Below are 115,343 nucleotides of genomic sequence, written 5' to 3'. Positions count from 1 at the left end.
ATAGGAATCTGCAGGGATAATTCATGAAGCGCATCCGCAGACGTTCCGGGATAGCGGTAGCTGATTCCTCGCGCCTCTAAAATAGCGGTCATCACCTTTCCCCTTTCCATTCAAGCATCCACTCTAACATGATCAAGAGCAATATTCCTAGAAGACCTTCCGTCCAATATCTCAGCGATACTGACTTTCTTGGAGAAATAGGTAACTCTATATGCTCCGTAAAGCCTCTTGATAAGAGACCGAACGACAGCGCTTTATATCTGTACATGGTCTTGGCAAACAACCTAACAATAATCATAGCGGTGTCGCGCAGTCCGTTTGCCAGCCCCCTATGTCCGCCTCGAGCTCGCTGAGCCACAAACATATCATGGGCAGTGTCGGAGAGTACAAACAAGAATCGGTACATAATCATCATAATTTCAATCACTAAGGAGGGTACACGAAGCTTATTCAAGAGCTGCATCCATTCGGAAACAGGCACTGTAAAAACAAGAAACAGCATGCATGACACGCAAACCGTAGTCCGCAACCACAAATGAAGGGCGAGACTCAGCCCGGAGGCTGAAATCAAGAATGTGCCGGCTGTAAACTCAATTAATATACCAGGTAAACTGGCAAGAAAGAAAACACTGGACATCGATAAAAGTGTGAGAAAATATTTTAGCGGTATTCCTGCATAGGCTACAATCCAGACCGACATCCAGAGCAGCACTAGAATTTGTATGAAAGGATGCGCTAGATAAGACAGCAGGAAAAGAATGGCTGCGAAGCTGCTTCTCCACTCGGAAGAAACCGTCCGCAGCTTGTTGTTATAGGATAGGGCATCAATCAGCTTCATCATACGTCTTTATCTCTGGAGGCCCGCCCTTTGAAGACGCCGATGGCATATCCGATGAAGCCGGCTCCAATTGCCGCCTGTAAAGCGAACAGCAGGCTCTCCGTTTCCGAAGGAAGCTCAAACAGCGACGAGAACCACGGCACGTAGGAAGGAGCAAGTGTTTGAATCAAGCCTTCCGCGGCATCGTCCGCCCCGCCGAAGTCCCCGCTTACAAATATAAGAGGCAGAACGGCAAGTAACACGATGATCGCTATTAAAATGAAGGAATGTGTACGGATTTTCATGACTCCCGGACTCCTTTCATCGTACGCTGCAAGATGGATAACTCGTTGGAGCTGTAGGCCTGCAGCCAATTCCAAATTAATACGGTAAGCAATCCCTCGCTAATCGCCAAAGGAATCTGTGTGATGGCGAAGATACCGCCGAATTTCAAAAACGACGCCCATACGCCTCCGTGTTCCGCCGGAAACGCCAACGCCAATTGTATGGATGTAATCACATACGTGGATAGGTCCGCTAGAGCTGCTGCCGTGAAGATGGACAGCTTTTGTTTGCCGGTGGATTTCATCATCACTTTATACGCCCAATAGCCAACGATCGGACCTGCGACTGCCATGGAGAAGGCATTAGCCCCTAATGTTGTCAATCCGCCATGCGCCAGTAATACTGCTTGAAACAATAGCACGATCGAGCCCAGGACGCTCATTGGCAGCGGTCCGAACATCACGGCTCCGAGACCTGTCCCTGTCGGATGCGAGCTGCTTCCGGTAACGGAAGGAATTTTGAGCGCAGAGAGTACAAACGTAAAGGCCCCCGCCAAGCCAAGCATCATCTTCAGCTCCGGCGCTTCCTTTGTAATTCGAATCAGCGAACGCAAGCCTAAGACAAAGAAAGGCAAGAAAACCGCCCACCAGATCAGCACCCATTTCAGCGGGAGAAATCCCTCCATAATGTGCATAGCGTACGCTTGCTGCGGATCATTGAGAAGCAGATACACGGTAAATCCGAAGATGAGCATCAGCGTGCTTAACATTTTTTTGAATGTCATGTTTACAATTTCCTTTCTGTCCATTGAGATAAATGCCTGTAAACCAAAAAAGACCAATCCCTGAAGGATTGGCCGTATGTACGCCACAAAAAGAGCATACGAGTACCGAGAGTCTCGCTGCTAGATTTGCATGGTACACCGCTCCTTTCCACGAAGGTTTGTGGTGTGAACACGATCAGGTAGGTCTCCTGGCTCTCGGATCAACGCTTCCTCTTGTCTTCCCCGTCATGACAACGAGTGACTGGCGTAAGAGTGTACTCCCCGATTACAGTGGCGGGACCGCTCGGGATTTGCACCCGATTCCCTGTTACCCCTTGCTCTCACAAGGGCACCTGATAGTTTCATGATTCACTTTTAAAATACCGCTATCAACAATTCGTCAACATTCCCCATATTCCTGCTTGTTGAGAGAAATAGTTCATGGCTTATAAAGAGCCGGTTACTCTCTTTTGGCAGCCCGGATCTTGGCTTGAATTTCATTCAGCGCTCCGATCAACTGGTCAATCTCTCGCGCTTCCAGCCGCAAGGTGACGTAGCTCGGTGCAATACCGCCATCGTTCACTTCAATAATGGCCTCCTGATCGCGATCATCCCATTTGATTGAGATCAACTCCTGCTCAAGAATGTTGTGCCATGCCATACGCGCTCACCTACTCCTTTCGATGATCAAGCAGCTAATACAAAATAAAATCTTTATGGTACACGGTCTCGTTGTCCTCCGAATCCATTACCCGAATCTCAAGATCCCAGTTCCCCCGCAGGGTTAAGTACGCGCCAGAAACCTTATAGCTGTATGAGGCCAAGTCGCCATACGACTCCAGCTGATCTTCTTCTTTATAAGGAGCGACCGGTACCTGAATGGGCGAAATGTTCTTATCATCCACGTAGTGTAAGATCATTTCGACATGCTTGGGCTCTCCAAGCTTCTCGGGCAGCCACACCTTGGTCACGAAGGTATTGGTACCCTGCACCTTAGGCGTGATTTCAGCAGTCATATGGATCTTGTCCCCCATAACGTGGTACATGAGCGGCTCGTTAGCCGGAATGGGAGCCAAATAAGTGATCAATCCTACAAGCAGAATAATAACAGCCATCAGACTAAAATCAATTTTGACCCAAATGTGGACCTGCCCATCTTTCTTCTTTCTTAACAAAATGCGCAGAATGATACCTGTAACCAGTACCAACACGACGGCGCCAATCTTGGCCAGCATAAATTGACCCCAGCCCGAGTAAAGCAAATAATGCCAATTCGGAAGGAATAACCATATGGATATAAATCCGGATACGACCAAAACAAGAATAGACAAAAATGCCATCCTGGAAAATGCTCGAATGAATGTAGCTCTGTCTTCGGTTTTGCCCAGCCACTTCACCAACAGCATGAGCAGCCCGCCTACCCATAAAGCGGCCGCAGCCAGATGGACAAAGTCAAGTGTAACGGTTACCGCGTACGGTGAAAAGGAAGCGGCGTGCCCGCTAAAGCACTTGACAGCCAAAAGCGCGAGTCCCCAGACGATGTCTAGCAGGGCCCATCTTCCAACAACCGCGAAACCGATGAAGGACAGCAGCAGCAGAAGCACCCAACTGATGCCTACGCTTGTAGCACTCATCAGCTCCCACAGCTCTCTAGCGCCTCCACCGCCTAACAAGTCTTCCACATGCGTGAAAATGAGCAGCAGCAGCGCAATCAAATGCCCTCTCTGCAAATTCAATGTCCATGCGGAGAGCGTCCCCTTCTGATCTCGGTTACGGCGAAACAATCTCAGCCAAATGACCCAGCCCGCTAGAGCCAAAACCGTAAAATACCAAAGCCCTCGAAACGCATACTGCAGCATGACTTTATTACTAAAGGAACCGCTGCTAAGCCCATGTTGATGGGACACTTGTCCCGTAGGCAACTGCAGCTTTTCTTCCTGAGGAGGATTGCCGACCGTAATCGGATAGCTTCCTCCCACGGGATGACCGTCTGCCGAAATCACATGGTAGCTGATCAAGTATACGCCTTCCGGCAATTGGGGAAGCTTCAGAATCATGCCTGTGTGATCCGCATTCATAACCGCTTTATCGGTCACGGCTTCCCTACCCTTGCTGTTGTAAACCTTGATATAAAAAAGTCCGTCATCCAGACGCTCGTTAAAGGTTAGAGACACCTCCGCCGGGGACTCGGCAAACTTGCTATCCGCTTGCGGTGTTGATTCCACTAAAGATGCATGTGCCAAAGCTTGTCCTGGTTGTGATGAAAGCCCAAGAAGCAAGAGCAGCAGCACCAAAACCATGCCTGCCATACGTCGTTTGAATCTAAAGAGAGTGATTGGATTATTCATGATCATCACTAGTCCCTTGATCCGTGATTGGCTTTCGTCCCGCAAATCCATCGTGCACACCGTGATAGTAGCGTATGGCATCCTCACCCTGCTTCCAGCAGAGTAGTACCTCTTCGCCATCGATCATAGCCGGAAAATCGATTAATCCCGTATCGATATCCTTCAGTTCGACCCCTTGAAGCTGAAAGCTCTGAATCAAGCTGCGCGCCTCAATTTGTATAAATTCGAGCTCCGCTTCCTGCACGAAGAACAGATCTTCACCGTTACTTCCTTGAATGCCTGCATGCAGCTCTTTACTTCGACGAAGCTCGCTATATTTCATGTCGAATTGCTTCTTCAAAGCTTGAATAGCCTGCAGCTGCCGATCCATCTCAGGAATCAGCGCGTTAGCCTCTTGCAAGCTAAAATATTTGATTGACATGCCGTCACCTCCAGCTACCATTGTAGCAAAAACCTGATCTGACTTCGAATTCAACGGTTATTCATGGGAATGGTCGCTGTGACTATGTGAATGCGAATGAGAATGAGTATGTGAATGTGATTGAGAATGAGAATGAGAATGAGAATGTGAATGTGAATGTGATTGTGATTGAGAATGAGATTGAGAATGCTGGTTGGCACTCGTCTCATCTACGTGAGTAACTGACAGCTCGGCGTACCCGACGCCTTTTAAGACCTGGATCTGCTGCTGCAGCTTTCGAAGCTGACGCACTTTGCCTCGCACAACCAGTATTTCCAGACACTGCTGATGATTCAAATGAATATGCATCGTAGATATGATTTCATGATGATACAAATGCTGCAGCTCTGTCAGAGTAATCGGCAGGTCGCTGACATGATGATCGTATACCATCACAATGGTGCCGGCTACAGTCTCCTCTTCCTGCATCGAGCTCTGCTCCAGCAGCGACCGCCGAACAAGATCACGAATTGCTTCCGAACGATTATCGTAGCCCTGCTGCATAATCAGCTGATCAAACTGCTCGATTAAGGACTGCGGCATCGATATACCGAAGCGGACCAACGTTTCCTTATCTGTCATTAGAAATCTCCTTTCATTTTGGCACGAAAAAAGGACACCGAACATGTCCGATATCCCAATTGCTCATTCATCTAGTTGCATCAAACGACGAACCCGCATTTCCAATTCAACAAGCGAAAAAGGCTTGGTCATATAATCGTCAGCCCCCATCCGGTAGCCTCGAAGGAGATCATCAGATTTCTTTTTGCCTGACAGCATTAAGACTTTCGTCTCTCGCACTGCGATCTCCGGACTACCCTTAATTCGATCTAGTAGATGGAAGCCGTCCATATTAGGCATCATGCCGTCTAAAATACACGCGTCAAATGAGGAATCGACTAGCAGCTGCAGCGCCTCTGCGCCATCGGAAGCTTGCATAATCTCAATCGGAAGATGCTCCAGATGGGAAAGAAGAATCGACCGCAGGATATGATCGTCATCAACGATCAACAGCTTTTTCTTTGAAAAATGCTCAGCTGCAGATTGAGTTGTTGTTTGAGGCGAGGATGAATCCGGTGCTTGAGCGACAGCAATCCGATTTCTGCCCCCCTGCTTGGCTTGATACATCGCATGGTCAGCCGTGTTGAGCCACTCGTCCACAGGCTGCCCTGGCTGCCACTGTGCGAGACCTGCTGAGAATGTGATGGAGAATGCTTGTCCGTCGTTCTTAGCCACCGGCTTTTCCCGAACCACTTGCAATACATTCTCTAAAACTTGCTTGGCTTGCTCAAGCGGAGTATTCGGAAGGGCTATTACAAACTCTTCCCCGCCGAACCGTGCCAATAAATCGGTCGAACGCAGATTTTTTTGGAGTACATGCGCTAAGCCCTGAAGTACCAGGTCGCCGATCGGATGGCCGTATGTATCGTTAATAGATTTGAACTTATCGATATCAATAAATGCCAGTGAAATGGGCACATCATACCGCTGCGTCCGCTGAAGCTCGATACCGATCTGTAAATCGAAATATCTGCGATTGAATACACCGGTGAGCGCATCGCGAAAAGCAAGCTGTTCAAAGTTTTTGGTTCGTTTGAGAATACTGTATATTCGCGCTGCCAGTTCATCATATTGGAATGGCTTGGTTACATAATCATCCGCTCCAAGCTTAAAGCACTTGACCTTATCGCTTACATCATTGCGTCCGGACAGTACAATTAGGGGAAGCCATTTTAATGTGGGGTCTTCTTTCAAGAACTCGAACAACTCGAAACCGGAATGCGGAGACATCATTAAGTCCAGGATCACGATATCATAGGTGTGCTCCCGCAGCATCCGTTTGGCCGATTCGACATCAGCAGCCTCGTTCACCTGACTGTCATCAAGCTGCAAGCGCCTGGTTAAGTAGGAACGGAGCACTTCGTCGTCATCCACAAGCAGGATGCGGCTGTTCATCGTCCCCAGCAACGATCCACCGCCCGGATTATGCTGCTCTTCCTTCTTCAACTCCAGCTCGCAAACCTCTGATTCCAAGACGATCTGATCGCAAATTTCACGGCTGGCCGCCAAGCATTCTTGAATCAGAGCTGCTTCATCCTTCTTATTTATGAGGACGTCGTCCAATTCGCTCGTTTGCGTCCATTCCCACACTCGGACAATTTCCTCCGCCAGCTTGCCGATTCGAATATATTCGAAGATTGGAGCGCTTCCCTTAAGTGTATGAGCGATTCGATACAGCTGAAGCATATCCGAATCATCAGGCGAAAGTGCGATTCTCCCCATCAAGGAGGTAAACTGCTCCAACTGCTTGGCCAGCTCCCGGATGAAGAGCTTCCTGCCCTGTCTCATTACTCTTGCCTCTTTATCTGTGCGCATACTAAATTCACGATTCAAGCCATTCACCATTACTTTCCCTTTTTGTCCACTCTGCGAGTCAGCACATACCCAGCAGGCTAAACACCGTTTAATAAGCCCTCAACCGTGTCCAGCAGCTGAAGCGGACTAAACGGTTTTACAATATAAGTCGTAACTCCGGCAGCTTTCGCCTTTTCTTTATCCTTTTCCAGCGCCTTGGCCGTAAGGAGAATAACTGGTATATTCCGGTTGGGGCCGCCATTTTTTCTGAGCCAATCGCAGACCTCAACGCCGGTACGCTCCGGCATCATGTAGTCGAGGATGACCAAGTCATACGAATGCTTGCTCAGCTGCTCGATAGCTTGCTGTCCATCTTCAGCTTCCGTAATGGCATACCCTTCTTCTGATAGCGTTTCCGTTAACAAAAATCGCAGCGCAACCTCATCGTCCGCCAGCAAAATGCGAAAATCCGACATGATAATACTCCCTTACATCCATGTAATGCCCTGATTATATCATTTCATTTGATACTTTCGCCATGATCCGCTAAGAATTTCCCGAAGGCCGGAAACATCCTCCCAACTATATACCCAGCCTTCCCGATCCCCCGAAATATCCTGAATCCATACACGTTCGTACTCGTTATCTTCACCCGGACCTTTATAATCCTCCAGCTCATCCATCGCCTGCAGCCCTTCTTCCGTCACTTCCAGCCACTGACCTTCTACAATGCGATCCTGCTTCTCTATAGACAATGCCGGATAAGGACCCGTGTCAAATAACCGCCCTCGGATAGCCCCTTCTTGAATCGATCGTACATAGGGAGCTGCGATATGGTGATTGCTTTCCCCTTCCAGCAGTGTGCCGTATACGAATACATAAATCATGGCTGCAGCTCCTTCCTTTTGTGTATCTACATGATACTGTACCAGATTGGGCGGATTTTTTAGCGTAGGATGTGGAGATGATTTTGACTAATAAGTTGTGATTCCAAAAAGAGGAAAACGATATTTTTTACGGAAATTATAAATTTGAATTGAACCTCCCCTAAAGGAAGTGTTGAGATGGAAACACCAATTGTAAATAAGGACTGGAGTGACTTTACCAATGAAATTCGTTGGTTTGTTAAGCCAAACGATCAAGTGAGCTTATCGATGACCTTAGATGGCAATGATTTCTTTAAATTTCCTGACACTTTCACTAGCATGTATCCTGTCTTAAGTGACTTATTAAAGAAAGCACGTGTCACACGCGTACAGATTAACGAGCTACATTTCCAACTGCTAGGATGGTCAGACCATAACGAAAACTCGTTCGGTTGGCTAGCTAAGCCTCCTGCCATAGATATTAATAAGCCATTGTCCAAAGAACATCGTCTTCTTTTAACATACTTCGGAGGAATTACGGAGAGATGGAATGAAAGCGAAGATAGCTGGCTTCTCAATTTAAACTCAGCACTGACACTTGAAGATGCAGTCGAAGGCTTTCGAGAATGGGAAGATTATATCACCTATATGATCAATGATGAAGGACTTGTAAGTCCTATCAATGCAAAGGATTACATAGCGTTCGCCTTTGAAGCTAACGGAAACATGACCCTATATCATAGGCAGCATTCATCAATCATGATGCTTGCTCATGATCATTGTTTTGAGCACATAACACCTTTGGAGGGTTATCCCGAGTATACCCTATATACAATTAATGATTGTTCGAACCTTGTTGCTTGGATTGAGGAAGTAGCTAGGCAGGAATTAAGTAGACTGATTGGATGCCGCAAAAGAAAAAACAGCAACTCATTGGTCGCTGTTCTATGCTTGATTCGCCACTAGTTCTCGTGTTTTCACGATAATTTTGCGTATGCTGTCTTCCGAAAGATGGAACGTCTTGATCAGCTCCATCACACTAGTTCCGTTTTGGTACATCCGAAAAATCTCGCGGTTTCGCCGCTCGATGATGACCCGGGTACCGTTATTTTCACCCCATCCGGCGCGCTTTTGCTCCTTCTTGGGAATATATATGATTTCACCCTGGATATACTCTTGTAATTGTTTTAACAGGCTAGGGGGAAGAACGTCCTTGCCATTCTTGTAACTCATGAATGAAAACCTCCTCAAATATGTCGCTCTTTACAGAATTCGCCTTATTTGCCGCGGTTGTTTTCATCGCCCCTAAACCTCCTACCATTACGTGAAAAAACAATAAAAAAACACGATAACACATCGTGCCTGTCGGTTGTATATTCAATTATACAATAATCAGGTGATCGGTTATTCCACGAATGATATTCAGTTAAGAGACGAGTACCTCTGCGGCTCCCGCTGCATTCATAATCGCTACCATTGTGTTCATTGAAATTACTCTCCTTTCACCTTTGTATTTTTGTCAATCGTAACCATTCCATTATATGTGAAAAAGCATCTCGCTGTCTACTTCGCTCATAACATTTATAGCGGAGGCCTTTCGGCCTCCGTATGCCTGATTGCCTCTGCTTACGCAGAGACCACCTCATGTGTTGTAATCAATTCGATCACTCCTTTCCTAAGGAATCAGCCGGCCGGCTACTTCTTTATTTACTCATATTCCATAACTTTCCTCAAGCGAAAGAATGGTTATAATGAATCTTTATTGGGGGCCTGCGGCCTGGTCCCAGGACGGATTCCCGGAGCTTCACGAAACATAAATCCTAGGTCCGGCACTCACTCAGCTAGCGCCGAGTGCCTTGACGGCGATCCCGCCGCGCTCAAGCAGCGAGCGGATATCACGGGCGAACTCCACGGCATGCGCCCCGTCGCCGTGGATACAGATTGTTTCCGCGCGCAGGCTCACTTCCTCTCCCTCCAGGGAGAGGACGCTGCCCTCGCGGACAAGCCGCTCCACCTGCGCCGCCGCAGCCGCGGCGCTCTCCAGCAGCGCGCCGGGCTGCTCGCGCGGCGTGAGCGAGCCGTCCCGCCGGTAGGTGCGGTCCGCGAACGCTTCGCTCGCGGTCCGCAGCCCCGCGGCGGCGCCCGCCCGCAGCAGCTCGCTGCCGGGCGGGCCGTAAAGCGTCAGCTCCGCGCTGACGCTCGCCACAGCAGCCGCAATCGCGGCGGCAAGATCATGGCGCTTCGCCGCCATGTGATAGAGCGCGCCGTGCGGCTTGACATGGCTGACGCGCCCGCCCGCCGCGTGCGCGAATGCCTGCAAAGCTCCGAGCTGATACAGGGTCAGCTCGTAGGCTTCCTCCGCCGAGATCGCAAGCTCGCGGCGACCGAAGCCCTGCAGATCGGGGAGCCCGGGATGGGCCCCGATCGCGACGCCTTTGCGCACGCACAGCTCGACGGTGCGGCGCATGGTGCCCGGATCGCCTGCGTGGAAGCCGCAGGCGATATTGGCGGAGCTGACGTAGTCAAGCAGCTCCTCATCTCGTCCGAGGCGATAGGCGCCGAAGCCCTCGCCCATATCGCAGTTCAAATCAATGTGGAGCATAATGGTTCCTCCTTATGTAAACGTTGATGATTCTATGCACATGTTTGAAGCAAAAGTTAGCAGGAGCTTCCGCTAAAGGCATTCTTCCCCGCATTAATACTGAGCTTATGCCCAACACGCCGCGTATTCCAGTACTATCATTGGAGCGCTAGCGCAAGGCCGCAATTAACACCTATGGGATAACAGAAATGGCGGCATCACTTTCCAAACGTATGTCATTCTCATCTGAGTCAGCCTCTCCTTCACACTAGCCGCGCTTGTACTCCTGCCTGCAGCATACGCAAGTCTGCTTCCTGAAGCAGCAGAAGCTCTTGCGCCGTGCGCAAACTCACCTCTTCAAAGCGAAGTGCTTCGCCGGGCTTCACTTGCGCTGCCAAAGGCAGATCAACCGCAATAACCTGACCGATTCGGGGATACCCGCCTGTTGTCTGGCAGTCTGCCATAAGAAGGATCGGCTGACCGTCGGGCGGCACTTGAAGGACCCCAGGAGTGACGGTTTCCGATATCATTTCCTTAGAACATTCATTCTGCAGCAGCGGCTTATCCCCTATCAACCGATAACCCATCCGATCGGATTGGGAAGATATTCGGAAGTTACTCGTGCGGAGCTGTGTCCAGCTCTCCTCGGTAAATAAGCTCGTCTCCCTAGAGCGGATAAAGCGAAGCTGCGGAGCAGCTGTATAGCGGGGGCGCAGCGAGACGGCAGCTGAGAACTTGGCTGCAGCGTAGGTGCCGAATATTGCCGGCAGAGTTTCCTCCTGATGAAACAGCTTCTTTACTCTCATCATTCCTGCATGCAAATCCACAAGCTCAATCGTATCGCCGCTGCGAAGTGTCCTGCCTCGATGGCCTCCCAAGCCTGCTCGCAGATACGTGCTCCTGCTTCCCATTATTTGATCAGCGGACAAGCCTCCTGCTACAGCCAAATAAGCTCTGCAGCCGCTGACTGCATAGTTGAATTGTAACTCCGCCCCTTCCGGGATAACGAAAGGAGTCCACATCGGCAGCCTCTCCCCGTTCAGGCACGCCTGCATATCGGCTCCGCAGATTGCGGCGAGCAGCGGGCGCTGTGCTTGAAGCTCCGCTCCATGCAGTGTCATCTCCAGCACGGCGGCTGAAGGATCATTACCAACCAGCAGATTGGCTGTTCGGCTTGCAAAGGAGTCCATTGAACCTGAGACAATAACGCCATCCTTACGAAAGCCGTAGCGTCCCATGTCCTGAATCGACGTAAGCAGACCGGGCTTATGGATTACCAGACTCATCGGTTCTCTGTCCCCCCTTTAACTCCTCATACTCCTTAGACGAAATCGGCACGAAACGCACCTCATCTCCTGCTTGCAGCAGTGAGGGCGGTGAGCTTTCAGGGCGGAATAAGCGGATCGGCGTTTGTCCGATCCAGTTCCATCCTCCTGGCGTCTGCAACGGATAAACCCCCGTTTGGCTTCCTCCGATTCCTACAGCCCCCATCGGTAATTGTGTACGAGGTATCGACCTCCGCGGGGTTGCAATCCGTTCATCCAGGCCGCCCAAGTAAGCAAAGCCCGGAGCAAACCCGATCATATAGACCGTATAAATTTTTGCAGTATGTATCTCAATGATTTCTTCAACAGCTAGCTTGTGGTAATGAGCCACCTCTTCAAGATCAGGTCCCCGTTCATCTCCGTAGCATACAGGAATTTCAACAACCTTCGGAGCTTGCTTCGCGCTCTTCGTTTGACCTGAATCCCTGATGTAAAGATCGATTGCCCTGCGAAGATAGTGACTCATTGTATCGAATGGAAGCTCTGACTCATTCTGCAGTTCTAATTGCCCTCCCTCCTCCTGACTGACTGGAAGCTGTGGGAACGTTCTCTTATATACAGTCCACATATCATAATAGATCGTGATCGTTGTATAGGCCATAACCAGCTCGATAAATCCGGGGATGTTTAAGCCTTCCAAGTAAGCCGCCAGCCCTCGAACGCGCTCGTGAATATCCTGCCGGATTTCATTACCTAAACGGATAACAACGGCTGATTCGCCCAGATCGTATATCTCATAAGGAAAGCTCGAATTGCTAAGGTTGGTTTCCGCACTTTTCATCTGAAGCCTTGCTTGGTAAGCCATACAGCGCATAAATCCGTCCAAGCTTTCGCCTCAGGATGGGATTCGGCAAGCCCAAGCCCATGAACGCCACTTGGAAACACATGCAGTTCAAAAGGAACCTGTTGACGGCTTAACGCCGCAGCATACTGCAGGCTGTTTTCCACTGGAACAGCAGCATCATCAGCCGTGTGCCACAGAAATGCAGGAGGACTGTCTGGAGTAACCCGTGTTTCATTGGATAACTGACGAACCCATTCTTCATCCGGGGACTCCCCCAGCAAGCTGAGCTTCGAGCCTGCATGCGTATGTTCGCCGAATGTAATAACGGGATAGCACAGCACCTGAAGATCGGGTCGGCTGCTATAGGTTTCCACCGGGTCATCCGCTTGCGGATTACCGTCATCAAAGTGCGTGGCTGCTGTGGAGGTCAAATGACCTCCCGCTGAGAAGCCGAGAATTCCGAGACGATTTGGATCAATGCTCCATTCCTTGGCATAATGTCTGACCGTGCGGATTGCCCTCTGGGCATCCTGAAGCGGCAGCGGATGACGATTCGGCGCTACGCGGTAGTGAAGGACGAACGCCGAAATGCCCAGGCTATTCAACCATAAAGCTACCGGTTCTCCTTCGTGCGGAGCCCTCCTTACGTAGCCCCCTCCTGGGCATACGATGATCGCGGAGCGAATCCCCTCTCCTTCCGCGGGATAGTACGTCAGTGCAGGACATCCCTCATTGTCAGCATTCAAGGCTGATATAGCTGCCCCAGGCCATAGTTCTATCGTTTGTCGGTTATTACTCATTCTCATTCCCTCCCAGTAGTTGGTGTGCTTACTTTCCATCATAGCGAATCCAAATGGCTGTGAAAAGCCTAGAAGCCACTCCGCGATAAGCCCTAGATGCGCTGGTTAGCCTTGACTTTTCCTGATCAGAGCGTTTGGCGGCTCGCCGTAAAGTGGACAAAAAAGCCGCCTGCAAGAAGGGGGATTTCCTCTTCCTATAGGCGGCTTTGCTCGAAGCTTATCCGACGATAACTTCCCAGTTCTGATTTAGCGAAGCTTCAATCGTACCTTTTTCCATAATATAGTTGGCTAAAAGTTCGGCTACATCGGTCGGGATATCTTTCACTACCGGCTTGTTCTGGAACATGGCATAGTTACCCCCGCCCCCTGCACGGTAATTGTTCATGACGACATCATAGGATGCACGAAGATCTAACGGCTGTCCTTGATACTCAAGCTTGACGACCCGCTGCCCCGGAGGACGGGTAATGTTCAGCTTGTACTCGATTCCTTCCCACATATCGTAGTTGTAATGCTGCGGCTTGGGATCACAGTATTTGGCGCTAACCTTTACTTCACCGCCGGCACCCAGCTCGAAATATTCGGCAGATTGCTCGAGCGCATCTTTAATGTCCTGACCGGTAATGCGGATCACCTTAAGTGTATTGGGGTAGATGTAATTGGATACAATGTCCCTCATTGTAATATCAGAAGGAAATCCCGGCGAAATGTTATCGAACAATGCAGTATTAGAGATTCGAGCTCCGGAAAGCTCCATCTGAACATGATTGATAAATTCGATCAATGGACTGTCTTTCAGCCTGATTTGCATCGGGTCCTTAACAAGCATATCTCCCTTCAGCTTCCCGATCGGCTGATCCAGCCATTCCTGCGTCTTCCTTTCATACTCTTGAACCAGATTGACGATTTCACCGTCCGGCTCAACCCCTTGCACGGAGAGGAGTTCCGAAACTTTGGATACAACGGTCCAGCCGCCTCTCTGCTGCTCAAGCTCCAAAGTCACTTTACCAAGTGCAGCCCCCAAGCTTCCTGGCTGAACGATCAGCACTCCGTTGATCTCCTTACCTGAAAGGCTCCGATGCTGGTGACCTGTCAGCAGAACATCGATCCCTGGAACCTCTTGACAAATTTGATAGCCTTGATTTTCCCCTGTTAATGGCTCTGTAGGCTCACCGCTATGCAAATCGCGCTCAAACCCGCCATGATAAGCAATCACGACCACATCCACGCACTCTTGTTCCCGCAGAAGCTGTACCCACTTGCGAGCCGCCGTAACAGCATCTTCAAAGACAAGTCCTTGTATATGCTCCGGCTGTTCCCAATTTGGGATATAGGGCGTTGTCAGGCCCAGAATACCGATGCGCACACCTTCAGCAGTTTCTTTCACGATATAGGGCTTACCCAGAAAGGGCTGTCCGCTTTGCTCATCCAGAATCGTAGCGCACAACCATGGAAAATTGGACTCTTGCACAGCCTTGTCCAAAATGTTCAGACCATAGTTGAACTCATGATTGCCAAGAACACCGGCATCGTACTTCAAATGGTTCAGACTGTGCACCATCGGGTTCACCGGCGTATTGTCCAGTCTAGCGTGATGATAGGCTAGCGGTGTTCCTTGAATCAAGTCTCCGTTGTCAATTACAATGACATTTTCTTGTTTGCTTCTTTCCTGAGTTATTAATGTTCCGATTTTGGCCAGCCCTACTTCATTAGGCTTATTGTTGGCGTAATGGATCGGCAATACACTGCCATGCAGATCACTAGTTTCCAAAATCGTGACGGTACTCCTCATATTTCGACTTTTTTGCACCATAAACAGTCTCCTGAGTCCAATTTTTTGTTTCAGTTTACATAAAGTTTGTCACTTTAACAAATACTTCACACTATCTTCCATATGGATTGTGTTAATGTTATATTACTACATAAGTAGTGGGAATTTAATTAAACGGAGGTCAAAAAATGTTTAAAAAGTTCGCAGCAATCAGTTTATCCTTAGTCGTAGCAGCAAGTCTTGCTGCTTGCGCTAAGAAAGAGAACAACACCAACACCGCAAGTCCAGCAGCATCGGCTGCCGCTTCCGCAGCACCGGCTGGAGGAACTTTTGTTCCTAAAGAATTAAACGTTCAATTCGTTCCTTCCCAAAACTCAGAAACGCTGGAAGCGAAAGCAAAGCCGCTTGAGAAATTACTGGGGGATAAGCTAGGTATTCCTGTTAAAGTTTCCGTATCCACTGACTACAACGTCGTTATCGAAGCATTAGCTTCCAAACAAGTTGATCTAGGCTTCCTGCCTCCGAGCAACTATGTTGTTGCCCACGATACTCGTAAAGCTGCTGATCTTCTGCTGCAAGCAACTCGTTTTGGCGTTGATGATGCAACAGGCCAACCTACCAAAGATCTTGTAGATTTCTATAAAGCCATGATCGTGGTAAAAGCAGATTCACCAATTAAAGAACTGAAAGATCTGAAAGGCAAGAAAATGGGCTGGCAGGGTGTAACTTCCGCAGCAGGCTACATCTATCCTGGCTACATGCTGAAAAAAGCGGGCGTTGATCCGGTAAAAGACGTAACCGGCATTCAATTCCAAGGTCATGATAAAGCGATGATCGCTCTATTGAACGGCCAAGTTGACGCTGTCGGTGTATTCCAAGATATCCGTGCCAACATGGTGAAGGATTATCCGAACATTTTCAAAGAAACTCGTGTTCTGGGCTTCTCTGATCATATTCCTAACGATACCATCGCGGTTCGTTCCGACATGGCTCCAGACTGGAGAAAGAAAATTCAAGATGCTTTCATCGCGATCGGTAACGATCCGGAAGGCCAAAAAGTTATTTATGACGTATATTCCCACAAAGGTTATGTCGCATCTGACGATTCCAAGTTTGATATCGTTCGTAGTGTTAATAAAGAAATGGGCTTGAAATAAATTGCATGACCCGATTCCATCAAAATGCCTCCACCCGGTCGTTCACGGCCGTGGGGAGGCATTTTCTTCTGCCCTCGTGCTGCTGTTATCTAGAGGGATATGAAAGTGATCGGGGTGAGGGGCTGCATGTCTCGGTCTTGCCGGTTTCTTGCTTGCTCTCGCCTAGAAGCTCAATCTGACGAATGCATGCAATTGGGATAAATACATTGTCCATTTTGATGAGTTGAAAAGTCGGGTAATAATTCGAAATGGTGCCTGTCAGCGTACTGGTTCCACATGTGACACGTACTCTTTCTTTAGCTGCTATAAGCCATTCGAACATTCTATTTTCACCTCTCTATAACTGTATGACAAGCTGAGCATGGTATTCGTTACATGAAACATGATCTTATGAGATGATTACTTGTTTTCCTGGAGTATAACGACAGATCCCCTAGATAGTTTCATGTCGTTGTACTCCAGGATCAGGGTCATTTGGCACGAAAATGTTTTGACACCTTTTCTTATTTACTTTTATAATGATTTTAGAATCATTATAAATTACTTTTCTCTTTTGGAATTGAAAGGAACATACACGATGGACGCACAGACCATGCATTCAACTTTAGATAAAATAAAGAAACAGCTTACCGTTAAAGGCTTCAAGCTTACGCCTCAACGGGAAGCAACCGTTCGAGTGCTGCTGGAGCACGAAGACGATCACTTAAGCGCTGAAGATGTGTACATTCTCGTTAAAGCCAAATTCCCTGAAATCGGTCTAGCTACCGTATATCGTACGTTGGAGCTGCTAAGCGAGCTGCATGTCGTGGAGAAGATTAACTTTGGTGACGGTGTGGCCCGGTATGATTTACGCAATGAAAGCCAGGAGCATCATCATCATCATTTGATTTGCTTGACATGTGGAAGTGTAGAGGAAATTAAGGAGGATTGGCTGCTGCCGCTGGAGCTTCGCCTCGAACAGGAGTTTCAATTCAAGGTTCTTGATCATCGGCTTGATTTTCAAGGCACTTGTCGGGAGTGTCTGAGTAAAGCCGAGTAGATACGTTCCACTTTCCCATATTAAAAAAAGAGCTGCCCCACCATCAATGCGGTGAGCAGCTTTTTTTGATATTTCTATTTATTTATACGATTCGTTTGCGAAGCGCGCCGGAGATGTAGTCTATAATCGAGACCGTAACAATGATGCCGATCAAGATGATGCCTACCCGCGGCCATCCGCGTGCGTTAATGGCGAATACTAGCGGTGTTCCGATACCGCCTGCGCCAATAATACCGAGCAGTGTAGCCGAACGGACGTTAATCTCGAAGCGGTACAACGAGTAAGAGATGAATTCCGGTATAACCTGCGGTACGACCGCGTAGGCCAGTGTCTGCCAACGATTGGCACCGACTGCCGTCATTGCCTCTGTAGGCCCCATATCCATGTTCTCGATGCCTTCGGCGTACAGCTTACCGAGCATCCCCACGGAGTGAAGCCCAAGTGCCATAACCCCTGCGAAAGCATTAGGTCCGACCGCTTTAATGAAGATCAAGGCCATGACGACCTCAGGAATCGTTCTGACGATACTAAGGAAGAGCTTGCCGGAACCGGATACCAAGCGATTGCGGGACATGTTGGAAGCTGCCCAGAAGGCGAATGGAAGACATACGACTGCAGATACGAAGTTCCCCAAGTAGGAAATCGCAAGCGTCTCGAGCATCATTCGAATCAAATCTTCCCCGTCTGGATTATAGACGTATGACCAATCCGGGTGAAGCAGTCCGCTTACCATCGATTTGGTGAGCGTCCAAGTCGTCGGCTGGAAGCCCGTCAATTCGAGACCTGTCAGAGACCAGATGAACAGTCCTGCAACGATGATCCATCCCAGGATCGTGTAGGCTCTGGATCTCTGTGGGGAGACAGGGCCTTTGCCGCCTTTTAGCAAATAGGAGCGAATTCGTGTACTTACCGTATCAATGAGAACTACAACAATCAGCGTATAGATAATAATCGAGCAGGCTTGGTCGTAACGGAATAAATCCAATACGTTTTTGAGAAGCAGCCCGATTCCTCCTGCGCCGACTAAACCCAGAATCGCTGAAGCACGGATGCTGACTTCAAACGTATAAAGCAAATGGGCCAAATAGGTAGGCGCAACCTGGGGAATCACACCGAAGCGAATCCATTTGATTTTGTTCGCGCCGACAGCCGTCATCGCTTCCAGCGGTCCCGGGTCAATAGCCTCGGTAGATTCGTAAGCCAGCTTGGATAATATACCGAATGTAAAAAAGATCAGAGCAAGCGTACCTGCTGTAGGACTGAAGCCGACGAGTACGGCAAAGATAGCAGCGTACAACAAGTCCGGTATGGTACGAATCAAGTTCATAATGAGGCGAGCCGGATAGAACAGCCATGGAGCCGTCGTTACATTACGCGCAGCAAGCAGCGCCATTGGGTAAGCGAACAAAGCTCCGATTAAGGTTCCAAGAATGGACATTTGAAGCGTTTCCCTCATCGGCTTCCAAATATCCGCGAAGAATTGCCAATCCGGCGGGAACATCTCCGCAATAAAGGATGTGATCTGCGGAGTTCCGATAATCAGCTTCGTGAAGGTCGCATCCGTATCATAGGCGCTCGCAATGAGCAGTACAACCATGATAACGAAGGAGAGATAAAATTTACTTCGGGATGGTTTCATGGCCGTTTTGGAGCTCATCCCTCCTGCACCCCCAGAAGCTCGTTTTTATCGATCGGACGTCCGTAGATCTCTGAGAACTTCGCGTCGGTTGCCTCAGCAACTGGTCCGTCAAATACGACCTGTCCTGCACGAAGTCCAATGATCCGCGTTGCATACTCTCTAGCCAGATCGATAAAGTGGAGATTAACGACCGTTGTAATGCCCAGTTCTTGATTAATCCGCTTCAGGTCATCCATAACCTGTCTTGTAGTTAGAGGATCCAAAGACGCTACAGGCTCATCGGCCAGAATGATCTTGGCTTCCTGAGCAAGCGCTCTGGCGATGGACACACGCTGTTGTTGACCGCCGGACAATTCATCGGCGCGAGAGTGTGCTTTTTCCCTGATGTTCACTCTTTCCAGAGCCTTCAACGCCAGCTCGATGTCTTCTTTAGGGAATAAGCCCAGAACTGTTCTTAACGTAGAGTGATAACCTACCCTGCCTGATAACACGTTGCGCAGCACCGTGGAGCGCTTGACCAAATTAAAGGTCTGGAAGATCATCCCGATATCCCGGCGCATACGTCTAAGTCCCGAGCCGGAGGCTTTCGTAATCGACTTGCCGTCAATCAGGATTTGGCCGTCTGTAATCTCATGAAGGCGGTTCATCGAACGCAGCAGCGTTGACTTCCCTGCACCGGACAAGCCGACGATCACAACAAACTCACCGGGATGAATCGTAAGATTAATATCCTTTAGACCTACAGTGCCGTTCGGATAAACTTTAGAGACGTGCTGAAACTCAATCATATAAGTCCTACTTTCTATGAGAAGTATCCTAATTCCAAAACTAACATTCAACGAATTTCGCTAAAATCCTTTTTTCTATAATCTCCTTTATAAAATATTCATATTCCATTGTTCACCAACACAAAAAAAAGATAGCGCGCAGCTACAGCCGCACCGCTACCTCCCTTATTATACCTTAGCGCTCCACCGCTCTTCAATTCGCATTCGTTTCCAAATAGTAACAGAAACTCCCCAAGCAAGCAGAAACAATCCAACCAGTATATAGCCCAGTGTGCCAAAATCAAGCTCCTGCAGCCATGTCCAGAACCCGCCCTGAAGTCCGGCTTGCTCGGAAAACACCTGCCCCAGCTCCACAACGCCGATAATCAATGCTGCAATAACGGCAAGAAGTGTTACGGTCAAGTTATAGTAGAGCTTGCGAACCGGCGAAGTAAATGCCCATTGATATGCTCTGGTCATCAACATGCCATCAGCTGTGTCAAACAGACTCATACCTGCTGCAAACAGCAGCGGCAGTGATAGGATACCGAAGAACGGAATCGCTTCCTTCGCCGCGTTCGCGGAGATAGCCAGAAGCGCGATTTCACTCGCCGTATCAAAGCCCAGACCGAATAGAAACCCGAGCGGATATACATGCCAGCTCTTGCTTATAAATGAAAAGAACGGTTTGATCATACGAGTAATGAAGCCGCGAGACTCCAATACTTTCTCAAATTCATCTTCGTTGTGTGCTCCGCTGCGGAACTTGCGGAACAACTGAAACAAATTTCCCAGTATGATCAGATTTAAGATACCGATTACGACAAGAAAGCAGCCTGACACGGAAGCGCCGATGATACCGCCCAGGTCTGCCATCCACGGCAGTTCCCGCTGTGCCCACTGGACGGAAATGGCTGTTGCTATGGCCATTAAGAAGACGACTGACGAATGGCCCAAGGAAAAATAAAATCCGACCCCAAGCGGATTCTTCTTCTGCTGCACAAGCTTGCGAACCGTATTATCAATCGCAGCGATGTGGTCCACATCAAAGGCATGGCGCATCCCAAGCGTGTATGCCAAGAGGCCGATCCCCCAAAAGGCCGGATGGCTTTTCGCCACACTGAATAAACCGATGATGCCAAGAATATGAAGAAGGATGACAAATCCTGCATAGCCTGCCCAGTTGCGTTTACGTTGAAATAATCGTTCCATACGAGCTGCACCCCTAATCTTTTCCATCGTGTTACGAATCAATAATAATGTAGCACAAGGAGGTGGGTTTGAGAAGCGCTCCCGCTTGTTTTTTGTGAAGAAATCTAACGTTTATATTATTATAGTAGGAGAATGAACTAAGATAGCCCAATATAAAGCATCATACATTCCAATCAACAATAAAAGGCGGTGCTAAACGTTGTCTCTCCGAACTTTAAAGCTGCTAACCATTCTGCTTCCCGTAATCATTATAGGCGGATTCGAATACCTGCGGCATGAATTTTTGTTAAACTATTTATCCATGAAAGCAGGCAATTGGGTCATTACGGGCATTACCCTAGTTCTATCTTACTTCTTTGCATCTTGGATGTTTGAGAGTATTGGGCGCATTAATGTCAAATTAGCTGCCGGGGAGGCACGCCGAGCCGTATACGAGGAACGTGAACGCTTGGCACGGGAACTGCATGACGACCTGGCTCAGACTCTCTTCTTTTTAAATGTAAAGTTGAAGCAAGGCAGTCTGGAAGAGGCTAAGGCAGCAGTGTCCGAAATCGACAATTCGCTGCGGCAGGCCATCTTTAATCTGCGAACACCTCCGGAGGAAGCTTCCTCTTTCCCCTCACGGCTTCATAAGTGGCTGCTGGATTGGCAGGCCGTCACAGGCGTTCAACTGCAGGAGCAGATCGAAATCGCTGAACAAAGCTTCCATTCAGGAGAAGAGATGCAGCTCTTCGGCATCATTCAGGAGGCTTTCACCAATATCCGCAAACACTCCATGGCCACTGAAGCGTCCCTTGTGTTTACAGCCTCCCCGATAGGTTGGAGGCTCCATATTCGTGACAACGGATGCGGGCTGAGTGAGCAAAAAGCTGGGCGAAAAAAATACGGCATCGAGCTTATGAGGAAGCGTGCAGGGGAGTTGGGAGCCGTGCTGGAAGTACGTTCTGCTGAAAATGGGCCAGGTACAGAGCTATTGGCTTATGCTGAAGAAAGGAGGAATGAGCTGTGAGTGAACACCCTTTATACCGCATCCTGATTGTGGACGACCATCCACTTGCTCGCAAAGCCGTACGAAGCATGCTGGAAGAGGACTCCCGCTTCTATATCGTGGGCGAAGCTGACAGCGGCGAAGAAGCCATTCTTCTTTGCGAAGAGGTCAGGCCCGATGTCGTGTTGATGGACATTCATATGGCACCTGTCAACGGGCTGGAGGCTACCCGGCGCATCAAGCAGTTACATCGCCACATTCGGGTGGTGATGCTGACCGTATCCGACGATGTCGCCGACCTCTTCACCGCTTTGCAATTCGGCGCCCAAGGCTATCTGCTGAAGAACATGGACCCCGATGAGTGGCTGACCTACCTCTGCGCGCTGCTCGATGAGAATTCCGATGTGGCCCGGCAAATGGCGGACAAGCTGTTTCATCGCTTCCGTTCCCCTCTCCTTCTGCGGCAGACGGTCCTCATCCGGGCATGTTAACCTCCAGAGAGCAGGAAATTGCGGCCTATGTGGCGGCTGGGGACAACAACCGGCAGATTGCCGAGAAGCTGCTAATTTCCGAGCATACGGTGAAAAATCATATGAAAAACATTTTGGATAAGCTTCAGCTAGAAAACCGAGTTCAACTGACTGCCTTTGCCGTAAAATTCGGACTGACACGAAACAGACAAAAGTAGCAGTGAAAATAGCCCACTCGAGTCATACTGCTTTGCTTGATTTTCAGGTAACATGGACATCATGAAAAGTAGATGAATTTTGAAAGGGGTTATACCGAAGTGTTAAGAAAAATTATGCTCCAACTCTCCGTTCTACTCGTTTGCTCCGTTCTGCTGGCCGGAATCGCCAGCGCGCATGTGGTCGTATACCCGACTACTTCCACACAGGGCACTTATGAAAAATTCACTGTACGCGTTCCGACTGAGAAGGATGTACCGACTACCAAGATTGAGGTTAAATTTCCAGTAGATTCCGTGTCCATCTCACGTTTTGAGCCTAAAGCCGGCTGGAAATACGAAATCGCTAAGGATGAATCCGGTAAAATCACAGGTGTAACCTGGACAGCTACCGGCGAAGGGTTATCCAAGACTGAATTCGGCGAGTTTAACATGCAGGGTAAAGTGGCTGATAACGCTACACAAATTATTTGGAAAGCTTACCAGACCTATCAAGATGGAAGCGTTGTTGAATGGGTCGGTGCGGCAGGCTCAGATAAGCCCGCATCCGTAACTACGGTGAATGCTAAGCCAGCCGGCGCAGCCGCTGATGCCCATAGCCACTCCGCTGATGCAGGAGCAGAACAGGCAGCAGCAGGTTCCTCCTCCAATACTTCCTTCTACCTATCCATTGCAGCAGTCGTGCTTGGCGCGCTATCGTTGATCGTATCTCTGATTAGAAAACGCGCGTAACGATTGGAAATTGAACGTGATTGCTTACATGTATGTAAAAGAAGAAGCCCTGAAAGCTCCATTTTCGGAGTCATCAGGGCTTCTTTTCTATGACGGTTACTGTTACTAGCTAATCACAATATCCCATTCATGCACTTGGCAATCACGGGCTCCTAACTTAACAAAAGGATCTTCAGCGGCCAGCTGCTTCGCTTCTTCTAAACTCTCCGCCTTGTAGATCACAAGGCCTCCCCAGCCGTCCACGAATCGTCCGTTGGCGAATATTTTCCCTTCGCTTCTGCGCTGTTCCAAGTACTCGAGATGGGCCGGTCGATGCTCCTTGCTCAGCTCCTCATCCTTCATAGGCAGCAGGACTGCGAAATACTTCATCGTTTACGCCTTCTTTCTCTCATAGATTCGGAAATAGTACTCGTAGGGATTTTTCTCGTTGCGCTCTCCTTGCTCCTCGGACACAAGGCTCCACTCCGACAAATCGAACTCCGTGAAATAGGAATCCGCTTCAAACTCATGATTGATGTAGGTGATGTACATCCGATCTGCGTCTGCAAGCAGCAAGCGAAAAATTTCTGCGCCCCCGATGACGTACAGGTCCTCATCCTTCCACTGTTCCTTCACTTCTTGAACGGTGTGCACGATGGCGCAGCCTTCAGCTTGAAACTCTCGGTTTTGCGTGAGAATCACGTTCTTGCGGCCAGGCAGCGGCTTGCCAATGGACTCGTAGGTTTTGCGACCCATCAAGATGGTATGGCCCATCGTAACACGTTTGAAAAATTGCAGATCTGCAGGTAAATGCCAAGGAAGCTTATTGTCTTTTCCGATGGCGCCGTTGCGGTCCATGGCGAAGATAAATGAAAGACTCATTACAATTCCCCCTGTTGTCCGAAATTCAATATTTACACAGCAACCGGCGCTTTGATCGACGGATGCGGATCATAGCCAATCAGCTCCATATCGCTAACCTCAAAATCAAACATAGAGGCGACTTGCTCATTTAGCTTGAGCGTTGGCAGCTCCCGCGGCTCGCGTCCAAGCTGTGTCTGTATTTGCTCCAAATGATTGGTGTAAATGTGCGCGTCTCCTATGGTATGCACAAAATCCCCTACAGCCAGTCCACATTCATGCGCAATCAAATGAGTCAGGAGCGCGTAGCTGGCAATATTGAAAGGAATACCCAGGAAGGTATCTCCGCTGCGCTGATACAATTGGCAGGAGAGCTTGCCTTCTGCTACATAAAATTGAAACAGCGTATGGCACGGCGGCAGCGCCATAGTCGGAACGTCCTCCGGATTCCAGGCCGATACGATAATCCGCCGCGAATCCGGGTTCGTCTTGATCGTGTGGATAGCATCCTTCAGCTGATCGATCGTACCGCCTTGAGCCGTCGTCCAGTCTCTCCACTGCTTGCCGTACACGTTCCCAAGCTCGCCGTATTGCTTTGCAAACTCCTCATCATCCAGCACCCGCTGCTTGAAGCTATCCATCTGCTGCTCATACTGCCGCGCGAACTCTTCATCCTGCTGCGAGCGAAGACCGAAGTTACTCATATCCGGTCCTTGATAATCAGTGCTTTCTACCCAGCGCTTGAACGCCCATTCATTCCAAATGTTATTATTATGCTGCAGCAGATACCGAATATTGGTATCTCCCTTAATAAACCATAGCAGCTCACTGGCAATAAGCCGGAACGGTACCCGTTTGGTCGTCACAAGCGGAAACCCTTTCGACAAGTCAAATCTCATCTGCCTGCCAAAAACCGAGAGCGTCCCTGTTCCTGTCCGGTCTTCCTTGCGTGTGCCGTTATCTAGAATGTCTTGCAGTAATTCCATATATGCTTTCAAGAAACATAACCTCCGCCCCTCATAATCACAACTATCATTATAATCAGGAAAGCAGACCGGGGAAAGCCGAAGTTTTTGCTGCCGTGATCGCTGTGTTTGACATGCTGTCGTAATTACATCTCTTACCTAGCCACCAATTGTTTTTGTGCCTGAATGGCGTAGCTGTTCAGAATCAGCAGTACCGAGCCGTCACCCAGTATCGAAGCACAGGAGAGGAAATTCAAATGGCGGAAGCAAGCATCCAGCGGTTTAATGACCACTTCCTGCTGGCCGATCAATGCGTCTACCTTCAAGCTGATGCCGCTCTTCAGGATGACCATATAGGCTTGGTCGATTCCTTCAGCTGATTCATTACTAGATGCAGTCTCTTTCAGACAATCGCTAAGCTCTACGATCGGATACATCTGCTCCTTCAGCAGCATGGGAGCTCGATATCAAAATTCTGCCCTGCAAATGATCAATCGCGTTGCGCACAAGGTAAATGAGCGGGTCGGACAGGGCTTCTACAAGCGTTTTATCGATAGTGCTATCGTCACCTGAAATGTCGATGCGTACCATTTTGCCGGATTGTCTTGCAAGATCCCTAACAAATCGGTTGAATTTGGAAATTACAGCCGACACCGGAAGCATCCGAATTTCTACGATCGAATCCTGAAGCTCTTTGGCAATTCTGTCGGGTACGGCGTATTTCTCTTTAATTATACTATCTACGAACCTAGACAGCATACGCAGTTTTTAAGGAATGTGGTAGAATAGGAGAAGTTCATGAGAAACGGAGATATGCTTTATGAAAGTAACGATTAATGATATTGCCAAAGCGGCCGGCGTTGCCAAATCAACCGTATCTAAGGTGCTCAACGACGCGCCGAGCATATCGCTTGCAACAAAGCGTCGTGTCCGGCAGGTAATGAGCGATATGAACTATACCCCCAGCAGCATTGCCACACAGCTTGCCCGCAAGAGCAGCTTTAATATCGGACTTCTCGTCGATATGTCCAGAAGGGACGACTTTCTCAATCAGTTCTTTTACAATATCATTGGCGGTGTTGAAAGCGTCATCGGACCTCAAGGGTACGAGCTGACACTGTGTAATATGAACAATCATGATCATGAGCTTCTTATGAACAGGTTTGTTCTCAATAAGAGGGTGGACGGCTTCATTCTGGATACGTCCCTGCTTACCCCACAGCTGGCGGAGTCCTTTAATCAAGTGCAATTCCCTTTCTTGGCGATAGGTGAGCTTCCTGGCTACAGCGAAATGAGCTGGGTGGATATCGACAACCATAAAGGCGCCGAGCTTCTTACCGAGCATCTGATCTTTCAAGGCTACCGGCGGATCGCCTTTCTCGGTGGAGAGTCCGGTGAACCAATATGGAGCAATCGGATCTCGGGGTATAAAAAGGCTCTCTTGAATCACAGCATGTCGGTCGTGGACAGCTATATGCAGCCCGGATACTCCAATGTGGAAACCGGCTGCAAGCTGATGCAGGACTTGCTGGAGCTTCCTCCCCGCCCGATGCCGTTGTATGCATGAACAACTACACCGCCTTCGGCGCACTCAAAGCGATTCATGCCAGAGGCGTTCAAGTGCCGCAGCAGGTCGGACTTGCGACTTTCGATCAATACCCGCTTGCCCCGTACACATCGCCTCCGCTTACATCTTTGAACATCGATACGTTCGAGCTAGGCGTTGCGGCCGCAACTATGTTGATGCAGCGCATTCACGGCATGGAGCATAAGTGTGAGAACCGGCTTATGCTTCCTCAGCTGACCATTCGTGAATCTACACGAAGAAAAAGATAAGGTTATAAACATACAGCCACTCTGCATTCAGCTGCTTCAAGCTGATGAGAGTGGCTGATTTTATTATTTATTATTGATCCTTCCAGCGCTGAACGGTAATGGTAACCGTCTGTGCGCCACCGCTTGTAGTAAGCGAGCGGTTGGCAATATCACTGCCGTTTGCATTGGTCTCTACGGAAGTCCATGCACCCTTGGTAAATTTATATTGCATAGCAGTTCCTGCAGAAATCGGAAGTGTAATGCTGAAGGTCCCATCCGTATTCTTGGTCAGCTTGTAAGATGGGTCTGCGGCGTTCCAGCTATTAAGTGACCCTGCCAAATAAATGGAAGCACCGGATGGAGTATTGGCTGGAACTGTCACCTTAAACGTCACACTATCCGGCTGCGGAACTCCCGATTGAACAGTTCCATTAATGAGTGTGGATGTACCGGTGTTAAAATGATAATTTTGACCGTTGTTGTTATCCCAGGTATTGCTGCCGTTATTGAACGCAGCCGTCAGGCCTGCAGCCGTGCCTACATCTATCGTCAGCTTGCTGTAGCCCGGATATTCGGAGGATTGCATGGCAACCCCTGGTGATGTCGTCCATGTAGATGCTCCATCAATTTTGTAGTGCATGTAAGGCGTTGTGAATCCTGTTTTGTAATAAACCGTCACGGTTTGGCCAGCAGGCGCTTCCGGTGTCGTCACCTGTACGGCTTGGCTTTGCGCCGACTTGTTGCCGGCAGCATCGTATGCGCTAACCGTGTAAGTGTATGTCGTGTTCGGCTGAAGCGCTGTATCGGTGTAACTCACTCCAGTGGAGGAAGCAACCTTGACTCCGTCTCGGTATACATCATAGCCGGTAACGCCCACATTGTCCGTAGCTGCTGTCCAGGATAGCGCAGCTGATGTAGAGGACCCAGCTGCTGCAGTCAAACCGGCAGGCACAGTAGGAGCCTGTGTATCCTGTCCGGCAGGAGCGCCAGGTGTTATGGTTCCCGCTTGGAAGGTCGATACACCGGAAGGGAACATGTAGTTATTGCTGTTATTGTTATCCCATGTGCCGCTGCCGTTATTGAATACGGCTTCCAATTGAGTGGCGGCGCCCAGGGAGATCGTGATTTTGTTATAGCCGCTGATTTCAGCTGCGGGCATCAGTACACCTGGTGCTGTCGTCCATGTACCGCCTACAGGACGGTAGTGTATATAAGGTGTCGTAAATCCTTGCTTATAATAGATAGTGGCGCTATTCCCCTGAGGAGTTGTAACCAAGGCAGCGGCGCTAAGAGCGGAAGCGTTGCCTGCGGCATCCAATGCCTTCACTGTGTAGGAATAAGTAGTGTTTGGCTGAACTCCTGTACTGTCCGTATAAGAGGTTGCAGCAGTAGTAGCCACCTTGGTGCCGTCACGGTACACTTCGTAACCTGTCACACCAACGTTATCTGTGGATGCCGTCCAGCTTACTTGCACGGAACCGGCAGAAGGTGCTTGCGCCGCAACACCTGTAGGTGTGCTCGGTGGTTGCGTATCATTGCTTACGATTGGAGGCGCATAGATCTTGGAAGAGTTCCCATCGATCGTCACGGTAATTTGTTTGCCTGTTACTCCGCCGCTCTGTACAGTAACTGTGTCGTTCAAATTCAATTGATTCTTAAGGACAGTGCCTACCGTTAGCGAGCTTTCCACGCGCAAAGGTATCGTCTGGGTTTGCGTACTGCCGGCATTACTAAACACGCCAATTACTTCTTGCCCCTGGTTAGAGCCGGAATCAATGCGGCGGGACATTGCGTATAAGTTAGCGGAAGCCCACATTTCACGCTGCTTGCCGGTGCGAAGCGCTGCGTAACTTTGGCGGATTTGATTTAATTTTGCTACAAATTGGTACGTATTCGTATTTTCATTAAAATAGTTTTCCAGCACATTCCCGCTGCTGTCGCGTTTGATCATACTCCAACGGTTCCAAGTATCTGCAATGCCGCCAGTCATAATTTGTCCGTTGCCGTTTCCTTTGTTCTGTTCGGTCCCTTGGAAGACGACCGGTACTCCGCGAGCGGTAAAGATGAAGGCCAAAGCATTTTGCAGCTTTTGCACATTGCCTCCCGCTTCTGTAAGGAATCTGTTGCGGTCGTGGTTATCGATGAAGGTAACCATGTGATTCTCGCTGCCGTTATAACGGTAGTCTTGAGCAAATGTATTTTTCAAGTTCGCTTCAAAGGATTGTCCATAGGCGAAGCTGTTCAATACGGAGAAGAATAATGGGAAGTCCAGCATCCCCCATTCTCCATTACTGCCTACCCATCGGGAGACAAATTCAGCGTTACCATCGAAGTTCTCCCCAAAGCTATTAATACCTACATACTGCTCCAGCTCATGAATGACAGACGGACGAATCAACTTAGCCGCATCAACGCGGGCCGCATCGGCTCCCGTATAATCGAACCAATATTTGATCGAATCGAAAATCGCTTGTTTCGCAGCCGGGTTGTCGTGATCAATATCGTCCAAACCGCCAAGATCATGATTTTCCAAATAATCCTGCGCAGCTTGCGTGTAGTTGCCGTCAATGGAGCTAAAGTTAATATCTCCATTATGGTGATACCAGGCTGGGTTGTTGAATGGTGCAGCAGGCTGCAGGTCAGCACGATCATAATAATTGTTAGAACCAAGCAAGAAGTCGCCTACATGATTTGGAACAACGTCGATAATGACTTTAATTCCTTGCTCATGTGCTTTGTCCACCAGCTCTTTGAGCTTTTCTTTCGTACCGAAGTACGGATTGGCTTTATTAGGATCCTTGACGTTGTAGCCATGATAAGCAGTATTCTTACCAGTGCCGTTGTTATCGCGGTTGGTCATCTGGGGCTCGGCAACAGGAGAAATCCAAATTGCAGTATAGCCCATGTTTTTAATATAGGATAATTTATCAATAACTCCTTGCCAGTCTCCGCCCTTCATGTAACGGAAATCTTCGTCTGAGGTTTCGCCGTAACGAATGGCGCTTCCTGTTGCATTATTAGAGGGGTCTCCATCATTAAACCGGTCGACCATAATTTGATAAATCGTATCATTTTCATCAAAGCCCAGCTTGGCGGCCTGACTCTTACCCGAGAATGATACCATCCCCCCTAAAACGATCGTAAAGCAAAGCAGCAAAGTGAACCATTTTGGAAATCGAACTAAAGACTTGTTCATACGAACCTCCTTCATATATACTTGCTAGATTGCTAGATTACTAGATTTCATCGCAAATGCTAGGAATTCACCATCCTTTCCACACTAAAGTGCAAACGTTTCCACAAATAGGACTGTTTCTCTACCGGTTGTCAAGACTGATCGTGCAGAATGCAGCTATCGGAGGAAACAACGTCATACCTGAATGCGGAAACCGGTTTCCATTCCTTATTTTACCACTAATATTCTCTAAACGTCAATTGCTATTCTGACTCGCTGCTTATATAATCACTTGAGATTTATACTCTTTTTTACCGTGGAGGCTTAGCTGATGGAACCTGTGCAAGCTGCTTTGTCCAACAAAAAGAACTACTTGTATTTGCTCCTTGTTGTCTTTGTCGGTTTCCTTGTTTTCGGTTTTTCTGAGAATATCAAGGGTCCCGCTATTCCAAAGATTCAACAGGATTTCAAGCTTGATGAGTTTCAGATCGGCACATTGCTCTCATTTAATTCATTAGGCTACTTGCTTGCCTGCAGTTTTACCGGAATTCTCAGCCGTAAATTAGGGTTAAAGCTAACGTGCTTGCTTGCATTCGGCTCTATGGTGTTATCAGGAGTTTTGATCGCCTACTCCTCTCATTTTCTCAGCTTCAGTGCATCCTATTTCTTCATGTATATCGGCAATGGCATGCTGGAAATCGCACTAGCGATACTAGGCGCCAAAATTTTTATAAAAAACACAGGGATGATGATGAATCTATCTCATTTTTTCTACGGACTAAGCTCAATCGCAGCGCCTATTCTCGCTTCCGTACTTATGGGGGCTCCTTGGCAGGGGGATGTGCTCGGGTGGCGCGGAATGTACGTATTCATGCTTGCCCTATCGCTTCTGCCCATGATTCCTTCCCTATTAGCACGATTTCCGGTCGAGGAAACGGACAGTCATGAACAGGCTTCCTTACGTACCTTTGTACGTGATCCGATAGCTTGGTTGATCGTCGTCATCTTATCCTTCGGTGTCATATCCGAGCTCTCCATCGGCAGTTGGCTGGTCAATTTTCTGGAAAAAGCGTATCAATGGGACTTACCAAAAGCATCCGGGATGCTGTCTTTATTCTTCCTCTGCTTCACTTTTGCCAGGCTGGTACTTGGATCACTGACGGATAAAATCGGCTTTATTCTTTCGCTTGTATGGTTTTCAGCCTTCTCTGGCCTATGCTCTTTAGTGGCTATCGCAGCCGGGCCGTCAGGCGCCTTCCTATTCGCGCTTGCCGGAGTCGGTATCGCACCGATCTACCCGACAGTCATGGCTGTTCTCGCAAAGCGATACCGCAAGAACAGCGATATGGCGATCACCTTTACCGTTACCATGATGGGAATCGCTAGCGTGGTCGGCAATTTCCTTGTTGGAGCTATTACGGATGGCTTCAGAACCTATTTTACCAGCGTATACAGTGGAGAAACGGGCCTAGTCATCGGACTACAAGCCGGCTATGTGTTCATCGGTTCATGCGCACTCTTTTGCTCAATCGTCAGCTTCTATCTCTATAGGCGGTTGAAGCGGCAAGATGACCTCCTATAAATTCCAATCTTAAATGGATTAATGCAATTCCACTCCAGCTGTGATATAGTTCGATAGTAAACGATTAAAGAGGTTCGTAAACTCCCTCTATAAAAAACTATTGAAAAGGTGAAATGACATGACGGCAGGAAGAAGCAGCGAAGAATTAAAAGACATTACACTTCTCGGTAACCAAGGCACCAAGTATTTGTTTGATTACACGCCCGGTGTACTCGAAACCTTTGATAACAAGCATCCGAATCGGGCTTATTTCGTAAAGTTTAATTGTCCTGAATTCACAACCTTGTGTCCCATGACCGGACAGCCGGACTTTGCCACCTTGTACATCTCCTATATTCCGAATGTAAAAATGGTGGAGAGCAAGTCGCTCAAGCTGTATCTGTTTAGCTTCCGGAACCACGGCGATTTTCACGAAGATTGTGTGAATATTATTATGAATGATTTGATTGATCTCATGGACCCTTGGTACATTGAAGTATGGGGCAAATTCACACCTCGCGGTGGAATTTCCATCGATCCTTACTGTAACTACGGGAAGCCTGGCACGAAATATGAAGCTATGGCTGAGCATCGATTGATGAGTCATGATATGTATCCGGAGAAAGTAGATAATCGATAAAATAGGTAAAAGCGAAGCGGAGCCATTGCGGCTCCGCTTCTTTTATGTTCACTTCTTCTCCACGCTAACACGGCCCGAGAAGAAAGTCGCCCCACCGCCCATATCGGCAATCCGGTCCGGCGTCAGCGCATTGACCAAAGGATTTCCATCTGCAGAATCGGAATCGGCCCAAAGCCCTTGGCTAACTACCACTCCTGGCAGCACATCCTCGCCGACCATTGCTACTAGCACGCACTCCCCGCGTTCATTCCATACTCTCACAGGGGCTCCAGTCTCAATGCCCAGAGGACTCGCGTCGTCCTTATGCATATACAGCTTGGGGGCCTTTTCCATCCGAACATGCTTACCGTTATTGGAGAATGTCGAGTTCAGGAAGTTATGATTCGGCGCAGGAACGAACAAGAACGGCAGCTCGCCATCCTTCGGCAGCGGCACATAAGTTGGCAGTGGAGCGTAGCCTCTACTTGCCATCAAAGACGAGTACAGCTCGATCTTGCCGCTGGGTGTCCGCAGTTTGCCCGGAAATAACGGCTTCACGGCCGCTTTCAGGAACTGTTTTTCGGCAAGCTGCTCATATGTTATTCCTTGGATGAACGGATTCGCCGAATGGTCAAGTGTCTGCCGGATCATCTCCTCCTCGCTATCCTGCAGCGCTTGTTCCTCATACCCCATTGCTTCCGCAAGTAAGCGGAACACTTCCACATTCGATTTGCTCTCGCCGTAAGGGGCAATAACCGGCTGCTGGATTTGCATATAATGATGCCAATAGGATCGGTACAGGTCCGTGTTTTCGAAGGATGAAGTAGCGGGCAGCACGATATCCGCATACTGTGCCGTCTCTGTTAGAAACAGGTCATGTACAACCGTAAACAGATCTTCGCGCGCCAGTCCCTCTCTAACTTTATTCGCATGCGGAGCTACTAAAGCAGGATTGGAATTATACACATATAAAGATCGTATCGGCGGATCGAGCTCGAGTAATGCACCGCCAAGCAAATTCATATTAATGCGGCGAGTATCCTGCGTGAGCAGGTCCGGCCTTTGAAGCGCAGCCGTGTTCGTATCCAGGTAGGAGCCGTTTCCTTTAATGGCCCCTCCTCCCTTCTGGAGCCAAGCTCCCGTCAGAGCAGGCAAGCAAGCAATGGTACGTACGCACATACCGCCATTATCGTGATGCTGCGGTCCATTTCCAATTCGAATAAACGACGGCGAGGCTTGACCATACAGCCTTGCCAGACGATACATATCTTCTGCAGGGACACCTGTGATTGCTGATACGCTTTCAGGGTCATATTGACGCACATGTTCCTCGAGTTCCTCCGCTCCTACGGTATACTGCTCAAGGAATGCCCGATCTACCATATTCTCGGCAAATAAAATATGCATGATGCCCAGCGCCAGCGCCGCGTCCGTGCCGGGCAGCACCGGAATAAACCAATCCGCCCAGCGACCGGTCTGATTCTTGTGAACATCTATCACGATAATCGTGGCACCGTTCTTCCGCGCCTTCTCAGCCAGCACGACTTGATGCATGTTCGTGCTGACGGCATTAATTCCCCACATGATGATCAGCTTGGAGTGAACTGTCTCCTCCGGGTCGATTCCGTAGCTGCCGCCCATCGTATAGCTATAGCCTTCCGTCCCCGCTGATTGACAGATAGTGTACAGCAAACGGCTTGCTCCCATTCGATGGAAAAATCTGCGGTCCATACCTTCTGTGCCAATACGGCCCATATTACCGTAAAAGCTGTAAGGGAGAATAGCTTCTGCTCCAAATTCCTTGATTAAGTTTTTCCAATTGAAAGTGATGGTGTTAATTGCCTCATCCCAGCTAATCTTTTCGAATCGGTTCTCACCTTTTTTGCCTATTCTCTTTAACGGATGAGTGAGGCGCTTCGGGTCATAGATTCGTTCGGTCATATTTCTAACTTTATTGCAGATAGCTCCCTGTGTAACCGGATGATTCGGGTCGCCTTCGATTTTAACAATTTTACCTTCTGATTTATGGACAAGCAGCCCGCATTGATCCGGGCAATCTAGTGAACATACGGATGGAAATATTCCGTCTTGCCGTTGCATGGACATCGCCTGTTCCTTCTCCTTTCGCCAAACAAATAAAGAGAGTGCAGAATCGATTCGATTTTGCACTCTCTATTGTAACGAATTGCCGTTGCATCTAGCAATGAAACCTTTTAGGAGGAATGAATTGACAAGGGTTGAATCAATTGGAGTAATTCCTCGACATCATCACGCAGAAACTGTCCGTCGTCGGTAATATCTACGGATTGCCCGTTAATGATTGCTGCTGTGTCATCTATACTCCATCTATGCATATCCGGATTCAGCCACTTATACAGCTGAAGCCGATAAGCATCCGGGTTATCTCGATCTGAGTCTTCAAGCATTATTTCCGTCATTCCAATCTCATGATCCGTGCTATCCACGGCATATACAGCAATTTTTACGGCACCGGCGGGTACCGATGTGTTTGCATCGATTTGAAGCATATGATTGGTTTTATCAACTTCACTTATGGCTGAGCCTATCTTCGATCCTAAGAAATCCTTCCAATAAACGGCATATTTTAAAATATCCGACTCATCCTCGAGAGGGGTCCACGTGATAGTTCCTCTTACCTGGTTGGCATCAAGATCCATATCGAAGAAGGATAGCTCTTGTACAGCAGGCTCCGCAGGATCTGACGCTCCATCTCCACTGCCCTCGTCAGTGGCCGCATCAATCAGCGGTATCACCAATCCTGTATCGCAGTAAGAGGAACGGCAGATCAGAGAGTAACTGCTATCAGACTGTACAAACAATCGGATAGACTCTGCTCCGGATGGAACAACTTTATCACTAATATTGATAAAAGGAGCAATCTCACTTGTGCCAATTTCCCCCAATGAATTACCGTTATGATCTATAAATACCGCCTGGTATATAGCGCTGTCCAGTGGATAAATGGGCATATTCCATGAAAGTGTACCTGCAATGTAACCCATCTCTTCATTAGAATCCGTGAACTGCAGATTGCTAGGAATCCAGTTAGCTGTAACAGTTAACTCTATATCGGATGTAGGCGCAGATACGACCATAACCTCATCTTCATTCGTCATTGAATAGTATGTGTTATAAGAATTATCGATTTGAAGTGTGTGATCACCTGGCAGAACATGCGGAAAATGAAATTGTCCATACTCGTCCGTATAAGCATATAACCCACCATAGACTGAGCTGCTTAACGTCATTTTCACATTCCCCATTGGCAAATTGGTTCCTTGTATCATCGCTGTTCCCGAAATCTCTGAAGACTGATCGACAAGTTCAAAAGCAGCTAAAGGTTTGATCGCTTGATAGGGATAGTCGTCATCCACACCGTCTTCGTCTTCATCCACATAATTATTCAAGGTGTAGTCGTCCTTCTCATCAAGATCTGCATCGTGAATGGTCTGTTTGGGAAGACCAAGCTGCCATTTTCTGTTATTGCCGAAAGAAAGCAGCACTCCGTCGGATCTGATAGCGAATGAACTTGAATTCCCTGCTCCAATTGCAGTAATATCCGTTAAGGACGAATCCAGCTCAACAGGAGTAAAGACCTGATAAACATTGGCATCATAAGCAGAAGAATAATGAAGCAGCTCTCCATAGCTGTCCGTTCCCATTCCCCACACATGATGATCGTCTGTCAGCACTAGTGTATGCTGATCTCCGGAGACAATGTTGAGAACATGTTTATCCCGGAAGGTTTCAATTTCGATCGGAGTGGAGACCGGTGCCTCGCCATGCACATAATCTACATAATCGCCATTACCTAATTGACCATCTGTATTGCCTCCCCAACCGTATACGGCACCCGAAACCGTATAAAAGGCGCTGTCCGAAGCGGAATTCGTATAAATATGTTGAACAACATGATCATTGATACCGGGACCTGCAATTTGAACGGCATAGTTGACAGATTTATTATAATCATTGTCCCCCTGACCCAGCTTGCCGAAATAATTGTGGCCCCAAGTATACACTTTCCCATCATCCGTTAAAGCGATGGAGAAAGACTGACCGGCTGCAACCTCAACTACATCTTCTAAAGGTGTACTGTCCTGAAGCTTCACTTGCACGGCCTTGGCTTGGTTCGAAGACATGGCATTTCCTAATTGCCCGCTAGTCCCCGCTCCCCATGACCACACAGTCCCGTCACTTCGTAGTGCCAGCGTGTGATAATCGCCGACCGCAATCTTCGTAATACTGGCAAGTGGTGTATTCGTTTCCGAGCTGATCACCTGCACAGGAGCGTATCTCTCATAGGTTGTGCCATCGCCCAGCATAGAGCTGAAGTTCTCGCCCCATGTTCAGACATATCCAGTTTGGCTTAGTGCCGCTGAATGCTCCTCCCCAGTGCCAATATCCACGATAGGCTCCAAAACCTCATTGCCATCGCCATCATAAAAATGGACGAGTGTTGGCGAAGGCGCGCCGTATTCTCCACCCAGACCTAATCGCTGTGAATCTCCCCATGACCATACACGATGCTGGTCGCTGAGGATGAGCGTCGTACCATCGCCCGAGCTTGAAGAAGCCACCACTTTCACTGGGTGCTCGATTCCATTCGCTTTGACACCGTTACTTTGGCTTACGCTGAAACCGATCAGAACCCATACAAATATAAATAATTGTAAACTTCTTTTCATACCATGCCCCCATGGAAAAATTAACTTCTTGCAAACTAGTATTCTTCCAAAAAATTATAGCATGTTACTTTGCAAATTTCTGTTGAAAAATACACATCAACCGACCAAACAAGCCTATAATCAGACTTTTTATGATAAAATACGACATAACTACTAAAAAGGGTTTGATTGCATTGCCTATCTTGCCAAGAACGTATATGGAAACAGATCATCATGCGCTTTTTACCCATTCGCATCATCAACAGCTGCTATTCCGTCTAAAAATCGTTGCAGTGCTCGTGCTGCTTTTCTTTCCTTATCTTCTCTACGCTGATCTAGTACAATTTAATTCTGTTGAAATAAGCAGCTTTAAAACCGGGCTTTACATCGGTCACGCTTTCAGCTTTCTTATGTCGGTCCTGTACTTAGTGATAGCATATAAATTTAAAAAAAGACTTAAAACTCCCGGTTCGCGCTTACCAGTCGGGATTATCCATACTTATGCTGCCTTATATATCGGTGTAGGCGTTCTCGGGTCTGTGAACAGTCAGAGCCTAACGGGTAATATTGATACCTACGTGATTATTTTAATCGGTGTTGCCATCGTCCTTCCCATCCAACCAAGTCGATTCCTGCCTATCGTGGTCTGCAATCATGTCATTTTTCTTATATTACTCACAATGGTCAGCCCAGACCGTTATTCGCTCGTGTCCAAACAAATCAATACGACAGCAACTGCGTTTATCGCATTTTTCATTGCTTTCTTTTTTTACCGCTTCAGTAAGAAAGACTTCATTTCAAATAGAAAGCTCCAAGCCAGTGAGGAGCATTTTCGCAAGCTGTTTGCGGTGAACCCTTTTCCGCTGGTTCTGACGCGTCTGAAAGATGACCGGATTTTACAGATCAATGATAAAGCGTACGATTTCTATGAACTTGGAAAAGGTTCCCCCGTGATTCGCAGCGAAGCTGTATCCTACTGTCATGAGAATAAAGAGCAGATTATTGCTGAACTACAAACAAATGGATCCATCCATAATCGAAACATCGAGCTCCGCCTCTCAGCTGTAAAAGCCAAATGGGCGATGGTCAATTTTGAGTTATTAGAATATGATAATGATTTGCTGTTATTAACCGCGGTGACGGACATTACAGAATTGAAAAAATTAGAGAGCAAGCTGCAGGTGCATGCTTCGGTAGATCCTTTGACCGGTGTAATCAACCGCAGACGAGGCATGGAGCTACTCCAATCACAGCTGGTTAAAGCAAGGGATAAGTACATCCGATTTACATTATGCTTCATTGATATCAACAACCTGAAAAAGGTAAATGATCAATTCGGGCATGCAGAGGGCGATGATATGATCAAACGAACCTGCCATGTCATTAGCTCCCGATTGAACGGCGGCGATTATATCTTCCGCTATGGCGGAGACGAATTTATCGTCATTCTGCATCAAACAGAGACAGACAGCCACATTTTCATGGATCATGTGAGGCAAGAGCTAGGAAGGATCAATAACACCCGCATAAAGCCATATAAATTAGCCGTTAGTTATGGGTTATACTCGTTTCACTCAGGCATAAACATTACTTCTGAAGAGCTAATCGAACTGGCTGACAAGGAAATGTACAAAGATAAACAGCGTCATCGTATACTTAGCCGTTAACAAACAAAGGCTGTCGCAGTGTACTAGAGTTGATCTAGAACTGCGGCAGCCTTTGCCTCCATCATCGTAATGCTTCAATTGCCCAATTGCCCTTGCGAAAAATAGGTTCTACTTCACCATTGTAGAGCTCTCCATCGATATCTAGCTCAGCGCTTCCGATCATAAAATCGACATGGGTCAAGCTCGTGTTGCCGCCTTTCTCCAGCAGCTCATCCCGGCTCAGCTTCGTTCCGTTTTTCAGATTGACCGGATAAGAACTGCCTATCGCCATGTGGCAGGAGGCATTCTCATCAATCCCGATATTGTAGAAAATCCTTCGGGCATTGGAAATCGGGGAATCATGCGGTACAAGTGCGATTTCACCCAAATACCGGCTTCCCTCATCGCTTTCCAGCAGTGCTGCCAGATGATCCGCACCTACCTCCGCAGAATAATCGACAATCCTACCCTCCCTGAAAGTAAACGAAAACCGATCAACCAGCAATCCATTAATATTAAGGGGCATGGTACTGGTTACCTTACCATTGACTCCCGTTCTATGAGGCATGGTGAAGACCTCTTCCGTCGGCATATTGGCTACAAATCTGTTCCCTCTCGCATTTGATTCATCTCCGCCCAACCAAACATGCTCCTCCGGCAGCTCCACCGTTACATCCGTTCCTGGGGCTTTATAATGAAGCCTCTTATATTTCTTTTCATTCAAAATCTGCTGTACCTGCTTCAAGCGCCCAATATGCTGCTTCCACGCAGTGACAGGATCCTCTTCATGGATACGGTTAAATTGAAAAATCGAGTCCCACATCGCAGCTACACGCTTTTCTTCGGGAAGGTCGGCAAATACGGTATTTGCCCAAGCCTGTGTCGGCGCTTTTATCAAACACCAGCTAAAGCTGTGGGTTCTCGCGTATTGCTGGTACTTCTTCCTCGCTATAGCCATTGCTTTGTTCGCTCTGGATACTTTCTCCGCAGGTATACCGCGGTACAATTCCGGATCAGGTACTTTAATGTGGATCAGCGCTCCGCCGTTCTCAACAAACCTCTCCAACATTAGCGCGTACCACTCCGGATAGTAATCAAATGACTCGTCCTGAGCGCACTCAAATCTGCTGCGGGTGATCCATTCGTCGATCCACTGCACTTGCACGAATTTAGCACCTGCTTCATACGCCTTTTTTACAATGAGACGAGCAAACGATATATTCTCAAGAGGAGCTTCCACGATCAAATCCTGGCCTGGCTGCAAATTAACGCCTACTTTAACCACTAACTTGGCGTACTTTTCTAACTGTTCATCAAAGGAATTCATCATCATCACACCTTAAGCTTGAATCCCTCCATTATAGCATTTCCCCCTACTTGATCAAAATCGAAAGCCTATTCCCACGGGTACTTGGTTAGCAAAAAATCTGCAAACTTTTTACTTGCTTCTCTCCTGGTTCGTCTCATCTCCGAGCGATGGCTTGCCGTTTCATACAGCTTCTTCTCTTCTTCCGTTTCCGGAATAACCCGGGGTACAGGAACAGGCATATTCGTTTCATCGAGACCTACAAAAGTCAAAAATGAAGTTGCGGCGATATCTCTTTTACCCGTACGCAAATTCTCTGTAATAACTTTGACGAAGACCTCCATCGATGTTTTTCCCGTCCAAGTGACAAAAGACTCAAGCGAGACACTGTCCGTTGGACGGATAGGACGCAAAAAATCCACCGAATCCGTAGAAGCGGTTACAGCAGTCACCCTACAAAGCTTGGAGGCAGATATAGATGCTATGTCATCGATTTGGGACATTAACTTTCCCCCGAACATCGTATTATGGTTATTGACATCAGGAGGAAAAACCCTTGATATTTTGATACATCTGGTTTCCTTGACGAATTTTTGTTCCATACTGAGCCCACTCTACTTTCTGTAAGAATAAGAACATTTTCCCCCAATTCTGTAGCATTATCCTTATTCATAACAAACAAAAAAACCGAGAAATGCTCCCGGTCTTCACTTCAAACCCGACAAACCAAATCGGTTGTTAGGTTTCATATTAAGGTTGGAAATATCGCTTTGACGAGCATTTGCAGATTTCTGAATGGACACTAGCTTCTCGGTCAATTCCATAAACCATGCTTCATCCCCGCTGAACAGAGCTACGTCAATTAATTGCTTAATAGGTTGTTCCGTATCAAAAGTATTCACCGGCATTTCACGAAGCATGTGTCTAGGTAATGCGATCCGTTTACCTACCACTTCTTCATGATCTGAGCCCATAACATAAACTTCAGCAATCCCTTGATATAGATCAACGGACTCCACATAACCGTAGATAAGCTCTCCCGCCTCTGTTCTACCTCTGACCCAATCACCAATTCCTACATTCATCGTGTAACACCACCTTATCATAATTGAGTTAAAACCCATTAACTGATATCACTATCATTACAGTTTAGTTAAAAATTAATAAACCATCCAACCGGTTTACTGTAATTATAGATATTACAGATGTATTTGTCAATCAGTTTCACTACACACCGTATGTTTTCTTCTTTTTTTAGCGCTTTACTATACACTTCCTCGTACCCCCCTCACAACTTATATGCCCATAACGATGCTGTGGATTAATATTTTTGTATGAAATTACATATGTATGAAATGTACGTATTCATCAATATCAGTCAGGAGAGTGATACAGCATGAAAGCTCTGAAAACAAAGCTAGCCTTATTACTTACTTGCTCAAGCTTGTTAGTTCCCAGTGTCGTTAGCGCCGCAACAACAGATGATACTGAAGCTCCGATGTACATTTACAAAGAAGGCTTTATTCAAACCAATGTACATGGTATCTATGTACCTGGACATTATATCAATATTGACGATGATACAAGGGTTGCTTTCCTGCCTGGCGGTATTGGTATTATCGCAGTCGATAAAGACACCGTTCTGCCTGAAGGCTCTAAATACTTGAATTAAACTAAAATGATGCGCTGCCGCTTCTTGAAGCGCGGTGCATCTCTTTTTTTAATCATACACACTCTCAGCTTCGACCCGCATCCTCCATGCCACATTTCCGATAATCAAGAGGCGACATCCCGCAGCTTTTTTTAAATGCTTTGCTAAAATGGTACACATCCGCATAACCACAAACCTTTGCAATATTCGAAACCGAGTCGTCCGTGTAACTGAGATAACGCATAGCGTGCTGCGTACGAATTCTTGTTAAGTATGCTTTGGGGCTGCAGCCGAAAGCCTCTGAGAAGCTTTTTCGAAGGTATGCCTCCGAAATCATAAACCGCTTCCCTAAATCCCCGACCTGTAAATTCGTATGGTAATATTGTTCGATATAATCCTTTACTTTTATCAAAGCTTCCCTTACATTTCCCTCCTCTCCACTTACCCGGCTTTCTTTAAGCGCGTCGCCATGGAAATCAGCTAGGAGCTCCAGCAAAAGTGCCTTAGCTTTTGTTTCTTTCGCTGCATTTCCTGGAACCCAACACATCTCAGCCTCTAAAAAAATCTTACCCAGCTCCTTCGTTTTATGACTACTAAAACGCTGAACAAAAGGAAGCTCAAGCTGATCTACTTGTAATACTTCCCAATTGCCATCAGCACTGATTTGATATTGAGCGCATTCAAATAGAAGCATAGTCATTCGTAAAGGGACATGCTCATCCGATTCCATGAACAGCTCCATACCGGGGTGCAAATACAATAAAGTACCGCTCTCTACACGAAAATCAGATGAATCTGTGCTAAAAATACCAACTCCGTCATGAATCCAATACAAAGTATGCCCAAACGTATTTTGCCGAATATCCTTCCATCCCGGAATCGGAGGCTTGGAAAGTGCCCAATGAATATGCGGTATCAATTGATCGCATGTATAGCTCACAGTTATTCCACCTAACTATCACCATCGTTTTTGATAAATAAATACATTGTTTCTTTCATTGTTAAACCTACTTTCGAATGATACACTCTTCCCATTATAAGCGATTTTTCCAAAAAAACTATACAAAAGGGATGGCTCCAAATGATACGTACTTTTGATGAACATGTATTGCGTTCTACACAACTGTTGAATAAGCTATGGGATTTCAAATTGGATCCTCTAGATCATGGAGTTCAGGAGCGTTGGTTCGAATCGTTCCCCTCCGAGTATGACCAGATGCCTGTACCCGCATGTTGGAATAACGAACTCGGCAAGTTTGAGTATGAAGGCGCTGCCTGGTATCGAACATATGTACGCTGCGAGAATAAAGAACACCTTCGACTGATCTTCCATGCTGTGCTTGGGTTTGCCGATGTGTACTGGGACGGCATCCTTTTAGGGAGGCATTTTGGCGGATATACACCGTTCGAATTCAAGCTTCTCGATCAAAATGCCGGACTTCATGAGTTAATCCTTCGTACCGACAGCACACTGGATCAAACGACTATACCCATCGATCCTGTTGATTGGTTTCACTACGGCGGTATAATCCGCCCAGTAGAGGTGCAGCGTTTAGAAGAGGTCCACATTGAGCGGCTGAATATGAAGTATGAAATGACGGGAGATCACAGTGCAGACATTCAATTTACGATTAAGCTGCGGTCATTTGCTGCAGATCCTGTTACAGTCCCTGTAAAGATTGAAGTTGACGGAGAGGCGATTCATGCCGAACAAGTTACACTTGACTCTCATGCAGTCAAAGAAATCGTCCTGACACAATCATGGACAGATGTTCGCCGCTGGCATATCGGTAAGCCGGAGCTGTATACGATTCGTGTCACAACAGGCAAAGATGACCTTATAGATCGAATCGGTTTCCGTACGATTGAAACCAAGCATAAACAAATTTGGCTTAATGGAGAAGCGCTATATCTGCAAGGCGTCAATCGTCACGAAGAGCACCCTGAATGGGGCTTTGCATTTCCAAACAAACTGATGACCAAGGATCTGGACATTATTCAAAATCTAGGATGCAACACTGTCCGCGGCTCCCATTACCCTCAGAGCAAATATTGGATCGATCTATTGGATGAGCGCGGCATCGTATTCTGGAGCGAGATTCCGATTTGGGGCGCACATATGCCTAAGGAAGTTACGGCTCAACCCATCTTTATCGAACGTGCGCTTACCATGATGGGGGAGATGGTCGACCGCGACATGCATCATCCATCCATTATATTCTGGTCCGTTCATAATGAGATCGACACGAAATCCCAAGAGGCTTACGATCTTTCCGTTCAAATGATTGATCTTGTGCGCAGCAAAGACCTCTCACGGCCTATTGCTTACGCTACCATGCACCCGCTTGAGGATATATGCCTTGGCCTTTTCGATGTCATTGGGATTAATAAATACTGCGGTTGGTATGAGGGAAGCGTAGATCAATTTAAGCCTCTCCTCATGAAGTTCCATGAACGCTGTAAGGAATACGGCGCTGAGCATACGCCTGTTCTGATGACTGAATTCGGAGGTGCCGGCATCTACGGCGACGAAGGTTGGGAGCCTCGACTATTCAGTGAGGATTATCAAGCTTTTGTTCTGGAGCAAGCGCTGCTCATTTTCAGAGACGATCCTGCCATTTCAGGTACTTATGTATGGCAATTTGCGGATGTTAGGGCTGACCTATCTAGCGCCAAAACCAACTTCCGCGACCGCGCACGGAGCTTTAACAACAAAGGGCTCGTGAATGAATACCGCAAACCCAAGCTCGCTTTCCGGGTCGTTCGCAGTATTTATCAAGGTGATACGGACCTTCTCGGTAACAAATTTAAACAATAAGAGTCTACTACCGAATAAAATACTATTAACACGGAGCGTCGCCTTGCTTACGGGCTTGACGCTTCTTTTATATTATCAGTGGTAATAAGATAACTGCAGATAAAGCAAAAAAAGTCCAATGAGGATTTCTCTTCAAAGGACTCTTTTGGTTGCTTGGCAACGTTCTACTCTCCCAGAACCCTTCGGTTCAAGTACCATTGACGCTGGAGGGCTTAACGGTCGTGTTCGAGATGGGAACGCGTGGATCCCCTCCGCCATCATCACCAAACGATTGTTTTGCGTTAGCATTAGCAAAACTATAGTGAGCATACTGACGATGCTTCTGCCAGGAAACATCCTATGCTCTTTTACTCAAGGTGGCTTGCACCCTGAAAACTAGATACGAAACTTACGTAAAGTGTGAGTTGTTTGCCCATTCGGTTTAAGATCATTCGATCTTGCCTTTCGGGGCCCCCCGCAAAGTAATCGGAATTCGCTTCGTCAGCTTCGCGTCACTTTGTGGGGACTTTGTTATGCTTCCGAAGCTAGCTTTCCTCCGGAAAGCTCTTAGGTTAAGCCCTCGACCGATTAGTATTCGTCAGCTCCATACATTGCTGCACTTCCACCTCGAACCTATCAACCTCGTCGTCTACAAGGGGTCTTACGAATTGGGAAATCTCATCTTGAGGTGGGCTTCACGCTTAGATGCTTTCAGCGCTTATCCCTTCCGTACATAGCTACCCAGCTATGCCTCTGGCGAGACAACTGGTACACCAGCGGTACGTCCATCCCGGTCCTCTCGTACTAAGGACAGCTCCTCTCAAATTTCCTACGCCCGCGACAGATAGGGACCGAACTGTCTCACGACGTTCTGAACCCAGCTCGCGTACCGCTTTAATGGGCGAACAGCCCAACCCTTGGGACCTACTTCAGCCCCAGGATGCGATGAGCCGACATCGAGGTGCCAAACCTCCCCGTCGATGTGGACTCTTGGGGGAGATAAGCCTGTTATCCCCAGGGTAGCTTTTATCCGTTGAGCGATGGCCCTTCCATTCGGTACCACCGGATCACTAAGCCCGACTTTCGTCCCTGCTCGACCTGTTTGTCTCGCAGTCAAGCTCCCTTATGCCTTTGCACTCTTCGAATGATTTCCAACCATTCTGAGGGAACCTTTAGACGCCTCCGTTACTTTTTAGGAGGCGACCGCCCCAGTCAAACTGCCCACCTGACACTGTCCCCATACCGGATTACGGTACCAGGTTAGAACTCCGATACGATCAGGGTGGTATCCCAACGGCGCCTCCACCCAAGCTGGCGCTCAGGCTTCAACGGCTCCCACCTATCCTGTACAGATCGTACCAAAGTCCAATATCAAGCTGCAGTAAAGCTCCATGGGGTCTTTCCGTCTTGTCGCGGGTAACCTGCATCTTCACAGGTATTAAAATTTCACCGGATCTCTCGTTGAGACAGCGCCCAAGTCGTTACGCCATTCGTGCGGGTCAGAATTTACCTGACAAGGAATTTCGCTACCTTAGGACCGTTATAGTTACGGCCGCCGTTTACTGGGGCTTCGGTTCACAGCTTCGGGATTACTCCCTAACCGCTCCCCTTAACCTTCCAGCACCGGGCAGGCGTCAGCCCGTATACTTCGCCTTGCGGCTTCGCACAGACCTGTGTTTTTGCTAAACAGTCGCTTGGGCCTTTTCACTGCGGCCCCCTCGGGCTATTCACCCTACCGAGGCACCCCTTCTCCCGAAGTTACGGGGTCATTTTGCCGAGTTCCTTAACGAGAGTTCTTCCGCGCGCCTTAGAATTCTCTTCTCGCCCACCTGTGTCGGTTTGCGGTACGGGCACCTTCGCCTGGCTAGAAGCTTTTCTTGGCAGTGTGAAATCATGACCTTCGGTACTATAAGTTTCCCTCCCCATCACAGCCCAGCTTATGCGGTGTGCGGATTTGCCTACACACCAGCCTCACTGCTTGGACGAGCATCCATCAGCTCGCGTCACTATCCTTCTGCGTCACTCCATCACTCATAACGGCTACGGTGGTACAGGAATATCAACCTGTTGTCCATCGACTACGCCTTTCGGCCTCGCCTTAGGTCCCGACTGACCCTGAGCGGACGAACCTTCCTCAGGAACCCTTAGGCTTTCGGCGGATCAGATTCTCACTGATCTTTTCGTTACTTATACCGGCATTCTCACTTGTATGCGCTCCACCTGTCCTTACGGTCAGACTTCAACGTACATACAACGCTCCCCTACCCATGCATTGCTGCAAGCCATAGCTTCGGTGGCGTGTTTAGCCCCGTTACATTTTCGGCGCAGAGTCACTCGACCAGTGAGCTATTACGCACTCTTTCAATGGTGGCTGCTTCTAAGCCAACATCCTGGTTGTCTGTGCAACTCCACATCCTTTCCCACTTAACACACCTTGGGGACCTTAGCTGATGGTCTGGGCTGTTTCCCTTTTGACAATGGATCTTAGCACTCACTGTCTGACTCCCGGATATGAGTTTGTGGCATTCAGAGTTTGACTGGACTTGGTAACCCTTGGCGGGCCCCGCACCCAATCAGTGCTTTACCTCCACAACTCTTGATTCCGAGGCTAGCCCTAAAGCTATTTCGGGGAGAACCAGCTATCTCCGAGTTCGATTGGAATTTCTCCGCTACCCCCACCTCATCCCCGAATTTTTCAACATTCGTGGGTTCGGGCCTCCAGTGAGTGTTACCTCACCTTCACCCTGGACAGGGGTAGATCACACGGTTTCGGGTCTACGTCCACGTACTAAATCGCCCTATTCAGACTCGCTTTCGCTGCGGCTCCGTCTCTTCGACTTAACCTCGCACGGGAACGTAACTCGCCGGTTCATTCTACAAAAGGCACGCCATCACCCATAAAGAGGGCTCTGACTTCTTGTAAGCACACGGTTTCAGGTTCTTTTTCACTCCGCTTCCGCGGTGCTTTTCACCTTTCCCTCACGGTACTGCTTCACTATCGGTCGCTAGGTAGTATTTAGCCTTGGCAGATGGTCCTGCCGGATTCCGACGGGGTTTCACGTGTCCCGCCGTACTCAGGATCCCTCTAGGCATACGTTTGTTTTTGGCTACGGGGCTTTTACCCTCTGTGCCGGACCTTTCCAGATCACTTCACCTAACAAACTTTTGCCACGTTGAGGTCCTACAACCCCAAGGAGCAAGCTCCTTGGTTTGGGCTAATCCGCGTTCGCTCGCCGCTACTGACGGAATCACATTTTGTTTTCTTTTCCTCCAGGTACTTAGATGTTTCAGTTCCCTGGGTATGCCTCTCATGCAGCTATGTATTCACTGCATAGTAACTGCGCATTACCACAGCTGGGTTCCCCCATTCGGACATCCCCGGATCAAAGCCTGCTTACGGCTCCCCGAGGCATTTCGTCGTTCGCCACGTCCTTCTTCGGCTCCTAGCGCCTAGGCATCCTCCGTGTGCTCTTTCTAGCTTAACCACTAGAAGATTACTTTCATTAACTGTTGTGACACAGTCAACGAAAAGGATTTCTAAGTTTCACACTTTACGTTTCGTTTTCGTTATCTAGTTTTCAAGGAACAAGCGATGTAACCATTACAAATGCGAAGCATTGTTGGTTATCATCCTAGTTGCAACTGTTACATGCGCAAAGCGATGTCAGTTGTCAACTTAGAAGAAAGGGTTTTGGGGCTCCCCGGAAAGTATTCGGAATCGGCTGCGAAGCTTATCTTCACTTTTTGGGGACCAAGATTGACCTTTCAAAACTGAACACGAGTGAAGAAGCTGTTTTGTGCTCTATGAGCACTTGACTGGTTCGTTGCAGAACCGAGTCTCCATAGAAAGGAGGTGATCCAGCCGCACCTTCCGATACGGCTACCTTGTTACGACTTCACCCCAATCATCTACCCCACCTTCGGCGGCTGGCCCCTTGCGGTTACCTCACCGACTTCGGGTGTTGTAAACTCTCGTGGTGTGACGGGCGGTGTGTACAAGACCCGGGAACGTATTCACCGCGGCATGCTGATCCGCGATTACTAGCAATTCCGACTTCATGCAGGCGAGTTGCAGCCTGCAATCCGAACTGAGATCGCCTTTTTAGGATTGGCTCCAGATCGCTCCTTCGCTTCCCGTTGTAACGACCATTGTAGTACGTGTGTAGCCCAGGTCATAAGGGGCATGATGATTTGACGTCATCCCCACCTTCCTCCGGTTTGTCACCGGCAGTCATCTTAGAGTGCCCACCCGAAGTGCTGGCAACTAAGATCAAGGGTTGCGCTCGTTGCGGGACTTAACCCAACATCTCACGACACGAGCTGACGACAACCATGCACCACCTGTCTCCTCTGCCCCGAAAGGAAGCCCTATCTCTAGAGCGGTCAGAGGGATGTCAAGACCTGGTAAGGTTCTTCGCGTTGCTTCGAATTAAACCACATACTCCACTGCTTGTGCGGGTCCCCGTCAATTCCTTTGAGTTTCACTCTTGCGAGCGTACTCCCCAGGCGGAGTGCTTATTGTGTTTACTTCGGCACCAAGGGCATCGAAACCCCTAACACCTAGCACTCATCGTTTACGGCGTGGACTACCAGGGTATCTAATCCTGTTTGCTCCCCACGCTTTCGCGCCTCAGCGTCAGTTATAGGCCAGAAAGTCGCCTTCGCCACTGGTGTTCCTCCACATCTCTACGCATTTCACCGCTACACGTGGAATTCCACTTTCCTCTCCTACACTCAAGCCATCCAGTTTTCGATGCGAACCGGGGTTGAGCCCCGGGCTTAAACACCAAACTTAAATAGCCGCCTGCGCGCGCTTTACGCCCAATAATTCCGGACAACGCTTGCCCCCTACGTATTACCGCGGCTGCTGGCACGTAGTTAGCCGGGGCTTTCTTCTCCTATACCGTCACACACCAGGCAGTTACTCCTGATGCTGTTCGTCTAGGGCAACAGAGCTTTACGATCCGAAAACCTTCATCACTCACGCGGCGTTGCTCCGTCAGACTTTCGTCCATTGCGGAAGATTCCCTACTGCTGCCTCCCGTAGGAGTCTGGGCCGTGTCTCAGTCCCAGTGTGGCCGTTCACCCTCTCAGGTCGGCTACGCATCGTCGCCTTGGTGAGCCGTTACCTCACCAACTAGCTAATGCGCCGCAGGCCCATCTGTAAGCCACAGCTTGCGCCGTGTTTCATGATTTCTCCATGCAGAGAAACCAGCTATCCGGTCTTAGCTATCGTTTCCGATAGTTATCCCGGTCTTACAGGCAGGTTGCCTACGTGTTACTCACCCGTCCGCCGCTAGCTTGTCCCCGAAGGGACAAGCCCGCTCGACTTGCATGTATTAGGCACGCCGCCAGCGTTCGTCCTGAGCCAGGATCAAACTCTCCAATAAGGTAAACCTATTGTTAAGCTGAATAGCTCAATGTTAAAGCTGACGAGATTTTGCAATCTCTTTGTTTAGAGTCGTTTACACGACTTGCTTTCTTCACTCGTTGTTCAGTTTTCAAAGAACAATTTCTTTCGTTCACTGCCGCGTTACCGAAGCAGCGAGAAGTAATATACCATGTGTGAATTTCAATTGCAAGTACTTTTTAAAATTTCTTTTTTCGATCCATGCATGAAGATACTCAACGTGCTTAGAACGTTTCATCATTGTTTTGCGCTTGCTTGTCCCAGGTTGTCTGGAACAGGATTCATAATATACCACGTTCATTACTAAAACACAACCATTAAATTTTCTTATAATACTACACTCTTTCTACGACTGCTCCTCAATGCTAACTAAATATGCTTCACGATATGCGGATGAATCGATATCCTCATAATTCTTAAAAGATATTCTCGCCGCTGCTGTCGGACACTTGTATAACTCAACGCCTTCAAATATGTTGTCTTTTCGGCATTTATGGTAACTTGAGTACGGATTCCCCTTCTGTTCAATGAAGGTCACCAAGCTCTTATTCTGGTAGCAAGCACTTCTTCACCGGTAAAGGCAATTTTTTCCCATTATGATGCGTGTGTTTTAAGGAGATCTGATTCACTTGTAAACTATTTCAAAAAATAAAGGTAAGTTGATATCATCAGTACAGAAGTGGAGTGTTGCTTTATTTACGGACTTTGCGAACTTCTTTAGCTTTCGACTCCATTCAAATAGTTGCAACAAAAAAACCCTTGAAGATTTCTCTTCAAAGGACTCAATTTTGCTTGGCAACGTTCTACTCTCCCAAAACCCTTCGGTTCAAGTACCATTGACGCTGGAGGGCTTAACGGTCGTGTTCGAGATGGGAACGCGTGGATCCCCTCCGCCATCATCACCAAACATTCAAGGTTTATTCCTTGAAAACTAGATACGAAACTTACGTAAAGTGTGAGTATTTCTTAATGCTTCGAAGCTAGCTTTCCTCCGGAAAGCTCTTAGGTTAAGCCCTCGACCGATTAGTATTCGTCAGCTCCATACATTGCTGCACTTCCACCTCGAACCTATCAACCTCGTCGTCTACAAGGGGTCTTACGAATTGGGAAATCTCATCTTGAGGTGGGCTTCACGCTTAGATGCTTTCAGCGCTTATCCCTTCCGTACATAGCTACCCAGCTATGCCTCTGGCGAGACAACTGGTACACCAGCGGTACGTCCATCCCGGTCCTCTCGTACTAAGGACAGCTCCTCTCAAATTTCCTACGCCCACGACAGATAGGGACCGAACTGTCTCACGACGTTCTGAACCCAGCTCGCGTACCGCTTTAATGGGCGAACAGCCCAACCCTTGGGACCTACTTCAGCCCCAGGATGCGATGAGCCGACATCGAGGTGCCAAACCTCCCCGTCGATGTGGACTCTTGGGGGAGATAAGCCTGTTATCCCCAGGGTAGCTTTTATCCGTTGAGCGATGGCCCTTCCATTCGGTACCACCGGATCACTAAGCCCGACTTTCGTCCCTGCTCGACCTGTTTGTCTCGCAGTCAAGCTCCCTTATGCCTTTGCACTCTTCGAATGATTTCCAACCATTCTGAGGGAACCTTTAGACGCCTCCGTTACTTTTTAGGAGGCGACCGCCCCAGTCAAACTGCCCACCTGACACTGTCCCCATACCGGTTCACGGTACCAGGTTAGAACTCCGATACGATCAGGGTGGTATCCCAACGGCGCCTCCACCCAAGCTGGCGCTCAGGTTTCAACGGCTCCCACCTATCCTGTACAGATCGTACCAAAGTCCAATATCAAGCTGCAGTAAAGCTCCATGGGGTCTTTCCGTCTTGTCGCGGGTAACCTGCATCTTCACAGGTATTAAAATTTCACCGGATCTCTCGTTGAGACAGCGCCCAAGTCGTTACGCCATTCGTGCGGGTCAGAATTTACCTGACAAGGAATTTCGCTACCTTAGGACCGTTATAGTTACGGCCGCCGTTTACTGGGGCTTCGGTTCACAGCTTCGGGATTACTCCCTCAACCGCTCCCCTTAACCTTCCAGCACCGGGCAGGCGTCAGCCCGTATACTTCGCCTTGCGGCTTCGCACAGACCTGTGTTTTTGCTAAACAGTCGCTTGGGCCTTTTCACTGCGGCCCCCTCGGGCTATTCACCCTACCGAGGCACCCCTTCTCCCGAAGTTACGGGGTCATTTTGCCGAGTTCCTTAACGAGAGTTCTTCCGCGCGCCTTAGAATTCTCTTCTCGCCCACCTGTGTCGGTTTGCGGTACGGGCACCTTCGCCTGGCTAGAAGCTTTTCTTGGCAGTGTGAAATCATGACCTTCGGTACTATAAGTTTCCCTCCCCATCACAGCCCAGCCTTATGGTGTGCGGATTTGCCTACACACCAGCCTCACTGCTTGGACGAGCATCCATCAGCTCGCGTCACTATCCTTCTGCGTCACTCCATCGCTCATAACGGCTACGGTGGTACAGGAATATCAACCTGTTGTCCATCGACTACGCCTTTCGGCCTCGCCTTAGGTCCCGACTGACCCTGAGCGGACGAACCTTCCTCAGGAACCCTTAGGCTTTCGGCGGATCAGATTCTCACTGATCTTTTCGTTACTTATACCGGCATTCTCACTTGAATGCAGTCCACCAGTCCTTCCGGTCTGACTTCTACCCGCATTCAACGCTCCCCTACCCATGCATTACTGCAAGCCATAGCTTCGGTGGCGTGTTTAGCCCCGTTACATTTTCGGCGCAGAGTCACTCGACCAGTGAGCTATTACGCACTCTTTCAATGGTGGCTGCTTCTAAGCCAACATCCTGGTTGTCTGTGCAACTCCACATCCTTTCCCACTTAACACACACTTGGGGACCTTAGCTGATGGTCTGGGCTGTTTCCCTTTTGACAATGGATCTTAGCACTCACTGTCTGACTCCCGGATATGAGTTTATGGCATTCAGAGTTTGACTGGACTTGGTAACCCTTGGCGGGCCCCGCACCCAATCAGTGCTTTACCTCCACAACTCTTTACTCCGAGGCTAGCCCTAAAGCTATTTCGGGGAGAACCAGCTATCTCCGAGTTCGATTGGAATTTCTCCGCTACCCCCACCTCATCCCCGAATTTTTCAACATTCGTGGGTTCGGGCCTCCAGTGAGTGTTACCTCACCTTCACCCTGGACAGGGGTAGATCACACGGTTTCGGGTCTACGTCCACGTACTAAATCGCCCTATTCAGACTCGCTTTCGCTGCGGCTCCGTCTCTTCGACTTAACCTCGCACGGGAACGTAACTCGCCGGTTCATTCTACAAAAGGCACGCCATCACCCATAAAGAGGGCTCTGACTTCTTGTAAGCACACGGTTTCAGGTTCTTTTTCACTCCGCTTCCGCGGTGCTTTTCACCTTTCCCTCACGGTACTGCTTCACTATCGGTCGCTAGGTAGTATTTAGCCTTGGCAGATGGTCCTGCCGGATTCCGACGGGGTTTCACGTGTCCCGCCGTACTCAGGATCCCTCTAGGCATACGTTTGTTTTTGGCTACGGGGCTTTTACCCTCTTTGCCGGACCTTTCCAGATCACTTCGCCTAACAAACCTTTGCCACGTTGAGGTCCTACAACCCCAAGGAGCAAGCTCCTTGGTTTGGGCTAATCCGCGTTCGCTCGCCGCTACTGACGGAATCACATTTTGTTTTCTTTTCCTCCAGGTACTTAGATGTTTCAGTTCCCTGGGTATGCCTCTCATGCAGCTATGTATTCACTGCATAGTAACTGCGCATTACCACAGTTGGGTTCCCCCATTCGGACATCCCCGGATCAAAGCCTGCTTACGGCTCCCCGAGGCATTTCGTCGTTCGCCACGTCCTTCTTCGGCTCCTAGCGCCTAGGCATCCTCCGTGTGCTCTTTCTAGCTTAACCTTAGATTATTGCGCAGCAATAATTGCTACGTAAGAATCAGCTTTGCTAAAAATAACTTTCTTCATCTGTTTGACCAGATGTCGAAAAGGATTTCTAAGTTTCACGCTTTACGTTTCGTTTTCGTTATCTAGTTTTCAAGGAACAAGCGATGTAACCATTACAAATGCGAAGCATTGTTGGTTATCATCAACGTTGCAACTGTTAGATTCGCAAAGCGATGTCAGTTGTCAACTTAGAAGAAAGGGTTTTGGGGCTCCCCGGAAAGTATTCGGAATCGGCTGCGAAGCTTATCTTCACTTTTTGGGGACCAAGATTGACCTTTCAAAACTGAACACGAGTGAAGAAGCTGTTTGTGCTCTTAGAGCACTTGACTGGTTCGTTTCAGAACCGAGTCTCCATAGAAAGGAGGTGATCCAGCCGCACCTTCCGATACGGCTACCTTGTTACGACTTCACCCCAATCATCTACCCCACCTTCGGCGGCTGGCCCCTTGCGGTTACCTCACCGACTTCGGGTGTTGTAAACTCTCGTGGTGTGACGGGCGGTGTGTACAAGACCCGGGAACGTATTCACCGCGGCATGCTGATCCGCGATTACTAGCAATTCCGACTTCATGCAGGCGAGTTGCAGCCTGCAATCCGAACTGAGATCGCCTTTTTAGGATTGGCTCCAGATCGCTCCTTCGCTTCCCGTTGTAACGACCATTGTAGTACGTGTGTAGCCCAGGTCATAAGGGGCATGATGATTTGACGTCATCCCCACCTTCCTCCGGTTTGTCACCGGCAGTCATCTTAGAGTGCCCACCCGAAGTGCTGGCAACTAAGATCAAGGGTTGCGCTCGTTGCGGGACTTAACCCAACATCTCACGACACGAGCTGACGACAACCATGCACCACCTGTCTCCTCTGCCCCGAAAGGAAGCCCTATCTCTAGAGCGGTCAGAGGGATGTCAAGACCTGGTAAGGTTCTTCGCGTTGCTTCGAATTAAACCACATACTCCACTGCTTGTGCGGGTCCCCGTCAATTCCTTTGAGTTTCACTCTTGCGAGCGTACTCCCCAGGCGGAGTGCTTATTGTGTTTACTTCGGCACCAAGGGCATCGAAACCCCTAACACCTAGCACTCATCGTTTACGGCGTGGACTACCAGGGTATCTAATCCTGTTTGCTCCCCACGCTTTCGCGCCTCAGCGTCAGTTATAGGCCAGAAAGTCGCCTTCGCCACTGGTGTTCCTCCACATCTCTACGCATTTCACCGCTACACGTGGAATTCCACTTTCCTCTCCTACACTCAAGCCATCCAGTTTTCGATGCGAACCGGGGTTGAGCCCCGGGCTTAAACACCAAACTTAAATAGCCGCCTGCGCGCGCTTTACGCCCAATAATTCCGGACAACGCTTGCCCCCTACGTATTACCGCGGCTGCTGGCACGTAGTTAGCCGGGGCTTTCTTCTCCTATACCGTCACACACCAGGCAGTTACTCCTGATGCTGTTCGTCTAGGGCAACAGAGCTTTACGATCCGAAAACCTTCATCACTCACGCGGCGTTGCTCCGTCAGACTTTCGTCCATTGCGGAAGATTCCCTACTGCTGCCTCCCGTAGGAGTCTGGGCCGTGTCTCAGTCCCAGTGTGGCCGTTCACCCTCTCAGGTCGGCTACGCATCGTCGCCTTGGTGAGCCGTTACCTCACCAACTAGCTAATGCGCCGCAGGCCCATCTGTAAGCCACAGCTTGCACCGTGTTTCATGATCTCTCCATGCAGAGAAACCAGCTATCCGGTCTTAGCTATCGTTTCCGATAGTTATCCCGGTCTTACAGGCAGGTTGCCTACGTGTTACTCACCCGTCCGCCGCTAGCTTGTCCCCGAAGGGACAAACCCGCTCGACTTGCATGTATTAGGCACGCCGCCAGCGTTCGTCCTGAGCCAGGATCAAACTCTCCAATAAGGTTAAGATGTCCACATCGAAATGTATCACATCTTGAATCGACTTCTCGATTGGCATAAATAACTTCCGCTAAATCGCGGTCGCTCATCCATGAATCTTCATCGATAGAGTTATTTCTAATAGCTCAATGTTAAAGCTGACGAGATTTTGCAATCTCTTTGTTTAGAGTTGTTTACACGACTTGCTTTCTTCACTCGTTGTTCAGTTTTCAAAGAACAATTTCTTTCGTTCACTGCCGCGTTACCGAAGCAGCGAGAAGTAATATACCATGTGTGAATTTCAATTGCAAGTACTTTTTAAAATTTCTTTTTTCGATCCATGCATGAAGATACTCAACGTGCTTAGAACGTTTCATCAATTTGTTTTGCGCTTGCTTGTCCCAGGTTGTCTGGAACAGGATTCATAATATACCACGTTCATTATCAAAACACAACTGCTAAGTTAAAATCGTCTACACACCTAATCTTCAGCTATATCTGCTCTTAAATCACTGGCAACTTCAACCATCTTGGGTAGGACTGCTTCATTATTCCCGGATACATAAAGATCCCCTGATAATGACGAAACGGAATCTTTATATCGCCATAACTCCACATAAAAAAATCCCCTTCAATGGACATCGTGGTCTCTCCTGTTACCGTAAAAACGGGAGTATAAGTAAAATCCTCTTTTGAAGCAAAATATTGCTTGCATTCCTCCAAAGTTATTGTTGGCTGGGATGATATATTTTGTTGGAACTCTCTAGTAATGCGGTAACGCTTGCTCATTGTAAATCCTCCATATTGTATATGAAATCGGGTTGATTAGAGTTAATTGCTAATGCTCCAAGCTTGTGTTGCTAACATCCATTATTACATTATGTAACGGATCGAAAGTCAAGTCCTTATTGGAACTAGGGAATTCGGTATAGAAAAAAGACCTCTGTTACGTCAAGGACGCGGACAGAAGTCTCGTACATTACAAATTAATCAAAATCGTATCTTTGCTCGAGCCAAGGATCTCCATACATATGGTACCCATTGCGCTCCCAGAAACCAGGCTTATCTTTGGACATAAATTCGATACCGCGCAGCCACTTGGCGCTTTTCCAGAAATAAAGATGAGGAACAACCATGCGAACCGGGTAACCGTGGTCCGGACTCAATGGCTCACCGCCGTGCTTAATGCCAAAGAAAGACGTATCCATAAGAAAGTCTTGGAGCGGAAGGTTCGTCGTCCAGCCTTGCTCAGCATGCAGCATTACATGTGTTGCCTCAGGACGCAGCCGCACATTGCTCATGATTTCGGAAACCGCAACACCTTCCCATACATTATCTAATTTGGACCAAGTCGTTACGCAGTGAATGTCGTTTCTAAATTCCTTTCGAGGTAAAGCCATAAATTCGTCGAAGGACAATGCAATATCTTGTTCCACTTCGCCGAATATTTTCAAATCCCATTGGCTCATGTCTTTGTAATGAGGAACGGAGCCGTAATGAAGAACCGGCCAGCCCTGGGTAAGCGTCTGCCCTGGCGGCACGCGATCGTTATGAACTTGCGATTTTTCGCCGAACAACATGTATGTTCCCCCGCTTCGCAACTAGTTGATTTTCTAGCCTATGTACGCCTCGTACTCAGCCGCAGTAAGGAGACCATCGAGCGCTCCTGCACCTGAAATTTCTACTTCAACCATCCATCCCTGATCAAATGGATTACTGTTGACCAACTCCGGAGACTGCTCTAGGGTACTATTTACGTTCGTTACCTTGCCCGTTACCGGAGAAAATATATCCGATACTGTTTTCACAGACTCTACGCTGCCGATGCTGTCTTCGGCTGTGATTGTTGTTCCCACCTTCGGGAGCTCGACAAACACGATATCTCCAAGCTGGTCTTGCGCGAAATCTGTAATACCTACACGAACCAAGGTATCCGAAAGCTTTTCCACCCATTCATGTTCCTTGGTATATAACAAATTAGCTTGAACTTGACTCATCGAATCCCGCCTCGCTTACCTGAAATTTGCTTTTAGCTTAATCTAAGGGAAACTACAAAGTCAAGCGATCACCTTATCCATGGGAGGCAGTTGATTAGCACTTTTGTTTTGAAATATTTGGATAAACTAGATCGGCAGTATTGTCCAAGCTAGGCTCATAATATGTATATAGAACAATTCAATATGAAGCCAATGATGGTACAGGGAGAGACTGCTAAGCAAGACGTGCAGTAAGCCTAACGGCGCCGAAGGAGCAAGCCGAACCGGTGAATCTCTCAGGCAAAAGGACCTGTACTGGACGCATCTCTGAAGAGATCCGCCTGGCACTATGCTGCTAATGTGCGGACACCCAAGGGGAAACTCGTTCAAGGCTTTTGGAAGCGAGGCAACTCTCAGGTACAAAGGACAGGGCAAGAGTATGTGTGTTTGTGATGCGTACTTTTGCTCTTTTTTCGTTTTTGGGCAAAATAACCGCAGCACTAAAAATGTGGATCGAAAGCGAGGAAGCGCAATGTTAAAACGAACACCGCTATTCCCCGTGTACGCGGAGCATGGAGCGAGAGTGATTGATTTTGGGGGCTGGGAGCTCCCCGTACAGTTCTCAGGCATTCAAAAAGAACATGATGCCGTCAGACAGCAGGCCGGATTATTTGACGTATCCCATATGGGGGAAGTGCTCGTCAGTGGAGCCGATTCCCTTTCCTTCTTACAGAAGCTTACCACAAATGATGTCTCCCGGTTGGAAACAGGACAGTGCCAGTATAGTTTGATGTGCTACCCGAAAGGCGGGGTGGTCGATGATCTGCTTGTCTACAAGCTTGGTGATGACAGCTATATGCTGGTCATTAACGCATCCAACATCCAAAAAGATGTCGACTGGATGCTGCAGCATGCCTTGGGGAATGTGGATTTGAACAATATATCGGACAATACTGTTCTACTAGCCCTGCAGGGTCCCCGCTCTGAACAAATTTTAAACAAATTGACGGATGCGCCGCTTGCTACACTCAAGCCTTTTCGTTTTTTTCAGAATGTTGAAGTCAACGGAATGAAAGCACTGATCTCCAGAACCGGATATACAGGGGAAGATGGTTTTGAGCTATATATCGGAGATATCGACGCTGTAGACATGTGGAAGACACTATTAGAAGCAGGTCAAGAATTCGGTTTAGTTCCCGCTGGTCTTGGGGCAAGAGATACGCTTCGTTTTGAAGCCCGTCTTCCCTTATACGGCCAGGAGCTGTCCAAAGACATCACGCCGCTCGAAGCTGGTCTCTCCCCTTTCGTTAAGCTGGATAAGGGGGATTTCATCGGACGTGATGCCCTTGCCAATCAAAAAGAGTACGGAGTGACCCGCAAGCTTGTCGGTATCGAAATGATCGAGAGGGGAATCCCGCGTCCGCACTATGCCGTTTATGCAGGTGAGCAAAAAATCGGTGAGATCACTACCGGCACACAATCTCCAACCTATAAAAGAAATGTGGGCCTCGCACTGGTCGATTCGGCATTCAGCCAAATAGACACGGAGTTAACCGTCGAGATTAGAGGTTCATTGGTGAAGGCCAAGGTCGTGGCTACTCCTTTCCACAAAAGAAAGTAAGGACTGGCGAAGGGTTACGTGCACGAATCCAGCTGATCTCTCTAGTTGAGAGTTAGCGAAAAAAGAAAGGAGCCTGACAGGCTATGAAGCATCGATACTTACCCGTCACGGAGCAAGATCAACAAGCCATGCTCGAGACCATCGGCATCTCGTCCATCGACGAGATGTTTGCGGACATTCCGCAGGAGGTGCGGTTTCAAGGGGAGCTGGACGTCTCGCCGACCCTTGACGAGCAAAGCCTTCTGCGATACATGCGAAGGCTGGCGGGGCGCAACGCCGACTTCGACCGTTATGCCAGCTTCCTCGGCGCTGGCATCTACGATCACCATCTGCCTGTGGTGATCAATCATGTCATTTCACGCTCGGAGTTCTACACAGCGTATACGCCCTATCAGCCGGAGATCAGTCAGGGCGAGCTCCAGGCGATCTTTGAATTTCAGTCGTACATCTGTGAGCTGACCGGCATGGCCGTGGCGAACGCCTCGATGTACGACGGGGCGACAGCCCTCGCAGAAGCTGGAGCCCTGGCCAGCGGCGCGACCAAACGGCGCCGGCTGCTGGTGTCGCGCGCGGTGCACCCGGAAGCGCGCGCCGTCCTGCTCACGACCGCCCGCGGGCTGGGCTTGAAGTGGTCGAGATCGGATACACGCCTGAAGGCGTGACCGATCAAGACGACCTTGCTTCCAAGCTCAGCGCCGACACCGCCGCGGTCATCCTCCAATCGCCGAACTTCTTCGGCTGCTTGGAGGATATCGCGGCGGTGAAGCCGCATGCGCACGGCGCGGGCGCGCTGCTCATCGTGAGCGCGAATCCGCTCACGCTCGGCCTCTTGGAGGCGCCGGGCAAGCTCGGCGCCGATATCGTCGTCGGCGACTGCCAGCCGCTGGGCATCGCTGCCGCTCTGGGCGGGCCGACGTGCGGCTACTTCTCCGTCGCCGAGCCCTTGATGCGCCGCATGCCTGGGCGCATCGTGGGGCAAACCGTAGACCGCGCAGGCAAGCGCGGGTTTGTGCTTACGCTGCAAGCGCGGGAGCAGCACATCCGACGTGAGAAGGCCACGTCGAACATTTGCTCCAACCAGGCGCTTCTCGCGCTTTGCGCATCCGTGTATCTGTCCACGATGGGCAAACAGGGCATTCAGGACGTCGGCAAGCTCAACGTTCAAAAAGCTCACTACGCGGCAAAACGTCTTGCCGCGTCCGGCAAAATCCTGCTGCCTCTCAGCGGCAGCCGGTTCAATGAATTCGCCGTCAAGCTGCCGGACGGCACGAATATTCAGGAGCTGAACCTGAGGCTCCTGGAGCGAGGGTTCATCGGCGGCTACGACCTCGGCCGCGACTACCCTGAGCTTGCCGGACACATGCTCATTGCCGTCACCGAGCAAAGAACGCGTGAAGATATAGAGGCCTTCGCCGCTGCATTGGAGGAAATTATATGAACGATGCCAAATCGCTAATATTCGAAATGAGTCATCCCGGGCGGGTTGCGTACGCAATCCCTGAATGCGATGTTCCTGAAGCTGATCTAAGCGAGCTCATTCCAAGCCAGTATCAGCGAAAAACACCTGCTGAGCTCCCCGAAGTGTATGAAGTTGACGTTATAAGACACTATACATCCTTGTCCCGCCGCAATTTTGGCATTGATAACGGGTTCTACCCGCTCGGCTCCTGCACCATGAAATACAATCCAAAGATTAACGAGGATGTCGCCCGCTTCCCGGGCTTCGCCAAAATCCATCCCTATCAGCCGGAGGAATCGCTTCAGGGTGCTATGGAGCTGCTTTACAATCTTCAGCACGACCTGCAAGCCATCACCGGTATGGACTGCGTAACCCTGCAGCCCGCGGCCGGCGCCCATGGCGAATGGACCGGTCTGATGATGATCCGCTCTTATCATGAAAGCCGCGGCGAGCGCCGCACTAAGGTCATCTGCCCTGACTCCGCACACGGCACGAATCCAGCCAGCGCCACGGTAGCAGGCTTCGAGACTATTACGATCAAATCTAATGACCGTGGACTTGTCAATCTGGATGAGCTTCGCAAGGCTGTGGGTCCCGATACGGCGGCACTCATGCTGACGAACCCCAATACGCTCGGCTTATTCGAGGAACAGATCGTGGAAATTGCCGAGATCGTGCATGAAGCCGGAGGCCTGCTCTATTATGACGGAGCCAACGCCAATGCCATTATGGGCATCACTCGCCCTGGCGATATGGGCTTTGATGTCGTTCATTTAAATTTGCATAAAACCATGAGTACTCCGCATGGCGGAGGCGGCCCAGGAGCAGGACCGGTCGGTGTTAAGGAGAAGCTGATCCCCTTCCTTCCCGCTCCTCTCGTCGGACAACGGGAAGACGGAACCTATTACTGGGACTCCAACTTTCCGCAATCCATCGGTCGAGTGAAAGCTTTTTACGGAAATTTCGGCATCCTAGTGCGTGCCTATACGTATATTCGGACACTGGGACCAATCGGCTTGCGCAAAGTATCTGAGTACGCGGTACTCAACGCGAACTATATGCTGGCCAGATTGTCGCCTTATTTTGATGTGCCGCATCCAAGATTCTGCAAGCATGAATTCGTCCTGTCTGGCAACCGGCAAAAGAAACTCGGCGTCCGCACGCTCGACATCGCCAAGCGGCTGCTTGATTTCGGCTATCACCCGCCAACGATCTATTTTCCGCTTAATATTGAAGAGTGCATCATGATTGAACCCACGGAGACAGAGAGTAAAGAAACGTTGGATCAATTCGTCGATACGATGATCGCCATCGCCAAGGAAGCCGAGGACAATCCAGAACTGGTGAAAAATGCGCCTTATACGACCGTAGTGAGCCGTCTAGATGAAGCGCTCGCCGCACGCAAGCCGGTATTGAATTGTTCGTGTGGTTAAGTAAGTTGAAGTTACACCGTGAAGCAGATATGAAGGGATTAAATAATGAATCTGAGGAATAAATGACCGAGAATGCCGTTCACATACTGCAGGATTCGTCGTGGACACGAAGTGATAATCGTAGAGGTATGTATAGCATCCGAATAACGAGCACAGAGGCAAACAGCGAACTGATATAGAGCCTAGACGAGTTATTGAGAAGCGTATAAGTAATTGAAATGATTCGTAGGGGAATGCACGGTGGAATTGGTGGATTTGATCTAATATCTTTGAAAATAAAAACATAAGCGCCTTCGCCCTTTGCTTCATGCATAGGATGAAGGCGCTTCTTCAAATCAGCCGTAAGTCGAAGTCTCCATATTAAGCGCCCGCGCTTCTTTGGGAAGGGTGGCTGATGCCCTGCAAAGGAACCTTCCAAGCGATCATGATTTTATGTTTGCGGAAGAAAGTAACCCCCCTCTCGGGTTGCTAGGTTGAGCCAAGTGGGTTACTTCCTTCAATCTCAGTTACAGCGACAAACGCTCCACCAGCTCATGGGTTGGCAGAACCAGGTCCGCTCGAATGCTGCAGGACTGAGGCGCATCCAGACTTTGTAGAAAATGGTCCACACAGCCAGCAAATCCCCTGCGGTAGAGAATCGTATCCCAACTGCCAAAGGCACGAATCCGAGGCTCGGCTCCCTTTTCATACATGATTGCTGTTTCCATATTCGTGACTTCCACCGATCTGCCGCTGCCGTGAAGCTCCAGCTTCTCCAAGTCAACTCCTGCAAGGCGAACCATGCTATATGTGCCCGTTGAGGTACCGAAGGACAAGCTTCCTGACGCATGAAGCAGCTTACCCTCTCCATCTACTTGCTGATTATAGGTCTGGAGCTCGTAATCCCCATCGCCCATCCATAATAATAGATCCAGCATATGAATCAGATCATCATATAAGGTTTCTTTGGCGCTGCTCGCCTGCTGCTTTATTCGATGCTTCACCGCGGAACACCAATCAAATCCCCTGCTTCCGCAAGCCAATGCTTGGCTTCTGCATATAAGGGCGCAAACCGCCGATTGAAGCCTGCTGCAAGCAGTACACCCTTGCTTTCCGCATAGGCGGCCATTTTCACCGACTCCTCCCAAGAGCCGGACAACGGCTTATCCACGTAGACTGCAACTCCTGCCTCGATACAACGCATGACGATATCAAAGTGTGTGGAAGTTGGGCTGTGCACAAATACAGCATCTACTCCTTGCTTAATAACTCTTCCAAATGCGTAGTCCCGAAAGGAATTCGGTACTTGGCTTTCATCCGGTCAACGGTAGCTTGGGTCGAACTCATCAGCCCCGCAATTTCAACCTGCTCATGTACGGTTAATAAGGGCAGATACACCTTTTGCGCGATATCTCCAAGTCCGATGATGCCAATTCTTTTACGTTTCATAATTTACCGTCCCCTCCTTTCTCATTTCCTAGTACCAATCTTCCTACGAATAAAGCAAACAAAAGCAGGATGATGCCTGCTGACACAGATACACCGTAGGTTTGCATCCATAGAGGTGTATTCACCAGCCATGCATACACTTTACCTCCGAAGATAGGTCCTAAGAACGCGGCAAAGCCCGTTAATGCTGAATAAGTAGCTACATACATCGGTCGTTCACTCTTAGGTGTGTCACCTATGGTAAAAGCAAACACCATTTGATTGAAGCCGCCAAGTCCAATTCCCAAAGCAATATGTACAGCGTAAAGCACAACAAGGATTGGAAGAACTACTAACCCTCCCCAAAGCAGACAGGCAGCTGCAATAATCGGCAGCGACCACAGTAACAGCCGCTGCGCGCTATATCTAGCATTAAGAATCCCCCAGACATAATAGCTGCCCATCATCACAAGCGTATGTACAACCGTAATAAGAGAAACAGCCTCGTAGCTGATGTGCAAAAGCTTTAGCATCACATAGGAAAAGAACGGCACCGTTATCCCTTGGACAAACAGCCATATCGATAAAAACACAACAGCCCGCAAAAATCCACGGTCTTTCAGCGGTTTATTAATCATCCCGAGCGGATTGACCTCCGACGATGGTTCGAAGGAAGGATTCGGATAAAGGGAATACGCAATCACATTCAGAATGGCGCAAATCCCCGCGATGATGAATAAATAGTAGAAGCCCTGACCTCCCGGATTCCGGTCCAGTATCTGCCCTCCAATGAACAAGGCAAGGCTGCTCACGCCGCCTAATACCGTATTGCGCAAGCCAAAATATCTTCCACGCACAGCAGGCGGCACTACATCACTAATAAGTGAGGTCCAGACGACACTGCCTGCCGCGTTGCACATATGAGCCGTTGTGTAAAGTACAATGTACATCAACACCCAAAGCTCCTTAGGAAAAAGAAATGGAATGAGTCCGACAGCAGGCCAAAGCAGCCTATGAAGCGAGCCAAAGACCAGCAGCATCAGCTTACGATTGCGAAATCTTTGCATCAAAACAGCCATAGCTATTTGCACCACATTGACAACCGTGGTCACAGCTAGTACGAATCCGATTTCCTGCGATGTAGCACCTAGAAACAGCAAATATCCCGTTAGGAACGGGCCCCCTAGGAGTTGGAAAATAATGACTGCCGGGAAACCCTCAAAGGTGGCTACCCAAAGATGTCTGCGGTTCGGTGAGATCTTTCTTCTTGGCACGAGAAATCGGTAGTTAGCTTTCATGGCCTTCGGTCTCCTCTACGTTATGCGTGTGATGTCAGGGACGGAACTTCCAACATTCTAAGGGCTGCAATCCGCAAGACTCTTGTGGTAAAATGGATCAAGTAACAGTTAGACGAATTTATCACGTCAGGCGGGATTAACGGATACCTATGAAACCGAACACCTTTGGGCTACTTATCAGCACACTGCTCTTTTTGATCTTTATTGTACTCTCCCTTGTGTTTCAGTCAACCAAATATTTATACATCGCAAGCGTCTGTCCTCTATTGATTGTGCCCTTCCTGCCAGAGCCTCGAAAGAGTCAATATGTGAAGCCAAATCAAGCAGGCAGCACATTTCGAATTATGAGACTGTCCGAGTATGAATCGCAAGACGAAAGCGGTCTCCTTGCCATTGTATTTGAGCCGGGCGATGTTAGCTGGCAGCGCAAAATGCTCTATTTTCATATAGAAGATATTGTGACTACAGCATCCATACAACCGCACGAGCTTTCAGCGAGTATCGCTGCGCTTCCATTCGATCTCAAGCCTCACCCTAGTAAGAAAGGCTGGGTCGGCATCTCTTTGCGGCAGCTTGCGGCAAGAATCGAGCAACTATCCGTAACCACAGCCGAGATTAACCGGATTATTATCCGTATGGACGATTTGCAGCAGATCATGCCAAGCAGCCGCAAGCTCAATTCTTCTGTGCAAGGACAAGGACAGAGGATTCAGGCTTGAAGCCTCCCTATCGGGAGGTTTTTTTCTTCATATCCTCAATTCAGAAAAGCTATTGAATATATAATCACATTATTATATATTTATTTGCGAATATGAAATCATACAGAAAGGATACCCGTATGGAAGAACTTCGGATTATGGCTGAGCAGTTCAAAATGCTTGGGGATTCGTCCCGGCTAACTATTTTGGCACTGCTTCGGGAGAAAGAATTGTGCGTATGCGAAATTGTCGACATCATGGGCATGTCGCAGCCCAACATCAGTCAGCATTTGCGTAAGCTTCGGTCAGCTGGCTTAGTCACGGAAACCCGAAAGGGACAATGGATGTATTACTCTCTAAGCTTGAATGATAAACCGCATATCGAGCAAGCGTTGAGTCATCTGCCTTCATTAAGCAACACGATTTCAGCTATGAAACCGGGCTGCTGCGAGTAATGGTGGTGGTTGCATGATGATAACAGCGGCTGTGCTCATTTTTCTACTCACTTTAGTTTTTGTCATTTGGCAGCCCAAAGGGCTGAACATCGGCTGGTCAGCAAGTGCAGGAGCCATACTGGCACTAATATGCGGCGTAGTCAGCTTCCAAGACGTACTCGAAGTAACCGGCATGGTGTGGAATGCTACGCTTGCCTTTGTAGCGATTATCTTGATTTCCTTGCTTTTGGACGAAATCGGTATTTTTGAATGGTCAGCCCTACATGTGGCTCGAATTGCAAAGGGCAGCGGCAAGCTCATGTTTCTCTATGTGATCTTGCTTGGGGCAGCAGTGGCTGCATTCTTTGCCAATGACGGAGCGGCATTGATTTTGACCCCCATCGTACTTGCCATGGTTCGCGCATTATCCTTTGAGAACAAGTACATATTGCCGTTTATCATCGCTAGCGGCTTTATTGCTGATACCACCTCACTGCCCCTCGTCGTCAGTAATTTAGTAAATATCGTATCTGCGGATTTCTTTGGAATCGGGTTCGTCGAATATGCCGTCAACATGCTTGTTGTCAGCTTATTTTCTTTAGGAGCCAGCATTCTTGTTTTATATTTGTATTTCCGCAAAAGCATCCCTAAACGCTATGATCTAAGCCATCTAAAAAAACCTGGAGATGCGATTAAAGACAGGAAGCTTTTCCAAATATCCTGGGTGATATTGATCTTCCTACTAGCCGTTTATCTGCTCAGCGAATATGTAGACATCCCCGTATCCATTTTCACCGGAATAGTTGCAATTATTTTTATTGGATTGGCCAAGAGCAGTAAAGCAATTGATCCTGCAAAAGTGATAAAAAGCGCTCCGTGGGCGGTCGTTATTTTCTCCATTGGCATGTATGTAGTGGTGTATGGACTTAAAAATGCTGGTTTAACCCAGTTACTTGGGGAAATTATTCACAGCTTCGCTAGTAAAGGTTTATTCACGGCAACGGTCGCTATGGGATTTTTGGCAGCGGTGCTGTCTTCCATCATGAACAATCTGCCAACGGTGATGATCGATGCTTTAGCCATTCAGAGCTCGCAAACGGAAGGAATTGTTCGAGAAGGATTGATTTATGCCAACGTGATCGGCTCTGACTTGGGACCGAAAATTACTCCGATTGGATCCTTGGCCACGCTGCTGTGGCTTCATGTTCTCTCGCTGAAGGGGATTAAAATTTCATGGGGAAATTATGTGAAAACAGGTATCATTCTGACAATCCCTACATTATTCATCACGCTTGCCGGCCTCTATGTGTGGCTCGGCATCATTCATTCGGGTAACTAAGGAGAGACATACGTCATGACGAAAAAACTAGTTTACTTTTTATGCACCGGAAACTCTTGCCGCTCTCAAATGGCTGACGGCTTCCTACGATCTATTGGCGGCGAAACTTACGAAGTACACAGTGCGGGGCTTGAAGCTCACGGCTTAAATCCTAGAGCTGTACAAATTATGGAGGAAGCCGGCATCGATATCTCCAGCCACACGTCAGATGTGATCAGTCAAGAGCTTCTAAGCCGTGCTGACTATATCATAACACTCTGCGGACATGCCAATGATAACTGTCCTGTAGTTCGTAACGATAAAGCGGCCAGATGGCATTGGGGCTTCGATGACCCTGCCAAAGCTGTTGGTACGGAAGAAGAGATTATGACTAAATTTCGTGAGGTTCGCGATGCAATTAAAGCTCGGATCGAGCTGTTTGTAGCTGAAGGTACATAAATCAAGTGAAAACACAAAAAGGCTTTCCTCGGGAAGCCTTTTTGTGTTTGTTGATAATGGAGGGATATTCCAAACGTCCGTAGATTTTCTCCGGGCGCTGTTGACATTCTGTTATGTGATTGGAACAAAAGCCTTCTTAGACGAGCAGCAGGAAATGTCGCAACGCAGATCTGCTTTGGTTTTCACTTTATTCACATAAATAAGCTGCTAGTGTGCGAACCATTACCCCGGTTCCTCCCTTAGGCTCAGTACCTTTGGCTGACCAGAGCCACGCCGTTCCCCCAGTATCCAAATGAATCCATGGGGTGTTCTCGGCAAAGTAGCCTACAAAAAGACCGCCTGTAATAGCGCCAGCCCAGCGATCTGCCGTTGTAGCATTTTTGATATCAGCGACATCGCTTTTCAGCATGTCTCTATACTCCGGATAATTCAGGCAGCTGCCACAGCTTCTCGCCAGCTCCCGCAGCTGCGTCCAGCAGCGGACGCAGGAAGCTGTCGTCATTCGTAACGGCCCCCGTCGCAACATCTGCGAGGCAGACGAGAATCGCGCCCGTTAACGTTGCCACATCGATTAGACGAGTCGCGCCTAGTTGCTTGGCATACGTGACACCTTCCGCTAGGATGATGCGGCCTTCCGCATCGGTATTGAGCACTTCTACGGAATGTCCGCTGAGAAGGGTGACAATGTCGCCCGGGCGGTAAGCTGAACCGGATGTAGCGTTCTCCGCGGAGGGAATGACGACCACCAGATTGATTTTGGGCTTCAAGGTACCCACCACATGGAGCGCTCCGAGTAATGTGGCTGCGCCTCCCATATCGCTGATCATCTCTTCCATGCCTTCGGGCTTCTTCATCGATACGCCTCCGGTGTCGAAGGTGACGCCCTTGCCGACGAGGCCCAGCACGTCGGCGCTGCCCGGATCACCCTCGTAACGGAGGGTGATCATCCGCGGCGGGTGCACGCTGCCCCCGCCGACAGCGATAAGGCCGCCCATCCCGCGGGCGGCGATCTCGCGCTCGTCCAGCACCTGGATGGCGAAGCCATGGCGCTGGGCGAGCTTCACGGCTTCCTCGGCGAGGGAAGCCGGAACGAGCATGTTGCCCGGGAGGTTCGTCAGATCCCGGGCATAGTTCGTGCCCTCCGCCACCGCAATCGCGCGGCGGAGGGGCGCTTCCAGAAGCGCTGCGTCGGCAGCCGCTTCGGTGAGCAGCGCCGCCGAACGGAGCTCCGCCCGTTCAGGCGCGCTGCGGCGGTAGGCTCGGATGCGGTACGCACCGAGCATCAGCCCTTCGGCCAGCGCGCCGGCGGCTGGCCCGGCTTCGATGCCGCTTGGCAGCTTCAGCGCCAAGCGCTCTAGGTGCAGCGCGTGCGCCCTGCGCGCTGCGAAGACCGCGGCTGCGCGCAGCGTGTCGCGGGTGGCTGCGAGGGCCGAGCCCGGCAGCCAGCACGTACGCGTACGGCAGCAGCCCGTGCGTCGGGAGCGCCTCGAGCTCGCCGGAGGCGCCGGTGAACACGCCCTTCTCGCGGAGGCGGCGAAGGGCGCTATCCAGCTGCGGCTGGCCGAGGAGCTCACCATCATCACGCAGCTGCTCCTCCGTAAAGCCTACTACGATGGCATCCGCTTCCGCGTCCAGCTTGGAGTAGGAGGTAAAGGCAAGTGTTTGGAATTCAATTGTATTTTCCAGCATAAGCATTCAAGCTCCTTGTCGAGATTTATTATGTACATCATGCTATCACTTTAGAGCTTGGAAAAGCAAAAAATCACGATCCACCCCGAGGCTCCTGAGAGCTGCGGGGGAATCGTGACTGGTAAGCGGGTATAAGTCAAAAACCATTTACGCGTAATAGCCTGCGGCTTTTTTGATGACGCTTTGCATAGGAAGATGATAAGGGCATTTTTGCTCGCATAAAGGTTTTTCTTTACAAGGCTCGTGGTCCGCACAGGAAATAATTTTATCCCGGTGCTTATCAAAGAAGCCATTTCCCTTCGGCAGCAATCCGAACTTGTCACGAACCTTGCTGGAGATCATGACATCAGGAATCGGAATTTCTATTGGGCATGAGCAGTAATTGCAGCGTCTGCAATCATGACCGCCCAGCTCCAAAGCAAGCTCCTCCAATTCACGGCGCTCATCCGCCCCGACATCTTGCTCCTGAGCAGCAAGGTTCTCCTGCACTTCCTTGACGCTAACCATTCCTGAAATGGTCACGTGTACATCTTGGCTGAACGGATACCGGATTGCGCGTTCAACGGGTTGAATGAATCCACCGGACAACGGCTTCATCGCGATTTTCATCATATCGAGCTCTGTAGCTTGGGGTATCAGTTCGTTGAGGGCGAACGGCTGCGCCAGATTCAGGTGAAACAGAACCTGATCGAATTGCCCCTTCGAAATCCATTTGGCCAGCAATTCCGGACGGTGTCCTGTGATACCGATAAACCGAACCTTGCCTTCTCTTTGTGCTTCTAGTGCAGCTTGATAGGCGCCGCCATCATCCATGAGTTGCTTGTATTCATTGACATAATTGACATAGTGAATCTGCAAAAGGTCGACATGGTCCGTCTTCATACGGGTAAGACTGCGCTCAATCTCTTCCTTCGCCGACGCATAGTCTCTCTTGTTTGTCTTTGTTGCCAAGAAGTATTCTTTTCTGCGATGAGAAATGCTATCACCGATAATTTCTTCACTGTTACGGTATCCAGCTGCCGTATCGATATAATTGATACCGTGATCAAGAGCAAAGTTCAAAGCCTCTTTGGCCTGCTCAAAGGAGACGCCCGGCAGGTTCATAGCGCCAAAGCCAAGTGAAGATACTTGATATTCTGATTTTCCTAACCGACTGTATCTCAAAGCGGAATTGCTCCCTTCCGAGTATTCTGATCCATGTAATCGTAAATCGTAGATTGCCTATTGCTTATTGTAATACAACTTGGACGGATATTCTACGTCTACATATCGTCCTATTTTCTCTAAAGCTCTATCACTCTCCAGAATCTCGAGCAAAAAAAAGATAACCCCACCGATCGTGAGGTTATCTGCCTATTTTATCTACCAATACTACCTTTGAGAATCATCAGACTTAACAACTTCTTAGTCGGATTTATCCATTTCGCTTTGTTTCTTGTTATCGTTCCTGTCGTTGTCGTCTTTGTCATTCTTATCATTCTTATCATTCTTGTCATTCTTCGTTTCTTTATCGTCTTTTCCGGGCTGTTTGCTATTTTTGTTGTCGTTCTTGCCATTATCTTTTCCGTTCTTGTCGGGGCTATCCTTATCGTCGGTTTCGGTTGTTCGCCCCTGCTTCGGAGTCGGCTTCGCCGAAGGCCCGACCGGCTTGCCAGTTAGCTTCCCGTTAGGACTAGTCTTTGATGAGTCTTCGCTTTTATCATTATTCTCTTTATCACGGCCTACAGACTTTTTTCCGGAATTTTTGGTATCTTTGTCGTCATCTTTATTAGTCTTACTGTTGCCTGCTTTTGGCGGCGCTGTCTTAATTGGCTTCACCGTGGAGGGTTTGCTATTCGGTTTGCTTTTATCATTAGCACCGCTGTTTTTATTCGTATCCTTAGTGTCCTTATCGTCCGATTTGCCATTCTTACTGTTATCTGATTTCTTCTTCTGCTCTTCCCGTTCTTTGGCCAGCTTCTGGGCCCGTTCGCTTAGCTTACCGGATTTCTCATCCTCCACAAGCTTCTTCAAGCTGGTCTTGCTGATGGGCTTGTCGGGCTTAACGAGCTTATCAATGCCGCCTTTATCCTTGGCTAATTGATGAATGGATATGGATTTAATATCATCAAGCGATACATCCGCCCCATTATCAAGTGCATTCAGATATATGGCATATTTACCGGCTGATACACCGTTTGAGGTTGCTTCCTGTCTAACCTCCTGCGGCGCGGCAAAAGCCGTAACTTCGTAGTTGGCGGTTTGTTCGGGATGAGCCTCCTCGATATGCTTGTCGACCTGCTCCTTTACTTTGGTAGCAATGGCCTCATCATTCACAGACGCCTTCTCTTCGACAAGGGTACTGCTGATGATAATATCTCCTTCTCCTTTGCCGAGAGCCCCTTGTTCCGCTTCATTCAAAATTTCAGAAGTAACATCACTTAAAGATTTCCCCTTATAGTCTACGGCTTGTATAAGAGCTTCACCGTCCGTATTGAGCCCCTCAGATCCCGGACAACTTCCTCGTTATCAATGCCCATCTCTACGCTTGGATTAATATCAATCGATACATAGGCTACTACCTGTCCGCTGGGCAGTGTCCCTGTAAGCGTTGAAACTAACACGAAGCAAAGCACGATCGCTGCTGCAAGGCTGGAAGCAATAGCCAGCTTCGGCACCTTCATTCGTGGTTTGGCAGGGGCCAAAAGAATCTCTTCCCCCACTTCGCAATTACGGGTTCCTCTTGGAAGCTTCTCGAACCGGCCGTTTGGACTCATGACAATGATCGTGTTTTCGCTCATTTCCATTACGATTCCCTTGTTCATGCGCTAGTCCTTCCTCTCTGTAACATCAATCAATCATCCACCCTGATTTGTAAATAATCCCGCAAATACGGGTACGGTCCGTTAAAAATAAGTGCTATGGCTATTAGATATTTCCGGTTCCTTTCCAATGTTTTCCTTGAAACCTGAACCTTCTGAAGCAGCTCCTTGATCGGAAGCTGCCGCTTTGTCAGCAGAGTGCGCATAAGCTCTGCATCCTGAGAAAGCGTATGACCAATGCCAAAGAGCATCTGTCTGGAATCGTCATGCTTAGGTGAAATGTCCGCAAGCTCCGAGAAATCAATATCAAACTCTTTTAGGCACCGGCTGAAATCCAATATTTCGCTACGACGCTCCTCGAGTCCCTTTTGCTTCTCGTACGCTTCGATGGCTTGATGAACCTCAATCGGATTGACAATATTGTCCTCTTCATCCTCCTGCTCAAAAGAGCTATATGGCACCTGCCCTTGAAATCGCTGCTCTTTACGCAAGTAATCAATCAGCCTGCGTCTGATGACCGTCTCAGCAAAGCCAAGGAATGACCTTCCCATCGCTGCAGAATACTGGCTGATCGCTTCATTAAACGCTCCCAGCGCGATGGAAAACTCATCATCTCTGGCAGGATCGATATATCTCTTGCAGAATCTGCTTGTCACCTTAGCAACAAATGGCTGATAGTCGACAATGAGTTGATTTCGCAGCCTGATATCACCGTTTTGTATACGTCCAACCATTTCTTCCAATGGAGAGGACGGAGTTTCATTCGGTCCGTCGGAACGTCTTTTTCCGAGAAACTTCTTGAATAGTACAAGTAGCACCGTTCCACCTCACAATATAGGTATTTCGTCACGCTTTTCAATTATTCGGGGGTACATCTCCTATGTATTTCACAGGCAAAACAAAATCTATTATACCACACAAGTATGAATCTACGACTAATGGGAAATAAAACCTCACATGCTGTATCATTTCCACTAGATTTCCTTTAAAATATGGCATATTGGAGGCGATGATTTTGGATATAACGAATAGTTTCGGGAAGTTTCTTGAACAGCTGCGTGGTAAAATGTCCCTCCGCAAAGCTGCAAGCAAAAGCGGTTTGTCCCACGCCTATATTCGCGATCTGGAGCTAGGGAAGAAACCGCAGCACAAACGACATCATTAAGCCATCCCCCGATACACTTAGGAAGCTGGCGATTGCTTATGATTATTCATATACAGAGCTTCTCATGAAAGCAGGTTATCTGGAAGAAGAACCGACAAAGTCGGTTCATGTCGAATTATCCCTAAAGGACGTCCAATATGTTGAATTCGGCATTCATGACATTCGCTATCATCTGCCGGAGCGAGTGGTCCATCAACAGGTTGAATCACTTGTCGAATTTACTGACCTGCTGGAGGAAATGCAGGAAAATGATTTTATCAAGCTGGATTCTCACTTGCTGGTTAACCTGCGCAAAATAAAAAAGTATGCCCCCAGTGAAGGCAAACTTTATTTTGATGAAAGCTATGAAGGGCCTAGTGTTACGATCGCATCACTTCCACAGCGCAAGTTTCATTTGCTGCTGCTAGAAGCCGAAGCGGCCAACACAGGCACTAAATTGGTAAATAAATCTAACCAATCCGGTTCATTCGTACCCAAGCTCTTCCCGTAATACCATGTAAACAAACATAACTGCGGTCATTGTGATCATTTGAATCGACATGCCCGTCTCCAGAATGCTGAAATGAAACCTATCTTTTAATAGCACAGTGAGAACGATAAGAATAAATCCATAGAATCCTAGATTTTTTCTAGTAAACGGAATTTTCGTATAATGTACGAGGAAGGTAAACCCTAATCGAAATCTGATCATCGCAGATATGACAACGCCCTTGGCTATAATGAACAATATCACTAGCAGCAGTACATCTAACAAATTTTCATGAACCGCATCCGCCATACTCTTGGTCGATAATATACCTAGCGTATCATTAAGCAGGAGTACCAACGTGCTGATGATCCCTGACAACGTGTAACCCGACAATACGGCTAGCATAGCCGCAACGGGTCTAAACTTTAATTTGAAATAATAGAGGGCGAACATGCCTATGACGCAGGCAAAGGGCCCTATATACCAAGCTGCAAAAGCTCCAAGCCATGAGACTAGTACAATTTCTCTTACATAAGGTTGTATACGTTGACGGAATAAGACAAGGGTTAATAAAATAATAGGTATGTACTGAACGAAAGAAAGCAGAACAAGTATCCATCTCGTCAATGTATAGTCACCTCTGTCCTTTACCTGCCACTTCTGCTAACAATGATTCGCTTGAGTATCATACCATCAATAACTGTACCCATGTAAGTACTTTGGACCCAAATGGCTGTTTCTGCGGACAAGTTGTCAGTTGATCTTACTTGAGGAGAAATGAACATGAGTCAAACTTATACCATTGCGATCGTCGAGGACAATCAATGGGTAAGGAAGCTGCTAGAGGAATACAGCGAGCAAAGCGGACTCCGGATTGTATTCTCAGGTGCAGAAGCCGAAATGTTACTGAAATCTGTTCATGACATACAACCGGATATTCTACTTGTCGATATCGGACTACAAGGAGAGCTTGACGGTATCTCCATGGTTCAATCTCTACGGAAGATGGGTCACCGTCACAAAGTGATTATGGTCAGCGGGACGAGCAATATCGATCATATCCTGACAAGCTTTCATGACCTAGGCACACTTTACTTCCTGTCCAAACCGGTGTTATTTTCCAAATTTCAATCAGCCATTAACCGAGCAGTTGCCGAAATTCACAATGATCATCAAGCTTCGTCAACTATAAGTATCGAGCCTGCTCCCCACTGGATCACGGTCAAGCATCAGAAATCGGAAATCCCGGTGTCCGAAGAATCCATTCTTTATGTGGAGAAAGAAGATAAACGGCAGACCATGATCCACTTGATGAATGGCGAAACGATCGCGGCAAGCACCAACCTTACTGATATACTGGCGCAATCCACACCTTTTCTGTTCAGCCCTTTCAAGGGCTTTCTGATCAACATGCGCTATGTCATATCCTATGTAAAAGAATTCAGTTTTCCAACATCGAGAAGGTTCCTTATCCATATGAATCATACTTCAACCAAAATACCGCTTAGCCGCAATCTGCAAAAAGAGTTTGCCCGATTGCTCCAAGAACTGCACCCTAAATCCTAGTAAACCACCAAATTATCAATCTAGAAAAAAACAAGCCTCTTTATTCTCTTGAGAATAAGGGGGCTTGTTTTCATTATGGACGCTTCGAAGTCTTCTTGTTCTTCAGCTTGTCTCTTCGAGCACTAAGCATCTTTAGTCTTTTCTTAAGCTGCTCTTCCCACTCCGTATCACCAATCGTCTTGGCGACGCTAAGCAGATCCAATCCCATATCAATCTGACTGCGGACAATATCCAGAGGCTCTTCCCCTTCGTGATTAACGCAGTTATCATGCAAAATTTGATCTTTACCGTCCACGTACTCGGCAAAATCTACCTCCGCCGCACCGTCGCCATGGGCGTATTCCGCCAATATCTCGTATTCATTTTCTACAAGATAGTGAATCTCGATTCGATGACATACCGGGCAAAAGAGTATAGGCACATTATGAATTTGAGTACGAATGTGCTTCAAAGTACCTTTTGTTCCGATCATACTGGCTCCACAACAAAAACTCATGGAAATCCCTCCTTCTCATTACCCGGAATACCCCAATATATTCGCTTTGGATGACCGAAATTCCTTTTTTGAAGCGTCTGTAGTTATTAGCAGTTTACGCATAATTTACAAGCAAACGGCACATGCTGAAACAGTCGTGCCGTTAACATGTTCCGGTATTTGATTCATTATATGCTTGACAAGCAAGGAGGGAATATTAATGAAGTCATTGCCTAGCGCCTCTTTCGAGGTGCCTGACCGTTACAATAAGGACTTGCTTCACTTGATGGTACGCGATGCGCACACACTTTATGTATATTGGGAAATCAGCGACCGACGTCGCTGGCTGGTGGCCCAGCATTTTGAATGCGACTACGGCATGATGCCGAAGGTTTTACGCCTGTACGATATTACAGATACTTACTTTAACGGTAGTAACGCTCATTGGCACCGAGATACACTCACCACGCCGGAAGCAAATAACTGGTATTTGCAAGGGCTACAGGCTGACCGGACCTACGTGGTCGATATCGGCACCTACACCTGGGACCATCAATTCATACCGCTGCTTCGATCGGGATGCGCCGCTACGCCGAAAGATACGGAGGCTGTTTGGGGCGAACCGATTCGAGGTGTTGTGCCGCAAGCGCAAGCTGCCCATGTACATAGCCGAATTGTCCCGCAATTGTTCGAAAATCTGCAGCCCTATACCCCTTACGCGAGGTGATGCCAAACATGATGAACCGTATTAAGCAAAAGCCTGAACTTAAAGGCTATTTAACACTTGTCCTTCATGCGCATCTTCCTTATATTCGCCATCACGATCGCGATGATTACATGGAAGAGCGCTGGTTTTATGAAGCGTTGACCGAAACCTATCTTCCGCTTGTCGACATGATGGAGCGCCTGATTCAAGATCAGGTCGACTTCCGTTTAACCTTTTCGATGACGCCGACCTTGCTGTCTTTACTCAGCGATCCGTTAATGCAGGACCGGTACCGCTTGTATCTGAGTAAACTGATCGGACTTGCAGACCAAGAAATCATTAGACTAGAAAAAGATCCTAAGCTTCAACCGCTGGCCCACATGTATTCGGAACGATTTCGGAAACTGCAGAGACTTTTTGAAAGCTGCGATGGCAAGCTGATTCAAAGATTCAAGCAGCTTCAGGATGATGGCTATGTCGAAATCGTGACCTCCGCGGCAACGCATGGATTTTTGCCGCTTATGAAGACGGAGGAAGCCATCAAGGCTCAAATCGCTACGGCAGTTCGGGATTACGAGAAGCATTTTGGACGCAAGCCGCGAGGAATATGGCTGCCCGAATGCGGATTTACAACAGGAATCGACCGGATTCTAAAGCAATACGGAATTGATTATTTTTTTGCCGATTCTACAGCAGTAGCCTTTGCCTCCCCTACTCCGAATCGGGAGCTCTACGCTCCTTTAATGACGCCGTATGGAGTCAGCGCTTTTCCTCGAGATCCGGAATCGGCGAGTCAAGTGTGGAGCTCGGAGAACGGGTACCCTGGTGATTTTAATTATAGAGAATATTATCGTGACATCGGTTGGGATCTGGGTTGGAACAACATGGAAGAATGGGAGTACATACGGCCTCACGTCCTGCCAACGAATGAACGCGTAAATACGGGCATTAAATATTACCGGATAACCGGAAAAGGCAACCATCGTGAGCCGTATAACCCCCAGTGGGCGCTTGAGAAGGCCGCTGAGCATGCGGATAATTTTTTATACAACCGGAAGCTGCAGGCCGAGCATTGGTATCACTGGCTGGACCGCAAGCCGCTGATCGTCTCTCCTTATGATGCGGAGCTCTTTGGGCATTGGTGGTATGAAGGTCCGCAATGGATCGAAATGCTATGCCGCAAAGCCTTTCATGATCAACATTCGATTAAGCTGATAACGCCTAGTGAGTATTTGCAGGAATATCCTGTCGCTGACGTCGGGAAGCTGAATGAATCCAGCTGGGGACGCAATCATTCCGCTGAGGTCTGGCTGCAAGGCAACAACGATTGGATTTACAGACATCTACACCAAGCAGAAGAGCGCATGATCCGTTTGGCAACGAAGCATCAGCATGTGGAAAATCATGGGCGAATGAAAGCCGCTTTGCTGAAAAGAGCGTTAAACCAGGCGGCCAGAGAGCTCATGCTTGCGCAGAGCAGCGACTGGGCTTTTATTATGGATTCCAGAACGGTGGTAGATTATGCCGTGCGTCGAACCAAAAATCATCTGGGCTGTTTTCATCACATCTGTGATCAAGTTGATCGTGAAGATATCGATGAGACGTTACTGGCCTCTTTGGAATACCAAGATAACTGCTTTCCGGACATTGATTACCGAGACTACGTATCTATTCAGAAGCACTCTCCGCTTTCGATTCTACCGAGTATGCGCGACTTTGAGCAGCTGCTTGAAGAGACGAAGCATCGTCCTAATATTTTCATGCTGTCGTGGGAATATCCACCCAAGCATGTCGGCGGCCTGTCCAGAGCCGTTCATGAATGTTCAGAAGCTTTAGCAGCGCGCGGGGAAATCGTCCATGTCATTACAACCTCTCATTACGGAGCGCCTCATTTTGAGAAGATGAATGGCGTATATGTCCATAGGCTTCCTGTTGATTGTTCGGGAGATACCCATTTCTACCATTGGACTTTTGAGATGAATTTGGCTATGGTCGACCACCTCGTCCGGTACAAAGAAGCTGGAGGCAGAATCGATCTGCTGCACGCCCATGACTGGATGGTCCAAATTGCCGCACGAGAAATCAAGCATAGCTATGGCATTCCACTGGTCGCCACGATTCATGCCACCGAGTGGGGACGAAACCAAGGCAAGCTGTACACAGAGCTTCAGCAAAAGATTCATCATCTGGAATGGAAGCTGACCTATGAAGCACAGCTTGTATTTGTTTGCAGCAGGTATATGAAAGAGCAAGTGCAGAGCATTTTCAATTTGCCCGAAGACAAAGTGCTAGTCTTCCCGAACGGTATTCGATTGCCCGAAGAAACCCAACATCAGTCCGTTCGACCTGCGTTTCTAGCTGAAGACGAGCAGATGATCTTCTATATCGGAAGGCTTGTGTTCGAAAAAGGGGTGCAAGCTCTGATTGAAGCAATGCCCGCTATTTTGTCCCAGTTTCCACGAGCTAGGCTCGTTATTGCCGGATCCGGTCCTATGGAACAAGAGCTTCGCGATCAAGCGGCCCAGTTGGGGGACCGTGTATGGTTTACAGGTTTTGTCGACGACACATACCGTTCCCAGCTGTATCAGGCAGCAGATGTGTGTGTGATTCCCAGCTTTTACGAGCCGTTCGGCATCGTAGCCTTAGAAGCCATGGCGCATAAAAGACCGCTAGTACTATCCGATACCGGAGGTCTGGCAGAGATCATTACCCATGGTGCGGAAGGCTATAAGGCGCTACCCGGTCATATCGATTCACTCGCATGGCACATTACCGAAATGCTGTTGAATCCCGAGGTCGCTTCCAAGATGGCGGACTCTGCCTACACCCTCTTGCAGCAGCAATACCAATGGAAGAATATTGCTGCAAACATGCAGGAAGAATACCGCAAGCTCGATTTCTATCAAACTCCTATCGAGGCGGAACGAATGGAGGTTACGACATGAAAGCTGTGATTATGGCAGGCGGCAAAGGGACGAGACTTCGTCCCTTAACTTGTCACCTTCCTAAGCCAATGGTGCCCCTGACAGGAAAGCCTTGTATGCAGTATACCGTAGAGCTTCTTAAGCAATACGGCATCCATGACATTGCCGTTACGATGCAGTATTTGCCTGAGGTCATCCGCAGCTATTTTGGAGACGGCAGTGAATTCGGTGTAAACATGCGTTATTTTGACGAAGATTCTCCTCTAGGAACGGCAGGCAGCGTGAAAAATGCGCAGAAATTTCTGGATGAGACCTTCATTGTCATCAGCGGCGATGCCTTGACCGATTTCAACCTGGAGCGTGCACTATCGTTCCATCAAAAGCAAAACTCACTCGCCACATTAGTGCTAACACGCGTCACACACCCATTGGAATACGGAATTGTGATGACGGATGAACAGGGAAAGGTTAACCGATTTCTAGAAAAACCGAGTTGGAGTGAAGTATTCAGCGACACGGTGAATACCGGCATTTATATCCTGGAGCCGGAGGTACTGGACCGTATCCCTGATGCTCAAGAATATGATTTTAGCGGACAGCTCTTCCCTGCCCTCCTTGAAGCTCAAGAGCCTATGTATGGGTATATCAGCGAGGGTTACTGGTCCGATATCGGCAATTTACAGCAGTACCGCCAGACTCAGTTCGATATGCTGGAAGGCAAAGTAAACGTTCAATTAAACGCTAAACAAATCATGCCTGGTGTGTATGTGGAAGAGCACGCGAGAATCAGCCCAAACGTACAGATTAAGGGTCCCGCATATATTGGATCGAATAGCTTTCTGGAAGATGAAGTCGAGCTGGGAGCTTATTGTGTTATAGGAAGAAACAATCGTATATCCAAAGGGACATCCCTCTCACATAGTATTCTGTGGGATCATAATCACGTAGCCGAGCGCAGTGAGCTGTCAGGCTCCACCTTGACAAGTGGGATCGTATGCAAAGAGGATTCATCCCTTGGTGATGGTTCCGTCATCGGAAGCCATGTCACCATTGGCGCCGGAAGCACCATCAAACCGCACGTGAAGATTTGGCCGGGCAAGAAGCTCCGGGAACGCACGCAGTTGAACACTTCGTTCATTTGGGGAGATCATGCCTCCAAATCCTTGTACAAAACCTACGGAGTGAGCGGTTCGCCTAATATTGAGCTTACGCCCGAGGTAACGGCTAGATTTGCCACCGCCTACGGAGCCACTGTTGCTGCTGGTAAAACGCTAACTGTGAGCTGCTCTCCACACGAATTTAGCCGTTTACTCAAGCGGATCGTCACAGCTAGCTTACAATCCGTGGGGACACACGTCATCGATCTAGGGGACTGCTTCCCTCCTGCTGCTAGCTTTGCCATTCGTCAGCTTGGAACAGCCGGCGGCATCCATATTACATACACGGAAGAAGGCAAAGCGGCCTGTTGTCTGGAATGTATGGACGGAATGGGCCTCCCCATCTCCAAAGCATGGGAACGCAAAGTGGAAAACAGCTTCTGGCAGGAAGATTACGGAAGAGCTGCTTCCGGCCAAATAGGTAGTTACCAGGCAGAGAGCGGTTGGATTGAAACATATACCCGCTCGCTTGCCCAAGAGATCTCCTACGAACGTACGAATCGTCAACCCCTTCGTGTGGTCGTGGAGAGCAGCCCTTGGATGCAGCAATTCGCCATTCCCTACTTTGAACAGCTCGGAGTGGAAGCCATCCATGTCACCAAGACAAATATTCAAGAGCCCTTCGCTAAATTCGTCCAGCTGTCTGAAGCCAGCCTTGGCATTCGGCTTCATGACGACGGCCGAGGCATGCAGCTGGTTACGGAGCAGGGAGATGCGGTCAGCAGAGACGTGCAAATCGTCTTTTTGTATTTGAGCTACCTCCACAGCCGCCCGGGCTCCACGATTGGGGCCCCTGTCAGCGCTCCCCATCTCCTGGAAAGTCTCGCTGAGGGACTCGGAGCCCGCATTGTCCGGACGAAAGAATTAGCTAGAGCCGTGCTGGAAGCGACAAAAGAATCGAATATGCATCCACTGTTTGATTCATTCTTTGCTCTGGGACTTGTGCTGCTGCACTTGGAGAGAACCGGAACTTCGTTCAGTGAACTGCTCTCCCTCCTGCCAAGCTTTTATTTACACCGGGAGCGAATCGATTGCCCCTGGGATCATAAGGGACAAGTGATGAGAACGATGATGGAGCGTACCAAAAAAGAACGCGCCGACTTGGTGGACGGCATCAAATTTTACCATGGGGACCAGTGGGTGCTTTTGCTCCCTCTTGCCGATGATCCTGCCTTCCAAGTCATTGCCCAATCGACGGACCCTATGACCGCTCAGACACTTGTTCAAGCCTACAAAACGGAAATACTAAATATCATTCAATAAGCATAGGTATGTAGAGATGAATCCGCTCTAACCTCTGCCGGGTGAACGGATTTTTCGAATTCCATGGTAAAGGAGAGAGCGGTGTGAAAATGATCCCTATTGTATCTAAACAGATCGCTTATGTGCAGTACGATGATCAGGCTTCCCAAATGATTGTCCAATACCATACCGGCTTACAGGCGTCTTTCGCTGATGTCAAGCAGGACGATTATCAAACAATCGCATCTTCCACGAACAGCTACGACTCCTTAATGAGGCTTACGCGTTCCCGGTACGCACAGGCACAGCCGAGCGCAGTAGAGTAACACTCATACTTACCATCTCTGCTTTTTCATAAGTAGAGATGTGGCGCGTTGAGACAGCGTAGCACTTTACATTCCCAGAAAATTCCCATCAGTGACTGCTACGCTTCTGTAAACCTACTTAGCCCTTTACTGCCTTTTTTATTTGACAGTCGCGATCTCCACTTCCTTACAAGTGGAGATTTTTCGTTTGTGTAGAGCATATGCTACAATGTTGCACAAATAACCCTTTACTGAGAAAAGGTGAGACGGATACAAATTTCTGATTGGACTCTTCATCCCTGCTTTTCAAACGTAGATACACTCCAACTGCTCATCCAAACTCCGTACACCCTGTTTGCCTATTGGTCGGTCACAGACAGGAAAACCAGAATGATTGAGGAGCATTTTGGTATGGATTGGCATTCGCTTCAGCCAAGTCTGAGGATCTATGACATAACAGGCATGGCTTTTGACGGCAGCCAGGCTCACGCCCTTTGGCAGCTCCCTTTGCCTGAAAGCCACTCTTGCTTTATGGATGGATTCGAACCTGGTCGAAGCTACATCGCTGATCTAGGTATTGTGAATCTTGACGAGCAATTCCTCCCGCTTCTACGCTCTAACTGTGTGAACATGCCCGAAACACTGGAAGCACCAAAGACGACGGTTGCAGCAGAAGATCGAAAACAGAGACGACTCGCCCTTGTATCCCATCAAGTGTCACTCATTCTGCCGCAAGACTATGAACGATTTTCAGCATATTCCGTCTACCCGGTCAGGGAAGCGGATACAGATTCGAATTCCGGAGGCGACAACGAATGAACGAAGCCGTTCATGGGTATATCGGATTTCTTCTGCACGCCCACCTGCCATATGTCCGTCAAGAGATAGACAGCGCGTCATTGGAAGAACGGTGGTTCTATGAAGCGGTCACCGAGAGCTATCTGCCTCTAATGGAGATGATGGACCGGCTCCTAAAAGAACAAATTCCGTATCACTTGACGCTGTCCGTTTCTCCCCCCTGCTCGCCATGATGGCTGATCCTCGCATGAAGCGCAGCATGAGAAGACATCTAGTTCGGCTTAGCGAGCTTGCGGACCGGGAAGTCCTGCGAGTCTGGGGAGATCCTAATTTCACTCCCCCTGCTGCCATGTACCAAGTACGGTATAAAAGACTGCTGCAGTTCTATTCCCGCATAGAAGGGGATCTCATTGCCAAGCTGCGCAGTCTGCGGGACGCCGGGTGCATCGAGTTAATTACCTGTACGGCAACGCATGCATTCCTCCCTTTGATCAAAAACACTGCCGCCCTTCGCGCACAGCTCGAAACCGCGGTCACGGAATTCCGGCGGTACTTCGGCTCGTCCCCGGCAGGCATCTGGCTGCCAGAATGCGGCTACACGCCTGCTCTGGAGCCCCACCTGCAGGAGCTAGGGCTTCGCTATTTTGTCGTCGACGCCCATGCGCATGCATGTGCTCGTTTAAGTGCAGGGGCGGGCATGAGGGCGAGCTCTGGCTCGGATGAAGAGCCGGGGACTGACGCGAATGCAAATGCATGTGCCGCTCTGCGAGCAGGTACGGGCTCTAGCTCGGATGACGAGCCGGGGACTGACGCGAATGCAGATGCATGTGCCGCTCTGCGAGCAGGTACGGGCATGAGGGCGAGCTCTAGCTCGGATGACGAGCCGGGGACTGACGCGAATGCAGATGCATGTGCCGCTCTGCGAGCAGGTACGGGCATGAGGGCGAGCTCTAGCTCGGATGACGGAGCCGGGGCTACGGGAAGTGTCGGCCCTCTACTCACCGGCAAGCCTCTGCGTACGCCAGGAGGCGCCTGCGCGTTCGCCCGGGACTCGGAAGCAAGCGCCCAGGTATGGAGCGCCGAAATCGGATACCCGAGCGATGGCGACTATCGCGATTACTACCGCGATATCGGCTATGACCTCGGCTCGGAAGGAGGCGCTGAGTGGGATTACATCAAGCCCTATGTGCTGCCGGACGGCAAGCGGATCCATACGGGCTTCAAATATTATCGCGTCACCGGTCCCGGGGTCCCGGGTGACGCCAAAGCGCCCTACCGCCCGGACGCTGCCGCCCTCAAAGCTCAGCAGCATGCTGAGCATTTCATCGCGGCCCGGGCGGAGCAGCTGCGCCGCCTCGCCGCGCAAAGCGGCGGCGCCGAGGCGCCCGTCATCGTGTGCCCCTACGATGCCGAGCTGTTCGGCCACTGGTGGCATGAAGGCCCCCAGTGGCTCGAAGCCGTGCTGCGCGGCCTCGCGGCGACGCGCAGCCGCACTACTGGCGTAGTTGTAGAAACAACTACGCTTGGCAGCTACGCTGCCGCGTACCCTGCCGACCACCGAAGCGGAGCTTCCGGTGTCGAGCTGGGGCCGCGGCGGCTGCGCGGAAGTCTGGCTCCAGCCGCGGAGCCAGTGGGTGCACCCTCGGCTGCATGAGGCCGAGGATGTCTTGATCCGGGTCGCGAGCCTGCACCGCGACCCCTCGCTTCTGCACGACTGGCAGAAGCGTGCTTTAAACCAAGCTGCGCGTGAGTTGATGCTCGCGCAGAGCAGCGACTGGACGTTTATGATAGACGCCCAGACCGTCACTGAATATGCAGCGAATCGTATTACGCGCCATCTGGAGCATGTTCATGATTTGATCCGCCGTTTCGAGCAAGCTTCGTCTGCGCTCCTGCCGGAACCGGCTAAGCAAGCGTCCATCCATTCGCTCGCTGATCTTGTGACTCGCCTCGAGAAAGCCGCTCCCATATTCCCGGAGGCGGACTATACCAACTACTCTTCATCGCCTAATTCAAAATGGCGGCCTGAGCTTTGGAGTACACACAACCCTTTATCGGATGAACCAGCAGGCTTGCGAATCCTCATGCTCGCTTGGGAATTTCCACCAAGGGTAATCGGAGGCCTGGCAAGAGCCGTCTGCGATTTATCCAGACAGCTGGCTGCCTCCGGACATCGCGTTCATGTCATCACTTGCCAAGCCGAGGATGCTCCTGCCTATGCGGTTGACGAGCTCGTACATGTGCACCGTGTTCCCATCCTACAATCCATTCAAGCTGTCCCCTTCCTGGACTGGGTATTTCAGATGAACCTGGCCTTTGCCGAGTGCGTTCAGAATTTAGTTCAGGGGGGCTTTGATTTCGATATCATTCATGCTCATGACTGGCTCGTTTATTACGCCGCAAGAGAGAGTAAAGAAGTGTTGTCTAAACCGCTTGTTGCTACCATCCATGCAACTGAATACGGGCGCAGTCAAGGACAATTAGAATCAAATACTCAGCTTCGGATTCATGAGCTCGAACGAAAGCTGACACAAACCGCCGATCTCGTGATTGTTTGCAGTCAATATATGAAAGAAGAAGTTCAGTATGTTTTTGAACTGCCGGAAAGCAAGGTAGTCCCTATCTCCAACGGCGTACGTGCGAACCCGCTATTCAAGCAGCAGCATAAGCCCACAAAGGCTCAGCTGCAAGAAGCGCTTTCTCACACATCCGAGCCTGACCGGATCCTCTGTTTTCTGGGAAGGCTTGTATACGAAAAAGGCGTCCACGTACTCATCGATGCGATGAAGCTCCTCCTCAAAAGATATCCGCAAGTGAAGCTGATTATCGCAGGAGACGGGCCTGTGCTTGATACGCTTCGAAGCCAATCGGTCCGCTGGGGAGACCGCATTTGCTTCACAGGATTTCTGGACGAACAGGATAAAGCATGCTTACTGTCAAAAGCAGAGCTTTGTATTTTTCCAAGCCTCTATGAGCCTTTCGGTTTGGTTGCCCTAGAGGCTATGTCAAGCGGCACACCGCTTGTCGTATCATCTGTTGGCGGGCTGGCAGAAATTGTTGAGCACGGTTTCGACGGTTTTACGGTCCCCCCGGAGATGTCCATGCCTTAGCCGTACAAATCGCCGAGCTGCTGGATACACCAGAGTTAGGAATTCGTTCAGCCCTGGCAGCACGCAACAAAGTCAAGCAAAAATACGACTGGGCTGCAATCAGTGAAGCCACCGCACAAACTTATGTAACGGCGATTCATAAAACGCGGCTTACGTAAGTACACTGTACGTATATTTCCTCTTGAAGAGGGGATCATAAGATACTATGGGGAATTTTACCACATTGAAAGCGTGGCCATTTTCAATTTTCAGAATATTTTCAAAGAATCATTGATTCCTTGGCAAGAATTAGGTAACCTAATGGCAAAGCCCTATAAACCACGAAGGCTTATAGGAGATTAGACTGCGCGTAGCCCTCATTCGATGCTCACGAAGAACGGTTCTGTCGCGAATAAACAAAAGAGTGGGGAAGTGATTGTATTGCCTAGACATCTGGTCATCGGAAACGGAAAATTTCTTATTAACCTCGATCAACATTCTTACATGCGGGATTTGTATTATCCTTTCGTCGGCCAGCTCAACCACATTGGCGGCTACCAATGCCGAGTGGGCATATGGGTCGATGGCGAGTTTGCCTGGCTGAACGCCCCGGAATGGCAATTCCAATTAGGCTATGTGGAAGACTCTCTGGTCACAAAGGTCACGGCCACTCACCCCGGTCTTGGAATCACCCTGCTCATGAATGATGGTGTTCACCAGCGTGAGGACATCTATCTGAAGCGGATTCAGGTCAGCAACCATCGTAATACCGTACGTGAGGTTCGCATGTTCTTCAATCAGGACTTGCTCATCAACGAGACTGAAGTCGGAGATACTGCCGCCTACTATCCGGCATCCAACACGGTCTTTCATTATAAAAAAGATAGATATTTCATGTTCAACGGCAGCACGGGCACCGAGGGCATTTTTCAATACTCCACAGGCGTCAAGCGTTTCTATAATGCGGAAGGAACTTGGCGAGATGCGGAAGACGGTCACTTGATGGGCAACGCGATCGCACAGGGCTCCGTGGACAGCACGATCAGCTTCCGTTTGTTTGTTCCGCCTGAGTCCCATCAAACGTTGTACTACTGGATGTCAGCTGCAAAAGACCTGGAAGAGGTCAAGAAGCTCGACGCTTATGTAAAAGACAGTCATCCAGGCAAGCTCCTTGACCGGGTTACGATTTATTGGCAGCGCTGGGCGAACAAAGCAGAGCGTGATTATGGCGATTTGCCTCAAGAAGTTATTCGTTTGTTTAAGCAAAGCTTACTGATTGTCCGTACGCAAACGGATGTGAACGGCGCCATTATTGCAGCTAACGATTCGGACATCATGCAGAGCAATCGCGACCATTACAGCTATATGTGGCCAAGGGATGGTGCATTAATCGCTTATGCCATGTCGATGGCCGGATATCAAGGTATGGTCATACCGTTCTTTAATTTTTGCGCCAATGTACTCTCGCCTGAAGGTTATCTGCATCACAAGTACAATCCTGACGGAACGGTTGGCTCCAGTTGGCACCCCTACATCCATTCCGGACGTATGCAGCTGCCGATACAGGAAGATGAGACCGCACTGGTACTGTTCGCACTGTGGCAGGATTTCCAAAAGCATGGAAGTCTAGAATTTGCCCAATCGCTTTACCGTACGCTAATTCGCAGATCTGCGCGTTTCATGTCCACTTACATCGATCAAGAGCTGAATCTTCCGAAACCAAGCTATGATTTGTGGGAGGAGCGTTACGGCATTTATACCTTCACAGCTTCGGCTGTGTATGGAGGACTCATCGCTGCATCCAACTTCAGCAATCTGTTCGGTGACGAAGAGCGAAGCAACCGATATAAACATACGGCTGAAAAAATCAAATCAGGCATTTTAAAACACTTATGGGACGAAGAAGAAGGACGGTTCGTACGAGGTTTGTATTTAGAAGACGGACAATGGGTTAAGGATATGACACTGGAGAGCTCGGTATATGGAATCTTCGAGTTCGGCGTACTCCCTGCCGATGACGAACGTGTCGCTTCCACCATGAGAGCGAATAAGGAAGGCTTGACGATCAAAACAGAGGTTGGCGGTTCCGCCCGTTATCATCATGATTATTACTTCCAACGATCTACCGATATTGACAATGTGCCGGGCAACCCTTGGATCATCTGTACCCTTTGGATTGCTGAGTGGGAAATTGAATCAGCCAAAACACTCGAAGATTTAGAAGCGCCTCGTCGTACGCTAGAATGGGTGGTAAAGCACTCCATGGAAAGCGGTGTGCTTCCTGAGCAATTAGATCCGTTCTCTGGGGATCCTGTCTCGGTGGCTCCGCTCACTTGGTCTCACGCAACCTACGTGCTTGCTGTCGTCAAATATTTGAATAAATACAAGCAGCTTGCGAAGCAATAAGCTTACCTGCACAAAGGGCCTTCTCCAACACAGAGCAACTGTGATCAGAGAAGGCCCTTTTTTATCTATACGTTTTCTTTGCGCTGTGGGCATAGCCACGGACCCTACTTGCTTTCAAAGCGGTACACAGAGAAAGTAACACTTACTCACTGCGGATACGCTGCTTCATACTCCTCAGCTGTGAGCAATCCTTCGAATTCGTCTTTCCTGCTGCATGCTATCGAAAAAAGATAACCCTTATCATACGGTGATTCGTATATGGGCATCGTTGTTTTCTCAAGCCATAGGTTGGTTTGAATAACCTTACCTGTGAGTGGAGACCATAGATCAAGCTCATCCTCCGCTGTCTCCGCTGTTCCCCAGTATTCTCCCTGCTGCAATTCGGTACCTGGTACCGGCAGCTCAACAAACAAAATCATCCCAAAATTCGCTATGCCCTGTTCCGTAAATCCAATGACCGCTGTTTCCCCGTTCAGCCGAATCCAGTAGTGGTCCCTTGTAAATTTCAATTCAAGCGGTACAGCCATCCTTCAAGTTCCTCCGATCAAGGATAAACGACTCTGTCAACCCGCAAGGGCGAACTCGTTTGTCAGAGTTGATCCATTGAGAAAAGCTCCCCTCACCAGCATCATGCATGCGGTAAGAGGAGCTCTGCAACATTGTATGAGAATAATTAAACCTGCAGGTTTTTGTCGCCTGGCTTCCAGTTCATTGGGCACAATCCGCCGGATTGAAGCGCTTGAAGCACGCGAAGTGTTTCTTCTACGCTGCGGCCTACGTCGTTGTGGTTCACAACTTCGTATTTCAGTTCGCCTTCTGGATCGATGATGAACAGACCGCGAAGCGCGATACCTTCTTCTTCGATTAGAACGCCGTAATCACGAGCTACGGACTTCGTGATGTCTGCAGCAAGAGGGAATGCCAATTTGCCAAGACCATTGGAGTCTTTTGGCGTGTTAATCCATGCTTTGTGTGTGTGGATGCTATCGATGGAAACACCCAAGACTTCTGTATCCAGTTCTTTGAACTGGCCAGCAGCTTCACTCAAAGCTGTAATTTCTGTTGGGCATACAAATGTGAAGTCCAATGGATAGAAGAACAATACTAACCATTTTCCTTTATAATCGGACAAGGAAGCTTTGCTAAAACCAGTACCATCACCTAAAGCTGTCTCCATTGTAAAATCAGGAGCTTGTTTACCAACCAAACGCTCTGCCATGTATAATTCCTCCTCAAATCTATCTTATTCGAATAAAATGGTAACATCCGTCTACCTGAAAGTCAATAATTAGAGTAAATATTTATTTATAATTATTATAAACTTGAACATGGGCAATTATTAGTATAACAACCATCCATGAAACTGAAAAAAAGAGCCTGCCTGCTGTACAAACGGGTTGCATCAGCTGGCAAGCTCTTGTTGTTTAATTGGTCTTATTTGCGCATAGCGTCAACAATCAGTTGACCCATAGCTACTGTTCCGATCGCTGTGCTCTTATCTACTGCGATATCGCCTGTGCGGTTACCTGCATCCAGCACTTCTTTGACAGCGCGCTCGATGGATTCCGCCGCGTCATGATAGCCGAATGTTAAACGGAACATCAAAGCAACTGAAAGAATCGTTGCGATTGGGTTTGCAATGCCTTGACCCGCAATATCAGGAGCAGAGCCGTGAACAGGCTCGTACAAGCCGAAGCTGCCTTCACCCAGGGATGCGGAAGAAAGCATACCGATAGAGCCTGTCAGCATAGCTGCTTCATCGCTCAGAATATCGCCGAACATATTTTCAGTGACGATGACGTCAAAGCTCGATGGACGACGCAGCAATTGCATCGCGCAGTTATCGACAAGCACGTGCTCCAGTTCAACATCCGGATAGTCAGCGGATACACGGACTACCGTTTCACGCCATAGGCGGGAAGTTTCCAAAACGTTTGCTTTATCTACGGAAGCTAGCTTCTTGCTGCGAGTGCGAGCAATTTCAAACGCTTGACGTGCAATACGTTCTACTTCGTTCACGTTATATACGCAAGTATCCACCGCTTCTTGACCGTTCGCACCTTCGCGACGGAACTTCTCTCCGAAGTAAATACCACCAGTCAATTCACGAACAACAATCAGGTCAGTACCTTCCAGAACTTCCGGTTTCAATGTGGAAGCTTCTTTCAAGCAGTCAAAGATTACAGCAGGACGAATGTTAGAGAATAAGCCTAGTGCTTTACGAATGCCTAGAAGACCCGTCTCAGGACGAAGCTCCTTCGGATTGTTATCCCATTTAGGTCCGCCTACCGCTCCAAGCAATACCGCATCTGCGGATTGACATACTTGAAGTGTTTCTTCCGGCAGCGGAGTTCCTTTTTCATCAATTGCAATACCACCGAACAAAGCATGCTCGGTTTCAAATTGATAACCAAACAATTCTTCTGTACGCTTCAATACTTTTTCCGCTTCTGCAACGACTTCCGGTCCGATTCCATCGCCGGCGATTACAGCAATTTTTTTCACTTCTGCCATGACTTTCGTTCACTCCCTGGTTTCATGTTCCTGCCGCTAATGACGGCCCGGCATCCTTGTAAGACGTCGATAAAGGTTTCTTATATTGTACCATAATCAGGACATGATACTAAGATATAAAATCTATCACTTTAATAGGTTGTTCCTATAAGATGTGTTTCTCTTGCTTCATTGGAGCAAGTAACGGTTCATACATCATGATGGCATGATTTTCAGTGACATACTCATCTCGTACAAGCTCACGCTCATGGTTCCATACTTTTCTGAATATGGTATTATGCCTCACATAGCCTCCCCAGTATTCCTGAGTAATCCAGTGATTCTTCTCATAAATTTCATAGGTATGCACAGCAGGCAAGTCTGATCTCCATTCTCCTACCAAGTGGGTGTCAGTTAGATACACGATTAGCTGATACAACCGGTCGGATTCATTGCATATTTGTAAATCCATATAATTGTAAAAGCATGTCGCACCGCTTCCGAAAGGCTGATTGCGATTCGTATCGGGAAAAACATCATAACTGTGCCGATGTCGTTCCGTTACGGTCAATGGCGTGTGAAGCGTCATCCAATAAATAAGGTTAGACAACTGACACAAGCCTCCTCCAACACCTGAAACTACTTGACCATGTGATAGAACCATTCCCTTCTTGTAACCCTTGAGGCGGGAAGTCGTACCTATCAATTTCCAGTAAGAGAATGTCTCCGATGGACGGATAACCATACCGTTTATCTTTGGGGCTGCAATTGATACATTCACAACTTTATTATGCTGCATCCACATATCCACATTGCGAAGTTCTCTTAGCAAAGGAGTTTGATGGCGGAAAATGAGATGCGGAAAATGCCCATCATGCTTCGTACTGGCGAAAACAGTCCTACTCAGATACCAGTTCATATATCGCCGCAGCCTGAACCACTTTACTCCCATATAAGTACGAATTGCACTACGGTGCCTCGGCGCCAAACTGTGTCTAGGGTTCAGCTCCCTCATAACAACCTCCTCGCGTTTTCGCTAACCAAAGTAGGTTATGTCTTTTCACAAACATGAAAGCTGCTGAGTACAGTCACTCATGTATAAAACTCTTTCGGAATCAGTTGAAGATACTCGATCGCGTTAACAAAAAGCACCTAAGACCTCTCATCTAAGCAGGGTCATAGGTGCTGTGGTATGTGGTGATGAATGTATATTTTAGAAACTTATGCGTTTTGCAAATAAACTTCCATCGCTTTGGCAAGCTTCTGCATGCCGAGAACGGTATTCTCACGGTCTGTATGCGTGTAATTTAAGCGCATGGTGTTGTACTGCGGATTCTCGGCAAAGAAGGTCGAGCCCGGTACAAATGCAACTCCTTCTTGCACCGCCTGCTTCATCAGATCCTCTGCACGGATGTTCTCCGGCAGCTCTACCCAAATGAACATACCGCCTTTAGGCTGCTCCCATTTCAGGCCTGGCCACTTCAACCCTTCCAGAAGCCCTACCATCAGCTTCATCCGCTCTTCATAATGTTCACGGATCAGCGCGATGTGCGCATCCAGATCAAAGTGCTCTAACAAGTGATACAACGTCTGCTGGTCAATGGAGCTGGAATGCAAGTCAGCGGATTGCTTGAAGCGAGCCATCTGGCGAATTACGTCAGAATCCCCGATCACCCAACCGGTCCGGAACGCAGGCGCAACGGTTTTCGAAAATGTACTTGTGTACAGAACATTGCTTCCCTCAGCTTTGCCGGCCAAGGAGAAAACAGTAGGATACGAGGCATTGCCGTCAAATTGGATTTCTCCATAGGGATCGTCTTCGAGGATGAGAACCTCTGCTTTCTTACAAATCTCCAACAGCCCTTTGCGTCGTTCCAAGCTCCATACACGTCCAGCTGGATTAGAGAACGTTGGAATTACATACACCAGCTTAGGGTTATACTTGGCTATTTTGGCAGCGAGATCTTCCATGATCATCCCGTCATTATCACTATCAACGGAATAAATCTTGGCACCTTTCGCTTGGAACACTTGAAGCGCGGCCAGATACGTCGGTCTTTCGACAAGGATAACGTCCCCTTCATCGATGTAAACACGAGTAAGCAGATCAATAACCTGCTGCGAGCCTGTCGTTAGCAGCATTTCGTCAGGAGTTACGTGCATATTCTTGTTGGCCATACGGCGGCACAAGGATTCGCGCAGCGGCTTGTAGCCTTCCGTTAATCCGTACTGAAGGGCTCCCTTGCCCTGCTGGATCACACGTTGAAACGCTTCGCCCACAGCTTCTATCGGAAAAAATTCCTCAGCCGGTAAGCCACCAGCAAAAGAAATGATCGACTTGCCCTGGGTCAATTTCAAAATTTCACGAACCGCCGAAGAGGAGAATCCATCCAGCGATTTGGAGAATCGGTAATTCATATCGGACGCATCCTTTCGCATTTGTAGAAAGCACCCCACTTCCTAATGAAAGTGAGGTGCCACTTATAATGAGATGATCGTATTGCATGACCATGATTGGCCTTTATAGTATTCACAGGGAGTAATCGGTGCAAACCTGCCCCAATCACTCCCTGCTATGTTCATGCTTATATTACTTCTTGATCCAGTGCATCATTTCACGCAATTGGGATCCAACCACTTCGATTGGATGTTCAGCCTCATTGCGGCGAGTTGCGTTCATGAACGCATTGTTGGATTGGTTTTCCAAGATGAAGTCGCGAGCGAATTTACCTTGTTGGATATCGGAAAGCACTTCTTTCATTGCTTTCTTCGTCTCAGCTGTGATTACGCGAGGTCCTGTAACGTAGTCGCCGTATTCTGCTGTATTGGAGATGGAGCTGCGCATGGAAGCCAGACCGCCTTCATACATCATGTCAACGATCAGCTTCAGCTCGTGCAAGCACTCGAAGTAAGCCATCTCTGGAGCGTATCCAGCTTCAACCAATGTTTCGAAGCCTGCTTTAACCAGTGCAGTTGCACCGCCGCAAAGCACGGCTTGCTCACCGAACAGGTCTGTTTCTGTTTCTTCACGGAAGGAAGTTTCGATAACCCCTGCGCGAGTACAGCCGATACCTTTTGCATATGCAAGACCGATTGCTTTCGCATTACCAGTAGCATCTTTCTCGATTGCAATCAGACCAGGAACACCGAAGCCTTCAACATATGTACGGCGAACCATGTGACCTGGGGATTTAGGAGCTACCAGGAATACGTCAGTTCCTTCAGGAGCAACGATTTGTCCGAAGTGGATGTTGAAACCATGGGAGAACATCAAAGCTGCGCCTTGTTTCATGTTAGGAGCAATGGACTCACGGTAAACGCGAGCTTGCGTTTCGTCCGGCATCAAGATTTGGATCACATCAGCGCGGCGAGCTGCCTCGTCAACAGATACAACTTCAAAACCGTCGTTTTTAGCTTGGTTCCAGGAACGGCCTTCACGAAGACCGATAATGACGTTAAGTCCGCTGTCACGCAGGTTTTGCGCTTGTGCGTGGCCTTGGGAGCCGTAGCCGATGATTGCGATTGTTTTACCTTTCAATACCGATAAGTCTGCGTCTTTTTCGTAGTAAGTAGTTACTGCCATTGGAATAAATCCTCCTTTAATAGTATAACTCCGTAATATCTACCCCTTGAGTGGGTGTTTCAAGGGTCTACTCTCTTACTGATAGGAACTAACCTTTTAAAGCGTTAAAGAGTACACCTCTGAAAGCCCCACTCAAGGGGGCTTGTACTTCGTAATTAACGAACTGAGCCTCGGGTCATTGCCGTTGCACCCGTACGGGACAACTCGCGAATGCCGTAAGGACGCAGCAATTCAACCATTGCATCTATTTTATCCGAATCTCCGACAACTTGCACGATCAAAGAGTTTGGACCGATATCCACTACCGCTGCGCGGAACGTTTCAACGATCCCCAGAATTTCAGGACGCGCAGCCGGCTCGGCATTTACCTTGATGAGCGCCAATTCTCTGGCAACCATCGGATTCGCACTCAAGTCGACAACCTTAATAACATCAATTAATTTGTACAATTGCTTGGAGATTTGTTCGAGTGTATTCTCGTCTCCTGTCGTTACAATAACCATCCGGGAAAGTCCGAGCTCTTCGGACTCCCCAACAGTAATGCTCTCAATATTATAGCCTCTGCGTCCAAACAAGCCGGATACACGCTGCAGAACGCCAGGCTGATTGTTTACCAGAACGGATATCGTATGTCTCATCATTCCGCATCCCCCATTAACATGTCACTTATGGTATCGCCGGCTTTGACCATCGGGAATACGTTCTCTCCCTTCGGCACGACGAAATCGATAACGACAGGTCCCGGTGTTTCCATAGCTTCCTTCCAAGCCTTTCTTGCTTCTTCCTTCGTCGTGGCACGCAGGCCTTTCACACCGTAGGCTTCAGCAAGCTTTACAAAGTCAGGACTGCCGGCAAGGTCAATATGGCTGTAGCGGTTCTCATAGATGATCTCCTGCCATTGGCGCACCATACCGAGAACTTGGTTATTGATGATAACAACCTTAACCGGAATGTTATTGATGGCGCAGATCGCAAGCTCCTGCGCACACATTTGGACGCCGCCGTCCCCGTTGATCGATACGACCAGCTTATCAGGGTTGCCCAGCTGTGCTCCAATGGCGGACGGGAATCCAAAGCCCATCGTTCCGAGACCGCCGGAAGTAACCAAGGAGCGAGGATTTTTAAATCGATAGAACTGCGCCGCCCACATTTGATGTTGGCCTACGTCAGTCGTTACAATCGCTTCGCCGCCCGTTGTTTCGCTGATCATTTCGATAACGAATTGAGGCTTAAGCTCATCGTTATTATCGTTATATCTAAGCGGGAACTCCGCTGCGTTCTTTTGCACTTGCGCGATCCATGCCTCGCTCTTCGCAGGCTTTGCTTTTGTATTCGCGAATTCCAGAACAGCTTTAACATCTCCGACAACTGGAATATCGGTCTTCACATTTTTGCCGATCTCCGCAGGATCCACGTCGATATGAGCAATCTTCTTCACGTTCGGTGCAAAGCCGTCCAATCTCATCGTTACACGGTCATCGAACCTGGAACCGATCGAAATAATCAAATCCGCATTTTGAATTGCCGTGTTTGCCGCGTAGGTTCCGTGCATACCCGGCATCCCCAACCACAGCTCATGAGCGCTTGGGAATCCGCTAAGACCCAGTAGCGTTGTCGTGATCGGAATCCGAGTCTTATTGACGAACTCGATCAACTCTTCGGAGGCGTCAGCGTATACGACTCCGCCGCCTGCGATGATAACCGGACGCTCCGCTTCCTCAATCGCTTTGAGCAGCTTATCCACCTGCAGCTTGTTAGGCTGAACCGTCGGATTGTAACCTCGGATGCTAACTCCAGTTACAGGCTCGAATATCGTCTTTTGAGCGGAGACATCCTTCGGAATATCGATCAGCACCGGACCTTTACGTCCAGAGTTGGCAATATGGAAAGCCTCATGTATAATCCGCGGAAGATCATTAACGTCCCGAACCAAATAGCTGTGCTTGGTAATCGGCATTGTGATGCCCGTAATATCAGCTTCCTGGAACGCATCCGTGCCGATAAAGTTCGTGGCAACGTTGCCCGTGATGACAACCAGCGGCACAGAGTCCATATAAGCGGTAGCGATACCTGTGACCAGGTTCGTCGCTCCCGGTCCGGAAGTAGCGATACATACGCCTACCTTGCCGGTGGATCGAGCATAACCGTCAGCTGCATGAATCGCTCCTTGCTCATGTCGGGTCAGTAAATGGTTAAAGTCGGAGAAGCCGTGCATCGCATCGTAAATGTACAATACCGCGCCGCCCGGATAACCAAAGACGCAATCCACACCCTCCAGCAGCAGGCTGCGCAGCAAAATTTCAGATCCTGTAATGTGATCCGGCTGTCTCAGCTTTTCCATCAATTCTTCTTTAGACCTTTTCGGTTGTTGTGTCTCGACATTCATTTGTGATCCTCCTCTCAAAAAGTCAGTTCGCTTTTAGCGGCAATATAAATTGCCATCAAAAAAACCCCTGTCATCCCGAACACGCATACTACGTGTAGAACGGGACGAAAGGGGTTATAGCTTCCGTGGTACCACCCAAATTCGCTATGCACTTCGCAGTACATAGCCTTAGCAGGTACGGGTCATACAGACCGATACCCTCGCACGGTAACGTGTGCTAATCCGATTTCCCCTACTACTCTTGGCTAGCCACAAGTTTCAGGAAAACAGCTCGGAGGTGACTTCGTAAGCAAGGGATTAAGGCGATGGTTTCAGCAGCTCCAACGCTCTCTGAGCATAATTGCCCTTACAACTTCTTCCTCTTCACAGCCGATTATCATGTGAAAGAATCACATATAGCATATGATTTATAGACAATTATATGCATTAGATCGGCTGTAGTCAATAGTCTGACGGAATAAAACAAAATGGCCGGTGAGAAGATAATACCAATTCAGGAAATGAGGTGAAATTGATGATTTCGTCTCAGCATCAGGCCGCTCCATTAGCCGCTCAACTTGACACGAATATAAGCAGGCTTCAAGATCAGCTCGGCTATAGCTGCGACCTGGTGTACCGATATTTAGATATTATGCTCGCCCAGGAAACAGCTAGGATAGCACTGGTATATATTGAAGGGTTAGTCGACTCCGAAATCGTTCACGAGAATTTGATCAGCCCGCTGTTATCCGAACAAGAAACCCGCCCGGCCAGTGAATTGTACCTATCGCTCGCAGATCTTATTGATCAATCGGTATCCATTGGTCCCATGTCCAGAGTCAATATGGACCAGGAGCTCATTACGGGAATCCTGAATGGCAAAACAGCGATTCTTCTCGATGGATCGGATGAAGCGCTGCTCGCCGGCACTTCCGGCTGGGACAAGCGCTCCATAGAGGAGCCGCAGACGCAAACCGTAGTTCGCGGTCCCAAAGAAGGATTCACGGAAGACATTCGGACGAATTTGTCTCTTCTTCGCAGAAAGATTAAATCTCCCGACCTTCGTTTCGAAAGCTTCATCTTAGGCCGCTACACGCAAACGGAAGTCATTGTTTCTTATGTCATAGGCTTAGCCAATCAGAACGTTCTCACGGAAGTGAAACAACGGTTGAACAACATCGACACCGACAGTATCTTGGAAAGCGGATATATCGAGGAACTCATTGAAAATACAGCGTATACACCTTTTCCGACACTGATGAATACGGAGAGACCGGATGCAGCAGCTGCAGGATTATTAGAAGGTCAAATCATTATCATCATCGACGGGACTCCATTCGTGTTACTGGCACCTGTAACATTCTTTAAATTTCTTCAATCCAGTGAAGATTACTACCAGCGATATGATATTGCTTCATTTGTCAGACTGATCCGATACGCTTCATTCCTTATTTCCATGCTGCTGCCCTCTCTCTACATTGCTATTACAACCTTTCATCAAGAAATGCTTCCGACGACCTTATTGGTAAGCTTGGCCGCCCAGAGGGAAGGCGTTCCCTTTCCGGCTTTGGTCGAAGCCTTCTTGATGGAGATTACCTTCGAAGTTCTTCGAGAGGCTGGCATTCGAATGCCACGAGTTGTGGGGCCAGCCATCTCGATTGTAGGAGCTTTAGTGCTCGGTCAAGCAGCCGTGCAAGCGGGGCTTGTTTCAGCAGCCATGGTCATCGTCGTGTCGTTCACAGCGATATCCAACTTTGTAACACCGGCTATTAACCTGGCTGTCGCCGCACGACTTATTCGCTTTGGACTCATGGTGCTTGCTGGCACATTGGGACTGTTCGGGATTCTCGTCGGGTGTATGGCGATTCTGATTCATATGGCCTCATTACGCTCATTCGGAATCCCTTACCTGGCCCCGCTTGCCCCTTACATCAAGCAGAGCATGAAGGACATTTTTGTGCGACTGCCCCGGTGGATGCTGCAGACCAGACCGGTATTGTTAACAAAAAACGTCAGAAGACAACGCAGTAGCACGAAACCCGATTCTTCAAAAGACTGAGGATCGCCTTGGAAAGGATGTGCACATCATTCATATCCATGCTCGCAAGCTCATGTTCACATGCATGCTGTCTATAGGGCTGTGCCTCCTCTTGCCCGGCTGTTGGGACCGCACCGAGCTCAATGAAATCGGTATTGCTTCGGCTACTGCTGTTGATTGGCAGGATGATCATTGGATTGTCTCATATCAGCTAGTGATCCCTCAATCGATCTCGAACCAAAATGCCGGGGGCGGCAGTGTCCAACAAGCACCCGTCATGGTATTTTCCACGAACGGAACCTCTATCCAAGAGGCTGATCAGAAATCCAGCTTGGAAATGCCCCGTTCTCTATTCTTCGCTCACAATCGAATTATCGTCATCGGTGAAGAGGCAGCGCGGCATGGAATCTCCGAGGTGGTTGAAAGCTATCTCCGAAACGCAGATTCACGTGAAACCGTTAGTGTATTCGTCACCAAGCAAAGAGGCCGCAGTATTCTCGAACAAATCGTGCCCTTAGAGAAAATTCCAGGAGCAGCCTTAAAAAATATGCAAAAAAATCAAGATAAACAGGGCTCTGATTTAAAACAGGTCATGATGTATCAGTTAGCCATGGGTATCACCAGCGACTCGGGCTATACCACGATACCGGAGGTCATCTTATCGGGAAGCGGTGAAGCCCCTACATCGGTAGAAATACTTAAAAACACTTACGTGGAAAGCAAATTAAAAATGAACAGACTCGGCGTTTTTAAAAAGGATAAGCTGATCGGATGGTTGTCCTCACACGAGAGCTATGGCATCAATTGGATTACGAATCGAATCAAACACACGATCATGTACTTCGGATGTACGAGAGGGAGTAATAACTTTAAAGCTGCCGCCCGCATTTACAAAGCCAAAACTCACTTAAATCTCGTCCAACAAAACGGCTTATGGGTTGCTAAAGTGGATGTGCAAGCCGATGCGCAGCTTATAGAAAATAATTGCGGTATTGATGCCTCTAAACCGGAGGGGTTAGCTCAGATGGAAGCATTAATGTCCTTTGAGCTCTCCGACCTCATGCAAAATTCACTGGATGCAGCAAAAGGCTTGAACGCTGACGTACTCGGGTTCGGAGAGTACATACACAAGAAAGATCCCAAAACATGGGGGCAGCTTAAAGACAACTGGCAGGAGGCTTTCATGCAAATTAAACTTGAGCCTTCCGTCCACATCCATTTAAAACGTTTAGGAATGAGTAACAAACCTTTTGCTGATTTAATCAGCCCATCTCATGACTAGGGCAATAGGGAGGAACGCAGCATGGGTATGATCAGCAAGCATCAACTGGCCATGGCCATTGTACTCTTTCAGATAGGCAGCACGCCTTTGTTTGCTCTGGGCAGCGAAGCTAAGCAAGATTCATGGATTGCGATGATCGTTGCCTCTCTGGCTGGACTTTTGCTGCTTTATCTGTTCCTGTATATCCAGAACCGCGCCTCTGTGCTTCCCTTCATGGATTTGCTGCGCTATGCTTTTGGACGGATAGCAGGTACGGTCTGCGGAGCTTTATTCGTTCTATATTTTGCCTATGAATCCATGAGAAATGTTCGTGATTTTGGCGAGATTACAGCGGTGACGCTGCTTAATGACACTCCACAGCTGGTGATTATGCTGATTATTGTTTTGTTAGCCTCCTACGCACTGGCTATGGGGATCGAAACCATCTGCAGAGTCATTGAGATTCTGACACCTATCGCTGTGTGCAGTTATACGGCGCTGCTTATCTTAATCCTTAGCTCCAAGCTGATCAACGTCAGCCGTGTTCAGCCCATTCTTGAACATGGTATGACTCCGGTGCTAAAGACCGCGTTTCCTGATCTCGTGTCCTTCCCGTTCGGACAAATGATGATTTTTTTGCTGCTTTGGCCTCTAATTTCGGATAAAACAGGACTGGCACGCATCAGTGTCATCTCTTACCTTTCTGTTGCTGCGTTTCTCATTGTCATGAATATGGTCAATCTCACGGTACTAGGACCCACCTTAGTAGGCGCCAGCACCTTACCGTTCTTGCAAACCGTACAATTGATTCAAGTCGGTGACATCCTCGAACGTCTGGACGTATTTGTTACGCTGCTGTTATTTCTAGGCCTCTTTATTAAAATGACACTCTTCTATTGGGCGGCCGTCTACGGTCTTATGCAGTTAATCGGATCAAAGCGGCGGATTCATATTTTCTATGTGGGATCCATCATCTTTCTTGCATCCTTTCTGGAGCCCAATTACACCTACCATGTATGGCTCGGCTTGAATGTCAGCGTTAAAATATTTCCGCTCTTCCAGGTTGTTCTCCCCTGTCTTCTGCTGATCGCACTCTTGCTGCGCCGGCCTCTACCACCTGCTGCTTCCGCGGCTTCTCCAGAACCCGACTAATCTTAGGTACACGCCAAGCGGGCGTGGCTATGATGTCGAATCAGAAGGTGTCCGTACCATACAAAAAAGAGGCTTGCCCCATTGGGGCAAGCCTCTTCATCAGCATTTGCGGTTAAGCTTATGCGTTAACTTTTGCTTTAGCTGCTGTTGCCAAATCGTTGAACGCTTTGGAGTCGTTCACAGCCAGGTCAGCCAAGATTTTACGGTTGATGTCGATACCAGCCAATTTCAAGCCGTGCATCAATTTGCTGTAGCTCAAGCCGTTTTGACGTGCGCCGGCATTGATACGAGTAATCCACAGTCTGCGGAAGTTACGCTTTGTTGTGCGGCGGTCACGGTATGCATACAGCAAAGATTTCATTACTTGCTCTTTTGCTGTTTTAAATAATCTATGTTTGGAACCGAAATAACCTTTTGCCAGTTTCAAAATTTTCTTACGACGATGAGCGCGAATAAATCCGCCCTTGACTCTTGCCATTGTCAACTACCTCCTGAAATGTATAAGTAATGTTCGTTAGTAATAATTAGATGTTTGCAAGCTGCTGCTTTAGACGACGAACGTCTCCAGGAGCCATAACCGGATTTGTAGAAAGTACACGCTTTGTACGAGCAGACTTATGGGACAGCAAATGGTTTTTGCCGGATTTGTATCTTTTCACTTTACCTGTGCCGGTAATTTTGAAACGATCCTTCAAGCTGCTGTGAGTTTTCATTTTTGGCATGGTGGTATTCCTCCTAATTTAGTAAATCGCCTAGGTCGTTGCTTTCGGCGTTAAAATCATGATCATGCTTCTTCCTTCAAGCTTAGGAGCACGCTCCTGTGAAGAAATTTCCGCCGTTTCCGCTGCCAGGCGCTCAAGCACCTTGCGGCCGATTTCGGCATGGGCGATTTCACGGCCGCGAAAGCGTACGCTTGCTTTCACCTTGTCTCCGTCGCCCAAGAACTTCACCGCGTTGCGAAGCTTGGTTTGAAAATCATGCTCATCAATCGTTGCGCTCAAGCGGATTTCCTTGATATCCACGATTTTTTGATTTTTACGGGCTTCTTTTTCCTTCTTCTGAAGCTCGTAACGATACTTACCGTAGTCCATGATGCGGCATACAGGCGGCTTAGCCGTTGGTGCCACATTCACCAGATCCAAGTTGGCGTCGATTGCAATTTGAAGAGCTTCACGAGTCAGCTTGATGCCAAGCTGTTCTCCGTCCGCACCGATTAGGCGAACTTCCTTCACGCGAATCTCATCATTAATCATATGGTCTTTGCTAATAGTGTTTCACCTCCACAAGTATGTAACGCCGGCTCCTGTGCTGTTCAGCATTCTATAGAGCCCTTCCTAATCTACAACAAAAAAGATGCGGACGCAAAGGCCCACATCTTTCATCAATAACAGGTTAAACGTTCAAACCCATTCTTCGTTAACGATGACTATTGCATACCAGCCAACAGCTGTCGGTCAGGTGAGAAGCGGGCGCCTCTGCTTTTACTTGAACAACTATATCACTTGGAGAAAGGGAAGTCAACAGCAACTTAAGCGGTTAGCCCATGCAAGCTGCTTGCCTAGCTGGCCTGCTTGCTGTTCATCTCTTCCAAGCGGATAACCCTTGTATGCTCAGTATGGCTCCAAGTCTTGTTGTTTTGCGTGAAGAACGCATGCAAGGTGATCGGCCACCAGGAGAGCATAAAAATCGGATAGAGCAGCAAATATTTAAACGTCTTCCAAGGCGCCTTCTCAATGTACATGGAAATTGGCAGCAGCACATAAATCGCTATGCTGACACTATTAAAGAAAACCGGATTGATGTCGACAAGCGCCGGTGTTTCTGACCAGCCTGGTGTGATGGACTTTATCCATAACAGCATGCTGATGATTGCGCCGAAGAAAAAGTTATACACGTTCGCGGAGTAGACCGCGGCATCAATTTTCGTCCAACTGCCCTCTTTAATCCCCTGCCACAACAGCGGAAAAAAGTAGCGCTTCGCCACATCGAAGTGTCCCTGCATCCAGCGCAGACGCTGTCTGGCGGAAGCTTTGAACGTTAGCGGCTTTTCATCATAGACGATCGCTTCGTAGTTGTAAGTCGGTCTGATACCCATCTTGATGCAGCGCATGGAGAATTCCAAGTCTTCAACCAGGCTGGTTGCTCCCCAACCAATTTGCTTCAGCAGGCTTGATTCGAAACACATTCCGGTACCGCCCAGGTAGTTGGCTAGACCCAGATTGGTACGAGGCATCTGCCAGAAACGGTTGGCAAAGTAATAAGAAATGGCGTAAGAAGCTGTCACCCAGGAATCCACAGGGTTCTTGGTATCCAGGTAAGCTTGAATGACACGGGACCCGGAGCACAAATCGTTGTTCATATGCTGCAGGTAATCCTTACTGGACAGATTGTCGGCATCAAACATGACAACCGCATCATACTGTCTTTCGCGCTTCCAGAGTTCCTTCAGCATCCATTCAATCGCGTAGCCTTTGCCCCGCAGGTTCGGGTTGTGGCGCTCCATGGCGTACACGCCGTGGCTTCGTGCGATATCAGCTGTGCTGTCCGTGCAATTGTCGCAAATGACAAAAATATCGTAGAGCTCTTTCGGGTAATCTAAAGCCTTCAGGTTCTCAATCAAGGCTCCGACAACTTGTTCCTCGTTATGTGCCGCTACGAGAACAGCAAATGATTTTTGAGGTGCATACTTCTTCTTGTTTCGAGGCCGGTACCACCCAAAAAAGGTTAGAAACAACTGGTAAGCCCCTACACAAGCCAACCCGATTTGAAACAAAAGCAAAATTTTGTCCAGCATGAAACAAGTCCCCCTTTTTTTGCATGCATCGCAGCGTTCTTTTTTTATAGTCTGCGTGCAAATTATGTAACAGGTGAATAACCGCTCTTGATTTTCCTCTCTTTCCCTGCATTTGTCAAAGTCTACGAAAACCGAATTTCAGTCAGTTCTCTCTGGATTAGCGGGAAAGTAGAAAGCCGAGACCGTTTGCGCTTGAAATCAGTTCGTTACAGTCTTGTTTTCATCGTTTTTCATTTTATTGTGCACCAAAAGTTCACCATTTAGACGATATCAGGGAATCATTCGAATTCGGTCGTCGTGGTGAAGAGTAGGTGTGCTTGCATCCACCACCTCTACGTAACTTTTATACAGTTCTTTCAAGATGTATTCCCATGACTGGCGTTTGGCATACTCTAAAGCTTCCTGCGACAATAATTGCCTTTTTTCGGACGAGACAAATAATTCCTCCATCGCATCGACAAACGACGTCAGATTCCCCGGCTCACAGAGAAGCCCTGTCGACCCATGGATGATATTGTCTGCCACACCTCCTGCATCTGCCCCGATTACAGGCGTCCCCGATGCCATTGCTTCCAGCACCACATTACCGAATGTCTCCGTGGAAGATGGAAACACAAATGCATCGGCAGCCGCATACAAGTCAGACAGCTTCTTGCCTTGAACAAAACCTGTGAACACCACGTTTCGAATCCCCCCATATTGTTCGAAAAGACTGTCTGAGGAAGGTCCGTCGCCGGCGATAATGATGCTGCAGCTGGAGCGGATCTCTTCCCGAAGACCCTCGAAGGCCTCTAGCGCAACCTCTACGCTCTTCTCGGGAGCAAGCCTTCCTACAAACAAATAAACGAACTGGGCTGGATCAACTCCATAAGAGGCTAGCACCTCTGCCCGATTAACCGACGGTGAAAAGATAGCTGTATCAACGCCTCGTCCCCATACTTCCAGATGCTTGAGACCTTTGATGGAGAGATGCTCCAGGGTGGATTGGGAAGGCACATAGATACGTCGGCAGGTTTGATGAAACCAGAGCATATATTTCCATAAGGCCGGCTCCAGCCAAGGAATTTTATAGCAGCTGACATATTGATCAAAATGAGTATGGTAAGAGGCAACGAAAGGAATTCCGTTCTTGTGGGCGTAACGCATTCCGAGAAGTCCAAGATTAAACGGAGTAGCGGCATGGATAATGGTCGGCTTGAATTCTTGCAGCGACTTGCGGAGATGAAGAGGGTTAGGGATGGCCAGCCTGCATTCTGGATACAATAAAAAGGGAATACTGAGAAATCTTTCTACACTGTACGGCTCCGGATCCGCCGTCTCCAAGCTGGTAGGCGCATAAATACGGCATTCTGCTCCATTTGATTCCAAATAATTCACCCATCGTCCCAGTGTTCTTGCGACTCCGTTGATTTCCGGCAAGTATGTATCCGTAAACAAGGCAACTCTCATGATCCGTCAGCCCCCTTTTACTATTCGATACCCTACAAGCGTCATCCTAGCATCCGTTTGTTAATGGCAGATCAGATGAACGTAAATTTGGTTTTATGATAAATTTATTAAACTGTTAACGCTCCATTAACACTACCTTGTTACGCTAATGATGTGCTGCCGAGTGCCACAGGGCAGCTTAATTCTAGAACCCATTAGAGGAGGTATGTGCTCATGAGCAGAGTCGTCCATTGGCTTCAGCATCATGAAACGCGCATGTTTTGCTTCGTTAACCAGCGAATCCAGCATTCCGTCCTGGACCGCTTGTTTGCCATGATTACACATCTGGGAGGCGCAACAGCGACCATATGCCTTTCTTTGTGCTTCGGGCTGCTCGCGGAAGATACACTCCGCACAGCAGGGCTTCAAGCCTTAATCGCGCTCGCCGCCAGTCATATCCCCGTTGCGATTATTAAAAAGAAATATCCGCGGCTACGGCCCTATTTGGTCGTACCGCAAACCAATATCAGCAAGAATCCGCTTCGTGACCATTCTTTTCCATCGGGACATACAACGGCGATCTTCGCGCTCGCCATTCCCTTTACAGTGGCGTTCCCGCTGCTAGGCTTCCTGTTCATTCCGATTGCGCTTCTCGTAGGTATGTCCCGCATCTACCTGGGACTGCACTATCCTTCGGATTGTCTGGCAGGCTGCTGCATCGGCATGACAGCTTCCCTATTATGCGTAACACTATGGGGGTAACGGCCATGAGCTTGCAGGATTCCAATGAACCAACCAGAATTCTGATCTTGTCTGAGGCCTTCGGAGCAGGGCACACACAAGCTGCACACGCCATTTCTTCAGGACTCCAGCAGCTTTGCTCCCGTGTTCAGACGCAAGTGCTGGAGCTTGGGCTTCACCTTCATCCGACACTTGCTCCGTTCATTATTGAGGCTTACAAGAAGACCATAACGGCGCAGCCTCATTTATACGGAAAGCTCTACCGTTTCCACTATAAGAAATCGCTGAATCCCTTCTCCCAACTCGCCCTCCATCGAATTTGCTACGCGCAGACGGCGGCTACCATTAGCCAGCTTAGACCGCACGCTATCGTCTGCACGCATCCTTTTCCAAGTATCGTAGTTTCAAGACTGAAAAAGCATGGACTCGACATTCCGCTATTTACGGTCATTACCGATTATGACGCACACGGGGCATGGATCGGCAGTCAAGTCAATCAATACCTTGTCTCGACAAAAGATGTCAAATTTAGACTGCTTCAACGAGGAGTCTCTCCTCAAAAAATAAAAATTACCGGGATTCCCTTGCATCCCAGCTTTCGTCAAACTCATGATAAATTCGAAATTCGACAGCAATTTCAGCTAAGAGATCTGCCTACCATTCTCATTATGGGCGGAGGCTGGGGGCTTCATGGCAGTGAACGGTTTCGGGACTATGTTGCTGCATGGAGTGACAGAATTCAATTTCTGTTTTGTATGGGAAATAATAAGAAGGGCTATGCCGAAATGGCTGATGATGCTGTCTATCGGCATCCGAATGTACGGCTGCTGGGGTTCTGCCAAGAAATCGGCAAGCTGATGGAGGTTTCCGACCTATTAATTACGAAGCCAGGAGGAATGACCTGCTCCGAAGGCGCCGCCAAGGCTATACCCATGCTGTTCGACTCCCCCATACCCGGTCAAGAGGAGGAGAACCTTCAGTATTTTACGGCTCATGGCTTTGGGGAACCGATTCTTTCACCGGCTACCATAGAGAATTGGCTGTATATGCTTGCCTTTCGGTATGAGGAGGTCCGTATTAGGCGTGAAAGCATCAGCAAAAAATCGATGCCCTTCACAACAGCGGATTGTGTTACCACAATATGGAGTCTATGCGAAAAAAGCCGCACATAAAATGTGGGGCTCATCTTATTTTCAGTTGGACAATAGCTAGAAATGTCTAGGAATTTGACTTGACCAACTGCTGGATGTGTTGTTCAAGCGCCTTCGGGCCAATGACCACTTCGCAGCGGTGGATGTTCATTCCTTGTCCTGCAAACTTCGTCTCGTATTCCGTCATGACATGATCCGGATGAATACCTTCTGCGTGTAAGTTTAAAGAAATGTTACGGAGTCTAAGCCCCATATCGGAAAATGAATTCAACGAAAACTCAAAAAGCAGCTGCGAGTCTGTTTTCAAATGAATTTCACCGTTCTCGTTGAGAATATCTTTATATTTGTTTACGAAGCCGGGATGTGTCAATCTTCTGCGCGCATGCTTTTTCTTCGGCCAAGGATCACTGAAGTTCAAGAAAATGCGCTCAAGTTCCCCATCAGCAAATGCTTCTTCGATTTGTTCAATGTTGAAAAGTACGAGACGAAGATTGGGAATTATCGTCTCTTCTTCGTCAGCGAGTTCATGAGCTGCTCTGGCTTTTTCGCTTGCTTTGCGAATCAGCTCGTCGTACATATCAACGCCCAAGAAATTAATGTCCGGGTATTTGCGGCTCATTTCACTAATGAATTTCCCCTTCCCCATGCCAAGCTCCGCATAGATGGGGTTGTTATTGCCAAACAGCTCAGCCCATTTTCCCTTGTGGTCCCTTGCATTCAAAACAACAAGCTCCGATTGGCGCTCAATGTCTTCTCTTATGCCTTTTCTTCCTCGTAATCGCATCTATATTTGCCTCCTACACGTACAAAGCTATCGAATACAAATCATAGACGATTACAAGAAAAAATCAAAGAATTTTACACTTCAATGAAATGATAGTCAATGGCTTTGCCTGTTTCCGGAAGCAGCTTGCGTTCCAGAGATTGCAGCACTTTCTTTTTGGCTGATGCGGAGAGAGCGGGATTTTGAGCAAATTTCACTCCACTGCCCAGTGCCAGTGCTTCTTTGACGGTGAGTTCAACGGATACAGTTTCGGTTTCTTGATAATTTTGCATCTCAGGTCACCTCATTTTTTAATATGTGCTTAGTGTGACTTTTTTCTTATAAGATTATGATTGGCATTTGCTAGAATAAAAGAAGACTCCCCCACAAAATGTGAGGAAGAGCCATACGGAGTAACAATGATTAGGAATGCGTTCTGTCGCGGTCGCGGTTGCCGCCTCTTAGTCCCGCCAGACCTAATAGACCTACAAGACCTAACCAACCCCAATCCATGTGGTTATCGGTCGTAGAAGTGCCATATGCCCGGTAGGAAGAAGTATCGTAGTTTCCAATATGATTGCCTGCGTTTTTAATGCCTGTTCCTGTTGTGCTCATGCGGTCCATCATATTGTTGCTGTAGCTCTTGATTTGGTTGCCGAGCGTAGTGCCGGTGCCTGTAGTGGAATAATTGTTGTAGGTACCCGGAGTGGCTGTTGAACCAGTGCTCGTTGTGTTATAGCCGGTCCCACTCGTAGTACCAGTACCGGTAGACATGGAGCTGTACCCAGTTCCAGTTGTGGCGTCATAATTACTGCCGGTATAGTAAGTCGATGCTGTAGTTCCTGTCCCAGAGGCAGCGCTTGTTCCATACTTGCCATTCGTGCTCAGGCTGTTATACATACCTGTATTATTGGCGTTCATGTTGTTCATACCGCTGCTGCTTGTACTTGTGCCAGTGCCTGCTGTGCTCATGTTTGTCGAAGTGCCAGTAGTTCCGGTGTACCCGCTAGTTATCGAGCCTGTGGAAGTTGTCGTGTTCGCATATGCACTTCCAGCACCAAAGCTTAGAGCAGCAGTCAAAGCAACAGCTAACGTAACGGTATGAAGCTTCTTCATGTAGATTCATTCCCCTCTCTTGAGCTGAAGTAGTCGTGCAAAGTTATCATGCTCTCAAGCAACTGATTTTAACGGGGGACTTATTGGTAAGTAAGGGGTCGCTTTCATAGCTTCTTTTCGCTACAATAAATGAGGAAAGGAGTATGACACTTCTATGCATACATCAATCGAATCTACACCTCTCTTATGGGGGATAAACGTTTCCATACATGGAATTATGAAATGCGGGAAACCTTCGGTGAGAAGGTCTTCAAGGTTATGCTTGATGCAGGCTTTACTTGTCCGAACCGCGACGGCAAGATCGCTACGGGAGGCTGTACGTTCTGCAGCGCCAGAGGCTCCGGTGATTTTGCGGGGAGCCGCCGCGACGATTTAGTCACCCAGTTTGCTAAGATCAGAGATCTCCAGCATCAAAAATGGCCGGAAGCCAAATATATCGGTTATTTCCAAGCCTATACCAACACCTATGCTCCCGTAGAAGAGCTACGAGAATATTATGAGGTGATTTTGCAGCAGCCGGGGGTTGTCGGTTTATCGATTGCAACCAGACCGGACTGTCTGCCTGACAATGTTATTGAGTATTTGGCCGAGCTGAATCAGCGTACGTATCTTTGGGTAGAGATGGGACTTCAAACGGTTCATGAAGAGACATCCACACTGATCAATCGCGCTCACGATACACAATGTTATCTGGATGCCGTGGCCAAGCTACGCAAGCACAATATTCGGACATGTGCGCACATTATTTACGGGCTTCCGGGTGAAACGCACGAGATGATGCTTGAAACCGGACGGGCTGTTTCCCAAATGGATGTTCAAGGGATTAAAATTCATTTGTTGCATCTTATGCGGAAAACGCCGATGGTCAAGCAGTACGAAGCAGGTCTTCTGCGTTTCCTGGAAAAAGACGAATACGTCAAACTCATCGTCGATACACTTGAAATCCTGCCGCCTGAAATGATCGTGCATCGTCTCACCGGTGATGCGCCGCGGGATCTCTTAATCGGGCCGATGTGGAGCCTGAAAAAATGGGAGGTTCTGAACGCCTTCGATGCAGAGCTCAAAGCAAGAGATACGTGGCAGGGGAAGAAGTGGAAGGCTTCGGAAGGAGTTTAGGATCGTCAAGGAGTTTAGGATCGTCAGCTGTTTGTAAAAGGAGTTAGTAAGAATGGGTTTTGTATCTGTGTTAAGCTTTGCCCACCAGCTGATCAGCCAGCGGGCGCAAGCCGGCGACATCGTCATTGATGCTACCATGGGCAATGGGGTTGACACGCTGTATCTGGCTAAGCTCGTAGGCAAGCGAGGGCATGTGTACGGCTTCGATATTCAGCCTGAGGCGCTTAGCAATACGGAAATGCGCCTGAGGAGCGATTCACAGGACGAAGCGGCTGTGGAACATGTACAACTCCATCTAATGAGTCACGCACAGATGGAGCATGTGATCGCTGAGCGGCACTTCGAGAAAGTGGCCGCGGTGACGTTCAACCTCGGCTACTTGCCGGGAGCCGATCCCGGCACTATCACCAGGCAGGAATCTACCATTCCTGCACTGGAATCCGCGCTTCGCCTGCTGCGCAAAGGCGGCATTGTCACGATCGTACTGTACAGCGGGCACGATGGAGGCCAGCAGGAGACGGACGCCGTCGAAAGCTGGGCCTCGCAGCTGCCGCTGGCATCCTATCAGGTGCTGCGCTACCAAATCGCCAACCAAAGCAAGCAGGCGCCGTATTTGCTAGCTGTAGAGAAAAGATAAGAAATAAGCCCGCGGAGTATGGATCCGCGGGCTTATTGGGCTTTCCTCTTAGGATTCTTCGGAAAGGCTGCTTTCTTTTAATATCACGTCATGCGCTCCGCCTTCTACAAGACTTGTCGCGGAGACCAGCGTAATGCGGGCATTCTGTTTCAGCTCGTCGATGCTAAGGGAACCGCAGTTGCACATCGTTGACTTGATTTTGCCGAGAGTCTTATCCAAGTTCTCCTGCAGACCTCCTGCATAAGGCACGTAAGAATCTACGCCTTCTTCGAACATCAGCTTGTTCTTGCCGCCTGTATCATAACGCTGCCAGTTGCGGGCACGGTTGGAGCCTTCACCCCAGTACTCTTTCACAAAGTTGTTGCCTACACGCAGCTTACGGGTCGGGCTCTCATCAAAGCGTGCAAAGTATCTGCCCAACATGACGAAATCGGCACCCATTGCCAAGGCCAGCGTGACGTGATAGTCATGTACGATACCGCCATCGGAACAAATTGGAATATACGTCCCCGTCTCTCTGAAGTATTGATCTCTCGCTTCAACAACCTCCATCAAAGATGTAGCTTGTCCACGGCCGATCCCCTTCTGCTCCCGGGTAATACAAATCGAACCGCCGCCAATTCCGACCTTCACAAAATCCGCGCCTGATTCAACCAGATACATAAAGCCTTCACGGTCTACGACGTTACCGGCTCCGATTTTGACATTGAAGTTTTCTTTCACGTATTGCACAGTTTCTCGCTGCCATTCACTGTATCCGTCCGAAGAGTCAATGACTAGAATATCTACCCCTGCTTCGACCAATGCCGGCACGCGCTCTTTGTAATCCTTGGTATTGATTCCAGCTCCTACGATGTAGCTCTTATTAGCATCCAGCAGCTCAAGCGGATTTTCCTTATGCTCGTCGTAATCTTTACGAAACACGAGGTATTCCAGATTTTGCTCATCGTTTACGATTGGAAGGCAGTTAAGCTTATGCTCCCAAATCAGATTATTAGCTTCGGACAATGTGATGCCGGACTTGCCATAGATCAGCTTATCAAAAGGCGTCATGAACGAACTGATTAACCGGTCCTTCGAGTCCCTGCTGATCCTGTAATCGCGTCCGGTTACCATGCCGAGCAGCTTGCCGTTGGCTGTACCGTCATCTGTAATGGCTACCGTGGAATGTCCTGTCTGTTCTTTCAAATCCAGCACATCACTTAACGTGTTCTCCGGCGTTAAATTGGAGCGGCTTACGACAAAGCCTGCCTTGTAGCTTTTTACGGCTCGAACCATCTGAGCTTCCGATTCAATGCTCTGCGAGCCAAAGATGAAGGAAATCCCTCCGCAGCGAGCCAAAGCGATCGCCATGCCGTCATCCGGAAACCGCCTGCATCACCGCTGAGGAGAACGGAATATTAAGCGAAAGCGCAGGCTCCTCCCCTTTGTTATACTTCACCAGCGGTGTCTTCAAGCTTACATTAGCCGGAGTACAGTCCTTCGTTGTTAGATTGGGAATTAACAAAAACTCGCTGAACGTGCGGGATGGTTCCAGGTAATACGTAGCCACTTCAATGATTCCTCCTTAGAATTGTTGATCCTGATCTAGGTAAATTTTTTCAATCTTATCACTGAAGGGATGCCGTGGTCAATCTTTTTCTTTAGCGGGGAATCCGAAAATTTATAATTCAAAAGCTCCGTTCCCGGCAAGGGGAAACGGAGCTTGTTGAATTACATGACCGCAGCCTGCTGCAGCGGCATGGTATAGAAGCTCGCCGGCTGCTGCGCGTCCGGCGGGAAGTAGACGATGAGCAGCTGCGGGCTGCTCATCTGCATGATGCCGTTTTGCAGGTACCCCTGCAAATCGAAGGGCAGCACCTCAAGCATGACATGCTTGTGGAGATCTTTTTCGCTGATGCGGAGCTGGCTGAAGCCGCCGTCCGCCAGCTCTGGACGCTCGGCCAGCAGACGCAGGTAGGCCGATTGCTCCTGCTTGTCCAGCGTAAAATCCCACCAGATTTTGCGCGGTCGATATTTATGGCCCAGGAAGTAGTCCAGCTTCATGAGGCCTTCGATGATCGGCATCTGCTTCGTCTGACGATGGACCAGGAAGTCTCTAAGACGGGTGAACAGGTCCTCCAGCTGGTGACCGATCTTTTGCCAGCCGCGTTCTTCCCAGTAATCGCCGAATTCTTGAAAGAAATCGAAGGCAGAGTCAAATTCATTCGCAATCAAGTAGCTGACGGTATGATCCATCCGGTGCGCATTCCAATATTTTTCGAGTACGTCCTCTACCCGCTTAATACGAATCAAATCCGTGAACGGCAGGATGTCATTGCCCAGAATTTCATAAGGCGCGTGGTCCATATACACATAGCCGTACTTATGCGCGTCATTGCGCATCCCTGTGCCGCGCAGCATTTTCAAAAATCCCAATTGAAGCTCTTCCGGTCCAAGCTCGAATACGTCGTTAAACGTCTTGCGGAACGATTGGTAATCTTCCTCCGGCAGTCCGGCGATGAGATCCAAATGCTGATCAATCTTGCCGCTTTGCTTCACCTTGGTGACGGTTCTCGTTAATTTAGAGAAGTTTTGCCTGCGCTGCACCAGCTCGTTCGTTGCGTCATTGGTCGATTGCACGCCAATTTCGAATCGGAATATACCGGGAGGCGCATTCTCCGCTAAGTAGTCTAGGACCTCAGGACGCATGATGTCCGCTGTAATTTCAAATTGAAACACCGTGCCTCTATGGTTGGCGATCAGGAACTCAAACATTTCCATCGCATAGTCGCGTTTAATATTAAAGGTGCGGTCCACGAACTTGATCAGCTTCGCTCCCGAATCAATCAAATACAGAATGTCCCGCTTCGTCCGCTCCATGTCAAAATAACGTACGCCAACCTCAATACTCGATAGGCAGAATTGGCAGGAGAACGGACAGCCCCTGCTCGTCTCAAAGTAAACAACCCGATTCGGCAGATTTGGAATATCCTCAATAAACCGATGCGGTGACGGAATATCGTCGAGCTTAAGCTTCGGTCTTCCCGGCATGATCACAACTTCTTCGCCTTTACGGTAAGCCAGTCCATACACAAAATGATACTTCTGCGTCGTGGAGATTTCCTGAAGAAGCTGATGGAGCGTCTCCTCCCCTTCTCCCATGACAATAAAATCGACCTCGGGAATCCGGTTCATCCAGTACTCCGTATCGTAGGAGACCTCGGGCCCTCCAAGTACAATTAAGAGGTTCGGCATGATCTTCTTTATCATGCGGATGATGTGAATCGTCTCTTCAATGTTCCAAATATAACAGGAAAAGCCCAGCACATCCGGGGCCTTTTGATACAGGTCCGAAACAATGTTCATGGCTGGGTCTTTAATCGTATATTCAACAATATCCACATCGAAATCTTTCTCACAGAACGCTTTCAAATATCGAAGCGCCAAAGAGGTGTGGATGAACTTTGCGTTTAATGTAGATACAATGACTTTCATAATGGGAAACCTCGTTCTATTCTCGGTATTGGTTCTACTTATTCTACACGGAATAACGAGGAATTACAAAACCATATCGTCATCCAAATGAGGGGCTTCATAGGGAATCTGCAAGTATATGGCGTCTTGTACAGCATTCTTCCATCGCTCTGCTTGTGAATACAGTTGATCTTCCACTTCTTGTATTCTCACCTGGAGCTGATCCATATCCCCGGCTCCGTTCTGCAAAGCCTTTTGCAGCATCGTACGCTCTTCGAAGCTTTGTGCTAATTGGTAAAGCAGCATCACATTCCCACCTCGGCGCTTGGTCTATTAGCAGCAAGTATGCCCAGAATCGGGAATATGTATGCCAAGAACGAAAGAGCGAATATGAAATATATGATTCTACCAAAAAGATGACGTTAATGTTCATGTTCGGCATGTTCATTCTCGCGTTGCTCACCTATCTCAAAAAGAAATAGACCGCCCTCTGACAAAGGTTAGCGGTCTATTCATATAGCCATAATCCAAGCCACCGCCCTTAAAAGCGGCTGTTGTACAAGGAGTCGGCTGCAACCGGCTCCTTTTCTTATTTTTATTATAAATCTTCCCAGCTATTCACGCAATCCTCGCTACTCCCAGAAGATCAGCTTCGCGCCCTTG

At 48.6% G+C, this 115,343-nt stretch carries 102 protein-coding genes, 6 rRNA genes, 7 pseudogenes and 4 riboswitches (2 of these 119 cut by a window edge); of the genes and pseudogenes, 42 read left to right on the top strand and 73 right to left on the bottom strand.

Annotated elements, in window-relative coordinates; all coding sequences use genetic code 11:
* The 11 genes from L0M14_RS04470 to L0M14_RS04420 all read right to left on the bottom strand — a co-directional run.
* Positions 1-92, bottom strand: partial view of an energy-coupling factor ABC transporter ATP-binding protein gene (locus L0M14_RS04470; protein WP_235121027.1) — the beginning only. 739 nt of this gene lie to the left of the window's left edge; the window shows 92 of its 831 coding nt (coding positions 1-92); its start codon is at positions 90-92; the stop codon falls past the left edge of the window.
* Complete coding sequence (cbiQ, locus tag L0M14_RS04465) at positions 92-841, bottom strand: cobalt ECF transporter T component CbiQ (protein WP_235121026.1); 750 nt, start codon at positions 839-841, stop codon at positions 92-94. The genes L0M14_RS04470 and cbiQ overlap by 1 nt, the downstream gene beginning before the upstream one ends.
* Positions 838-1,122: an energy-coupling factor ABC transporter substrate-binding protein gene (locus tag L0M14_RS04460; RefSeq protein WP_235121025.1), complete on the bottom strand. Its 285-nt coding sequence runs from the start codon at positions 1,120-1,122 to the stop codon at positions 838-840. Before L0M14_RS04460 ends, cbiQ begins: the two co-directional genes overlap by 4 nt.
* Positions 1,119-1,886, bottom strand: a complete 768-nt coding sequence (locus L0M14_RS04455; RefSeq protein ID WP_235121024.1) for an energy-coupling factor ABC transporter permease — start codon at positions 1,884-1,886, stop codon at positions 1,119-1,121. The genes L0M14_RS04460 and L0M14_RS04455 overlap by 4 nt, the downstream gene beginning before the upstream one ends.
* A gap of 161 nt (positions 1,887-2,047) precedes the next feature.
* A riboswitch (cobalamin riboswitch) is annotated at positions 2,048-2,237 on the bottom strand.
* 88 nt (positions 2,238-2,325) lie between these two features.
* The gene (locus L0M14_RS04450) at positions 2,326-2,526 is read right to left on the bottom strand and encodes a hypothetical protein (protein ID WP_235121023.1); all 201 of its coding nucleotides are present in this window, start codon (positions 2,524-2,526) and stop codon (positions 2,326-2,328) included.
* A 34-nt stretch (positions 2,527-2,560) separates the two neighbouring features.
* Positions 2,561-4,294, bottom strand: a complete 1,734-nt coding sequence (locus L0M14_RS04445; protein ID WP_235121022.1) for a copper resistance CopC/CopD family protein — start codon at positions 4,292-4,294, stop codon at positions 2,561-2,563.
* Entirely contained in the window at positions 4,206-4,634 is a 429-nt protein-coding gene (locus L0M14_RS04440; RefSeq protein WP_235121021.1) for a DUF2203 domain-containing protein, read from the bottom strand. The genes L0M14_RS04445 and L0M14_RS04440 overlap by 89 nt, the downstream gene beginning before the upstream one ends.
* 57 nt (positions 4,635-4,691) lie before the next feature.
* Positions 4,692-5,255 carry a nickel-responsive transcriptional regulator NikR gene (nikR, locus tag L0M14_RS04435; RefSeq protein ID WP_235121020.1) on the bottom strand — a complete coding sequence of 188 codons (564 nt, stop codon included), beginning with the start codon at positions 5,253-5,255 and terminating at the stop codon, positions 4,692-4,694.
* 63 nt (positions 5,256-5,318) lie between these two features.
* A complete protein-coding gene (locus L0M14_RS04430) occupies positions 5,319-7,022 on the bottom strand; it encodes a GGDEF domain-containing response regulator (RefSeq protein ID WP_235121019.1) in 1,704 nt (567 codons plus the stop codon).
* 104 nt (positions 7,023-7,126) lie between these two features.
* Positions 7,127-7,504 (bottom strand): response regulator, encoded by a 378-nt coding sequence (locus L0M14_RS04425; protein ID WP_235121018.1) that lies wholly within the window; start codon positions 7,502-7,504, stop codon positions 7,127-7,129.
* A 39-nt stretch (positions 7,505-7,543) separates the two neighbouring features.
* Positions 7,544-7,915, bottom strand: coding sequence for a gamma-glutamylcyclotransferase family protein (locus L0M14_RS04420; protein ID WP_235121017.1), 372 nt, complete (start codon positions 7,913-7,915; stop codon positions 7,544-7,546).
* A gap of 177 nt (positions 7,916-8,092) precedes the next feature.
* On the opposite strand from L0M14_RS04420, the gene L0M14_RS04415 reads away from it, so the two are divergent.
* On the top strand, positions 8,093-8,860 hold the full coding sequence (locus L0M14_RS04415) for a hypothetical protein (RefSeq protein WP_235121016.1): 768 nt from the start codon (positions 8,093-8,095) through the stop codon (positions 8,858-8,860).
* Here the strand turns inward: L0M14_RS04415 and L0M14_RS04410 are convergent.
* The 6 genes from L0M14_RS04410 to L0M14_RS04385 form a co-directional block, all read right to left on the bottom strand.
* Complete coding sequence (locus L0M14_RS04410) at positions 8,840-9,127, bottom strand: CD3324 family protein (protein WP_235121015.1); 288 nt, start codon at positions 9,125-9,127, stop codon at positions 8,840-8,842. The two genes, L0M14_RS04415 and L0M14_RS04410, sit on opposite strands and share 21 nt — an antisense overlap.
* A gap of 604 nt (positions 9,128-9,731) precedes the next feature.
* The gene (locus L0M14_RS04405) at positions 9,732-10,496 is read right to left on the bottom strand and encodes a LamB/YcsF family protein (RefSeq protein WP_235121014.1); all 765 of its coding nucleotides are present in this window, start codon (positions 10,494-10,496) and stop codon (positions 9,732-9,734) included.
* Between the two features lie 242 nt (positions 10,497-10,738).
* The gene (locus L0M14_RS04400; protein ID WP_235121013.1) at positions 10,739-11,761 is read right to left on the bottom strand and encodes a 5-oxoprolinase subunit C family protein; all 1,023 of its coding nucleotides are present in this window, start codon (positions 11,759-11,761) and stop codon (positions 10,739-10,741) included.
* A complete protein-coding gene (pxpB, locus tag L0M14_RS04395) occupies positions 11,742-12,581 on the bottom strand; it encodes a 5-oxoprolinase subunit PxpB (protein ID WP_235121012.1) in 840 nt (279 codons plus the stop codon). The genes L0M14_RS04400 and pxpB overlap by 20 nt, the downstream gene beginning before the upstream one ends.
* Positions 12,578-13,384 (bottom strand): alpha/beta hydrolase, encoded by an 807-nt coding sequence (locus L0M14_RS04390; protein WP_235121011.1) that lies wholly within the window; start codon positions 13,382-13,384, stop codon positions 12,578-12,580. Before L0M14_RS04390 ends, pxpB begins: the two co-directional genes overlap by 4 nt.
* A 217-nt stretch (positions 13,385-13,601) precedes the next feature.
* Positions 13,602-15,197: a bifunctional metallophosphatase/5'-nucleotidase gene (locus L0M14_RS04385; protein ID WP_235121010.1), complete on the bottom strand. Its 1,596-nt coding sequence runs from the start codon at positions 15,195-15,197 to the stop codon at positions 13,602-13,604.
* 146 nt (positions 15,198-15,343) lie between these two features.
* Between L0M14_RS04385 and L0M14_RS04380 the strand changes: the two genes are divergently transcribed.
* Together L0M14_RS04380 and fur are read left to right on the top strand one after the other, a co-directional pair.
* Positions 15,344-16,312: a phosphate/phosphite/phosphonate ABC transporter substrate-binding protein gene (locus tag L0M14_RS04380; protein WP_235121009.1), complete on the top strand. Its 969-nt coding sequence runs from the start codon at positions 15,344-15,346 to the stop codon at positions 16,310-16,312.
* A gap of 592 nt (positions 16,313-16,904) precedes the next feature.
* Positions 16,905-17,351, top strand: a complete 447-nt coding sequence (fur, locus tag L0M14_RS04375) for a ferric iron uptake transcriptional regulator (protein ID WP_235121008.1) — start codon at positions 16,905-16,907, stop codon at positions 17,349-17,351.
* 82 nt (positions 17,352-17,433) lie between these two features.
* Here the strand turns inward: fur and phnE (L0M14_RS04370) are convergent, their stop codons facing one another.
* From phnE (L0M14_RS04370) to L0M14_RS04355, 4 genes and pseudogenes are all read right to left on the bottom strand, one after another.
* Positions 17,434-18,237 carry a phosphonate ABC transporter, permease protein PhnE gene (gene phnE / locus L0M14_RS04370; protein WP_405031042.1) on the bottom strand — a complete coding sequence of 268 codons (804 nt, stop codon included), beginning with the start codon at positions 18,235-18,237 and terminating at the stop codon, positions 17,434-17,436.
* A 57-nt stretch (positions 18,238-18,294) separates the two neighbouring features.
* Positions 18,295-18,948 (bottom strand): annotated as a pseudogene (gene phnE, locus L0M14_RS04365) (phosphonate ABC transporter, permease protein PhnE); the annotation flags it as partial.
* Positions 18,949-19,004: 56 nt separating this feature from the next.
* Positions 19,005-19,778, bottom strand: coding sequence for a phosphonate ABC transporter ATP-binding protein (gene phnC, locus L0M14_RS04360; protein WP_235121007.1), 774 nt, complete (start codon positions 19,776-19,778; stop codon positions 19,005-19,007).
* 168 nt (positions 19,779-19,946) lie between these two features.
* Positions 19,947-20,969 (bottom strand): HoxN/HupN/NixA family nickel/cobalt transporter, encoded by a 1,023-nt coding sequence (locus tag L0M14_RS04355; RefSeq protein WP_235121006.1) that lies wholly within the window; start codon positions 20,967-20,969, stop codon positions 19,947-19,949.
* A 199-nt stretch (positions 20,970-21,168) separates the two neighbouring features.
* Between L0M14_RS04355 and L0M14_RS04350 the strand changes: the two genes are divergently transcribed.
* From L0M14_RS04350 to L0M14_RS04340, 3 genes and pseudogenes are all read left to right on the top strand, one after another.
* Positions 21,169-21,978 carry a sensor histidine kinase gene (locus L0M14_RS04350; RefSeq protein WP_235121005.1) on the top strand — a complete coding sequence of 270 codons (810 nt, stop codon included), beginning with the start codon at positions 21,169-21,171 and terminating at the stop codon, positions 21,976-21,978.
* Positions 21,979-22,046: 68 nt separating this feature from the next.
* Positions 22,047-22,645: pseudogene (locus tag L0M14_RS04345) on the top strand (response regulator).
* Between the two features lie 114 nt (positions 22,646-22,759).
* Positions 22,760-23,374, top strand: a complete 615-nt coding sequence (locus L0M14_RS04340; protein WP_235122812.1) for a YcnI family copper-binding membrane protein — start codon at positions 22,760-22,762, stop codon at positions 23,372-23,374.
* Between the two features lie 105 nt (positions 23,375-23,479).
* On the opposite strand, the gene L0M14_RS04335 is transcribed toward L0M14_RS04340, so the two are convergent.
* The 5 genes from L0M14_RS04335 to L0M14_RS04315 form a co-directional block, all read right to left on the bottom strand.
* Positions 23,480-23,743, bottom strand: coding sequence for a YciI family protein (locus L0M14_RS04335; RefSeq protein WP_235121004.1), 264 nt, complete (start codon positions 23,741-23,743; stop codon positions 23,480-23,482).
* 3 nt (positions 23,744-23,746) lie between these two features.
* Entirely contained in the window at positions 23,747-24,235 is a 489-nt protein-coding gene (locus tag L0M14_RS04330) for a dihydrofolate reductase (RefSeq protein ID WP_235121003.1), read from the bottom strand.
* A gap of 32 nt (positions 24,236-24,267) precedes the next feature.
* Positions 24,268-25,200 carry a thymidylate synthase gene (locus L0M14_RS04325; protein WP_235122811.1) on the bottom strand — a complete coding sequence of 311 codons (933 nt, stop codon included), beginning with the start codon at positions 25,198-25,200 and terminating at the stop codon, positions 24,268-24,270.
* A gap of 134 nt (positions 25,201-25,334) precedes the next feature.
* Entirely contained in the window at positions 25,335-25,616 is a 282-nt protein-coding gene (locus L0M14_RS04320; RefSeq protein ID WP_235121002.1) for a chemotaxis protein CheW, read from the bottom strand.
* Positions 25,594-25,938 carry a hypothetical protein gene (locus tag L0M14_RS04315; RefSeq protein ID WP_235121001.1) on the bottom strand — a complete coding sequence of 115 codons (345 nt, stop codon included), beginning with the start codon at positions 25,936-25,938 and terminating at the stop codon, positions 25,594-25,596. Before L0M14_RS04315 ends, L0M14_RS04320 begins: the two co-directional genes overlap by 23 nt.
* Positions 25,939-25,999: 61 nt before the next feature.
* On the opposite strand from L0M14_RS04315, the gene L0M14_RS04310 reads away from it, so the two are divergent.
* On the top strand, positions 26,000-26,746 hold the full coding sequence (locus tag L0M14_RS04310) for a LacI family DNA-binding transcriptional regulator (RefSeq protein ID WP_235121000.1): 747 nt from the start codon (positions 26,000-26,002) through the stop codon (positions 26,744-26,746).
* A complete protein-coding gene (locus L0M14_RS04305) occupies positions 26,743-27,015 on the top strand; it encodes a substrate-binding domain-containing protein (RefSeq protein ID WP_350340490.1) in 273 nt (90 codons plus the stop codon). Before L0M14_RS04310 ends, L0M14_RS04305 begins: the two co-directional genes overlap by 4 nt.
* A 70-nt stretch (positions 27,016-27,085) precedes the next feature.
* Here L0M14_RS04305 and L0M14_RS04300 read toward each other — a convergent pair whose 3' ends face one another.
* Positions 27,086-30,190, bottom strand: coding sequence for an alpha-amylase family glycosyl hydrolase (locus L0M14_RS04300; protein WP_235120999.1), 3,105 nt, complete (start codon positions 30,188-30,190; stop codon positions 27,086-27,088).
* Positions 30,191-30,500: 310 nt separating this feature from the next.
* Here L0M14_RS04300 and L0M14_RS04295 point away from each other — a divergent pair, with 310 nt between their 5' ends.
* Positions 30,501-31,751: an MFS transporter gene (locus tag L0M14_RS04295; RefSeq protein ID WP_235120998.1), complete on the top strand. Its 1,251-nt coding sequence runs from the start codon at positions 30,501-30,503 to the stop codon at positions 31,749-31,751.
* 63 nt (positions 31,752-31,814) lie between these two features.
* Positions 31,815-31,858: riboswitch (PreQ1 riboswitch) on the top strand.
* Between the two features lie 11 nt (positions 31,859-31,869).
* Positions 31,870-32,370, top strand: coding sequence for a preQ(1) synthase (gene queF / locus L0M14_RS04290; RefSeq protein WP_235120997.1), 501 nt, complete (start codon positions 31,870-31,872; stop codon positions 32,368-32,370).
* Between the two features lie 48 nt (positions 32,371-32,418).
* Here queF and L0M14_RS04285 read toward each other — a convergent pair whose 3' ends face one another.
* From L0M14_RS04285 to L0M14_RS04275, 3 genes are all read right to left on the bottom strand, one after another.
* A complete protein-coding gene (locus tag L0M14_RS04285; protein WP_235120996.1) occupies positions 32,419-34,455 on the bottom strand; it encodes a molybdopterin oxidoreductase family protein in 2,037 nt (678 codons plus the stop codon).
* A 107-nt stretch (positions 34,456-34,562) separates the two neighbouring features.
* Positions 34,563-36,695, bottom strand: coding sequence for an RCC1 domain-containing protein (locus L0M14_RS04280; protein ID WP_235120995.1), 2,133 nt, complete (start codon positions 36,693-36,695; stop codon positions 34,563-34,565).
* A 24-nt stretch (positions 36,696-36,719) separates the two neighbouring features.
* Positions 36,720-37,058, bottom strand: coding sequence for an RCC1 domain-containing protein (locus L0M14_RS04275; protein ID WP_235120994.1), 339 nt, complete (start codon positions 37,056-37,058; stop codon positions 36,720-36,722).
* A gap of 518 nt (positions 37,059-37,576) precedes the next feature.
* Between L0M14_RS04275 and L0M14_RS04270 the strand changes: the two genes are divergently transcribed.
* Positions 37,577-38,704, top strand: a complete 1,128-nt coding sequence (locus L0M14_RS04270; RefSeq protein ID WP_235120993.1) for a sensor domain-containing diguanylate cyclase — start codon at positions 37,577-37,579, stop codon at positions 38,702-38,704.
* Between the two features lie 61 nt (positions 38,705-38,765).
* Here the strand turns inward: L0M14_RS04270 and L0M14_RS04265 are convergent, their stop codons facing one another.
* The 3 genes from L0M14_RS04265 to L0M14_RS04255 form a co-directional block, all read right to left on the bottom strand.
* Positions 38,766-40,010 (bottom strand): aminopeptidase, encoded by a 1,245-nt coding sequence (locus tag L0M14_RS04265; protein ID WP_235120992.1) that lies wholly within the window; start codon positions 40,008-40,010, stop codon positions 38,766-38,768.
* Between the two features lie 68 nt (positions 40,011-40,078).
* Positions 40,079-40,591: an acyl-CoA thioesterase gene (locus L0M14_RS04260; RefSeq protein WP_235120991.1), complete on the bottom strand. Its 513-nt coding sequence runs from the start codon at positions 40,589-40,591 to the stop codon at positions 40,079-40,081.
* Between the two features lie 105 nt (positions 40,592-40,696).
* Positions 40,697-41,074 carry an IDEAL domain-containing protein gene (locus L0M14_RS04255; RefSeq protein ID WP_235120990.1) on the bottom strand — a complete coding sequence of 126 codons (378 nt, stop codon included), beginning with the start codon at positions 41,072-41,074 and terminating at the stop codon, positions 40,697-40,699.
* Positions 41,075-41,385: 311 nt separating this feature from the next.
* On the opposite strand from L0M14_RS04255, the gene L0M14_RS04250 reads away from it, so the two are divergent.
* On the top strand, positions 41,386-41,661 hold the full coding sequence (locus tag L0M14_RS04250) for a hypothetical protein (protein WP_235120989.1): 276 nt from the start codon (positions 41,386-41,388) through the stop codon (positions 41,659-41,661).
* A gap of 64 nt (positions 41,662-41,725) precedes the next feature.
* Here L0M14_RS04250 and L0M14_RS04245 read toward each other — a convergent pair whose 3' ends face one another.
* The gene (locus L0M14_RS04245) at positions 41,726-42,580 is read right to left on the bottom strand and encodes an AraC family transcriptional regulator (protein ID WP_235120988.1); all 855 of its coding nucleotides are present in this window, start codon (positions 42,578-42,580) and stop codon (positions 41,726-41,728) included.
* A 141-nt stretch (positions 42,581-42,721) separates the two neighbouring features.
* On the opposite strand from L0M14_RS04245, the gene L0M14_RS04240 reads away from it, so the two are divergent.
* Entirely contained in the window at positions 42,722-44,458 is a 1,737-nt protein-coding gene (locus L0M14_RS04240; protein WP_235120987.1) for a glycoside hydrolase family 2 protein, read from the top strand.
* Between the two features lie 151 nt (positions 44,459-44,609).
* Here L0M14_RS04240 and rrf (L0M14_RS04235) read toward each other — a convergent pair.
* The 9 genes and pseudogenes from rrf (L0M14_RS04235) to gcvH form a co-directional block, all read right to left on the bottom strand.
* A 5S ribosomal RNA gene (gene rrf, locus L0M14_RS04235) occupies positions 44,610-44,726 on the bottom strand.
* 279 nt (positions 44,727-45,005) lie between these two features.
* A 23S ribosomal RNA gene (locus L0M14_RS04230) occupies positions 45,006-47,922 on the bottom strand.
* Between the two features lie 361 nt (positions 47,923-48,283).
* Positions 48,284-49,827: ribosomal RNA gene (locus tag L0M14_RS04225) — 16S ribosomal RNA — on the bottom strand.
* Positions 49,828-50,637: 810 nt separating this feature from the next.
* Positions 50,638-50,754 (bottom strand): 5S ribosomal RNA (gene rrf / locus L0M14_RS04220).
* A gap of 96 nt (positions 50,755-50,850) precedes the next feature.
* Positions 50,851-53,768: ribosomal RNA gene (locus L0M14_RS04215) — 23S ribosomal RNA — on the bottom strand.
* Between the two features lie 401 nt (positions 53,769-54,169).
* Positions 54,170-55,713, bottom strand: a 16S ribosomal RNA gene (locus L0M14_RS04210).
* The 16S, 23S and 5S rRNA genes sit together here, the layout of an rRNA operon.
* A 459-nt stretch (positions 55,714-56,172) precedes the next feature.
* Positions 56,173-56,480: pseudogene (locus L0M14_RS04205) on the bottom strand (hypothetical protein).
* Between the two features lie 197 nt (positions 56,481-56,677).
* A complete protein-coding gene (locus L0M14_RS04200; protein WP_235120986.1) occupies positions 56,678-57,271 on the bottom strand; it encodes a sulfite oxidase-like oxidoreductase in 594 nt (197 codons plus the stop codon).
* 33 nt (positions 57,272-57,304) lie between these two features.
* Positions 57,305-57,688 carry a glycine cleavage system protein GcvH gene (gene gcvH / locus L0M14_RS04195; protein ID WP_235120985.1) on the bottom strand — a complete coding sequence of 128 codons (384 nt, stop codon included), beginning with the start codon at positions 57,686-57,688 and terminating at the stop codon, positions 57,305-57,307.
* Between the two features lie 192 nt (positions 57,689-57,880).
* A riboswitch (glycine riboswitch) is annotated at positions 57,881-57,989 on the top strand.
* A 3-nt stretch (positions 57,990-57,992) separates the two neighbouring features.
* Positions 57,993-58,099, top strand: a riboswitch (glycine riboswitch).
* A 100-nt stretch (positions 58,100-58,199) separates the two neighbouring features.
* On the opposite strand from gcvH, the gene gcvT reads away from it, so the two are divergent.
* The 3 genes and pseudogenes from gcvT to gcvPB all read left to right on the top strand — a co-directional run bounded on the left by gcvT (position 58,200) and on the right by gcvPB (position 62,180).
* Positions 58,200-59,288: a glycine cleavage system aminomethyltransferase GcvT gene (gcvT, locus tag L0M14_RS04190; RefSeq protein WP_235120984.1), complete on the top strand. Its 1,089-nt coding sequence runs from the start codon at positions 58,200-58,202 to the stop codon at positions 59,286-59,288.
* Positions 59,289-59,371: 83 nt separating this feature from the next.
* Positions 59,372-60,726 (top strand): annotated as a pseudogene (gene gcvPA, locus L0M14_RS04185) (aminomethyl-transferring glycine dehydrogenase subunit GcvPA).
* Positions 60,723-62,180: an aminomethyl-transferring glycine dehydrogenase subunit GcvPB gene (gcvPB, locus tag L0M14_RS04180; RefSeq protein ID WP_235120983.1), complete on the top strand. Its 1,458-nt coding sequence runs from the start codon at positions 60,723-60,725 to the stop codon at positions 62,178-62,180. Before gcvPA ends, gcvPB begins: the two are co-directional and overlap by 4 nt.
* A gap of 506 nt (positions 62,181-62,686) precedes the next feature.
* Here gcvPB and L0M14_RS31395 read toward each other — a convergent pair.
* From L0M14_RS31395 to L0M14_RS04170, 3 genes and pseudogenes are all read right to left on the bottom strand, one after another.
* Positions 62,687-63,163 carry a hypothetical protein gene (locus tag L0M14_RS31395; protein ID WP_311198830.1) on the bottom strand — a complete coding sequence of 159 codons (477 nt, stop codon included), beginning with the start codon at positions 63,161-63,163 and terminating at the stop codon, positions 62,687-62,689.
* Positions 63,160-63,608: pseudogene (locus L0M14_RS31805) on the bottom strand (Gfo/Idh/MocA family protein). The gene L0M14_RS31395 and the pseudogene L0M14_RS31805 overlap by 4 nt, the downstream one beginning before the upstream one ends.
* On the bottom strand, positions 63,605-64,885 hold the full coding sequence (locus L0M14_RS04170) for an MFS transporter (protein WP_235120982.1): 1,281 nt from the start codon (positions 64,883-64,885) through the stop codon (positions 63,605-63,607). The pseudogene L0M14_RS31805 and the gene L0M14_RS04170 overlap by 4 nt, the downstream one beginning before the upstream one ends.
* Positions 64,886-65,193: 308 nt before the next feature.
* Here L0M14_RS04170 and L0M14_RS04165 point away from each other — a divergent pair, with 308 nt between their 5' ends.
* The 4 genes from L0M14_RS04165 (at position 65,194) to arsC (ending at position 67,794) form a co-directional block, all read left to right on the top strand.
* The gene (locus L0M14_RS04165; protein ID WP_235120981.1) at positions 65,194-65,604 is read left to right on the top strand and encodes a hypothetical protein; all 411 of its coding nucleotides are present in this window, start codon (positions 65,194-65,196) and stop codon (positions 65,602-65,604) included.
* A 119-nt stretch (positions 65,605-65,723) separates the two neighbouring features.
* Complete coding sequence (locus L0M14_RS04160) at positions 65,724-66,038, top strand: ArsR/SmtB family transcription factor (protein WP_235120980.1); 315 nt, start codon at positions 65,724-65,726, stop codon at positions 66,036-66,038.
* Positions 66,039-66,054: 16 nt separating this feature from the next.
* Positions 66,055-67,356 (top strand): arsenic transporter, encoded by a 1,302-nt coding sequence (locus L0M14_RS04155; RefSeq protein ID WP_311198891.1) that lies wholly within the window; start codon positions 66,055-66,057, stop codon positions 67,354-67,356.
* Between the two features lie 15 nt (positions 67,357-67,371).
* Complete coding sequence (gene arsC / locus L0M14_RS04150; RefSeq protein WP_235120978.1) at positions 67,372-67,794, top strand: arsenate reductase (thioredoxin); 423 nt, start codon at positions 67,372-67,374, stop codon at positions 67,792-67,794.
* Between the two features lie 187 nt (positions 67,795-67,981).
* Here the strand turns inward: arsC and L0M14_RS30880 are convergent, their stop codons facing one another.
* Together L0M14_RS30880 and L0M14_RS04145 are read right to left on the bottom strand one after the other, a co-directional pair.
* Entirely contained in the window at positions 67,982-68,296 is a 315-nt protein-coding gene (locus L0M14_RS30880) for a M17 family metallopeptidase (protein WP_260115436.1), read from the bottom strand.
* Complete coding sequence (locus tag L0M14_RS04145) at positions 68,208-68,891, bottom strand: M17 family metallopeptidase (RefSeq protein ID WP_350340507.1); 684 nt, start codon at positions 68,889-68,891, stop codon at positions 68,208-68,210. Before L0M14_RS04145 ends, L0M14_RS30880 begins: the two co-directional genes overlap by 89 nt.
* Between L0M14_RS04145 and L0M14_RS31800 the strand changes: the two genes are divergently transcribed.
* The gene (locus tag L0M14_RS31800; protein ID WP_350340533.1) at positions 68,838-69,152 is read left to right on the top strand and encodes a hypothetical protein; all 315 of its coding nucleotides are present in this window, start codon (positions 68,838-68,840) and stop codon (positions 69,150-69,152) included. The two genes, L0M14_RS04145 and L0M14_RS31800, sit on opposite strands and share 54 nt — an antisense overlap.
* A 49-nt stretch (positions 69,153-69,201) precedes the next feature.
* Complete coding sequence (locus tag L0M14_RS04140) at positions 69,202-69,537, top strand: hypothetical protein (protein ID WP_235123079.1); 336 nt, start codon at positions 69,202-69,204, stop codon at positions 69,535-69,537.
* A gap of 93 nt (positions 69,538-69,630) precedes the next feature.
* Here the strand turns inward: L0M14_RS04140 and L0M14_RS04135 are convergent, their stop codons facing one another.
* The 3 genes and pseudogenes from L0M14_RS04135 to sigI form a co-directional block, all read right to left on the bottom strand.
* Positions 69,631-70,647 (bottom strand): aldo/keto reductase, encoded by a 1,017-nt coding sequence (locus L0M14_RS04135; protein WP_235120977.1) that lies wholly within the window; start codon positions 70,645-70,647, stop codon positions 69,631-69,633.
* 240 nt (positions 70,648-70,887) lie between these two features.
* Positions 70,888-72,239: pseudogene (locus L0M14_RS04130) on the bottom strand (anti-sigma-I factor RsgI family protein).
* A gap of 77 nt (positions 72,240-72,316) precedes the next feature.
* Positions 72,317-73,102 (bottom strand): RNA polymerase sigma factor SigI, encoded by a 786-nt coding sequence (gene sigI / locus L0M14_RS04120; RefSeq protein ID WP_235120974.1) that lies wholly within the window; start codon positions 73,100-73,102, stop codon positions 72,317-72,319.
* A 197-nt stretch (positions 73,103-73,299) separates the two neighbouring features.
* Between sigI and L0M14_RS04115 the strand changes: the two genes are divergently transcribed.
* Together L0M14_RS04115 and L0M14_RS04110 are read left to right on the top strand one after the other, a co-directional pair.
* Positions 73,300-73,449, top strand: a complete 150-nt coding sequence (locus L0M14_RS04115; protein WP_235120973.1) for a hypothetical protein — start codon at positions 73,300-73,302, stop codon at positions 73,447-73,449.
* Positions 73,450-73,513: 64 nt separating this feature from the next.
* Positions 73,514-73,939 (top strand): LytTR family transcriptional regulator DNA-binding domain-containing protein, encoded by a 426-nt coding sequence (locus L0M14_RS04110; protein WP_235120972.1) that lies wholly within the window; start codon positions 73,514-73,516, stop codon positions 73,937-73,939.
* Here L0M14_RS04110 and L0M14_RS04105 read toward each other — a convergent pair.
* Positions 73,913-74,545 (bottom strand): hypothetical protein, encoded by a 633-nt coding sequence (locus tag L0M14_RS04105; RefSeq protein WP_235120971.1) that lies wholly within the window; start codon positions 74,543-74,545, stop codon positions 73,913-73,915. The genes L0M14_RS04110 and L0M14_RS04105 overlap by 27 nt on opposite strands.
* A 156-nt stretch (positions 74,546-74,701) precedes the next feature.
* Here L0M14_RS04105 and L0M14_RS04100 point away from each other — a divergent pair, with 156 nt between their 5' ends.
* Entirely contained in the window at positions 74,702-75,484 is a 783-nt protein-coding gene (locus tag L0M14_RS04100; RefSeq protein ID WP_235120970.1) for a LytR/AlgR family response regulator transcription factor, read from the top strand.
* A 73-nt stretch (positions 75,485-75,557) separates the two neighbouring features.
* On the opposite strand, the gene L0M14_RS04095 is transcribed toward L0M14_RS04100, so the two are convergent.
* The gene (locus tag L0M14_RS04095) at positions 75,558-75,980 is read right to left on the bottom strand and encodes a hypothetical protein (protein ID WP_235120969.1); all 423 of its coding nucleotides are present in this window, start codon (positions 75,978-75,980) and stop codon (positions 75,558-75,560) included.
* A 199-nt stretch (positions 75,981-76,179) separates the two neighbouring features.
* Here L0M14_RS04095 and L0M14_RS04090 point away from each other — a divergent pair, with 199 nt between their 5' ends.
* From L0M14_RS04090 to L0M14_RS04050, 9 genes are all read left to right on the top strand, one after another.
* The gene (locus L0M14_RS04090) at positions 76,180-76,686 is read left to right on the top strand and encodes a DUF4912 domain-containing protein (RefSeq protein WP_235120968.1); all 507 of its coding nucleotides are present in this window, start codon (positions 76,180-76,182) and stop codon (positions 76,684-76,686) included.
* Positions 76,687-76,694: 8 nt separating this feature from the next.
* On the top strand, positions 76,695-79,610 hold the full coding sequence (locus L0M14_RS04085) for a 1,4-alpha-glucan branching protein domain-containing protein (protein ID WP_235120967.1): 2,916 nt from the start codon (positions 76,695-76,697) through the stop codon (positions 79,608-79,610).
* Positions 79,607-82,009 carry a sugar phosphate nucleotidyltransferase gene (locus L0M14_RS04080; RefSeq protein ID WP_235120966.1) on the top strand — a complete coding sequence of 801 codons (2,403 nt, stop codon included), beginning with the start codon at positions 79,607-79,609 and terminating at the stop codon, positions 82,007-82,009. Before L0M14_RS04085 ends, L0M14_RS04080 begins: the two co-directional genes overlap by 4 nt.
* A gap of 89 nt (positions 82,010-82,098) precedes the next feature.
* Positions 82,099-82,314 carry a KTSC domain-containing protein gene (locus L0M14_RS04075; protein WP_235122809.1) on the top strand — a complete coding sequence of 72 codons (216 nt, stop codon included), beginning with the start codon at positions 82,099-82,101 and terminating at the stop codon, positions 82,312-82,314.
* Between the two features lie 240 nt (positions 82,315-82,554).
* On the top strand, positions 82,555-83,112 hold the full coding sequence (locus L0M14_RS04070; protein ID WP_235120965.1) for a DUF4912 domain-containing protein: 558 nt from the start codon (positions 82,555-82,557) through the stop codon (positions 83,110-83,112).
* Positions 83,109-83,324, top strand: coding sequence for a hypothetical protein (locus L0M14_RS04065; RefSeq protein WP_235120964.1), 216 nt, complete (start codon positions 83,109-83,111; stop codon positions 83,322-83,324). The genes L0M14_RS04070 and L0M14_RS04065 overlap by 4 nt, the downstream gene beginning before the upstream one ends.
* A gap of 26 nt (positions 83,325-83,350) precedes the next feature.
* Positions 83,351-84,745, top strand: a complete 1,395-nt coding sequence (locus L0M14_RS04060; protein ID WP_235120963.1) for a glycoside hydrolase family 57 protein — start codon at positions 83,351-83,353, stop codon at positions 84,743-84,745.
* A complete protein-coding gene (locus L0M14_RS04055; protein WP_311198890.1) occupies positions 84,666-86,201 on the top strand; it encodes a 1,4-alpha-glucan branching protein domain-containing protein in 1,536 nt (511 codons plus the stop codon). The genes L0M14_RS04060 and L0M14_RS04055 overlap by 80 nt, the downstream gene beginning before the upstream one ends.
* A 420-nt stretch (positions 86,202-86,621) precedes the next feature.
* The gene (locus L0M14_RS04050; RefSeq protein WP_235120962.1) at positions 86,622-88,586 is read left to right on the top strand and encodes a glycoside hydrolase family 15 protein; all 1,965 of its coding nucleotides are present in this window, start codon (positions 86,622-86,624) and stop codon (positions 88,584-88,586) included.
* Positions 88,587-88,732: 146 nt separating this feature from the next.
* Here the strand turns inward: L0M14_RS04050 and L0M14_RS04045 are convergent, their stop codons facing one another.
* The 8 genes from L0M14_RS04045 to ilvB all read right to left on the bottom strand — a co-directional run bounded on the left by L0M14_RS04045 (position 88,733) and on the right by ilvB (position 97,048).
* The gene (locus L0M14_RS04045; protein WP_235120961.1) at positions 88,733-89,113 is read right to left on the bottom strand and encodes a glycine cleavage system protein H; all 381 of its coding nucleotides are present in this window, start codon (positions 89,111-89,113) and stop codon (positions 88,733-88,735) included.
* 146 nt (positions 89,114-89,259) lie between these two features.
* Complete coding sequence (locus L0M14_RS04040) at positions 89,260-89,805, bottom strand: peroxiredoxin (RefSeq protein ID WP_235120960.1); 546 nt, start codon at positions 89,803-89,805, stop codon at positions 89,260-89,262.
* A 215-nt stretch (positions 89,806-90,020) separates the two neighbouring features.
* Positions 90,021-91,100 (bottom strand): 3-isopropylmalate dehydrogenase, encoded by a 1,080-nt coding sequence (gene leuB, locus L0M14_RS04035; RefSeq protein ID WP_235120959.1) that lies wholly within the window; start codon positions 91,098-91,100, stop codon positions 90,021-90,023.
* Positions 91,101-91,245: 145 nt separating this feature from the next.
* On the bottom strand, positions 91,246-92,094 hold the full coding sequence (locus L0M14_RS04030; protein WP_405030818.1) for a VanW family protein: 849 nt from the start codon (positions 92,092-92,094) through the stop codon (positions 91,246-91,248).
* A 206-nt stretch (positions 92,095-92,300) separates the two neighbouring features.
* Positions 92,301-93,497: an aminotransferase-like domain-containing protein gene (locus tag L0M14_RS04025; protein WP_235120958.1), complete on the bottom strand. Its 1,197-nt coding sequence runs from the start codon at positions 93,495-93,497 to the stop codon at positions 92,301-92,303.
* A 172-nt stretch (positions 93,498-93,669) separates the two neighbouring features.
* On the bottom strand, positions 93,670-94,662 hold the full coding sequence (ilvC, locus tag L0M14_RS04020) for a ketol-acid reductoisomerase (RefSeq protein WP_235120957.1): 993 nt from the start codon (positions 94,660-94,662) through the stop codon (positions 93,670-93,672).
* Between the two features lie 155 nt (positions 94,663-94,817).
* Positions 94,818-95,303 carry an acetolactate synthase small subunit gene (gene ilvN / locus L0M14_RS04015; RefSeq protein WP_235120956.1) on the bottom strand — a complete coding sequence of 162 codons (486 nt, stop codon included), beginning with the start codon at positions 95,301-95,303 and terminating at the stop codon, positions 94,818-94,820.
* A complete protein-coding gene (gene ilvB / locus L0M14_RS04010; protein WP_235120955.1) occupies positions 95,300-97,048 on the bottom strand; it encodes a biosynthetic-type acetolactate synthase large subunit in 1,749 nt (582 codons plus the stop codon). Before ilvB ends, ilvN begins: the two co-directional genes overlap by 4 nt.
* Positions 97,049-97,562: 514 nt before the next feature.
* On the opposite strand from ilvB, the gene L0M14_RS04005 reads away from it, so the two are divergent.
* The 3 genes from L0M14_RS04005 (at position 97,563) to L0M14_RS03995 (ending at position 101,478) form a co-directional block, all read left to right on the top strand.
* Positions 97,563-99,086 (top strand): spore germination protein, encoded by a 1,524-nt coding sequence (locus tag L0M14_RS04005; RefSeq protein WP_235120954.1) that lies wholly within the window; start codon positions 97,563-97,565, stop codon positions 99,084-99,086.
* Positions 99,087-99,177: 91 nt separating this feature from the next.
* Positions 99,178-100,347 carry a Ger(x)C family spore germination protein gene (locus L0M14_RS04000; protein ID WP_235120953.1) on the top strand — a complete coding sequence of 390 codons (1,170 nt, stop codon included), beginning with the start codon at positions 99,178-99,180 and terminating at the stop codon, positions 100,345-100,347.
* A gap of 21 nt (positions 100,348-100,368) precedes the next feature.
* Entirely contained in the window at positions 100,369-101,478 is a 1,110-nt protein-coding gene (locus L0M14_RS03995) for a GerAB/ArcD/ProY family transporter (RefSeq protein WP_235120952.1), read from the top strand.
* A gap of 118 nt (positions 101,479-101,596) precedes the next feature.
* Here the strand turns inward: L0M14_RS03995 and rplT are convergent, their stop codons facing one another.
* From rplT to L0M14_RS03970, 5 genes are all read right to left on the bottom strand, one after another.
* Positions 101,597-101,956 (bottom strand): 50S ribosomal protein L20, encoded by a 360-nt coding sequence (gene rplT, locus L0M14_RS03990; RefSeq protein ID WP_235120951.1) that lies wholly within the window; start codon positions 101,954-101,956, stop codon positions 101,597-101,599.
* Positions 101,957-102,002: 46 nt separating this feature from the next.
* The gene (rpmI, locus tag L0M14_RS03985) at positions 102,003-102,200 is read right to left on the bottom strand and encodes a 50S ribosomal protein L35 (RefSeq protein ID WP_235120950.1); all 198 of its coding nucleotides are present in this window, start codon (positions 102,198-102,200) and stop codon (positions 102,003-102,005) included.
* A gap of 30 nt (positions 102,201-102,230) precedes the next feature.
* Positions 102,231-102,731, bottom strand: a complete 501-nt coding sequence (infC, locus tag L0M14_RS03980) for a translation initiation factor IF-3 (protein ID WP_235120949.1) — start codon at positions 102,729-102,731, stop codon at positions 102,231-102,233.
* A gap of 305 nt (positions 102,732-103,036) precedes the next feature.
* Complete coding sequence (locus tag L0M14_RS03975) at positions 103,037-104,272, bottom strand: glycosyltransferase family 2 protein (RefSeq protein ID WP_235120948.1); 1,236 nt, start codon at positions 104,270-104,272, stop codon at positions 103,037-103,039.
* Positions 104,273-104,542: 270 nt separating this feature from the next.
* Positions 104,543-105,721 carry a glycosyltransferase family 4 protein gene (locus L0M14_RS03970; RefSeq protein ID WP_235120947.1) on the bottom strand — a complete coding sequence of 393 codons (1,179 nt, stop codon included), beginning with the start codon at positions 105,719-105,721 and terminating at the stop codon, positions 104,543-104,545.
* A gap of 213 nt (positions 105,722-105,934) precedes the next feature.
* Between L0M14_RS03970 and L0M14_RS03965 the strand changes: the two genes are divergently transcribed.
* A complete protein-coding gene (locus L0M14_RS03965) occupies positions 105,935-106,462 on the top strand; it encodes a phosphatase PAP2 family protein (protein ID WP_235120946.1) in 528 nt (175 codons plus the stop codon).
* 5 nt (positions 106,463-106,467) lie between these two features.
* Positions 106,468-107,613: an MGDG synthase family glycosyltransferase gene (locus tag L0M14_RS03960; protein ID WP_235120945.1), complete on the top strand. Its 1,146-nt coding sequence runs from the start codon at positions 106,468-106,470 to the stop codon at positions 107,611-107,613.
* A gap of 46 nt (positions 107,614-107,659) precedes the next feature.
* Here the strand turns inward: L0M14_RS03960 and trmB are convergent, their stop codons facing one another.
* The 3 genes from trmB to L0M14_RS03945 all read right to left on the bottom strand — a co-directional run bounded on the left by trmB (position 107,660) and on the right by L0M14_RS03945 (position 109,471).
* Complete coding sequence (gene trmB, locus L0M14_RS03955) at positions 107,660-108,376, bottom strand: tRNA (guanosine(46)-N7)-methyltransferase TrmB (protein WP_235120944.1); 717 nt, start codon at positions 108,374-108,376, stop codon at positions 107,660-107,662.
* Between the two features lie 74 nt (positions 108,377-108,450).
* Positions 108,451-108,648 carry a hypothetical protein gene (locus L0M14_RS03950; protein ID WP_235120943.1) on the bottom strand — a complete coding sequence of 66 codons (198 nt, stop codon included), beginning with the start codon at positions 108,646-108,648 and terminating at the stop codon, positions 108,451-108,453.
* A 130-nt stretch (positions 108,649-108,778) separates the two neighbouring features.
* Positions 108,779-109,471 carry a WGxxGxxG-CTERM domain-containing protein gene (locus tag L0M14_RS03945; protein WP_235120942.1) on the bottom strand — a complete coding sequence of 231 codons (693 nt, stop codon included), beginning with the start codon at positions 109,469-109,471 and terminating at the stop codon, positions 108,779-108,781.
* A 222-nt stretch (positions 109,472-109,693) separates the two neighbouring features.
* Between L0M14_RS03945 and L0M14_RS03940 the strand changes: the two genes are divergently transcribed.
* Together L0M14_RS03940 and L0M14_RS03935 are read left to right on the top strand one after the other, a co-directional pair.
* Positions 109,694-110,587 (top strand): tRNA modification radical SAM protein MnmL/YtqA, encoded by an 894-nt coding sequence (locus tag L0M14_RS03940; RefSeq protein ID WP_235120941.1) that lies wholly within the window; start codon positions 109,694-109,696, stop codon positions 110,585-110,587.
* 52 nt (positions 110,588-110,639) lie between these two features.
* A complete protein-coding gene (locus L0M14_RS03935; RefSeq protein ID WP_235120940.1) occupies positions 110,640-111,224 on the top strand; it encodes a tRNA 5-(aminomethyl)-2-thiouridylate-methyltransferase MnmM in 585 nt (194 codons plus the stop codon).
* Between the two features lie 48 nt (positions 111,225-111,272).
* On the opposite strand, the pseudogene L0M14_RS03930 reads toward L0M14_RS03935, so the two are convergent.
* The 3 genes and pseudogenes from L0M14_RS03930 to L0M14_RS03920 all read right to left on the bottom strand — a co-directional run bounded on the left by L0M14_RS03930 (position 111,273) and on the right by L0M14_RS03920 (position 114,986).
* Positions 111,273-112,776 (bottom strand): annotated as a pseudogene (locus L0M14_RS03930) (IMP dehydrogenase).
* A gap of 161 nt (positions 112,777-112,937) precedes the next feature.
* On the bottom strand, positions 112,938-114,701 hold the full coding sequence (locus L0M14_RS03925; protein ID WP_235120939.1) for a B12-binding domain-containing radical SAM protein: 1,764 nt from the start codon (positions 114,699-114,701) through the stop codon (positions 112,938-112,940).
* Positions 114,702-114,764: 63 nt separating this feature from the next.
* The gene (locus tag L0M14_RS03920; protein ID WP_235120938.1) at positions 114,765-114,986 is read right to left on the bottom strand and encodes a hypothetical protein; all 222 of its coding nucleotides are present in this window, start codon (positions 114,984-114,986) and stop codon (positions 114,765-114,767) included.
* 110 nt (positions 114,987-115,096) lie between these two features.
* Between L0M14_RS03920 and L0M14_RS31380 the strand changes: the two genes are divergently transcribed.
* Positions 115,097-115,162: a putative holin-like toxin gene (locus L0M14_RS31380; RefSeq protein WP_311198889.1), complete on the top strand. Its 66-nt coding sequence runs from the start codon at positions 115,097-115,099 to the stop codon at positions 115,160-115,162.
* Between the two features lie 150 nt (positions 115,163-115,312).
* Here L0M14_RS31380 and L0M14_RS03910 read toward each other — a convergent pair whose 3' ends face one another.
* On the bottom strand, positions 115,313-115,343 hold the end of the coding sequence (locus L0M14_RS03910; RefSeq protein ID WP_235120937.1) for a glycoside hydrolase family 88 protein. It continues 1,091 nt past the right edge of the window; 31 of the gene's 1,122 nt are visible here — the last part of the coding sequence; its start codon lies off the right edge, out of view; the stop codon is at positions 115,313-115,315.

Source organism: Paenibacillus hexagrammi (assembly GCF_021513275.1).
GTDB lineage: Bacteria > Bacillota > Bacilli > Paenibacillales > NBRC-103111 > Paenibacillus_E > Paenibacillus_E hexagrammi.
The sequence above is the reverse complement of the archived record's forward strand: the minus strand, read 5'-3'. Positions and strand labels throughout refer to the sequence as shown.

What these genes read in the sequence shown, in the direction of transcription:
- L0M14_RS04355 (WP_235121006.1), bottom strand. Translation starts at nt 20,969, where the DNA reads ATGGAACGATTATTTCAACGTAAACGCAACTGGGCAGGCTATGCAGGA.
- L0M14_RS04415 (WP_235121016.1), top strand. Translation starts at nt 8,093, where the DNA reads ATGGAAACACCAATTGTAAATAAGGACTGGAGTGACTTTACCAATGAA.
- L0M14_RS03995 (WP_235120952.1), top strand. Translation starts at nt 100,369, where the DNA reads ATGGGTATGATCAGCAAGCATCAACTGGCCATGGCCATTGTACTCTTT.
- L0M14_RS04280 (WP_235120995.1), bottom strand. Translation starts at nt 36,695, where the DNA reads ATGCTGGGCGATGGCACAACCTATGAGAGATACGCTCCTGTGCAGGTG.
- gcvPB (WP_235120983.1), top strand. Translation starts at nt 60,723, where the DNA reads ATGAACGATGCCAAATCGCTAATATTCGAAATGAGTCATCCCGGGCGG.
- L0M14_RS04460 (WP_235121025.1), bottom strand. Translation starts at nt 1,122, where the DNA reads ATGAAAATCCGTACACATTCCTTCATTTTAATAGCGATCATCGTGTTA.
- L0M14_RS04265 (WP_235120992.1), bottom strand. Translation starts at nt 40,010, where the DNA reads ATGAATTCCTTTGATGAACAGTTAGAAAAGTACGCCAAGTTAGTGGTT.
- L0M14_RS04455 (WP_235121024.1), bottom strand. Translation starts at nt 1,886, where the DNA reads ATGACATTCAAAAAAATGTTAAGCACGCTGATGCTCATCTTCGGATTT.
- L0M14_RS04295 (WP_235120998.1), top strand. Translation starts at nt 30,501, where the DNA reads ATGGAACCTGTGCAAGCTGCTTTGTCCAACAAAAAGAACTACTTGTAT.
- trmB (WP_235120944.1), bottom strand. Translation starts at nt 108,376, where the DNA reads ATGCGATTACGAGGAAGAAAAGGCATAAGAGAAGACATTGAGCGCCAA.
- pxpB (WP_235121012.1), bottom strand. Translation starts at nt 12,581, where the DNA reads ATGAAAAGTGCGGAAACCAACCTTAGCAATTCGAGCTTTCCTTATGAG.
- L0M14_RS04405 (WP_235121014.1), bottom strand. Translation starts at nt 10,496, where the DNA reads ATGCTCCACATTGATTTGAACTGCGATATGGGCGAGGGCTTCGGCGCC.
- L0M14_RS04155 (WP_311198891.1), top strand. Translation starts at nt 66,055, where the DNA reads ATGATAACAGCGGCTGTGCTCATTTTTCTACTCACTTTAGTTTTTGTC.
- L0M14_RS03935 (WP_235120940.1), top strand. Translation starts at nt 110,640, where the DNA reads ATGGGTTTTGTATCTGTGTTAAGCTTTGCCCACCAGCTGATCAGCCAG.
- L0M14_RS04325 (WP_235122811.1), bottom strand. Translation starts at nt 25,200, where the DNA reads ATGGAATTACTGCAAGACATTCTAGATAACGGCACACGCAAGGAAGAC.
- L0M14_RS04045 (WP_235120961.1), bottom strand. Translation starts at nt 89,113, where the DNA reads ATGGCTGTACCGCTTGAATTGAAATTTACAAGGGACCACTACTGGATT.
- L0M14_RS04450 (WP_235121023.1), bottom strand. Translation starts at nt 2,526, where the DNA reads ATGGCATGGCACAACATTCTTGAGCAGGAGTTGATCTCAATCAAATGG.
- L0M14_RS04025 (WP_235120958.1), bottom strand. Translation starts at nt 93,497, where the DNA reads ATGAATTACCGATTCTCCAAATCGCTGGATGGATTCTCCTCTTCGGCG.
- L0M14_RS04110 (WP_235120972.1), top strand. Translation starts at nt 73,514, where the DNA reads ATGAAAGCAGGTTATCTGGAAGAAGAACCGACAAAGTCGGTTCATGTC.
- L0M14_RS04065 (WP_235120964.1), top strand. Translation starts at nt 83,109, where the DNA reads ATGAACGAAGCCGTTCATGGGTATATCGGATTTCTTCTGCACGCCCAC.
- L0M14_RS04005 (WP_235120954.1), top strand. Translation starts at nt 97,563, where the DNA reads ATGATTTCGTCTCAGCATCAGGCCGCTCCATTAGCCGCTCAACTTGAC.
- L0M14_RS04420 (WP_235121017.1), bottom strand. Translation starts at nt 7,915, where the DNA reads ATGATTTATGTATTCGTATACGGCACACTGCTGGAAGGGGAAAGCAAT.
- L0M14_RS04440 (WP_235121021.1), bottom strand. Translation starts at nt 4,634, where the DNA reads ATGTCAATCAAATATTTTAGCTTGCAAGAGGCTAACGCGCTGATTCCT.
- L0M14_RS04240 (WP_235120987.1), top strand. Translation starts at nt 42,722, where the DNA reads ATGATACGTACTTTTGATGAACATGTATTGCGTTCTACACAACTGTTG.
- L0M14_RS03970 (WP_235120947.1), bottom strand. Translation starts at nt 105,721, where the DNA reads ATGAGAGTTGCCTTGTTTACGGATACATACTTGCCGGAAATCAACGGA.
- L0M14_RS03925 (WP_235120939.1), bottom strand. Translation starts at nt 114,701, where the DNA reads ATGAAAGTCATTGTATCTACATTAAACGCAAAGTTCATCCACACCTCT.
- leuB (WP_235120959.1), bottom strand. Translation starts at nt 91,100, where the DNA reads ATGGCAGAAGTGAAAAAAATTGCTGTAATCGCCGGCGATGGAATCGGA.
- rpmI (WP_235120950.1), bottom strand. Translation starts at nt 102,200, where the DNA reads ATGCCAAAAATGAAAACTCACAGCAGCTTGAAGGATCGTTTCAAAATT.
- L0M14_RS04200 (WP_235120986.1), bottom strand. Translation starts at nt 57,271, where the DNA reads ATGTTGTTCGGCGAAAAATCGCAAGTTCATAACGATCGCGTGCCGCCA.
- L0M14_RS04410 (WP_235121015.1), bottom strand. Translation starts at nt 9,127, where the DNA reads ATGAGTTACAAGAATGGCAAGGACGTTCTTCCCCCTAGCCTGTTAAAA.
- L0M14_RS04300 (WP_235120999.1), bottom strand. Translation starts at nt 30,190, where the DNA reads ATGAACAAGTCTTTAGTTCGATTTCCAAAATGGTTCACTTTGCTGCTT.
- L0M14_RS04095 (WP_235120969.1), bottom strand. Translation starts at nt 75,980, where the DNA reads ATGAGTTTTTGTTGTGGAGCCAGTATGATCGGAACAAAAGGTACTTTG.
- phnC (WP_235121007.1), bottom strand. Translation starts at nt 19,778, where the DNA reads ATGATTGAGTTTCAGCACGTCTCTAAAGTTTATCCGAACGGCACTGTA.
- fur (WP_235121008.1), top strand. Translation starts at nt 16,905, where the DNA reads ATGCATTCAACTTTAGATAAAATAAAGAAACAGCTTACCGTTAAAGGC.
- arsC (WP_235120978.1), top strand. Translation starts at nt 67,372, where the DNA reads ATGACGAAAAAACTAGTTTACTTTTTATGCACCGGAAACTCTTGCCGC.
- L0M14_RS03950 (WP_235120943.1), bottom strand. Translation starts at nt 108,648, where the DNA reads ATGCAAAATTATCAAGAAACCGAAACTGTATCCGTTGAACTCACCGTC.
- L0M14_RS04310 (WP_235121000.1), top strand. Translation starts at nt 26,000, where the DNA reads ATGAAAGTAACGATTAATGATATTGCCAAAGCGGCCGGCGTTGCCAAA.
- ilvC (WP_235120957.1), bottom strand. Translation starts at nt 94,662, where the DNA reads ATGGCAGTAACTACTTACTACGAAAAAGACGCAGACTTATCGGTATTG.
- L0M14_RS03965 (WP_235120946.1), top strand. Translation starts at nt 105,935, where the DNA reads ATGAGCAGAGTCGTCCATTGGCTTCAGCATCATGAAACGCGCATGTTT.
- L0M14_RS04145 (WP_350340507.1), bottom strand. Translation starts at nt 68,891, where the DNA reads ATGCTCGTTCCGGCTTCCCTCGCCGAGGAAGCCGTGAAGCTCGCCCAG.
- L0M14_RS04275 (WP_235120994.1), bottom strand. Translation starts at nt 37,058, where the DNA reads ATGAAAAGAAGTTTACAATTATTTATATTTGTATGGGTTCTGATCGGT.
- L0M14_RS04380 (WP_235121009.1), top strand. Translation starts at nt 15,344, where the DNA reads ATGTTTAAAAAGTTCGCAGCAATCAGTTTATCCTTAGTCGTAGCAGCA.
- L0M14_RS04320 (WP_235121002.1), bottom strand. Translation starts at nt 25,616, where the DNA reads ATGTATCCGATCGTAGAGCTTAGCGATTGTCTGAAAGAGACTGCATCT.
- L0M14_RS04305 (WP_350340490.1), top strand. Translation starts at nt 26,743, where the DNA reads ATGAACAACTACACCGCCTTCGGCGCACTCAAAGCGATTCATGCCAGA.
- L0M14_RS04430 (WP_235121019.1), bottom strand. Translation starts at nt 7,022, where the DNA reads ATGAGACAGGGCAGGAAGCTCTTCATCCGGGAGCTGGCCAAGCAGTTG.
- L0M14_RS31800 (WP_350340533.1), top strand. Translation starts at nt 68,838, where the DNA reads ATGGCGCTGGGCGAGCTTCACGGCTTCCTCGGCGAGGGAAGCCGGAAC.
- L0M14_RS04390 (WP_235121011.1), bottom strand. Translation starts at nt 13,384, where the DNA reads ATGAGTAATAACCGACAAACGATAGAACTATGGCCTGGGGCAGCTATA.
- L0M14_RS04340 (WP_235122812.1), top strand. Translation starts at nt 22,760, where the DNA reads ATGCTCCAACTCTCCGTTCTACTCGTTTGCTCCGTTCTGCTGGCCGGA.
- L0M14_RS03960 (WP_235120945.1), top strand. Translation starts at nt 106,468, where the DNA reads ATGAGCTTGCAGGATTCCAATGAACCAACCAGAATTCTGATCTTGTCT.
- L0M14_RS04250 (WP_235120989.1), top strand. Translation starts at nt 41,386, where the DNA reads ATGAAAGCTCTGAAAACAAAGCTAGCCTTATTACTTACTTGCTCAAGC.
- L0M14_RS04080 (WP_235120966.1), top strand. Translation starts at nt 79,607, where the DNA reads ATGAAAGCTGTGATTATGGCAGGCGGCAAAGGGACGAGACTTCGTCCC.
- L0M14_RS30880 (WP_260115436.1), bottom strand. Translation starts at nt 68,296, where the DNA reads ATGACGACAGCTTCCTGCGTCCGCTGCTGGACGCAGCTGCGGGAGCTG.
- gcvT (WP_235120984.1), top strand. Translation starts at nt 58,200, where the DNA reads ATGTTAAAACGAACACCGCTATTCCCCGTGTACGCGGAGCATGGAGCG.
- rplT (WP_235120951.1), bottom strand. Translation starts at nt 101,956, where the DNA reads ATGGCAAGAGTCAAGGGCGGATTTATTCGCGCTCATCGTCGTAAGAAA.
- queF (WP_235120997.1), top strand. Translation starts at nt 31,870, where the DNA reads ATGACGGCAGGAAGAAGCAGCGAAGAATTAAAAGACATTACACTTCTC.
- L0M14_RS04100 (WP_235120970.1), top strand. Translation starts at nt 74,702, where the DNA reads ATGAGTCAAACTTATACCATTGCGATCGTCGAGGACAATCAATGGGTA.
- L0M14_RS04255 (WP_235120990.1), bottom strand. Translation starts at nt 41,074, where the DNA reads ATGAATGTAGGAATTGGTGATTGGGTCAGAGGTAGAACAGAGGCGGGA.
- L0M14_RS04040 (WP_235120960.1), bottom strand. Translation starts at nt 89,805, where the DNA reads ATGGCAGAGCGTTTGGTTGGTAAACAAGCTCCTGATTTTACAATGGAG.
- L0M14_RS04060 (WP_235120963.1), top strand. Translation starts at nt 83,351, where the DNA reads ATGAGAAGACATCTAGTTCGGCTTAGCGAGCTTGCGGACCGGGAAGTC.
- L0M14_RS03940 (WP_235120941.1), top strand. Translation starts at nt 109,694, where the DNA reads ATGCGGGAAACCTTCGGTGAGAAGGTCTTCAAGGTTATGCTTGATGCA.
- L0M14_RS04425 (WP_235121018.1), bottom strand. Translation starts at nt 7,504, where the DNA reads ATGTCGGATTTTCGCATTTTGCTGGCGGACGATGAGGTTGCGCTGCGA.
- L0M14_RS04285 (WP_235120996.1), bottom strand. Translation starts at nt 34,455, where the DNA reads ATGTCCATGCAACGGCAAGACGGAATATTTCCATCCGTATGTTCACTA.
- L0M14_RS04075 (WP_235122809.1), top strand. Translation starts at nt 82,099, where the DNA reads ATGATCCCTATTGTATCTAAACAGATCGCTTATGTGCAGTACGATGAT.
- L0M14_RS04335 (WP_235121004.1), bottom strand. Translation starts at nt 23,743, where the DNA reads ATGAAGTATTTCGCAGTCCTGCTGCCTATGAAGGATGAGGAGCTGAGC.
- ilvN (WP_235120956.1), bottom strand. Translation starts at nt 95,303, where the DNA reads ATGATGAGACATACGATATCCGTTCTGGTAAACAATCAGCCTGGCGTT.
- cbiQ (WP_235121026.1), bottom strand. Translation starts at nt 841, where the DNA reads ATGATGAAGCTGATTGATGCCCTATCCTATAACAACAAGCTGCGGACG.
- L0M14_RS04090 (WP_235120968.1), top strand. Translation starts at nt 76,180, where the DNA reads ATGAAGTCATTGCCTAGCGCCTCTTTCGAGGTGCCTGACCGTTACAAT.
- L0M14_RS03920 (WP_235120938.1), bottom strand. Translation starts at nt 114,986, where the DNA reads ATGCTGCTTTACCAATTAGCACAAAGCTTCGAAGAGCGTACGATGCTG.
- L0M14_RS04400 (WP_235121013.1), bottom strand. Translation starts at nt 11,761, where the DNA reads ATGAGTCTGGTAATCCATAAGCCCGGTCTGCTTACGTCGATTCAGGAC.
- L0M14_RS04445 (WP_235121022.1), bottom strand. Translation starts at nt 4,294, where the DNA reads ATGCCATACGCTACTATCACGGTGTGCACGATGGATTTGCGGGACGAA.
- L0M14_RS03975 (WP_235120948.1), bottom strand. Translation starts at nt 104,272, where the DNA reads ATGCTGGACAAAATTTTGCTTTTGTTTCAAATCGGGTTGGCTTGTGTA.
- nikR (WP_235121020.1), bottom strand. Translation starts at nt 5,255, where the DNA reads ATGACAGATAAGGAAACGTTGGTCCGCTTCGGTATATCGATGCCGCAG.
- L0M14_RS04170 (WP_235120982.1), bottom strand. Translation starts at nt 64,885, where the DNA reads ATGAAAGCTAACTACCGATTTCTCGTGCCAAGAAGAAAGATCTCACCG.
- L0M14_RS04385 (WP_235121010.1), bottom strand. Translation starts at nt 15,197, where the DNA reads ATGGTGCAAAAAAGTCGAAATATGAGGAGTACCGTCACGATTTTGGAA.
- L0M14_RS04160 (WP_235120980.1), top strand. Translation starts at nt 65,724, where the DNA reads ATGGAAGAACTTCGGATTATGGCTGAGCAGTTCAAAATGCTTGGGGAT.
- gcvH (WP_235120985.1), bottom strand. Translation starts at nt 57,688, where the DNA reads ATGAGTCAAGTTCAAGCTAATTTGTTATATACCAAGGAACATGAATGG.
- ilvB (WP_235120955.1), bottom strand. Translation starts at nt 97,048, where the DNA reads ATGAATGTCGAGACACAACAACCGAAAAGGTCTAAAGAAGAATTGATG.
- infC (WP_235120949.1), bottom strand. Translation starts at nt 102,731, where the DNA reads ATGATTAATGATGAGATTCGCGTGAAGGAAGTTCGCCTAATCGGTGCG.
- L0M14_RS03945 (WP_235120942.1), bottom strand. Translation starts at nt 109,471, where the DNA reads ATGAAGAAGCTTCATACCGTTACGTTAGCTGTTGCTTTGACTGCTGCT.
- L0M14_RS04315 (WP_235121001.1), bottom strand. Translation starts at nt 25,938, where the DNA reads ATGCTGTCTAGGTTCGTAGATAGTATAATTAAAGAGAAATACGCCGTA.
- L0M14_RS04260 (WP_235120991.1), bottom strand. Translation starts at nt 40,591, where the DNA reads ATGGAACAAAAATTCGTCAAGGAAACCAGATGTATCAAAATATCAAGG.
- L0M14_RS04030 (WP_405030818.1), bottom strand. Translation starts at nt 92,094, where the DNA reads ATGAGGGAGCTGAACCCTAGACACAGTTTGGCGCCGAGGCACCGTAGT.
- L0M14_RS04330 (WP_235121003.1), bottom strand. Translation starts at nt 24,235, where the DNA reads ATGAGTCTTTCATTTATCTTCGCCATGGACCGCAACGGCGCCATCGGA.
- L0M14_RS04085 (WP_235120967.1), top strand. Translation starts at nt 76,695, where the DNA reads ATGATGAACCGTATTAAGCAAAAGCCTGAACTTAAAGGCTATTTAACA.